This is a genomic window from Rhizobium sp. AB2/73 (assembly GCF_020871915.1).
GTDB lineage: Bacteria > Pseudomonadota > Alphaproteobacteria > Rhizobiales > Rhizobiaceae > Rhizobium > Rhizobium dioscoreae.
Genome location: NZ_CP067071.1, coordinates 1 through 112,660, shown reverse-complemented (window position 1 = coordinate 112,660; position 112,660 = coordinate 1). Strand labels below are relative to the sequence as shown.

114 protein-coding genes, 1 tRNA gene and 1 pseudogene (1 of these 116 cut by a window edge) are annotated in these 112,660 nt (G+C 60.4%); 47 read left to right on the top strand and 69 right to left on the bottom strand.

The features are described from left to right. The 4 genes from I8E17_RS00580 to I8E17_RS00565 all read left to right on the top strand — a co-directional run. Positions 1-513 carry the 3' portion of an ABC transporter substrate-binding protein gene (locus I8E17_RS00580; protein WP_069611224.1) on the top strand. 396 nt of this gene lie to the left of the window's left edge, so only the last 513 of its 909 coding nucleotides appear in the window; its start codon lies off the left edge, out of view; it ends in the stop codon at positions 511-513. A gap of 233 nt (positions 514-746) precedes the next feature. Then, a complete protein-coding gene (locus I8E17_RS00575) occupies positions 747-1,913 on the top strand; it encodes an ABC transporter permease (RefSeq protein WP_069611223.1) in 1,167 nt (388 codons plus the stop codon). Beyond that, a complete protein-coding gene (locus I8E17_RS00570; RefSeq protein WP_069611222.1) occupies positions 1,910-2,857 on the top strand; it encodes an ABC transporter ATP-binding protein in 948 nt (315 codons plus the stop codon). The genes I8E17_RS00575 and I8E17_RS00570 overlap by 4 nt, the downstream gene beginning before the upstream one ends. Continuing rightward, entirely contained in the window at positions 2,854-3,603 is a 750-nt protein-coding gene (locus I8E17_RS00565; RefSeq protein WP_069611221.1) for an ABC transporter permease, read from the top strand. The genes I8E17_RS00570 and I8E17_RS00565 overlap by 4 nt, the downstream gene beginning before the upstream one ends. A gap of 12 nt (positions 3,604-3,615) precedes the next feature. Here I8E17_RS00565 and I8E17_RS00560 read toward each other — a convergent pair whose 3' ends face one another. Further along, positions 3,616-4,011, bottom strand: coding sequence for a YciI family protein (locus I8E17_RS00560; RefSeq protein WP_069611220.1), 396 nt, complete (start codon positions 4,009-4,011; stop codon positions 3,616-3,618). A gap of 176 nt (positions 4,012-4,187) precedes the next feature. On the opposite strand from I8E17_RS00560, the gene I8E17_RS00555 reads away from it, so the two are divergent. After that, positions 4,188-4,583 carry a VOC family protein gene (locus I8E17_RS00555; protein ID WP_069611219.1) on the top strand — a complete coding sequence of 132 codons (396 nt, stop codon included), beginning with the start codon at positions 4,188-4,190 and terminating at the stop codon, positions 4,581-4,583. Between the two features lie 57 nt (positions 4,584-4,640). Here I8E17_RS00555 and I8E17_RS00550 read toward each other — a convergent pair whose 3' ends face one another. Next, positions 4,641-5,033: a PRC-barrel domain-containing protein gene (locus I8E17_RS00550; protein WP_069611218.1), complete on the bottom strand. Its 393-nt coding sequence runs from the start codon at positions 5,031-5,033 to the stop codon at positions 4,641-4,643. A gap of 348 nt (positions 5,034-5,381) precedes the next feature. Between I8E17_RS00550 and I8E17_RS00545 the strand changes: the two genes are divergently transcribed. Continuing rightward, complete coding sequence (locus I8E17_RS00545; RefSeq protein WP_069611217.1) at positions 5,382-7,079, top strand: long-chain fatty acid--CoA ligase; 1,698 nt, start codon at positions 5,382-5,384, stop codon at positions 7,077-7,079. A 174-nt stretch (positions 7,080-7,253) separates the two neighbouring features. Further along, positions 7,254-8,879, top strand: coding sequence for a glucose-6-phosphate isomerase (gene pgi / locus I8E17_RS00540; protein WP_069611216.1), 1,626 nt, complete (start codon positions 7,254-7,256; stop codon positions 8,877-8,879). A gap of 398 nt (positions 8,880-9,277) precedes the next feature. On the opposite strand, the gene I8E17_RS00535 is transcribed toward pgi, so the two are convergent. The 3 genes from I8E17_RS00535 to I8E17_RS00525 form a co-directional block, all read right to left on the bottom strand. Beyond that, positions 9,278-10,204 carry a carbohydrate kinase gene (locus tag I8E17_RS00535; RefSeq protein ID WP_069611215.1) on the bottom strand — a complete coding sequence of 309 codons (927 nt, stop codon included), beginning with the start codon at positions 10,202-10,204 and terminating at the stop codon, positions 9,278-9,280. A 77-nt stretch (positions 10,205-10,281) separates the two neighbouring features. After that, a complete protein-coding gene (locus tag I8E17_RS00530) occupies positions 10,282-10,980 on the bottom strand; it encodes an orotate phosphoribosyltransferase (RefSeq protein WP_069611214.1) in 699 nt (232 codons plus the stop codon). Positions 10,981-11,106: 126 nt separating this feature from the next. Beyond that, positions 11,107-11,757 carry a TetR/AcrR family transcriptional regulator gene (locus I8E17_RS00525; RefSeq protein ID WP_069611213.1) on the bottom strand — a complete coding sequence of 217 codons (651 nt, stop codon included), beginning with the start codon at positions 11,755-11,757 and terminating at the stop codon, positions 11,107-11,109. Positions 11,758-11,857: 100 nt separating this feature from the next. Here I8E17_RS00525 and I8E17_RS00520 point away from each other — a divergent pair. Further along, positions 11,858-12,332 (top strand): annotated as a pseudogene (locus tag I8E17_RS00520) (hypothetical protein). Then, on the top strand, positions 12,329-12,808 hold the full coding sequence (locus I8E17_RS00515) for an anthrone oxygenase family protein (RefSeq protein ID WP_069611211.1): 480 nt from the start codon (positions 12,329-12,331) through the stop codon (positions 12,806-12,808). Before I8E17_RS00520 ends, I8E17_RS00515 begins: the two are co-directional and overlap by 4 nt. Before the next feature lie 37 nt (positions 12,809-12,845). On the opposite strand, the gene I8E17_RS00510 is transcribed toward I8E17_RS00515, so the two are convergent. From I8E17_RS00510 to I8E17_RS00485, 6 genes are all read right to left on the bottom strand, one after another. Then, the gene (locus I8E17_RS00510) at positions 12,846-13,997 is read right to left on the bottom strand and encodes a GGDEF domain-containing protein (RefSeq protein ID WP_069611384.1); all 1,152 of its coding nucleotides are present in this window, start codon (positions 13,995-13,997) and stop codon (positions 12,846-12,848) included. 197 nt (positions 13,998-14,194) lie between these two features. Then, positions 14,195-15,235, bottom strand: coding sequence for a dihydroorotase (pyrC, locus tag I8E17_RS00505; protein ID WP_069611383.1), 1,041 nt, complete (start codon positions 15,233-15,235; stop codon positions 14,195-14,197). Between the two features lie 136 nt (positions 15,236-15,371). Beyond that, a complete protein-coding gene (locus I8E17_RS00500) occupies positions 15,372-16,004 on the bottom strand; it encodes a nucleoside triphosphate hydrolase (protein ID WP_069611210.1) in 633 nt (210 codons plus the stop codon). Then, entirely contained in the window at positions 16,001-16,810 is an 810-nt protein-coding gene (locus tag I8E17_RS00495) for an ATP-binding cassette domain-containing protein (RefSeq protein WP_176727980.1), read from the bottom strand. The genes I8E17_RS00500 and I8E17_RS00495 overlap by 4 nt, the downstream gene beginning before the upstream one ends. Further along, positions 16,786-17,850: an ABC transporter permease gene (locus tag I8E17_RS00490; RefSeq protein WP_069611209.1), complete on the bottom strand. Its 1,065-nt coding sequence runs from the start codon at positions 17,848-17,850 to the stop codon at positions 16,786-16,788. The genes I8E17_RS00495 and I8E17_RS00490 overlap by 25 nt, the downstream gene beginning before the upstream one ends. Positions 17,851-18,021: 171 nt before the next feature. Continuing rightward, the gene (locus I8E17_RS00485; protein ID WP_069611208.1) at positions 18,022-19,047 is read right to left on the bottom strand and encodes a sugar ABC transporter substrate-binding protein; all 1,026 of its coding nucleotides are present in this window, start codon (positions 19,045-19,047) and stop codon (positions 18,022-18,024) included. A 247-nt stretch (positions 19,048-19,294) separates the two neighbouring features. On the opposite strand from I8E17_RS00485, the gene I8E17_RS00480 reads away from it, so the two are divergent. Both I8E17_RS00480 and I8E17_RS00475 read left to right on the top strand, forming a co-directional pair. Next, entirely contained in the window at positions 19,295-20,542 is a 1,248-nt protein-coding gene (locus I8E17_RS00480; protein WP_069611207.1) for an ROK family transcriptional regulator, read from the top strand. After that, positions 20,526-20,960 carry an RbsD/FucU family protein gene (locus I8E17_RS00475; protein ID WP_069611206.1) on the top strand — a complete coding sequence of 145 codons (435 nt, stop codon included), beginning with the start codon at positions 20,526-20,528 and terminating at the stop codon, positions 20,958-20,960. The genes I8E17_RS00480 and I8E17_RS00475 overlap by 17 nt, the downstream gene beginning before the upstream one ends. Positions 20,961-21,156: 196 nt before the next feature. On the opposite strand, the gene I8E17_RS00470 is transcribed toward I8E17_RS00475, so the two are convergent. From I8E17_RS00470 to I8E17_RS00450, 5 genes are all read right to left on the bottom strand, one after another. Beyond that, complete coding sequence (locus I8E17_RS00470; RefSeq protein WP_069611205.1) at positions 21,157-22,194, bottom strand: 4-hydroxyproline epimerase; 1,038 nt, start codon at positions 22,192-22,194, stop codon at positions 21,157-21,159. A gap of 174 nt (positions 22,195-22,368) precedes the next feature. Beyond that, positions 22,369-23,673: an alpha/beta hydrolase gene (locus I8E17_RS00465; RefSeq protein WP_113367273.1), complete on the bottom strand. Its 1,305-nt coding sequence runs from the start codon at positions 23,671-23,673 to the stop codon at positions 22,369-22,371. Between the two features lie 543 nt (positions 23,674-24,216). Further along, positions 24,217-25,098, bottom strand: coding sequence for an aldo/keto reductase (locus I8E17_RS00460; protein WP_069611204.1), 882 nt, complete (start codon positions 25,096-25,098; stop codon positions 24,217-24,219). A gap of 212 nt (positions 25,099-25,310) precedes the next feature. Next, on the bottom strand, positions 25,311-25,955 hold the full coding sequence (locus tag I8E17_RS00455; RefSeq protein WP_069611203.1) for a TetR family transcriptional regulator: 645 nt from the start codon (positions 25,953-25,955) through the stop codon (positions 25,311-25,313). Between the two features lie 59 nt (positions 25,956-26,014). Further along, positions 26,015-26,662, bottom strand: coding sequence for a methyltransferase domain-containing protein (locus tag I8E17_RS00450; protein WP_069611202.1), 648 nt, complete (start codon positions 26,660-26,662; stop codon positions 26,015-26,017). Between the two features lie 205 nt (positions 26,663-26,867). Between I8E17_RS00450 and I8E17_RS00445 the strand changes: the two genes are divergently transcribed. Further along, complete coding sequence (locus I8E17_RS00445) at positions 26,868-27,788, top strand: oxidoreductase (RefSeq protein WP_069611201.1); 921 nt, start codon at positions 26,868-26,870, stop codon at positions 27,786-27,788. Positions 27,789-27,861: 73 nt separating this feature from the next. Here the strand turns inward: I8E17_RS00445 and I8E17_RS00440 are convergent, their stop codons facing one another. After that, positions 27,862-28,194, bottom strand: a complete 333-nt coding sequence (locus I8E17_RS00440) for a BA14K family protein (protein WP_229002135.1) — start codon at positions 28,192-28,194, stop codon at positions 27,862-27,864. Between the two features lie 290 nt (positions 28,195-28,484). On the opposite strand from I8E17_RS00440, the gene I8E17_RS00435 reads away from it, so the two are divergent. Both I8E17_RS00435 and I8E17_RS00430 read left to right on the top strand, forming a co-directional pair. Continuing rightward, positions 28,485-28,934, top strand: a complete 450-nt coding sequence (locus I8E17_RS00435; protein WP_069611199.1) for a MarR family transcriptional regulator — start codon at positions 28,485-28,487, stop codon at positions 28,932-28,934. Next, complete coding sequence (locus tag I8E17_RS00430) at positions 28,931-30,487, top strand: MDR family MFS transporter (RefSeq protein ID WP_069611198.1); 1,557 nt, start codon at positions 28,931-28,933, stop codon at positions 30,485-30,487. The genes I8E17_RS00435 and I8E17_RS00430 overlap by 4 nt, the downstream gene beginning before the upstream one ends. Positions 30,488-30,577: 90 nt before the next feature. Here the strand turns inward: I8E17_RS00430 and I8E17_RS00425 are convergent, their stop codons facing one another. After that, positions 30,578-31,021 (bottom strand): SgcJ/EcaC family oxidoreductase, encoded by a 444-nt coding sequence (locus I8E17_RS00425; protein ID WP_069611197.1) that lies wholly within the window; start codon positions 31,019-31,021, stop codon positions 30,578-30,580. A gap of 61 nt (positions 31,022-31,082) precedes the next feature. Between I8E17_RS00425 and I8E17_RS00420 the strand changes: the two genes are divergently transcribed. Continuing rightward, positions 31,083-31,523: a MarR family transcriptional regulator gene (locus I8E17_RS00420; protein WP_069611196.1), complete on the top strand. Its 441-nt coding sequence runs from the start codon at positions 31,083-31,085 to the stop codon at positions 31,521-31,523. Between the two features lie 248 nt (positions 31,524-31,771). Here the strand turns inward: I8E17_RS00420 and I8E17_RS00415 are convergent. From I8E17_RS00415 to I8E17_RS00405, 3 genes are all read right to left on the bottom strand, one after another. Beyond that, positions 31,772-31,848 (bottom strand) — tRNA-Arg (locus I8E17_RS00415). A gap of 125 nt (positions 31,849-31,973) precedes the next feature. After that, positions 31,974-33,494, bottom strand: a complete 1,521-nt coding sequence (locus I8E17_RS00410; RefSeq protein ID WP_069611195.1) for a HAMP domain-containing sensor histidine kinase — start codon at positions 33,492-33,494, stop codon at positions 31,974-31,976. 173 nt (positions 33,495-33,667) lie between these two features. Next, on the bottom strand, positions 33,668-35,674 hold the full coding sequence (locus tag I8E17_RS00405; RefSeq protein WP_069611194.1) for a methyl-accepting chemotaxis protein: 2,007 nt from the start codon (positions 35,672-35,674) through the stop codon (positions 33,668-33,670). 419 nt (positions 35,675-36,093) lie between these two features. Here I8E17_RS00405 and rpmH point away from each other — a divergent pair, with 419 nt between their 5' ends. The 3 genes from rpmH to yidC are packed head-to-tail and all read left to right on the top strand — an operon-like array spanning position 36,094 to position 38,457. After that, positions 36,094-36,228 carry a 50S ribosomal protein L34 gene (gene rpmH / locus I8E17_RS00400; protein ID WP_041677194.1) on the top strand — a complete coding sequence of 45 codons (135 nt, stop codon included), beginning with the start codon at positions 36,094-36,096 and terminating at the stop codon, positions 36,226-36,228. A 25-nt stretch (positions 36,229-36,253) separates the two neighbouring features. Continuing rightward, positions 36,254-36,655 carry a ribonuclease P protein component gene (gene rnpA, locus I8E17_RS00395; RefSeq protein WP_069611193.1) on the top strand — a complete coding sequence of 134 codons (402 nt, stop codon included), beginning with the start codon at positions 36,254-36,256 and terminating at the stop codon, positions 36,653-36,655. Continuing rightward, positions 36,655-38,457, top strand: a complete 1,803-nt coding sequence (gene yidC / locus I8E17_RS00390) for a membrane protein insertase YidC (RefSeq protein ID WP_069611192.1) — start codon at positions 36,655-36,657, stop codon at positions 38,455-38,457. Before rnpA ends, yidC begins: the two co-directional genes overlap by 1 nt. Before the next feature lie 88 nt (positions 38,458-38,545). On the opposite strand, the gene arsK is transcribed toward yidC, so the two are convergent. From arsK to I8E17_RS00370, 4 genes are read right to left on the bottom strand one after another with little or no spacing between them, the layout of a single operon-like run. Next, complete coding sequence (gene arsK, locus I8E17_RS00385) at positions 38,546-39,739, bottom strand: arsenite efflux MFS transporter ArsK (RefSeq protein ID WP_069611191.1); 1,194 nt, start codon at positions 39,737-39,739, stop codon at positions 38,546-38,548. Next, the gene (arsC, locus tag I8E17_RS00380; protein WP_069611190.1) at positions 39,714-40,142 is read right to left on the bottom strand and encodes an arsenate reductase (glutaredoxin); all 429 of its coding nucleotides are present in this window, start codon (positions 40,140-40,142) and stop codon (positions 39,714-39,716) included. The genes arsK and arsC (I8E17_RS00380) overlap by 26 nt, the downstream gene beginning before the upstream one ends. Beyond that, positions 40,139-40,840, bottom strand: coding sequence for an MIP/aquaporin family protein (locus I8E17_RS00375; protein ID WP_069611189.1), 702 nt, complete (start codon positions 40,838-40,840; stop codon positions 40,139-40,141). Before I8E17_RS00375 ends, arsC (I8E17_RS00380) begins: the two co-directional genes overlap by 4 nt. Positions 40,841-40,865: 25 nt before the next feature. Further along, complete coding sequence (locus I8E17_RS00370; RefSeq protein WP_069611188.1) at positions 40,866-41,219, bottom strand: metalloregulator ArsR/SmtB family transcription factor; 354 nt, start codon at positions 41,217-41,219, stop codon at positions 40,866-40,868. Positions 41,220-41,261: 42 nt separating this feature from the next. Here I8E17_RS00370 and I8E17_RS00365 point away from each other — a divergent pair, with 42 nt between their 5' ends. Next, positions 41,262-41,774, top strand: a complete 513-nt coding sequence (locus I8E17_RS00365) for a DUF6428 family protein (protein WP_069611187.1) — start codon at positions 41,262-41,264, stop codon at positions 41,772-41,774. A 124-nt stretch (positions 41,775-41,898) separates the two neighbouring features. Next, positions 41,899-42,558 (top strand): ribosome biogenesis GTP-binding protein YihA/YsxC, encoded by a 660-nt coding sequence (gene yihA / locus I8E17_RS00360; protein ID WP_069611186.1) that lies wholly within the window; start codon positions 41,899-41,901, stop codon positions 42,556-42,558. 73 nt (positions 42,559-42,631) lie between these two features. Here yihA and I8E17_RS00355 read toward each other — a convergent pair whose 3' ends face one another. The 3 genes from I8E17_RS00355 to I8E17_RS00345 form a co-directional block, all read right to left on the bottom strand. Next, positions 42,632-43,189: a fasciclin domain-containing protein gene (locus tag I8E17_RS00355; protein ID WP_069611185.1), complete on the bottom strand. Its 558-nt coding sequence runs from the start codon at positions 43,187-43,189 to the stop codon at positions 42,632-42,634. A 109-nt stretch (positions 43,190-43,298) separates the two neighbouring features. Continuing rightward, positions 43,299-44,012: an anti-sigma factor gene (locus I8E17_RS00350; RefSeq protein ID WP_112722027.1), complete on the bottom strand. Its 714-nt coding sequence runs from the start codon at positions 44,010-44,012 to the stop codon at positions 43,299-43,301. Then, a complete protein-coding gene (locus I8E17_RS00345) occupies positions 44,009-44,551 on the bottom strand; it encodes a sigma-70 family RNA polymerase sigma factor (protein ID WP_069611183.1) in 543 nt (180 codons plus the stop codon). The genes I8E17_RS00350 and I8E17_RS00345 overlap by 4 nt, the downstream gene beginning before the upstream one ends. 180 nt (positions 44,552-44,731) lie before the next feature. Between I8E17_RS00345 and argB the strand changes: the two genes are divergently transcribed. Continuing rightward, positions 44,732-45,619, top strand: a complete 888-nt coding sequence (gene argB / locus I8E17_RS00340; protein ID WP_069611182.1) for an acetylglutamate kinase — start codon at positions 44,732-44,734, stop codon at positions 45,617-45,619. A gap of 66 nt (positions 45,620-45,685) precedes the next feature. Here argB and I8E17_RS00335 read toward each other — a convergent pair whose 3' ends face one another. Then, a complete protein-coding gene (locus I8E17_RS00335) occupies positions 45,686-46,456 on the bottom strand; it encodes an isocitrate lyase/phosphoenolpyruvate mutase family protein (protein ID WP_069611181.1) in 771 nt (256 codons plus the stop codon). A 216-nt stretch (positions 46,457-46,672) separates the two neighbouring features. On the opposite strand from I8E17_RS00335, the gene I8E17_RS00330 reads away from it, so the two are divergent. Together I8E17_RS00330 and I8E17_RS00325 are read left to right on the top strand one after the other, a co-directional pair. Then, a complete protein-coding gene (locus I8E17_RS00330) occupies positions 46,673-47,377 on the top strand; it encodes a pyrimidine 5'-nucleotidase (protein ID WP_112722025.1) in 705 nt (234 codons plus the stop codon). A gap of 173 nt (positions 47,378-47,550) precedes the next feature. Further along, on the top strand, positions 47,551-48,246 hold the full coding sequence (locus tag I8E17_RS00325; protein WP_069611179.1) for a calcium-binding protein: 696 nt from the start codon (positions 47,551-47,553) through the stop codon (positions 48,244-48,246). A gap of 71 nt (positions 48,247-48,317) precedes the next feature. Here I8E17_RS00325 and I8E17_RS00320 read toward each other — a convergent pair whose 3' ends face one another. Further along, complete coding sequence (locus tag I8E17_RS00320) at positions 48,318-49,205, bottom strand: LOG family protein (protein WP_069611178.1); 888 nt, start codon at positions 49,203-49,205, stop codon at positions 48,318-48,320. Between the two features lie 215 nt (positions 49,206-49,420). Here I8E17_RS00320 and dapD point away from each other — a divergent pair, with 215 nt between their 5' ends. The 3 genes from dapD (at position 49,421) to I8E17_RS00305 (ending at position 52,217) form a co-directional block, all read left to right on the top strand. Beyond that, a complete protein-coding gene (gene dapD / locus I8E17_RS00315) occupies positions 49,421-50,278 on the top strand; it encodes a 2,3,4,5-tetrahydropyridine-2,6-dicarboxylate N-succinyltransferase (RefSeq protein WP_113367272.1) in 858 nt (285 codons plus the stop codon). A gap of 159 nt (positions 50,279-50,437) precedes the next feature. Further along, the gene (gene dapE / locus I8E17_RS00310; RefSeq protein WP_113367271.1) at positions 50,438-51,631 is read left to right on the top strand and encodes a succinyl-diaminopimelate desuccinylase; all 1,194 of its coding nucleotides are present in this window, start codon (positions 50,438-50,440) and stop codon (positions 51,629-51,631) included. Next, entirely contained in the window at positions 51,618-52,217 is a 600-nt protein-coding gene (locus I8E17_RS00305) for a hypothetical protein (protein WP_069611175.1), read from the top strand. Before dapE ends, I8E17_RS00305 begins: the two co-directional genes overlap by 14 nt. Before the next feature lie 12 nt (positions 52,218-52,229). On the opposite strand, the gene arsC (I8E17_RS00300) is transcribed toward I8E17_RS00305, so the two are convergent. The 6 genes from arsC (I8E17_RS00300) to def form a co-directional block, all read right to left on the bottom strand. Next, positions 52,230-52,631 (bottom strand): arsenate reductase (glutaredoxin), encoded by a 402-nt coding sequence (gene arsC / locus I8E17_RS00300; RefSeq protein WP_113367270.1) that lies wholly within the window; start codon positions 52,629-52,631, stop codon positions 52,230-52,232. After that, positions 52,609-53,415, bottom strand: coding sequence for a tRNA pseudouridine(38-40) synthase TruA (gene truA, locus I8E17_RS00295; RefSeq protein WP_113367269.1), 807 nt, complete (start codon positions 53,413-53,415; stop codon positions 52,609-52,611). Before truA ends, arsC (I8E17_RS00300) begins: the two co-directional genes overlap by 23 nt. Continuing rightward, on the bottom strand, positions 53,415-54,362 hold the full coding sequence (gene fmt / locus I8E17_RS00290) for a methionyl-tRNA formyltransferase (protein WP_113367284.1): 948 nt from the start codon (positions 54,360-54,362) through the stop codon (positions 53,415-53,417). Before fmt ends, truA begins: the two co-directional genes overlap by 1 nt. 71 nt (positions 54,363-54,433) lie before the next feature. After that, complete coding sequence (locus tag I8E17_RS00285) at positions 54,434-54,853, bottom strand: type II toxin-antitoxin system VapC family toxin (protein ID WP_113367268.1); 420 nt, start codon at positions 54,851-54,853, stop codon at positions 54,434-54,436. Beyond that, positions 54,850-55,140: a plasmid stabilization protein gene (locus I8E17_RS00280; RefSeq protein ID WP_113367283.1), complete on the bottom strand. Its 291-nt coding sequence runs from the start codon at positions 55,138-55,140 to the stop codon at positions 54,850-54,852. The genes I8E17_RS00285 and I8E17_RS00280 overlap by 4 nt, the downstream gene beginning before the upstream one ends. 65 nt (positions 55,141-55,205) lie before the next feature. Next, a complete protein-coding gene (gene def / locus I8E17_RS00275) occupies positions 55,206-55,721 on the bottom strand; it encodes a peptide deformylase (protein WP_095433821.1) in 516 nt (171 codons plus the stop codon). A gap of 186 nt (positions 55,722-55,907) precedes the next feature. Between def and I8E17_RS00270 the strand changes: the two genes are divergently transcribed. The 3 genes from I8E17_RS00270 (at position 55,908) to I8E17_RS00260 (ending at position 60,626) form a co-directional block, all read left to right on the top strand. Further along, the gene (locus tag I8E17_RS00270; protein ID WP_113367267.1) at positions 55,908-57,086 is read left to right on the top strand and encodes a DNA recombination protein RmuC; all 1,179 of its coding nucleotides are present in this window, start codon (positions 55,908-55,910) and stop codon (positions 57,084-57,086) included. A gap of 101 nt (positions 57,087-57,187) precedes the next feature. Next, on the top strand, positions 57,188-58,087 hold the full coding sequence (locus I8E17_RS00265) for a ribokinase (protein WP_069611170.1): 900 nt from the start codon (positions 57,188-57,190) through the stop codon (positions 58,085-58,087). Positions 58,088-58,280: 193 nt separating this feature from the next. After that, the gene (locus tag I8E17_RS00260; protein WP_113367282.1) at positions 58,281-60,626 is read left to right on the top strand and encodes a methyl-accepting chemotaxis protein; all 2,346 of its coding nucleotides are present in this window, start codon (positions 58,281-58,283) and stop codon (positions 60,624-60,626) included. 66 nt (positions 60,627-60,692) lie between these two features. Here I8E17_RS00260 and I8E17_RS00255 read toward each other — a convergent pair whose 3' ends face one another. Beyond that, on the bottom strand, positions 60,693-61,637 hold the full coding sequence (locus I8E17_RS00255; RefSeq protein ID WP_069611169.1) for a nucleoside hydrolase: 945 nt from the start codon (positions 61,635-61,637) through the stop codon (positions 60,693-60,695). 231 nt (positions 61,638-61,868) lie between these two features. On the opposite strand from I8E17_RS00255, the gene I8E17_RS00250 reads away from it, so the two are divergent. Beyond that, positions 61,869-62,300, top strand: a complete 432-nt coding sequence (locus tag I8E17_RS00250; protein WP_069611168.1) for an Hsp20 family protein — start codon at positions 61,869-61,871, stop codon at positions 62,298-62,300. Between the two features lie 158 nt (positions 62,301-62,458). Next, on the top strand, positions 62,459-62,716 hold the full coding sequence (locus I8E17_RS00245) for a DUF1150 family protein (protein WP_069611167.1): 258 nt from the start codon (positions 62,459-62,461) through the stop codon (positions 62,714-62,716). 159 nt (positions 62,717-62,875) lie between these two features. Here I8E17_RS00245 and I8E17_RS00240 read toward each other — a convergent pair whose 3' ends face one another. The 20 genes from I8E17_RS00240 to mutS form a co-directional block, all read right to left on the bottom strand. Further along, entirely contained in the window at positions 62,876-63,577 is a 702-nt protein-coding gene (locus I8E17_RS00240) for a tRNA (guanosine(46)-N(7))-methyltransferase TrmB (RefSeq protein ID WP_113367266.1), read from the bottom strand. Continuing rightward, positions 63,574-64,827 carry a methionine adenosyltransferase gene (metK, locus tag I8E17_RS00235; RefSeq protein WP_069611165.1) on the bottom strand — a complete coding sequence of 418 codons (1,254 nt, stop codon included), beginning with the start codon at positions 64,825-64,827 and terminating at the stop codon, positions 63,574-63,576. The genes I8E17_RS00240 and metK overlap by 4 nt, the downstream gene beginning before the upstream one ends. Before the next feature lie 187 nt (positions 64,828-65,014). Beyond that, entirely contained in the window at positions 65,015-65,434 is a 420-nt protein-coding gene (locus I8E17_RS00230; RefSeq protein ID WP_041677790.1) for a helix-turn-helix domain-containing protein, read from the bottom strand. Between the two features lie 151 nt (positions 65,435-65,585). After that, positions 65,586-67,187: an apolipoprotein N-acyltransferase gene (gene lnt / locus I8E17_RS00225; RefSeq protein ID WP_113367265.1), complete on the bottom strand. Its 1,602-nt coding sequence runs from the start codon at positions 67,185-67,187 to the stop codon at positions 65,586-65,588. Positions 67,188-67,265: 78 nt separating this feature from the next. Next, positions 67,266-68,438: a hemolysin family protein gene (locus tag I8E17_RS00220; protein ID WP_069611163.1), complete on the bottom strand. Its 1,173-nt coding sequence runs from the start codon at positions 68,436-68,438 to the stop codon at positions 67,266-67,268. A 25-nt stretch (positions 68,439-68,463) separates the two neighbouring features. Then, positions 68,464-68,970, bottom strand: a complete 507-nt coding sequence (ybeY, locus tag I8E17_RS00215) for an rRNA maturation RNase YbeY (RefSeq protein WP_113367264.1) — start codon at positions 68,968-68,970, stop codon at positions 68,464-68,466. A gap of 18 nt (positions 68,971-68,988) precedes the next feature. After that, positions 68,989-70,041 carry a PhoH family protein gene (locus tag I8E17_RS00210; protein ID WP_069611161.1) on the bottom strand — a complete coding sequence of 351 codons (1,053 nt, stop codon included), beginning with the start codon at positions 70,039-70,041 and terminating at the stop codon, positions 68,989-68,991. A 30-nt stretch (positions 70,042-70,071) separates the two neighbouring features. Continuing rightward, positions 70,072-71,484, bottom strand: a complete 1,413-nt coding sequence (miaB, locus tag I8E17_RS00205) for a tRNA (N6-isopentenyl adenosine(37)-C2)-methylthiotransferase MiaB (RefSeq protein WP_113367263.1) — start codon at positions 71,482-71,484, stop codon at positions 70,072-70,074. Between the two features lie 61 nt (positions 71,485-71,545). Beyond that, positions 71,546-72,343, bottom strand: coding sequence for a 1-acyl-sn-glycerol-3-phosphate acyltransferase (locus I8E17_RS00200; protein ID WP_113367262.1), 798 nt, complete (start codon positions 72,341-72,343; stop codon positions 71,546-71,548). Between the two features lie 30 nt (positions 72,344-72,373). Beyond that, entirely contained in the window at positions 72,374-72,802 is a 429-nt protein-coding gene (locus I8E17_RS00195; protein WP_113367261.1) for a Fur family transcriptional regulator, read from the bottom strand. 39 nt (positions 72,803-72,841) lie between these two features. Next, positions 72,842-73,336, bottom strand: a complete 495-nt coding sequence (locus I8E17_RS00190; RefSeq protein ID WP_113367260.1) for an N-acetyltransferase — start codon at positions 73,334-73,336, stop codon at positions 72,842-72,844. A 2-nt stretch (positions 73,337-73,338) separates the two neighbouring features. Then, the gene (gene tsaB, locus I8E17_RS00185; RefSeq protein WP_113367259.1) at positions 73,339-73,995 is read right to left on the bottom strand and encodes a tRNA (adenosine(37)-N6)-threonylcarbamoyltransferase complex dimerization subunit type 1 TsaB; all 657 of its coding nucleotides are present in this window, start codon (positions 73,993-73,995) and stop codon (positions 73,339-73,341) included. A gap of 24 nt (positions 73,996-74,019) precedes the next feature. Then, positions 74,020-74,586 carry a NifU family protein gene (locus I8E17_RS00180; protein ID WP_069611377.1) on the bottom strand — a complete coding sequence of 189 codons (567 nt, stop codon included), beginning with the start codon at positions 74,584-74,586 and terminating at the stop codon, positions 74,020-74,022. A 116-nt stretch (positions 74,587-74,702) separates the two neighbouring features. After that, positions 74,703-75,194: a universal stress protein gene (locus tag I8E17_RS00175; RefSeq protein WP_113367258.1), complete on the bottom strand. Its 492-nt coding sequence runs from the start codon at positions 75,192-75,194 to the stop codon at positions 74,703-74,705. A 75-nt stretch (positions 75,195-75,269) separates the two neighbouring features. Beyond that, positions 75,270-76,334 carry a tryptophan--tRNA ligase gene (gene trpS / locus I8E17_RS00170; protein WP_112722011.1) on the bottom strand — a complete coding sequence of 355 codons (1,065 nt, stop codon included), beginning with the start codon at positions 76,332-76,334 and terminating at the stop codon, positions 75,270-75,272. A gap of 223 nt (positions 76,335-76,557) precedes the next feature. Beyond that, the gene (locus I8E17_RS00165; protein ID WP_113367257.1) at positions 76,558-76,950 is read right to left on the bottom strand and encodes a VOC family protein; all 393 of its coding nucleotides are present in this window, start codon (positions 76,948-76,950) and stop codon (positions 76,558-76,560) included. 114 nt (positions 76,951-77,064) lie between these two features. Beyond that, on the bottom strand, positions 77,065-78,666 hold the full coding sequence (gene murJ, locus I8E17_RS00160) for a murein biosynthesis integral membrane protein MurJ (RefSeq protein ID WP_113367256.1): 1,602 nt from the start codon (positions 78,664-78,666) through the stop codon (positions 77,065-77,067). Next, positions 78,663-81,578, bottom strand: coding sequence for a [protein-PII] uridylyltransferase (locus I8E17_RS00155; protein ID WP_113367255.1), 2,916 nt, complete (start codon positions 81,576-81,578; stop codon positions 78,663-78,665). The genes murJ and I8E17_RS00155 overlap by 4 nt, the downstream gene beginning before the upstream one ends. A gap of 159 nt (positions 81,579-81,737) precedes the next feature. Continuing rightward, positions 81,738-82,031, bottom strand: a complete 294-nt coding sequence (locus I8E17_RS00150) for a hypothetical protein (RefSeq protein ID WP_069611150.1) — start codon at positions 82,029-82,031, stop codon at positions 81,738-81,740. Positions 82,032-82,059: 28 nt separating this feature from the next. Beyond that, positions 82,060-84,801, bottom strand: a complete 2,742-nt coding sequence (mutS, locus tag I8E17_RS00145) for a DNA mismatch repair protein MutS (RefSeq protein ID WP_113367254.1) — start codon at positions 84,799-84,801, stop codon at positions 82,060-82,062. Between the two features lie 113 nt (positions 84,802-84,914). Between mutS and I8E17_RS00140 the strand changes: the two genes are divergently transcribed. Both I8E17_RS00140 and I8E17_RS00135 read left to right on the top strand, forming a co-directional pair. Beyond that, positions 84,915-87,203, top strand: coding sequence for an NADP-dependent malic enzyme (locus I8E17_RS00140; RefSeq protein ID WP_113367253.1), 2,289 nt, complete (start codon positions 84,915-84,917; stop codon positions 87,201-87,203). A 77-nt stretch (positions 87,204-87,280) separates the two neighbouring features. Further along, positions 87,281-88,690 (top strand): adenylate/guanylate cyclase domain-containing protein, encoded by a 1,410-nt coding sequence (locus I8E17_RS00135; protein ID WP_113367252.1) that lies wholly within the window; start codon positions 87,281-87,283, stop codon positions 88,688-88,690. 107 nt (positions 88,691-88,797) lie between these two features. Here the strand turns inward: I8E17_RS00135 and I8E17_RS00130 are convergent, their stop codons facing one another. The 5 genes from I8E17_RS00130 to I8E17_RS00110 all read right to left on the bottom strand — a co-directional run bounded on the left by I8E17_RS00130 (position 88,798) and on the right by I8E17_RS00110 (position 94,697). After that, positions 88,798-89,676 (bottom strand): GNAT family N-acetyltransferase, encoded by an 879-nt coding sequence (locus tag I8E17_RS00130; protein ID WP_069611146.1) that lies wholly within the window; start codon positions 89,674-89,676, stop codon positions 88,798-88,800. Between the two features lie 231 nt (positions 89,677-89,907). Continuing rightward, a complete protein-coding gene (locus I8E17_RS00125; RefSeq protein WP_113367251.1) occupies positions 89,908-92,193 on the bottom strand; it encodes a PAS domain-containing hybrid sensor histidine kinase/response regulator in 2,286 nt (761 codons plus the stop codon). Positions 92,194-92,248: 55 nt separating this feature from the next. Continuing rightward, the gene (lspA, locus tag I8E17_RS00120; protein ID WP_113367250.1) at positions 92,249-92,767 is read right to left on the bottom strand and encodes a signal peptidase II; all 519 of its coding nucleotides are present in this window, start codon (positions 92,765-92,767) and stop codon (positions 92,249-92,251) included. Further along, a complete protein-coding gene (locus I8E17_RS00115; protein ID WP_113367249.1) occupies positions 92,764-93,624 on the bottom strand; it encodes an RNA methyltransferase in 861 nt (286 codons plus the stop codon). The genes lspA and I8E17_RS00115 overlap by 4 nt, the downstream gene beginning before the upstream one ends. Next, positions 93,621-94,697: a class I SAM-dependent methyltransferase gene (locus I8E17_RS00110; protein ID WP_229002134.1), complete on the bottom strand. Its 1,077-nt coding sequence runs from the start codon at positions 94,695-94,697 to the stop codon at positions 93,621-93,623. Before I8E17_RS00110 ends, I8E17_RS00115 begins: the two co-directional genes overlap by 4 nt. A gap of 184 nt (positions 94,698-94,881) precedes the next feature. Here I8E17_RS00110 and I8E17_RS00105 point away from each other — a divergent pair, with 184 nt between their 5' ends. Further along, positions 94,882-95,334 carry a carbon monoxide dehydrogenase subunit G gene (locus I8E17_RS00105; protein WP_069611141.1) on the top strand — a complete coding sequence of 151 codons (453 nt, stop codon included), beginning with the start codon at positions 94,882-94,884 and terminating at the stop codon, positions 95,332-95,334. 36 nt (positions 95,335-95,370) lie between these two features. Next, on the top strand, positions 95,371-95,829 hold the full coding sequence (locus I8E17_RS00100; RefSeq protein WP_069611140.1) for a GNAT family N-acetyltransferase: 459 nt from the start codon (positions 95,371-95,373) through the stop codon (positions 95,827-95,829). Here I8E17_RS00100 and I8E17_RS00095 read toward each other — a convergent pair. From I8E17_RS00095 to sppA, 3 genes are all read right to left on the bottom strand, one after another. Further along, positions 95,821-96,153 (bottom strand): LapA family protein, encoded by a 333-nt coding sequence (locus I8E17_RS00095; RefSeq protein ID WP_069611376.1) that lies wholly within the window; start codon positions 96,151-96,153, stop codon positions 95,821-95,823. The two genes, I8E17_RS00100 and I8E17_RS00095, sit on opposite strands and share 9 nt — an antisense overlap. A gap of 167 nt (positions 96,154-96,320) precedes the next feature. After that, complete coding sequence (locus I8E17_RS00090; protein WP_015338608.1) at positions 96,321-96,629, bottom strand: integration host factor subunit beta; 309 nt, start codon at positions 96,627-96,629, stop codon at positions 96,321-96,323. A gap of 26 nt (positions 96,630-96,655) precedes the next feature. Then, entirely contained in the window at positions 96,656-97,612 is a 957-nt protein-coding gene (gene sppA / locus I8E17_RS00085; protein WP_069611139.1) for a signal peptide peptidase SppA, read from the bottom strand. Between the two features lie 325 nt (positions 97,613-97,937). On the opposite strand from sppA, the gene lptC reads away from it, so the two are divergent. The 6 genes from lptC to ptsN all read left to right on the top strand — a co-directional run bounded on the left by lptC (position 97,938) and on the right by ptsN (position 103,234). Next, positions 97,938-98,624 carry an LPS export ABC transporter periplasmic protein LptC gene (gene lptC / locus I8E17_RS00080; protein ID WP_069611138.1) on the top strand — a complete coding sequence of 229 codons (687 nt, stop codon included), beginning with the start codon at positions 97,938-97,940 and terminating at the stop codon, positions 98,622-98,624. After that, entirely contained in the window at positions 98,621-99,274 is a 654-nt protein-coding gene (locus I8E17_RS00075; protein WP_069611137.1) for an LptA/OstA family protein, read from the top strand. The genes lptC and I8E17_RS00075 overlap by 4 nt, the downstream gene beginning before the upstream one ends. 46 nt (positions 99,275-99,320) lie before the next feature. Beyond that, positions 99,321-100,100, top strand: a complete 780-nt coding sequence (gene lptB / locus I8E17_RS00070) for an LPS export ABC transporter ATP-binding protein (protein WP_176727986.1) — start codon at positions 99,321-99,323, stop codon at positions 100,098-100,100. Between the two features lie 195 nt (positions 100,101-100,295). Continuing rightward, positions 100,296-101,855, top strand: coding sequence for an RNA polymerase factor sigma-54 (gene rpoN, locus I8E17_RS00065; RefSeq protein WP_069611136.1), 1,560 nt, complete (start codon positions 100,296-100,298; stop codon positions 101,853-101,855). A gap of 250 nt (positions 101,856-102,105) precedes the next feature. Next, positions 102,106-102,681 (top strand): ribosome-associated translation inhibitor RaiA, encoded by a 576-nt coding sequence (gene raiA, locus I8E17_RS00060; RefSeq protein WP_069611135.1) that lies wholly within the window; start codon positions 102,106-102,108, stop codon positions 102,679-102,681. 88 nt (positions 102,682-102,769) lie between these two features. Continuing rightward, positions 102,770-103,234 carry a PTS IIA-like nitrogen regulatory protein PtsN gene (gene ptsN, locus I8E17_RS00055; protein WP_069611134.1) on the top strand — a complete coding sequence of 155 codons (465 nt, stop codon included), beginning with the start codon at positions 102,770-102,772 and terminating at the stop codon, positions 103,232-103,234. An 89-nt stretch (positions 103,235-103,323) separates the two neighbouring features. On the opposite strand, the gene grpE is transcribed toward ptsN, so the two are convergent. Beyond that, positions 103,324-103,965, bottom strand: coding sequence for a nucleotide exchange factor GrpE (gene grpE, locus I8E17_RS00050; protein ID WP_112722001.1), 642 nt, complete (start codon positions 103,963-103,965; stop codon positions 103,324-103,326). Positions 103,966-104,180: 215 nt separating this feature from the next. Here grpE and I8E17_RS00045 point away from each other — a divergent pair, with 215 nt between their 5' ends. Continuing rightward, complete coding sequence (locus tag I8E17_RS00045; RefSeq protein ID WP_113367247.1) at positions 104,181-104,615, top strand: GFA family protein; 435 nt, start codon at positions 104,181-104,183, stop codon at positions 104,613-104,615. 22 nt (positions 104,616-104,637) lie between these two features. On the opposite strand, the gene hrcA is transcribed toward I8E17_RS00045, so the two are convergent. Beyond that, complete coding sequence (gene hrcA / locus I8E17_RS00040) at positions 104,638-105,726, bottom strand: heat-inducible transcriptional repressor HrcA (RefSeq protein ID WP_069611131.1); 1,089 nt, start codon at positions 105,724-105,726, stop codon at positions 104,638-104,640. A gap of 172 nt (positions 105,727-105,898) precedes the next feature. On the opposite strand from hrcA, the gene rph reads away from it, so the two are divergent. Genes rph through hemW form a run of 4 tightly spaced genes read left to right on the top strand, consistent with a single transcriptional unit; the run spans position 105,899 to position 108,911 of the window. After that, positions 105,899-106,615, top strand: a complete 717-nt coding sequence (gene rph, locus I8E17_RS00035) for a ribonuclease PH (RefSeq protein ID WP_113367246.1) — start codon at positions 105,899-105,901, stop codon at positions 106,613-106,615. Positions 106,616-106,626: 11 nt separating this feature from the next. Beyond that, a complete protein-coding gene (locus tag I8E17_RS00030) occupies positions 106,627-107,043 on the top strand; it encodes a VOC family protein (protein ID WP_069611129.1) in 417 nt (138 codons plus the stop codon). Positions 107,044-107,054: 11 nt separating this feature from the next. Next, a complete protein-coding gene (rdgB, locus tag I8E17_RS00025; RefSeq protein WP_069611374.1) occupies positions 107,055-107,699 on the top strand; it encodes an RdgB/HAM1 family non-canonical purine NTP pyrophosphatase in 645 nt (214 codons plus the stop codon). A 36-nt stretch (positions 107,700-107,735) separates the two neighbouring features. After that, positions 107,736-108,911 (top strand): radical SAM family heme chaperone HemW, encoded by a 1,176-nt coding sequence (gene hemW, locus I8E17_RS00020; RefSeq protein ID WP_069611128.1) that lies wholly within the window; start codon positions 107,736-107,738, stop codon positions 108,909-108,911. Between the two features lie 103 nt (positions 108,912-109,014). Here hemW and I8E17_RS00015 read toward each other — a convergent pair whose 3' ends face one another. Next, positions 109,015-109,938: a DMT family transporter gene (locus I8E17_RS00015; RefSeq protein WP_113380072.1), complete on the bottom strand. Its 924-nt coding sequence runs from the start codon at positions 109,936-109,938 to the stop codon at positions 109,015-109,017. Between the two features lie 156 nt (positions 109,939-110,094). Here I8E17_RS00015 and gcvA point away from each other — a divergent pair, with 156 nt between their 5' ends. Then, positions 110,095-110,985, top strand: coding sequence for a transcriptional regulator GcvA (gene gcvA, locus I8E17_RS00010; protein ID WP_219511066.1), 891 nt, complete (start codon positions 110,095-110,097; stop codon positions 110,983-110,985). A 124-nt stretch (positions 110,986-111,109) separates the two neighbouring features. Here the strand turns inward: gcvA and dnaA are convergent, their stop codons facing one another. Continuing rightward, positions 111,110-112,660 (bottom strand): chromosomal replication initiator protein DnaA, encoded by a 1,551-nt coding sequence (gene dnaA / locus I8E17_RS00005; protein ID WP_069611125.1) that lies wholly within the window; start codon positions 112,658-112,660, stop codon positions 111,110-111,112.

The following is a 112,660-nucleotide window of genomic DNA, read 5'->3' as shown; positions in this document are numbered from 1 at the left end:
AGTGACGTCGCCGGCCCGGCCAAGTTGAAAACCATGTCGGACTTCGGCAAGTGGGTTGCCGGCGGCGGCTCTGTGAAGATCGCAGCCTCTTCTGAATTCGTCAATTCGCCGGCGGCCCTGCCGGCCTTCGAAACCACCTATAGCTTCAAGCTGAAGCCGGATCAGGAAGTGGTGCTTTCGGGCGGCGATACTGCGGCGACGATCAAGGCTGCGGCCGACCAGACCAACGGCGTCAACACCGCCATGGTCTATGGCACCGACGGCGCCATCGAAGCCGCCGAACTGACCGTGCTCGAGGACGACAAGAGCGTGCAGCCGGTCTATGCGCCGACGCCGATCATCCGCGAGGCCGTGCTGAAGGCCAATCCGAAGATCGAAGAGGTTCTGGCTCCGATCTTCAAGGGTCTGACCGCCGACGTGCTGCGCAAGCTCAACGGCCGCATCCAGGTCGATGGCGAGCCCGCCAAGGCTGTTGCCGAATCCTACCTCAAGGACAATGGCTTCCTGAAATAAGGCATTGACGCTGCTCTCGAGCATGATGCCGAAAAGTGTCAATCGTTTTCGGACGACATCATGCTCTACTCCTCTGGTTCCGGAGCGGATTCAGATTTTAGGTCTAGCAGACCTAAAATCATCCGTTCCGGCGGCTCCATTTTGATAAGGTGGAGCCGCGGACATTCGAATGGGCATGATCTTGTCCGAACCCGCCTTGTATTTTGGGCTCATGCGCTGACGGAGCTTGCCTGATGGAAGATGCGCTAGCGGTCCGCAGAGTGGACCGTCTCGGAGTGGTATTGGTGGCCGGCGGCGTGCTGGCAACGGCCTGGATGCCGTTCATCATCGTCAAGGCAAACCGCATCGCCGCCGGCAAGCCACAACTGCTGACGCAGCTCATTGCCCAGCCGTCCGCGCTATGCCTGCTCGTCCTTCTGGCCGCAGCCGCGCTCGCCGCGCTTTTCCTGCGCAACCAGGTCATTCGCCTCGGGATCGCAACACTCGCGATCGCCATGCTGATCGTGACCCTCGGACTGGTCTCGACGGCCGCGACGCCTGCGGGCAGCACCGTGGCACGTATTACGCCCGGCGGCTGCTTCTGGGTGCTGCTCGCCGTAGTGGGATTGATGATTTCGGATGCGCTGGTCAAGCTGCGGCTGACACCTTGGCTGCGGGTCGCAGCGCTGGTAGTTTATGCAGCGCTGCTTGCCATCGTCCTGCGCTCCGGCCTGCTCAACAATCTCTCGATCATGAAAGAATACGCCAACAATGCCGACAAGTTCTGGCACGAGGCGCTCGGCCATGTATTCCTGTCTCTGGGTTCAGTCGCCATCGCCATCGTGCTGGCGCTGCCGCTCGGCATCTTCTGTTATTGGCAACCTGGCATCCGGGCCGTGGTACTGCGGGCGCTGAGCCTGGTGCAGACCATCCCCAGCCTTGCCCTCTTCGGCATTCTCATGCTGCCGCTCGGCTATATCGCCGCCAACGTGCCTTTCGCCGCCGAGATCGGTGTCAAAGGCATTGGCGTGGCGCCGGCGCTGGTGGCGCTTGTCATCTATTCGCTGCTGCCGATCGTCGCCAACACCGTCGTCGGCCTTGCCGGCGTCGATCCTTCCGTGCGCGATTCCGCCGCAGGCATGGGCCTGACGCGCCGGCAGATCCTGACCGGCATCGACCTGCCGCTCGCCTTTCCCGTCATTCTCACGGGCATCCGTATCGTGCTGGTGCAGGCGATCGGCCTCGTGACCGTGGCGGCATTGATCGGCGGCGGCGGCTTCGGCCTCTTCATCTTCCAGGGCATCGGCCAGACAGCCAATGACCTCGTGCTGCTCGGCGCCGTGCCGACGGTCTTTCTCGCCTTCTCATCGGCCGTCATCCTCGATGCGGTCATCGACAGCATCCGGGGACAACGCGCATGACCAGCATGATCGAGCTCAAGGGCGTCACCAAGCGGTATGGCAACGCAACGGTCGTCGACAATGTCAGTATGAGCATGGAGAAGGGCACGATCACCGTCATCGTCGGCACTTCCGGCTCCGGCAAATCGACGCTGATGCGCATGATCAACCGGCTGGTGCCGATATCGGGGGGCCACATCTCCGTTGCCGGCGAGGACATCATGAATGTGCCGGCGACCGAGCTTCGCCGCCGTATCGGCTATGCCATTCAGGGGCACGGGCTCTTTCCGCATCGCACCGTTGCGCAGAATATCGCTACCGTCCCCGAGCTGCTCGGCTGGGAAAAGACGCGCATCGACGGCCGTGTCGAAGAGCTCCTCAACCTCTTCCATCTCGATCCCGGCACCTTTGCCGGCAAATATCCAAGCCAGCTTTCCGGTGGCCAGCAGCAGCGCGTCGGCGTCGCACGCGCGCTTGCAGCGGAACCGGAATTGCTGCTGATGGACGAGCCCTTCGGCGCACTCGACCCGGTCATCCGCGGCAAGGCGCAGGACGACCTGCTCGCCATCCAGAAGCAGTTCGGCACGACCATCGTCCTCGTCACCCATGATATGGACGAGGCCTTTCATCTCGGCGACCAGATCGCCGTCATGAGCGGCGGCAAGCTGCTGCAATGTTCCGAGCCTGAGAAGATCCTGACCGAGCCGGCCGATCCCTTCGTGCAGCAGCTGACCGGCACATCCGACCGTGCCTTGAAGCTGATGTCGCTGCTTCCGCTGAAGGAAAGCATGCAGCCGCCGCGGGCCGGCCTCGGCTACAGCCTGCCGCAGACCCTCAATCTTCGTGACGCCCTAGCCGAACTGATCTGGCAAGGCAAGGACGAGGCCGCTGTCGAGGACGAGCGCAAGGTGCCCGTTGGCTCGATCTCGATCCAGCACCTGATCGAGCTGGGCCGCAAAGCATGAGATTTCTCGCCGCCAATCTCTTTCGCCTGCTGGCGCTGGCGCTGCTGCTGGTGATGCTCTTCCGTCCGGAATGGCTGATACCTGTTCTGGCGCCGCTGACCAAATTCGGGGCGTCTCCGATCTATACGCAGAACAGCCTGCCGAGCCTGGCGCTCAGCCATCTCGAGCTGATCCTTGTCTCGATCGCCGCAAGCGGGATCCTGGCCGTGCTTGGCGGTATCTTCGTCACGCGGCCGATCGGCGCCGACTTCCTGCCGCTGTCGCGGGCGATCGCCAATGCTGGCCAGACCTTTCCGCCCGTTGCCGTGCTGGCGCTTGCGATCTCGACCACCGGCTTCGGTGCGGTGCCGACATTCATCGCGCTGTTTCTCTATGCGCTGCTGCCGATCTTCGAGAACACAGTAGCCGGGCTGCAGCAGGTACCCGCCTCGGTGCTCGATGCCGCCGACGGCATGGGCATGAACGGCTGGCAGCGGCTCTTCCGCGTCGAGCTGCCGCTCGCCCTGCCGCTGATCATTGAAGGGTTGAAGATCGCGACCGTGATCAATATCGGCACGGCGACGATCGGCTCCACCGTCGCCGCCAAGGGGCTGGGTGAAGTCATCATTGCCGGGCTCATCAACGACAACACCGCCTTCATCCTGCAGGGCGGCCTGATCGTCGGCCTGATGGCGGTGCTGATTTATGACGGCATGGAGATGATCGAGCGGTCGGTCACCAGCAAGATCGGCCTTCAACCTCATTGAGCTCGACGCCGATCACAGCTTCCCATCCTTGCCTTCGCCTGACGGCAAGGATGCGCCGGGCAGGTAAAGCGAAATCGGTCTGACTTCATAAACGGCGGTGGGATTGACGCGGCGTAACTCGCGCGCGGCCTCCACCGCGCCCTCAATCGTCGGAAAATCGACGATGTAGAAGCCGAGCAACTGTTCCTTGGTTTCTGCAAACGGCCCATCGATCACCATGCCCGCACCCTTCCCCCGCAAGGTGACGGCGTTCTGGGTCGATCCGAGACGCGCAGCCGGCCCCAGCGATTTCTGCGCGACCATGCGGTCATTGATCTCCAAAAGCTCCTTCATGAGCGCGGTATCCTCCTCCTTGCTCCAGGATTCGACGATACTTTCCTCGTGGTAGGCCAGAATGGCGTAGTACATGGATTCTCCCCTTGAGCCCTATGCTTGAGCGCCAGGAGTTAAGCAGACCGATCGCAATCCGGGAACACCGGATCTATGCCCGGCTGGAGATATGTCGAGTTTCCCCATACTTGCCTTCACTGGCTACCGATGGCATTGGCTGCAATGATATGTCCCGCTGATTTATGGAGGCACCGATGGCCAAGATGATTCACTCGATGATCCGCGTGCTGGACGAGGCGCGCTCGATCGAATTCTACGACAAGGCTCTCGGCCTGAAGGTTGCCGACCGGATTGCCTTCGAGACCTTCACCCTAATCTATCTCAGCAATGCCGAGACCGGGTTCGAACTCGAATTGACTGTCAATCAGGGCCGCATCGAGCCTTATGCGCAAGGGGATGCCTATGGCCACCTCGCAGTTTCGGTCTCAGAACTGAAGGATGAGCATGCGCGCATGACCAAACTCGGGCTCAACCCCGGCAAGATCATCGAACTCAATCGTGATGGGAAGCTTTTTGCATTGCTGTTCTTCGTCACCGACCCCGATGGTTACAAGATCGAGGTGGTGCAAAGGCTTGGGCGGTTCAACTAGCCCAAACAAGGAGCGAGCCCCGCATCGGCGGGGCATCCGGCAGTTCCGCCAGCGCGCTCACATCCAGTAGGGCGGCACGCCAAAATAATCGTGGCTCTTGTGGCCATGATTCTTATGGTCGTGGTCGTCCTTGACGGCGAAGCGGCACGCCTTTTCGATGTCGTTCTTGGTCATGCTGACGCGATAGCCATCAATGTGGGCATCGTAGCGCAGCTTCTCCCACGGCAGCCGGTAGTGCTCCTGACCGATGCCGAAGAAACCGCCGAAGCTCAGAATGACGAAAGCGATGCGTCCATCACTTTTTTCCAGCATCAGCCGCTCAATATGACCAATCTGTTTGCCGTCCGAGCCGTATACTCTCGACCCTTCGACGCGATCGCAGGCGACCAGCATCGACATGTCCTTGATGTAAAGGTCACGACCCGAAAAATCGGCACTCTCTTTATGCATATGCGCACCTCCTTTTGGATACGCGTCACATAAACTAGGGAGCGTCCGATCTGCTCTTTGGGGCAGCACGATGCTCCGATGGGTTTAAACCCACGGCACTATTAACGCTCCGTTGTCATAAAAGTTCCAGTACTTTTTTCAGCATTGTAAAAAAACGTGAGCGCAAGACGATTATTGACGTTTACGTCAAGGTTATTGTAGCTTCGGTTGCGCTCCAATGATTTCGTTGAGAGCAAAGACTGCGGCGATGTGAAAAGCGGGAGACTTTTTGATCGTCCAATGACACTCTGCATAGCCGCCGCATATGACGGCGGGGCGTGGTGATGGTGCGTAGAGGAGGAAATGCGCATGAATTCAGTCTCCGCTCCTTCGGATAGACCGCAGGTCAAGAAAATATGGCTCGCCTCCTATCCGGATATCGTACCGGCAGAGCTGCCGCCGCTGGAACATGCATCGCTCGCCGAACTGCTGGAGGAAAGCTGCGCGCGCTATGCCGACAGACCCGCCTTCACCAGCATGGGCAAATCCATCACCTATCGCGATCTCGATCTGCAGACGTGCAAGATTGCCGCCTGGCTGCAAAGCCTCGGCCTGCAGAAGGGTGATCGCGTTGCCGTCATGATGCCGAACGTGCTGCAAAATCCGATCGCAGTTTATGGCATTCTTCGCGCCGGGCTGGTCGTCGTCAACGTCAACCCGCTCTACACGCCACGCGAACTCGAACATCAGCTGCGCGATTGCGGCGCCAAGGCGATCTTCGTTCTGGAAAACTTCGCCCATACGGTCGAGCAGGTTCTGGCCCATACGGATGTACGCCATGTCGTCGTTACTGCGCTTGGCGACATGCTCGGCGCCAAGGGTCACGTTGTCAACTTCATCGTTCGCAAGGTGAAGAAGCTGGTTCCAGCCTGGTCCATTCCCGGCCATCGCAGTTTCAAGAGCGTAATCGCCGAGGGCTCGCGTCTGCCCCTGAAGCTATCGGAACTGACCGGCAGCGACATCGCCTTTCTGCAATATACCGGCGGCACGACCGGCATCGCCAAGGGCGCGATCCTCACCCATGCCAATCTGCTCGCCAACCAGCTGCAATTGCTGCTCTGGCTCCAATCCGCCTATATCAACAAGCCGCGCCCGGAGCAGCTGACCTTTGTCTGCGCCTTGCCGCTCTACCATATCTTTGCGCTGACGGTGAATTCGCTGATGGGTATGTCGCTCGGCGGCCATAATGTGCTGATCGCCAATCCACGCGACATACCGGCCTTCATCAAGGAGCTCGGCAAATACAAGTTCGACATGTTCCCCGGCCTGAACACGCTGTTCAACGCGCTAATGAACAATCCGGAGTTTAGCAAACTCGACCTGTCCAATACCGCAACGCTTGCCGGCGGCATGGCGGTGCAGCGGCCAGTCGCCGAACGGTGGCAGAAGATGACGGGCGCCTGGATCACGGAGGGCTACGGTCTTTCCGAGACGTCGCCGGTTGCCAGCGCCAATCGTTTCGACAGCCCCGAATTTACCGGCACGATCGGCCTGCCGATTACGGGCACCGATTTCGATATTCGCGACGAGAACGGCAATTCCCTGCCGCTCGGCGAAGTCGGCGAAATCTGCATTCGCGGGCCGCAGGTCATGGCAGGCTACTGGAAGCAGCCGGCAGAGACCGCGCGCGTGATGACGCCGGACGGCTTCTTCCGCAGCGGCGACATGGGCTTCATGGACGAGCGCGGCTACACCAAGATCGTCGATCGCAAGAAGGATATGATCCTGGTCTCGGGCTTTAACGTCTATCCGAACGAGATCGAGGAAGTCGCCGTCATGCATCCAGGCGTTCTCGAGGCTGCGGCAATCGGCGTGCCCGACCCGCATTCCGGCGAAGCGGTGAAGCTCTTCATCGTCAAGAAGGATCCGGCTTTGACGGAGGCCGACGTCAAGGCCCATTGCGCGGAAAACCTTACCAACTACAAGCGTCCGCGCTTCATTGAATTCCGCACCGAATTGCCGAAATCGAATGTCGGCAAGATCCTGCGTAAGGAGTTGCGCGGCTGACATAATTCGATGTCATTCAGGAAGCCGCTCGTGTTTTTTCACGAGCGGCTTTTTTCGTTTTGGGCGATAGGTGAACTTGATTTACGCCCTACATAGGGAATAGTTTTCGCGACCAATCTCAAAGCGCCTGGCCCGGTTTTGAAGGCCAGCAGCGCGAACCGCAAGGAGCCTCCCATGAACGCCCTCGTCGACCAACTGAAGAGCACCGCATCGGCAACGAAGGCCACGGATATTCGCTCCGCCTTCGCCGCCGATCCGAAACGCTTTTCCCGCTTCAGCGCCTCGTTCGACGACCTGTTGATGGATTACTCAAAGACGGCTGTTAACGACGATATCCTCGCCCTGCTCGAGAAGCTCGCAGCCGAGGGCGGCGTTGCGGCCAAGCGCGAGGAAATGTTCACGGGCGTCGCCATCAACTTCACCGAAAATCGCGCCGTGCTGCACACTGCGCTGCGCAACCGCTCGAACAAGCCGGTACTCGTCGACGGTAAGGATGTCATGCCCGACGTTAACGCGGTTCTCGCCGCCATGGGCAAGTTTGCCGACGGCATCCGCTCGGGCGCGCTCAAGGGCTCCACGGGCAAGGCGATCACCGATGTCATCAACATCGGCATCGGCGGCTCCGATCTCGGGCCGGTCATGGCAACGCTGGCGCTCGCCCCCTACCACGACGGCCCACGCTCGCATTTCATCTCCAACATCGACGGCGCCCATATCGCCGATATCCTGAAGCTCGTTAAGCCGGAAACGACGCTCTTCATCGTTGCTTCGAAGACCTTCACGACTATCGAGACGATGACGAACGCCCAGACGGCGCGCAAGTTCATCGCCGACGCGCTCGGCGAAGCCGCCGTGCAGCACCACTTTGCCGCCGTTTCGACGGCGCTCGACAAGGTCGCCGCCTTCGGCATCGACAGCGAGCGCGTCTTCGGCTTCTGGGATTGGGTTGGCGGCCGCTATTCGATCTGGTCGGCGATCGGCCTGCCCCTGATGATCGCGATCGGCCCGGAAAACTTCGGCAAGTTCCTCGATGGCGCGCATGCGATGGACAACCATTTCCGCCAGGCGCCATTCAAGGAAAACCTGCCGATGCTGCTCGGCCTCATCGGCTTCTATCACCGCAACGTGCTCGGCTATCCGACGCGTGCGATCCTGCCCTATGACCAGCGCCTGTCGCGCTTCCCGGCCTATCTGCAACAGCTGGATATGGAATCGAACGGCAAGGGTGTCACCATCGACGGCACGCCGGTCGAAGGCAATTCTGGCCCAGTCGTCTGGGGCGAGCCCGGCACCAACGGCCAGCACGCCTTCTATCAGCTCATTCATCAGGGTACGAGCATCATCCCGGCCGAATTCATGATTGCCGCCAACGGCTTCGAGCCGGAACTGCGCCACCAGCACGACCTTCTGATGGCCAACTGCCTGGCGCAGTCGGAAGCGCTGATGAAGGGCCGCACCTTCGAGGAAGCCAAGGCACAGCTCACCTCCAAGGGCATGGACGACAAGAAGGCCGATTTCATCGCGCCGCACCGCGTCTTCGCCGGCAACCGCCCGTCGATCACTTTCGTCTATGACAAGCTGACGCCCTTTGCGCTGGGACGCCTGATCGCGCTCTACGAACATCGCGTCTTCGTCGAAGGCGTGCTCTTCCGCATCAACTCCTTCGACCAATGGGGTGTCGAACTGGGCAAGGAATTGGCAACGGGCCTGCTGCCCGTCATCGAAGGCAAGGAAAGCGCCGCCGGCCACGACTCCTCGACGCAAGGGCTGGTGGCTGCGCTGGCAAGCCGGGCAAAGTAAGCTGATTATCCACCTCCTCCTTGAGGGGGGAGGTCGCCGCAAGGCGACGGGTGGGGGTGATTGAGCTCTCCGCATCGGAACGACCCAAAGATCACCCCACCTCGGCACGACGTGCCGACCCTCCCCTCGAGGGGAGGGTTTTGCTGGCTGAACGCTCTATCCGAATATGTCGTGAAAGTACCCCCCTCTGTCAGCTTCGCTGACATCTCCCCCACAAGGGGGGAGATCATTGGGAGTTTGCCGCGCGCTCCGCAAATAAAGCAAGCGCAGTCGGTTCGATATCAGCTTGAGGTGATGAAGCGCCGCGAATTACCGATCTCCCCCCTTGTGGGGGAGATGTCACGACAGTGACAGAGGGGGGTGCAGCACTCTCCCCGCTTCCGAAAGCCGATAAACGATTACAGCCCGATCTCATGTGCCCAGGGCGGATTTGCACCCGCACGCGATACCGTCACCGCCGCAGCCTTGGCGCCCAGAGCCAGCGCATCTTGCAACGCCTTCTCGTTCAGTGATGCCACCTGCGCCTTGGTCAGCAGGTTGTTCATCTTCAACGATGCCAGAATGCCGGCATCGAAGGTATCGCCCGCGCCGACCGTATCAACCACGGTGACGCGCTCGCTCGGCACCGAGACCTTCAGCGACTTGGTGTAGCCGGTTGCGCCTTCCGCACCCTTGGTGATGACGACGAGCTTGGCGCCCTGGTTCAGCCAATGGGCGGCCAGCTCATCGTGATCGCCAGATATGCCGAACCATTCCAGATCCTCATCGGAGAATTTGAGAATGTCGGACATGGCCGCCATTCTGCCGATGCGGCCCATATGAGCTGCCTTGTCCTTGATGAAGCCCGGGCGAATGTTCGGATCTAGCGAGATGACGCGGCTCTGGTGCTCGCGCTTCATCAGCGCCTCGTAGGTCGCGCCGCAGGGATCGGGGATGAGGCTGATCGCACCGAAATGCAGAGCTTCGCAATCATTACCGAGCGTCGGGAGATCGGCTTCAGTGATCATGCGGCCGGCCGTGCCTTCATCGTAGAAGGCATAGGTCGCCTGACCATTGACGAGCTTGACGAAGGCAATCGTGCTCGGACGGGGCGTGATAGCGCAATAGCTGAAATCAACCTTGGAGGCCGACAGCGTATCGCGCAGGATTTCGCCCATCATGTCATCGGCAATGCCGGTGAAGAAGCCCGTGGGAATGCCAAGGCGACCAAGCGCGATCGCAGTGTTGAAGATCGCGCCGCCGGCATAGGGGGCAAAGCCCTTCTCACCCAGCGTCGTATCCCGCGGCAGCATGTCGATCAAAGCTTCGCCACAGCATAATATCATTCCGGCCTCCCAAAGAGCGCGTCTGTCTTATCCAGTTACATAAATCGATTAGATAGATTCAATGCAAAAGCAAAGCCTCAGTTTGTCGGCAGCTCCGAAATGCCGCCATTCCAGCCGGACCAGGCGAGTGGCGCATTGAGGAAGGCCTCGACTTCTTCCAGCGTCTTGTCGTCGAACAGCTTCTGCTCCTTGGCGACGGCGAGCACTTCGCGCCAGGTCGTGATGTATTGCAGGCTGACTTTCCGGTTGGCAAAGCGTTCGACCGCCTCGGGGAAGATGCCGTAATAGAACAGCGCCATGCCATGATCGACAATGCCGCCGGCTGCGCGGATCGCGTCGACAAATGTGAACATGCTGCCGCCAGCCGTCGTCAGATCCTCGATGACGAGCACGCGCGCGCCGTCCTTCATGTCGCCTTCGATCTGTGCATTGCGGCCATGGCCCTTCGGCTGCTTGCGCACATAGATCATCGGCAGGTTCAGGCGCTCGGCGAGGAAGGCGGCAAAGGGGATGCCCGCTGTCTCGCCGCCGGCGACGCAATCGAACTGCTCGAAGCCGACATTACGAACGATGAGGCTTGCGGCGAAGTCCATGACCGTCGAGCGGATGCGCGGATAGGAAATCAGCTTGCGGCAATCGATATAGACCGGGCTCGCCATGCCGGACGCGAATTTGTAGGGCTTGTCGGCGTTGAAGTGGACCGCCTTGATTTCCCAAAGCATCCTGGCCATCAGCTCGGCCATGACAGTGCGATCGGTGAATATCATCTGGGTCATGCAGGGGCCTCCTTCGCGAGCGCTAATGTTCCAGCGGCAATAGCAGCAAGCGGCCCGAGTTTCCAGACGTATGAAAGCTTTTGCCAATATCCTCTCGGCTGCCGCCCGCAGGACGAGCGGAAGCAATCAGCGCAGTACACCAAGATCGGCAGGAAGCATGGCCTTGAACAGCTCGATGACCTTATCGCCCTCTTCTCTTTCGATCGAAATCGCATAGCGCACCGCGGCCGCGATGAGTTGCATGGTCAATCGGGCCGTTCTTGCAAGTTCGGAATCGACGCGCTCCGGCCATAGGCGTTTTAGGACGGTCAGAAACGCCTGCGAATGCCATTCCATGTCTTCAGCATCGGCCTGCTGCAGCAGCTTGTCGGCCTGAGTGGCATGCCAGATGTCGCGCATGACCGGCTCATCAAGAAACATGGCGTAGTAGCCATCGACAATGCGGCCAAGGGCGGACTGGAGCTGATCGCGGCTCTTGATCGTCGCCAACTCATCCTCGACGCATTGCCTGCCCTGCTCGTTGAAGCGCTCGGCCAGCACGCGGATGATCGCGGTCTTGTCGGGAAAATATTGATAGAGCGAGCCAAAGGAGACGCCCGCTTTTTCGACGATCTCGCCCATGCGCAGCGCATCGCTGCCGTTTTTCGCAATCAGCTCGGATGCTACCGAAAGGATGAGGTCGACGCGTTCGCGGCCACGCTGCTGGCTGGGTATGCGTCGCGGTGTGCCCGCCTCATCCTTGCTGCGCCTGCGTCTCGCGATCGGTTCCTGCGCCATACCATCCCCTGCCTGTGCCCTGTTGACAAGCAATATAAGAGAGTTTATCACATTTCGCAAATAAGAGAATTTATCACATTTTGCGCCGGAGGAGCTTGAAATGCAGATCTCGACAATTGCCATCATCGGTGGATTGGGAAAAACCGGCGGTCGGGTCGCCGAGCGGCTGAAGGAGCGTGGCATCACGGCTCGCGCGGCCTCCCGCTCAACGACACCACGCTTCGATTGGCAGGACCGCAGCACATGGCGATCCGCGTCACCGCAATCAAACCTACGAACTGACGGGACCCCGCGCTTTAACCTTCCGCCAGGCGGTTTCCGAAATCGGGACGGCTTCGAACAGGCTCATCGAATACGAAACTGTTCCGATCGACGCCTTCATCGCCGAGATGACCGCCTCCGGCCTGCCGCGAGAGACGACGGACCTTCTGCATGAGCTTTTCACGCAGGTTCTTGATGGCCGCAATTCGCCTGTCATGGCCGGCATAAACCAGATCCTTGGCCGACAGCCTAAAGATCTTTCCAACCACGCCCGTGAAACCGCCGCAACCGGCATCTGGAGTGTCCAGTCATGACCTTTCCGATCACGAATATCGCCCTCGTCATCGCAGCACTCTGCAGCGGGCTTCTCGCCGGCGTCTACTTCGCTTTTTCGACGTTCGTTATGCAGTCCCTCGCCCGCCTTCCGGTCGATCAAGGAATTGCCGCCATGCAATCGATCAACGTTACGATCGTGCGCTCGCCCTTCATCGTGCTTTTTCTGCTCACAGCGGCGCTTTCGGTGTTCATCGCCGTCATGGCCATCATCCATTGGCGGGGCGGCGTCAGCGTAATGATGCTGACTGGCGCCGCGCTCTATATCGTCGCGAGCTTTCTTTCGACCATGGTGTTCAACGTGCCGCTGAACGACGCGCTCGACAAGATCGACGGCCATTCAGCCGAGGCGGTACAATTTTGGTCGACCTATCTCAGCGACTGGATGCGATGGAACCATGTGCGCACGGTCGCCTCGCTGCTCGCCGCATGCGCTTTCGTGAAGGCCATGTTCTGAAAACCTGGAACGATCGGGTAGCAGGCAAAGCGACCGGCTAGACAGCCCGCAGATAGGCCGCGACCTCCACACGGTTGCGACCGTTTCGCTTTGCTTCGTAAAGCGCCTTATCGGCGGCGCGTAACACATCGTCGAAGCCGAGCCCTTTGGCGGTACCGGTCGCGATACCGGCACTGACGGTGCAGGCGAAAGATTTGTCTTCGATGCTGATTGCTCGCGCTGCAAAGGCATCGCGCACCCGCTCGGCGACCTGCTCGGCCCGGCCCGGCAGCATATTATCGAGCACGAGCGCGAACTCCTCGCCGCCGAGGCGGGCCACAGTGTCGGACGACCGCAGGCCGAAGGAGAGCTCCTCCGCGAAAAGCTTAAGCACAAGATCGCCGGCAGCATGGCCATGCTGATCGTTGATCGTCTTAAAGCGGTCTATGTCGAAAATGATGACAGCCATCGAGGGACCGAAGGACCGGCGGCCGTAGAGATCGAACAGCGCGCGGCGATTGAGCAGCCCGGTCAGGGCATCGGTGATCGCCTCCTGACGATGAAATGCTGCTTGGCGCCACTGGTGCAAAGCGAGGGACAGAGCCCCGATCCCGGTCATTCCGGCGATGCAGACGGCGAGGCTGACATCCTCCGCCCAATTATCCGGCGCATGACCGAGCACGAGCTTACCATCGGTGATCAGCACGGCCGCGCATAAGACAAAGGAAATAGCCGTCAGCGTGTAAAGCGCCGTAATGCCGTAAAGCGGCGTCGGCGCCTCGCGCCGGCTGAGCCAATATTCGCGTGCCGTGAGGAGCAGCAGCACGCAGATGACAAGATTATCAGCGATGAAAGCCAGACCGTCGTAACCGACAAGCATCGGTCCGATCGATACTGTCATGCCAGACAAGCAACCAAGGGCAAAGCGGATCTTGGAAAGGCGACCCGTGCGAAACTGATAACCTGCCACCCATATCGTCGCGAAGCCGAGGAAGAATAAGACGAACGTCGAAATGGCGAAAATCGGCCTGGGATGGTCAACATAGGCGCCATAGGTGAAGATGCCACCGACGATAGGCACAAGACCGGCAGAACACGTCAGGAGGAAGGTATCGGGCCGACGCGAAAACCAGCTTCCGACCAACGTGACCGCCAGGCATGAGGCGGAAACGCCGAGGGCCAGAAGAAGCGAGTTGTAATCGACCAGCATCATGCTCTTTCAACGGTTGGGTTTCTACCGCAGGGGATTGCTGCCACGCTAGGCCGTCAGGGGTATCAAATTAGTTACGGCAAATAATAAAGAAAATGTATTTCAACAAAATATACGTTTCAAATCCCGGCATACACCAATGGAGTGTCGCAATACGTCTTATATATTTATATTTACTTATGTAGATTAATCTGAAATTAAATCTCGACGTCCCAGTGCAAAGGGAACATCGGGTCGAAGACGGTGACCGGACCGGCACCGGTTTCGATCTTTGCCGGGAAGGTTACAGCCTCGGGCCGGCGCACGAGGGTAATACTGTCCTCGTTGACCGGCAGGCCGTACCAGGCTGGGCCGTTCAGCGAAGCAAAGGCTTCGAGCCTGTCCAGCGCGCCTTCCTGCTCGAAGACATGGGCAAGACAGCTCATGGTGTTGATCGATGTATAAATGCCGGCGCAGCCACAGGCGCATTCCTTCAGCGGATCGACATGCGGAGCCGAATCCGTGCCGAGGAAGAATCTCGTATCGCCGCTGGTTGCGGCCGCACGCAGCGCCAGGCGATGGCTTTCGCGCTTGGCGACCGGCAGGCAATAATAATGCGGGCGGATGCCGCCGACGAGGATGGCGTTGCGGTTGATGATCAGGTGATGCGTCGTGATCGAGCCGGCGAGGTTGGCCTTTGCCGATTTAATGTAGTTGATGCCATCTGACGTGGTCACATGCTCCATCGTGACCTTCAGTTCCGGCAAGCGCTGGCGCAAGGGATCGAGCACGGTTTCGATGAACACGGCCTCGCGATCGAAAATATCCACCTCCGGCGTCGTGACCTCGCCATGAACGCAGAGCGGCAGACCGATCTTCGCCATGCGCTCCAGCACCGGCATTGCCTTGTTCAGATCGCGCACGCCGCCATGCGAGTTGGTCGTCGCGCCGGCAGGATAGAGTTTGACGGCGGTGATAAGGCCGCTCTTCTTACCCTCTTCGACGTCGTCGGGGCTGGTCTGCTCGGTGAGGTAGAGCGTCATCAATGGCTGGAAGCGATCGCCCGGTGGCAATGCCTTCAGAATACGCTCGCGATAGGCAGTCGCATCCGCCGTGGTCACGACCGGTGGCACGAGATTGGGCATGATGATGGCGCGGGCGAAATGCCTGGACGTATCAGCGATTACGCCTTCCAGCATGGCTCCATCCCGCAAATGCAGATGCCAATCGTCAGGACGGCGGATGGTGAGCTTTTGCATGGGCGCGACCTCTGGAAATGTGAGCGCGATCTCGTCAGGAAAACCTTCGGGATCGTGCTCTTTGATATCGCGCTTCGATAGCACCATACGCCCCAGCAAAACAATCCGCGACGGCGCTTAAATGATAGATGGTCAGTCAATCCTGCACGATGTCGATGGTAACGTCGGCCGGGCGGCGGTTCTCCAGAATCAGCCGGCCATTTGGCAGGTCGTTGCCATAGACCTTGGCATGAGCGGCCTCCTCATCGAGCTTGTAGCCCCGCCAGCGTGCCCATAGCCGCTCTTCCAGCACTTCCATCGGTGGGGCGAGCATGATCGAATAATCGAACATGCCTTCCAGCTCAGCCCATTTTCCCTGGTTCAACAGCAGATAATTTCCCTCGATGACGATGAAGCGATGATCGGCCGAGACGATGCGGGCAGAGGCGATCGCAATCTCCCGTGAACGGTCGAAGACCGGCACGAGGACCTCCTGATCGGCGGCACGCACGGCCTTGACGATATCGAGGAAGGCGCGCACGTCGAAACTGTCAGGCACGCCTTTCCGCTTCAAAAGTCCCTTCTCGATCAGGACAGCATTGTCCATATGAAAGCCGTCCATCGGCAGGACTTCGGCGCTTTCACCCCTCGCCTTCAGGGCTTTGGCGACCTTGTCGGCCAGGGTGGATTTCCCGGCGCCGGGCGGGCCGGCGATCGCGACCAGAAAGCGTTTCGCGTTGCCGGCGCGCGCGATGATCTCGCCGGCAACATCGTCAAGAGAGACGCTCATGCGGCGACGTTCTCGACCGGCGGAGCCTTGGCGCCGGTCATGAAGGCAACGGCGTCGGACATGGTGTATTCCTTCGGATTGATGACAGTCAGGCGTCGTCCAAGGCGATGGATATGGATACGGTCCGCAACCTCGAAGACATGCGGCATATTGTGCGAGATCAATACGATCGGCAAGCCGCGGGCGCGTACGTCGAGGATGAGTTCGAGAACCTTGCGGCTTTCCTTGACGCCAAGGGCGGCCGTCGGTTCGTCCATGATGACGACCTTGGAGCCGAAGGCGGCGGCACGCGCCACGGCGACACCCTGGCGCTGGCCGCCGGATAGCGTTTCCACCGCCTGGTTGATGTTCTGGATCGTCATCAGACCGAGCTCAGAGAGCTTGTCGCGGGCGCGCTTTTCCATGGCCGGGCGGTCGAGCATCCGGAAAACCGAGCCGAGAATGCCCGGCCTGCGCACTTCGCGGCCGAGGAACATGTTGTCGGCGATCGAGAGCGCCGGCGACAGGGCCAGGTTCTGGTAGACCGTTTCGATGCCGGCCTCCCGCGCCTCCATTGGCGAGCGGAAGTGAACGGGCTTGCCTTCCAGCTTGATCTCGCCCTCATCGGGGGTGACTGCGCCGGAGATCGCCTTGATCAGCGAGGACTTGCCGGCGCCGTTGTCGCCGATCACGGCAAGGATCTCGCCGGGATAGAGGTCGAAATCGGCATTGTCGAGGGCGGTCACGCGGCCATAGCGCTTGACGAGACCGCGGGCAGTGAGGATGGGTTCGACGGTCGTGGTCATGCCGATACCTTTCTGATCCATTGATCGATCGCGACGGCGCCGATGATGAGCACGCCGGTCAGAAGCACCTTCCACTGCGGATCGGCGCCGAGCATGTTGAGGCCCATGGAAACGACACCGACGATCATGGCGCCGAAGAGCGTGCCGAGGATCGAGCCGCGGCCGCCGAAGAGCGAGATGCCGCCGATCACGGTTGCTGTAATTGCCTGAAGATTGAAATCGGTCACCGCGGAAGACGGCGAGACCGACCCGTTGCGGCCGATGGAGACCCAGGCGGCAAGCGCTGCGATCAGTCCTGAAACACCGTAGACTGCGAGAAGAACCTTCTTGGTCTGGATACCGGCGAGTTTCGCCGCTTCCGGATCGTCGCCGACCGCGTAGACGTGGCGACCCCAGGCCGTGTGATTGAGGACATACCAGAGGCCGATGACCAGACACACCATGGCGATGACGCCGAGGGTGAGCACGGCACCGCCGACGCGGAAACTCGCGGCGAAAAGATGCAGCAGCGGCGCCTTTTCATCGACATCGGTGTCGCGGATGGTTTCATTGGCCGAATAGATGAAATTCGTCGCCATGACGATATTCCACGTGCCGAGCGTCACGATGAACGGCGGCAACTTCATATTGGCGACAAGGAAGCCGTTGAGCAGCCCGCAGATGCCGCCCACGGCGAGGCCGGCGACGATAGCGACAGGTGTCGGCAAGCCGTATGTTACGGCGACGTTACCCATGACAACCGAGGAGATGACCATGATGACGCCGATCGAGAGATCGATGCCGGCGGTCAGGATGACCAACGTCTGGGCAGCGCCGAGAATGCCGACGATGGCGATCTGCTGCAGGATGAGCGTCAGCGTATAGGCGGAGAAGAACTTCCCGCCTATCGTGATACCGAAAATCACGATCGCCAGCACCAAGACGATCAGCGGCACCGCCGCCGGCGTCGAATGCAGAAAGTGCTGCACGCGCTTCAAAAGAGAGACATCGTTGTGCTCGAACGAAGCGACGTTCTTGTCGCTGCCGTCGAGAACACGTTCAAATTCCTGTGCTCCGGACATAATTATTCCTCCGCCACCGCGCACATGCGCGGAAACCGCCGGCTGTTAGGGGCCAGCCAGGATCTAAGCCCGACCGACGTGACTATTGCGATTGTCTTCTCCCTGTCAAAGAGCCGCGCCAGCAGGCGCATGACGCGGCTCCGAAGGGACTATATCACATTCGTGAGGGGCTTAGCCCCAGCACTTGTTGAGACCTTCCTTGGTGTCAATGGACTTCAGACCGGAGACCGGCTTGTCCGTCACCAGGGAAACGCCGGTGTCGAAGAAGGTCTTGCCTTCGGTCGGCTTCGGCTTCTCACCCGAGTCGGCGAACTTCTTGATCGCCTCGACGCCGAGGGCCGCCATCATCAGCGGATACTGTTGGGCGGTTGCGCCGATCACGCCATCCTTGACTGACTTGACGCCGGGGCAACCGCCGTCGATCGACACGATCAGCACCTGCTTTTCGAGGCCGACGGCCTTCAAGGCCTGATAGGCGCCGGTTGCAGCCGGCTCGTTGATCGTGTGGATGACGTTGATGCTGGAATCTTTCTGCAGAAGGTTTTCCATGGCCTTGCGGCCGCCCTCTTCGTTACCGTTGGTGACGTCGTGGCCGACGATGCGCGGATCGGTTTCGTCACCGATCTTGTTCGGATCCTTCGGGTCGATGCCGAAGCCGATCATGAAGCCCTGATCGCGCAGAACGTCGACCGACGGCTGCGACGGCGTCAGATCGAGGAAGCCGATCTTGGCGTCCTTGGCCTTGTCGCCGAGGGTTTCCTTGGCCCATTGGCCAACGAGTTTGCCGGCGAGCAGATTGTCTGTCGCAAAGGTGGCGTCGGCCGCATCGGCGGGCTCAAGCGGCGTGTCGAGCGCGATGACCAGCAGGCCGGCATCGCGTGCCTTCTTGACCGAGGGAACGATGCCCTTGGTGTCGGACGCGGTGATCAGGATGCCCTTCGCGCCATCGGCGATGCAGCTCTCGATCGCCGCAACCTGGCTTTCGCTATCGCCATCGATCTTGCCGGCGTAGGACTTCAGCGTCACACCCAGTTCCTTGGCCTTGGCGGTCGCGCCTTCCTTCATCTTGACGAAGAAGGGATTGGTATCGGTCTTGGTAATGAGGCAGGCGGATACGCCGGCAGCCTTCGCAGGTGCGGCAAAAGCAACGCCGAGCGCCAGGGCGGCAACGGCTGCGGAAATAACAGATTTCTTCATTCAATCCTCCCGATGTTTAAAAAGCCGGACCTTCCGGCAGCCCCGGGCCTCAACCCGGCCTGAAGACGCGCCATGCCTGTCGGATTTATTTCCAGTGGACCTCCTCCACGGCCATATGCGCATCTCCTACCCCTATATCTGAGCCTAAAGATTTCCAGCTGTCAATAAATAAATCGGATTGAATTATTAATTCGATGTGGCATTCTTGAAAAAAATCAGGCATGGCCATGATGGAAGGAGCAGGCCCATGTCTCTCGTGCAGGACTCGGAGGACACACCCACAACACCGGCGATTCTCGACCCCTCCGGGGGCGCGAACCAGCTTGGCGTACGCGCCCATAATGAACGGCTCGTGCTTTCGCTCGTTCGCCGTCACGGCGCACTCTCGAAGGCCGATATCGCGCGGCGCAGCGGGCTTTCGGCCCAGACAGTTTCCGTCATCATGCGCGCGCTGGAGAAGGACGGGCTGCTATCTCGCGATGCTCCGGTGCGCGGCCGTGTCGGCCAGCCGTCCATTCCCATGCGGCTCAACCCGGATGCGGTGCTTTCCTTCGGCGTTAAGATCGGCCGGCGCAGCGCCGACCTCGTGCTGATGGATTTTGTCGGCGGCATCAGGATGCAGCTGCATCAGACCTACCCATATCCGCTGCCGCATGACATTATCGCCTTCGTCACGGCCGGTATCAAGGAATTGGAGGGACGCCTCCATGACGACCAGCGCCGCAAAATTGCCGGAATGGGCGTCGCGGCCCCTTTCGAGCTCTGGAATTGGGCCGAGCAGGTAGGCGCCCCGCCCGGTGCGATGGATGCGTGGCGCGGCTTCGATCTGAGAACCGAAATCGCCTCGCGCGTCGCTTATCCTGTCTTCATGCAGAATGACGCCACCAGCGCCTGCGGTGCCGAGCTGGTCTTCGGTGTCGGCCCGCATTATCCTGATTTCGTCTATTTCTTCATCGGCTCCTTCATCGGCGGCGGCATCGTTCTCAATTCATCCGTCTTCGTTGGCCGGACCGGGACGGCCGGCGCACTTGGCCCCCTGCCCGTGCGCGGCCGCAACGGTGAGAACCGGCAGCTTCTGGAAATCGCTTCGATCTTCGTGCTGGAAAACCTATTGCGGGATCATGGTTTCGACCCACGCCCTCTTTGGTATTCGGCGGATAATTGGATCGATTTCGGCGAGCCGCTGGAGATCTGGATCCAGGATACGGCCAAGGCACTGGCACAGGCGATCGTCGCCTCTGCCTCCGTTCTTGATTTCAGCGCCGCCGTCATCGATGGCGGCTTCCCCGGCTGGGTGCGGGAACGCGTGGTGCGCGCAACCATCAGGGCCGCTGCGGAACTGGATCTTCAGGGTGTCGTCATGCCCGAGATCATCGAGGGCGCCGTGGGGCCGCAGGCCCGCGCCATCGGCGGCGCCAGCCTACCGATCTTCGCGCGCTACCTCATTGACCAAAACGTTCTTTTCAAGGAGATTGAGCATGCTGAAGGGCATTGACCCGCTGTTGAGCCCGGAACTTCTGGCGACGCTACGCGCCATGGGCCACGGCGACGAGATCGCCCTTGTCGACGGCAATTATCCCGGTCTGGAACATGGACGCCGCCTCATCCGCCTCGACGGCCATGGCGTCATTCCCGTGCTCGATGCAGTGCTAAGCGTGCTGCCGATCGACGATTTCGTGCCGCAGGCGATTTTCCGGGCAACCGTCAACCAGGACCGCGATGCCGTCGACCCCGTTCATGCGGAGATGATCGAGTGTTGTGCCCGGCATGTGCCAGATATAAACGTCGTGCCGTTACTGCCGGCGGAATTCTACGAGCGGGTGAAGCAGGCACATGCGCTGATACAGACCAGCGAACCGCGGCTCTACGGGAATATCATTCTGCGCAAGGGTGTGATTTATCCAGCAAAATAGCAGGCCCGCCCCTCATCCGGCCTTCGGCCTCCTTCTCCCCGCATGCGGGGAGAAGGAGATGGGCGCAACCGCAGCCTTCCTTTCCACACTTTACTCAGACGAGGTACAGGACTGGTCCTCTCTCCCCGCGTGCGGGAGAGGGTAGGGTGAGGGGCGAAACTCTCATAGATGGCAGAAGCTGATCATCCGCCTACCCTCAAATATCTCCAGCTGAAGGCCCCCAGACATCCGTCATGGCAAAACCTTCCGCCATCGGGTCGAAGGGATCGAGCGCCACCTGGCTCAAGCCAAAGGTGAAGCCGCGGCCGGTGATCGTCGGGATGATGGCCGGCTTGCCGGCGACTTCGGTCTCCGCCTGCAGTCCCACTTCGAACTCCGAACCGATGATCGAACGGGATTTGAAGACATCGCCGACCTTGGCCTTGCCGCGGGCATGCAGCGTCGCGAGATTGGCGGAATTGCCGGTGCCGCAGGGCGAACGGTCGGCGCGGCCGGGCCACATGGTCGTGCAGGTGCGGATCGCGCCATCGGCGTCGACATCGCGGAACATCACATAGGCAACGCCCGAAATCGCCGGGATTTCCGGATGGACCACGGTCATCGCCCGATTGATCGCTTCCTTGATGACCATGCCGGCCTGCACGAGGGCGGCTGCATTGGCCTTTTCGATCTTCGAGCCGATCTGGTCGACATCGACAAGCGCGTAGAAGATGCCGCCATAGCAGAGGTCGAGCTTGATCCTGCCCCATTGCGGCGTCTCAAGCTCGACATCCAGCTCATGCACAAAGGACGGCACCATGGTCAGGCGCACCTTTTCGCAGCGGCCGTCACGACAGGTCGCAGTCGCGCGGACGAGACCGGCGGCCGTATCGAGCGTGACGACGGTTTCCGGCTCCTTCATCTCGACAATGCCGGATTCGAGCAAGGCGGTGGTCACGCAGATGGAGTTCGAACCCGAGCTTGCATGTGCCTGATCCGGCTGCAGGATGATGAAACCGGCATCGGCTTCCGGGTGCTTGGCGGATAACAACAGGTTCACAGACCCGATCGGCGCACCGCGCGGCTCCAGCACAAGAAAGCGCCGCAGTTCCTGACCCTTCGGATCCGTGTTCAGCCAATGCAGCTGCTCGGCAATGCTGTTGCCGGGGATCTTCGGGACGCCGCCAATGGCAACCTTGCCGATTTCACCTTCGCAGTGGACATCCAGCAGCTGGATCGTGCGCTTCCATCTCATTTCACAGGCTCCCATCGGACGTGTTGCGTCATGTCGCCGCCAACGCGGGCAATCTGGCGGGAAAATCGAACCAACGCCATGCATAGTTCTCTGATATATCAGATCGAGCGGCGTGGCTATGGCGTTTTGCGGCGGCGCTGAAACGCCTCCGCTGAGGGAGATGCCGCGAGAGCGCTATTGCTTCAATGCGTCGCCGACATTGTTGCCGGTCGCCTCGACGCTATCGCCGAGCGAGCCGATGGTATTGTTCGCCGATGCGCCGACGCGACGCCATTGCTCGCCGTAATTCGCCCGCGTCCGAGGATCGAAAATGGCAATCGGAGCGCTGACGGCAGCACCCGCGACACTGCCGACTGTCTGGGCAGCACCCATAGCGACCGCGCCGACGGCATCGCCGATGCCGACGTCGGAATCGGTGATCGTCTGGCCAGCAATCAGCCGCGCGCCGATCAGCTTCACCACTTCCGGGCTTTCGGCGAACTTGCCGTGATTGAGGCCATCGCCGGTCTTGAGCTTGGTGAGATCCAGCACGGTGATCCCCTGTTTTTCCAGCTCGCTGCGATAGGGTTCAGCCGTCGGATCGATCTGGCCGAGGCGATCGATATTGCCGGAGATGCGTCGCGACAGCGAAAGCGCACGGTCATCCCGCGAGACGAACAGCGTGAAATGCGGCTTGTCCTTGCCGAGTGCCGCGAACTGTCTTCCGAAGACATCGACGTCTAGATCCGGTGAAGCGAGGATGACGTTCTTGATCTTCGGCGCGACGCGGCCGTTGCGGATCGCCATCTGCCGCAGCGATTCGACTGCAAGCCAACTGCCCATCGAATGCGCCATGACGGTGATGTCGCCGACAGCCGGATCGGCCGCAACGCGACGCAGTAGCTCTTCCAGGGAGTCGCGGGAATAGTTGGTACTTTCCTTATCGTAGGCATAGTCGAAAATGCTGGCGCGCGACGGCCAGGTGAACACGATCGGCGCGACATCGGCATGCGAATCGTGGACGATCTGCGCGAAGCGGTAGACGGCATCCTCGTAGCGGTTGTTGAAGCCATGTACGAAGATCAGCACACGCTTGTTTTTCGGCAGTTCCGCATGCACCCAGGCACGCCCGTCCGCCTCCGTCGCCAAAGGCTTGACAGCCGTCGTGACGAAACTCTTCAACGGATCGCCTGGCAGACGGCTCGGCCACTGCACCTGGCCGACCTTGCGATTGGCCTCCGGCGGAATGGAGACGCTGACGGCATCCACCTTCAGTCCAGGCCCGCGCTCGCCAGAAAACAGAATGGCCGGGTCCTTGTCCGGCAGGCGTGTCGTCGCGACGAGGAGATCGACCTTGGATGTGCCAGGTACATTTTCACTGATGGGCTGCATGACCCCGATGGGGCGGCCGCATGCAGCCAGCGACAATGTCGCAACAACGGCCATAGTCCGGAAAAACAGCTTTCCCCACCGGTCCGAACCCGCCATGCGCTGCATCATGCAACCCTTCCTTACCGCCGTAACGTCGCGCCACTCTACGCATGCATGTTCACGGTGCAAGTCACTCCAAGGGTTCTTTGGCTCATGACGCAATGCTAATTCGCGGAAGCATTGCAAAGGCGCAACGCCTTTAAGATCCCGGAAAATCACTGAGGAAAATAAAAAAAGAGCCCGATGCGGGAGGAGGATGCATCGGGCTCTTGATCCGGATTGGCAACTGGGAGGAGGAGGAGTGTTGCCAATCATTGAAGGAGCGCTGGGAGGAGGAGTGCGCTGCCTTCGAGGGATTAGATATAACGAGCGGACGGGGATGAACAGACCGGCTTTCGCAATGCAGCAATGCGCTGAGCGCATCTCTTTCTTCTCAGGCGCCGAAAATATCGCATATCGTTGGCGTTCTGGGCGTTTCAGCGCCTATTTTGCAGTCGTTACCGACCCAAATCCCGAGATTCACATGATTGTGATCGGCGTTTCTGCATGGGAAAGCACCCTCGCCGACGCTTGTCCGGTCAGCAACCGCCAACCGGACGAACGAATTTCGGCTTATGCGGCCTTGAAGGCTTTCTTGCCCTCGGCATCGAGCGCCGCAAACTCCTCGTCGGATAGAATGATGTCGACCGCTGCGGTATTTTCTTCGAGGTGTTTGACCTTGCCGGTTCCGGGGATCGGCAGCATCACGGGGCTGCGCTTCAGCACCCATGCAAGAGCGATCTGGCTCGGAGCGGCATTGTGCTTCTTCGCGATGGTATCGAGCAGCGAACCTTCCTTGGCAAGATCGCCGGCGGCCAGCGGGAACCACGGGATGAAGCCGATGCCGTGCTTTTCGCAATAGTCGAGCACGTCTTCGCTGGTGCGATCGACCAGGTTGTAGCGGTTCTGCACCGTGACGACCTTGAAATGCTTCGATGCGGCTTCAATGTCGGCAACGGTCACTTCGCTCAAGCCCGCATGACGGATGATGCCGTCATTTAGCAGCGATTTTACGGCATCGAATTGCTCCGCCGCCGGCACCTTGGAATCGATGCGATGCAGTTGCCAGAGATCGATGCGATCGACGCCGAGGTTGCGCAGGCTCTTGTGCGCCTGCTGGATCAGATATTCGGGACGCCCCACGGGCACCCAGACATTCGGACCGGTTCGGGTGAGCCCGCCCTTGGTCGCGACTACGAGACCGTGGCCATAGGGATGGAGCGCCTCTTTGATCAGACGTTCGGAAACATCCGGACCATAGGAATCGGCCGTATCGATGAAATTGATGCCGAGTTCCGGCAGGCGCCTCAGCGTAAGGACGGCTTCGTCATGATCCTCTGGCTCACCCCATATACCGGAACCGGTAATGCGCATGGCACCGAAACCGAGACGATGGACGGGGAGATCACCGCCGATCTTGAACTGACCGGACTTGGCTGCGTCGAATTCTGACATGGTTATAGTCCCTTTTGCTGATCTGAAATGTAGCTGGCGTTTCCGGCATCCGAGGGAAGCCGAGATTCGAGGGGCAAATCGAGGGTTTCGCGAGGGAGAGATACAGTCGCGACCCAATACTAGATGGGTCTGCATCGCGACATATGCAATGTATCGATACGCGATGCCTCGCGACCGATCAGGGCGATTTCCCTTAGTCTAGCCTGGTGCAGTCATGTAGGCCGTTGCACCTGTTTGCCGAGATCGGCAAGCGTGGCCCAAAGCTCATCGAAGAGGTTACGAGCGAACTGCTCTACGGAAACATCCTGCGGAGATTGCATCCAGCGCTCGCTGCCGATGCGCAGCATCGTCACAACCGCGGCCGCAAGCATGCCAAGACGAAGACGCTCCTCCTGGCTGTCGCTGCCACGGGCAAACAGTGCATCCGCAAGCTTCTTCTCCAGCTTGGCATATTTGAGTTGGTCGCGTGCTTGAAGCGTCGGCGTATTGTGAATCAGGGCAGCCAGAGCAAGGCTCTGCGGATCGGCGATGGCAGCACGAAGGGCAGAATTGACAGCCGCCTCGATGACGTCGACGACCGACGCATCTTCGGGCTGCGCCGCGACCGCGCCGATCAGCTCTCGGGCAAAACCATCCTGCCAGGCGGTGACCACATCTTCTTTGCTGGGGAAATAATCGAAGAAGCTGCGCTTGGAAACATCGGCAGCTTCCGTGATGTCCTCGATGGTGGTGGCCTCGAAGCCACGCTCGAGGAACAGCCGCAAGGCGGCGGATTCGATGCGTTCGCGGGTTTGACGACGCTTGCGTTCGCGCCGGCCTTCCTTCACCGCGCCATCGACATCCGGCTTTTTTGCCATCCGCTACCCCCGGAACTCACTTCGGGCCGCCCCAAATCGGCCTTGCCGGCTCCCTGCGCCTAAGCGCTGATTCCAGCATTCTCTCCGGTGCTACGATATTTGGAGCCGATGATCGAGAGCTCCAGAGGATTTTGCCGGGATATCCTGTAGACGCCGGCCGGCGGAATGTTGCGCACCGTCCCGCCGATGCGCTTTGCAGTAAGCCCAAGGCTTTCAAGGATCGCTTTCTGTACCGGGCAGCGCGGGCCGTAGGTGAACTGATAGAAAGCTCCTCCCGGCTTCATCGTTTCAAAAGCGCCACCGACAATGGCCACGACCTTGGCGGGCGGCATGGACAGCAGCGGCAGACCGCTGATGACAGCGCCGAAAGGCGAGTCATCGAAAAGTCCGCATTGGCCGAGCTGCGCCGCATCCATATGCACCACCCGCGCCGCCGGAAAACGCACCCGCAGGCGGACAGCGAACTCCTCGCCAAACTCGACGAGCGTCAGCGCGCTTTCAGGAATGCCTCGCGCCAGCAGCGCCCGCGTGAATACGCCGGTGCCCGGACCGAGTTCGAGGATCGGACCATCGAACGGCTCGATCTCCTGGGTCATCAGCCTTGCCAGTCTCTCACCGGAGGGCGCCACAGCCGCAACACGCAGGGGATCGCTGACCCAGGAGCGGAAGAACTGCACAAAATCAGCGCATGAGGTCTTTGTCGTCATTCCGCAAATCCAATCTTCGGTCACATAACTTGATGAGGGCCGAACAGCGTGGCAATTCGAAGGCATGCCACGCCATTAGACCGTCGAAAGTCATTGATATGCAAGCATCACCGCATATATATTTTCATTTACTGCAAACTTGCATTTAGTGTAGAATTACCAGATACAATGGGCAATGCCAAAATCTCTTCACAGGAGCTCCGCAATGCCAGACTGGACAATAAAAGATATTCCGCCCCAGACGGGCCGCATCGCAGTCATTACCGGCGCCAACAGCGGCATCGGCTACGAGGCAGCAAAGGCTCTGGCAGGCGCCGGCGCAAAGGTCATCATCGCCTCACGAAACGAGGCCAGGGCCAATGAGGCACTCGCCAGGATCCGTGCGGCGACACCGGGCGCAGACGTGACATTCGAAGCGCTCGATCTTGCCAGCCTCGATTCCGTCGCGCGCACGGCAACCCGCATCGGCGATAGACTGCCGCATATCGATCTGCTCATCAACAATGCCGGTGTCATGGCCATCCCGGACCGGCATGAGACCGAAGATGGTTTCGAAATGCAGATGGGCGCCAATTATATCGGCCATTTCGCCTGGACGATGCGGCTATTGCCAAAGGTTTTTGCTGCGGAAAATCCGCGAGTGGTCACGGTCAGCAGCCTGGCGCATCGCAGCGGCAGGATCAATTTCGACGATCTGCAGTGGCGCAAGGGCTATCGTCCCTGGCCCGCCTATTGCCAATCGAAGCTGGCAACGCTGCTGTTCAGTCTGGAACTCGATCGCATCGCCCGCGCCGAAGGCTGGAAGCTGAAAAGCGTTGCCGCTCATCCCGGCTATGCCGCGACCGGCCTGCAGACCACGGGTCCGCGCATGGGCCGTGATCGGGCCGGCAGCCTCGAAATCGCGACAAAATTGCTGGGGCCGTTTCTATCGCATACGGCAGCAGCCGGCGCCCTCCCGACCCTCTTTGCGGCCACCTCGCCTGCGGCCGAGAGCGGCGCCATGTATGGCCCGAACGGTTTCTATGAGCTCAAAGGCCCGCCGGTGCGTGCCAAGATTGCCGCTCATGCCCGTGATCAGGCGGTCTGGCGTCGGTTGTGGGATGTCTCCGAACAGTTGACCGGTTGAAGGCACCCCTTCCCGCGACGGTCTGAAAAAATCCCCCTCCGCGAAACGGAGGGGGATTTCGATCTATTTCGTATTACGGGCTGACGCACTGGCGGCGCGGACCCTTGCTGGGCTGATAGGTATTGTCCGACGCACGATAGGTCTTGTAGCGGCTTGCACACCAGCGGACATGCGCACTGCCGCGCGGCGGCTGCGAAACGGCTCCGCCAATGATCGCGCCGGCGGTGAAGGCGGCCATCGGATACCACCAGCCATCATGACGCCGATAGCCCGGACGGTGATAGCGATAGCCGCGATGGCCATGCCAATAACCCGGGCGATGATGCGGACGGTGGTGAGGACGATAATGCGGACGGTGCCGCCCGCGATAGTGCCTGTTGTTGTGGCGATATTGAACTTCGGTCAGGCCAGGGGGCTGATTGTCGGTTTGCTGGATGGCCGGCTGGATCAGCGGCTGAATCGGTGCAGCGGCCGCGGGGTCGAAAGACGTTACCGCAAGCAGGGCGCTCAGGGCCGTCACTGTTACGGTTGTCAGGAATCGTTTCACCGCTCTTCTCCTCCTATCGAGTCGTAATGCTGATGAACAACGCGCAATGATTGAAAATCTTTCACAATATTATCGCTTGCGCAAGTACGTGCCGCGCGATAGGTATATAGATAGGAAGCCTATCTATATATATGCGAATGAGGCTATCGATGAGCAAAGCCGACCGTCATCACGGAATCGAGGAAGCCTACGCGCTGGCCGAGGCGTTGCGTCCTGCCCTCCACCGCCTGCATCGACAATTGCGGCGCGAGAGCGACGAGGCCGGACTGTCGCCGCTGCATGCCTTGTTGCTTGTCGCTATCATGCGCCAGCCGGGCATCGGCGTTGCCGAATTGGCGCGGATGGAGAAGCTGCGCGGACCGACGATTTCAGGCCATGTGAAAGCCATGGAGCGGGATGGCCTCATCGCCCGTTCGGAACCGGACCCGAGCGACCGACGTCGCAATGGTCTGATGGCGACGAAGAAAGGTGAGGACATCATCCGCAGCCTGAAACGGCGGAGAACCGACTGGCTCGCCTCCGAACTCGCCAAACTGTCGCCGCAGCAGCGTGACGCCATTCGTGCCGCAATCGAACCGCTCATGGAGATCGGACAATGAATACCGCTCGCCCGAATGTTGTCCCACCATCCGCTCCGGCGGCAGGCGACCCGCCCGATCGCCGCGAGATCCGCGCCGTCATCCTCGGACTGATGATCGTTCTCGGCCTCGGCGCCATAGACCAGAGCATCGTCGCGACCGCGCTGCCGCGTATCGTCGGCGATCTCGGCGGGCTGACGCACCTCTCCTGGGTGGTCAGCGCCTATGTGCTCGCCTCAACCAGCACCATGCCGCTCTATGGCAAGCTCAGCGACCAATATGGCCGCAAGCCGATGATCCATGCGGCGATCCTCATCTTCCTTCTCGGCTCGGTGCTGAGCGGCATGGCGCAGACGCTGCCGCAGCTCATCATCTTCCGGGCGATCCAGGGTATCGGCGCCGGCGGATTGCTGCCGCTGGCCCAGATCATCATCGGCGATATCGTGCCGCCAGCCAGACGCGGCCGCAATCAAGGTTCGATCGCCGCCGTCTTCGCCATCTGCAGCGTCATCGGCCCGATCGCCGGTGGCGTCATCACCGATCTCCTCTCATGGCACTGGATCTTCTACGTCAACCTGCCGATCGGCGCCGTCGCGCTCGTTATGATCGGCCGGGCGCTGAAGCGGCCACATCAGGCGCGCAGCCGCCGCATCGACTATCTCGGCGCGGCGCTGCTGACCAGCTGCACGACCAGCTTCCTGCTGGTGCTGGCCCTCGGCGGCAATGAATGGGCCTGGAATTCGCCTGAGATTTTCGGGCTTTCCGCCCTTGCGTTCGTTCTCTTCGCCTTTTTTATCCTGCACATCCGGCGCGAACCAGAGCCGGTGCTGCCGCCCGATCTCTTCCGCAACCGGCTGTTCGTCGTCGCCTGCACCGTGCTCGCCCTGACCTTTATGGGAATGCTGGGCGCAAGCCTCTTCTTTCCGCTGTTCTTTCAGATGGTCATGGGGGTCAGCCCATCGCATTCCGGCCTGCTCACCGGCCCGCTGATGATCGGCGTCGTCATCTCCTCCATGGTCAACGGGCGGGTGCTGCTGCATCGCTTCGGGCGCTACAAGCCGGCGCAGCTCTGCGGTCTCAGCCTCGCAACCGCTGCCTTCGCCGTACTTGCCTGGGCTGCAGCCACCAGTCAGGGCTTCTGGATCATCGAGCCGACGGTCTTTGCACTCGGCCTCGGTCTTGGCCTCGTCATGCCCACAATGACGATCGCGGTGCAGAATGCCCTGCCCCTTGCCCATCGCGGCGTGGGAACGGCGACGCTCGCCTTCTTCCGCTCGCTTGGCGGCCTCATCGGCGTCACCGGCTCCGGGGCCATCCTGGCCTACCGCGTGCAGAATGCCGGCGGCGTCCTCGACGGGATACATGGCTCCTCATTAACGCAAGCCGGCATGAAGCAGCTCACCACCGCCTCCCCCGAGGCTCATGCCGCCGCGATAACGCTCTATCGTCACGCGATCGCCATGACCTTTGCAACGGGAACCGCCATCGTGGCGCTGGCGTTGATCGTACTGCTGTTTCTGCCGGAATTGCCATTGGCAAAGGATCACGGGCAGGAAAAGGCACGCCCAAGCTGAGCTGCGCACAATATGGCTACGGAAGCAGTAGCCCGATGTCCCTATGCTTATTCGCCGGGACGCCCGCTTCGCTGGGTTCTGAAGAGTGCGTCAACTCTGCAGCTTACGCTGAGCTTCCGCTTTGCCGTCCTCGGGCAGGTCCATGTTGTGCATGACGGCGATCGACCAGATATCATGTTCGCGCACGATCAGCATGTTGATTAGCCCATGGCGTTCAGGCCATTCATTCCCCTGCGGATCGCGCGCGCCCGTCATGCTCCAGTGAATGTCGAGTGCGGCAACATCGGAGCGAATAGGACGTATTTGGGTTTTGGCGGCTTTGAGCTGACTGTCCTTGAACATCGTCTCGAATATGGGCCTGTGAAACTGCTCGATCGATGATCGGCCCGTTGCCTTCATTCCAAATACGTTCGTGAAATCGGCGTCTTGCGCAAATATCGCGGAAAAGGCGCTGGCATCGTGGCTATTCCATGCGGCGACGAACGCATCGACGATTTGTTGCGCGGCTTGTCCAACGTCCGGATGCAGTGACATCTCACACTCCCTCCTTTAGTATGATTGCCATACTATATGGCGACCGGACTTATTTGGAAATATGGTAGCGCCCTACACGCAATCACTTCTACTCTACGCCTATCAGGCTTCCGCACAGGCGCTCACCCAGACGCTGCACGAGCGCGGTCATCCAGCCATCAGACCGAAGCATGGCGCGATCTTTGCCAATATTGATGAAGAAGGAACCCGAGCCAGCCTGCTTGCCGAGAGGGCGGGCATGGGCAAGGCCGCGATGGGCGAACTGATCGATGATCTGGAACGTCTTGGCTATGTCGAGCGGGTGCCGGATCCTACGGACAGGCGCGCCAAGCTCGTCACCGCCAGGCCGGAGGCGCGGCAGGTGATGCAGATCGTTCACGAATTTAACGACGGGATCGAACGGCGATATCGTGAGCTGTTGGGAGAGCAAGCCTATCAAATATTGCGTACGGCACTACGGACCATCGCCGCAAAGGACGACATGCAGCCCAGAATGCGTTAAGGCAAAGGAGCAGGCGGACATTATGGCGGTTACAACCGCTTGCAGCGTCTGCCTCACAACGGCATCGACATTACAGCTATTGCGAATGCCTGCATAGGGCAAAGCTAAAGCATGCCAGGCAAAAGTGGTCGACGGCTTTGCGGCGGCGACATGCACAATATCAAAGACCCAAGGCGCGAGAAGCAAATCTCACGGGTCGCGATACGCTTTAGACAACGATGCCAAGCTTATTCGGAAATAGTAGAAAATGGCGCACCCGAAGAGATTCGAACTCCTGACCCCCAGATTCGTAGTCTGGTGCTCTATCCAGCTGAGCTACGGGTGCGTGGCCGAAACGGAAGAAACCGTTGGCGTGGGCGGTTCTCTAAAGCCTCCCTTGAGGGAATGCAAGTGGATTTCTGAAAAAGATCGCGATTTTCGTGCATATTGACGCCAAGTAACTGAAAACAATCAATTTTCTTGGAAGCTTCTGCTGCGGTAGTCATCGAGGGATACCGGGCGGTCGGGAATTTCGATTCGGAACTGCGTGCCGGCCGCCGGTTTTTCGACGAGTGCGATCGTGCCGCCATGGGCGAGGACGAGTTCACGGGCGATTGCCAGGCCAAGGCCCGTACCGCCGGAGCGGGCTGAGCCACGGAAGGCCGTGAACAGGTTCTCCCGCGCCTTTTGCGGCATGCCTGGCCCGGTATCGTCGACGGTGATGCTGACAACACTGCCGATCCGGTGCGCCGAAACCGTGATCCGCCTGACGCTGTCGGGCTCCGCCTCGCCGAAAGCGATCAGCGCCTGATGGGCGTTGCGGCAAAGATTATGAATGACGCGGAACAGCTGCTCGCTGTCGGCATCGACCTCCAGGTCGGGGCTGAGCTGTTCGATGAACTCGATGCCGCTATCCGGATCGATCGCCAGAATATCGCGAACCTCCTCGACAAGCTCGAATATGCGAATCTTGCGCCGGCGCGGCGCCGATTCGGAGGTCTGGCCAAAGGAAAGAACTTCGGTCGTATAGCCGACGGCACGATCGATGGTGCGCAGCAGCTTCGGGGCGAAGCGCTTGACCATCGGGTCATCGACATCGACCAGACGGTCCGACATCAGCTGCGCGGCCGAGAGAATATTGCGCATGTCATGGTTGATCTTCGACACGGCGAGGCCGAGGGCGGCAAGATTTTTCTGTTGCTTCAGCGTCTTCTGCAGCTGCGATTGCATCGAGGCCAAATGGCGTCCGGCAACAGCAAGTTCATCGCCGCCCTTGTCGGGAACGAGAACGCGGCCGGGATCCTCCGGATCATCGGAATAGGCCTGCATGCTGTCCGTCAGCCGGCGGATGGGACGAATCATCATGCGGTTGATCGCAAAGAAGATCAGCGTTGCGGTGAACAGCGAGATGAGGATGGACACGAAGAAGACGCTGGTCGAATAGGCAAGCATCGCATTGCGGAGACGTGTATCCTTCAGCACAACCTCGATACCGGTGTTGGCATCGCCGCCGACGGGGCCGAAAACGCGGATGATGCGATTGCCGCCGAACAGCAGCGTATCGAGCGCATCCTTGATGGCGGTGAGCTGCGACACGTCGCTGAGATCGTATTTCTCATCGACGGAGGCCGGCATCTCGGCCGTCGCCAGCAAGCGCGACGTGCCGTCCTTGCGCAGGACGATGGCCCGCGTGCCAGTCGCCATCAGCGTCTCCTTTTGCAAAGCACGTGGCAACTCGGCCGGCTGCAGGCCGTCGATCACGATGGCGGCGGCAGCGGCGGTGTTCAGCCGATCTTCCAGCCATCGCAGCCGCATATTGGCGACCGACGGCACGAAGATCAGCACTTCCGCCAACGAAATGAAAACGACGGTGAGAATGAGAAGCTTGCCGGAGAGGCCGCCGAAAATGCCTGTGGGACGGCAAAGCTGGGACAGGCGGCGTTTTTCGACCTTGCCGTCCTTTACGGCACCCTTGTCCTGCCCACTGTCCATTTCAATTGTCCCGCTTCGCCGCAAAGCGATCTGATGCGACCTGATCGAAACTAGATAATAGGCGATTGTGGGCCTTTTTCCAATCGGCTCCGGATTTTGGCAGAAAACGAAGGCCCGCAACGACGCCCAAGCGCCGCAGCCAGCCTCATATTGGTGAGATCAGATCGGCAGGATCAGAACTCTTCCCAACCCTGCGCCGCGGCAGCCGGAGCAAGCGCTCCTCCACCAAATGCAGTCGCGACTCTGTCGATCATGCGCCGGGCCGGCGAAGCGGCCGGGCGATGCGTCTCGGCGCGCGCTGGAACGGGAGCGGAAACATTGGCTGCGTCGACCTTGAAACGCGAAACGAGGTGGACAAGGCCATCCGCCTCGGCTGCCAATCGATGGGTCGCGGCCGAAGTTTCCTCGACCATGGCGGCGTTGCGCTGTGTGACTTCGTCCATCTGGTTGACGGCGTTGTTGACCTCGGACAGGCCAGTTGCCTGCTCGCGCGCCGCCGTTGCGATCGAGTGTATGTGGTCGTTGATCTTGAGGACGCGCGCTTCGATGGACGACAGCGCCTGGCCGGTCGCCTGCACGAGCTTGACGCCGATCTGCACCTCGCCACCGGACTTGCCGATCAAGGCCTTGATATCCTTGGCAGCTGTCGCGGAGCGCTGGGCAAGCTCGCGGACTTCCTGGGCAACTACCGCGAAGCCCTTGCCTGCCTCGCCGGCGCGCGCGGCCTCGACGCCGGCATTCAGCGCCAGAAGATTGGTCTGGAAGGCGATATCGTCGATCACACCGATGATCTGGCTGATCTCGCCCGATGCCTGCTCGATGCGCCCCATGGCATCGATGGCATTGCGAACGACCGTGCCGGAACGGGCCGCATCATCCTTGGCTTCGCTGACCATGACACTGGCCTCGCGCGCCCGCTCGGTGGAATTCTGCACGACGGAGGTGATCTGATCGAGCGCCGCCGATGTCTCTTCCAGGGCGGCCGCCTGCTGTTCGGTGCGCTTGGAGAGGTCGTCGCTGGCGTGGCGGAGCTCGTTGGTGTTGGAGTTGATCGAACCAGTGGTCTCGCGCACCTCGCTCATGGTGCTCTTCAACGTCGCAAGCGTCGTATTGACGTTCTGCTGCAGCTCGGCAAAGGCGCCCTGGAATTCGCCCTTCATCGCCTGGGTCAGATCTCCGTCAGCCAGGCTTGCAATGACGCGGCGAACCTCGCCGATTCCCATGTCGACGCTGATCAGGAGCTCGTTGACGTTGCGCGCGAAGCGGTTGAGATTGACGTCACCGTAGTCCTTCTCGATGCGCTGGCTGAAATCGCCGGCTGCCGCGGCAGAAACTGCGAGAGACATGCTCGATTGAAGCTCGTCGCTCTTGGCGCGCATGGCTGTTTCTTCGGCATTCATGCGGCGCACGGCATTGCCGTTTTCCTTGAAGACGTCGACGGCCGCGGCCATCTCGCCAATTTCGTCCCGGCGGCCGGCAAACGGCACCTCGATGTCGAACTGGCCGTTGGCGACATTCTTTATTGCATCCGTCACCTTGCGGATCGGGCGGCTCAGGTGGACGGTTCCGATATAGGCTCCGAGGCCGACGCCCGCCACGATACCGGCAATCATGATGCCGAGGACGACCCACAAGACGTTGCTGTGAAAAGCTGCAATCTCGGCTTCGGCTTTCGCAAGCTCCGCCTTGTCGGTCTGGACGATCGCATCGATCTCGGCCTGGAAAGCCTTGCGGTTGGCGCGGTTCGCCTCGTTGTTGCCCTGCTTGCCGGCGGCGTCCGGGCCATCGGTCAAGCCGAGCCTGGCCGTTTCCGTGCGAAAGGCGCGAAACTCCTGGGCGCGCGCCTGCAGCTTGGTGAATTCCGCCTCCTGCGTCTCCGGCACCATGGGCGCCCAGCTCGTCAGCACCTTGTCGATTTCGTCGAGATCGGCCATCAGGCCATCGGCAAAGGGTTTGACATCCTTTGCCGCGGCAGCGGCATAGATGCCGCGCGCTTCCATGACCACCGCGGTCACGTAACGATTCAGGCGCTCGCCCATGTAAGCGCGGCTCGCCGTCTGCTCATAGCTCTGTAGCTTCCGGTCATATTGATGCAACGCATAGAGGGCAGTGGCGCCAATCAGAAGCGCCGCCCCGGCCATGACCGACACAAGCAGATTTATTTTGCCGCGAATTTTCACAATACCCCTCCGGCGCAGATCCCATCCCCCATAAATCGATGGGTTTTACGACATAGAGCTAGATATCGGCTAAAATCATTAACGTTATATTGAAGTATTTTTCATCTAAACGTACGACATTTCGGACTGTACTTTTTATATATTTTAGAATATCTGCAATCTATATTTAAGGTTGCGCACACATTCCGGTGAGCATCGTAGCCAAAGCGCGTTGCCGCGACCGAATGGCGCGAATTTGCCTGATTTCAAGGAATTTGCGCTCCTATAATTGACTTCCGGGGCCTTGATCCGTATAAGCCCGCGCACGTCCGGTCACGGAGCCTGCTTTTGCGGGCCAAGTCCGTTCGCCATAATCAACAACGCTCCTTGCTATTCAAAGCAAAGCTCAAGAAGGGCCGCACTCCGCGGTGTTTAAATAAATGAAGCGTACCTACCAACCATCCAAGCTTGTCCGCAAGCGTCGTCACGGCTTCCGTGCGCGTATGGCCACCAAGGGCGGCCGTGCGGTTCTTTCCGCTCGCCGTAACCGCGGCCGCAAGCGTCTTTCGGCCTAAGGGCCGAAGTGCCCGATAATCCAGGATGGCGGGCAAATTGACGAATGAACGACCCAAAAAGACTGTCGGGCGGCTGAAAAGCCGGCCGCAGTTTCTTGCAGTCCGCGAAGGCGAGAAGCGCAGAGGCAGCTTCTTTCTCATCGAAATGCTGGATCGCAAGACCGCCGACGCCGGACCCCGCGTCGGTTTTACCGTTACCAAAAAACATGGCAACGCGGTGGAGCGCAACCGCATGCGGCGCAGGCTGAAAGAAGCCGTGCGGCTTCACGCCGGATTTGCAATGCAGCCCGGACACGACTATGTGGTTGTCGCGCGACGCGAGGTGCTGACCGCGCCTTTCGAAAAACTGGCGAGCGAACTCGTAAGCCGCATCGAAACCAGGCCGAAACACCGGCGGTCGGAAAAGGACCGCTCCAGGAAAGTATGATGGAAAACAACCGCAATTACTTCATTGCAATTGCACTGTCTGTGCTGATTGTTCTCGGCTGGCAGTTTTTCTACATGAACCCGCGCCTCGAAGCGCAGCGCCAGGCCGAGCAAGCCGCCAAGCAGCACCAGCAGGCGCAGCAGGCCCAGACCACGCAGCCAGCTCCCGCGGGCACTGCGGTCAACGGTTCGCTGCCGGCGAATGGTCAGACGACGCCGACGGTCCTCACCCGCGACCAGTCCGTCGAAAAGACCGCATCCGCGCGCGTTGTCATCGATACGCCGGCCCTTGCCGGCTCCATCAACCTGGAAGGCGCCCGCCTCGACGATCTCCGCCTGAAGGCCTATCACGAGACAGTCGACAAGAGCAGCCCGATCATCACCCTGTTCAGCCCGGCCGACACCAAGGACGGCTATTTCAGCGAACTCGGCTATGTCGGCAGCGATGCGACCGGCGCAGTCCCAGGCCCTTCGACCCTGTGGAAGCTCACGAGCGGCGACAAGCTGACCGATAAGACACCGGTGACCCTGTCCTACACCAATGACAAGGGCATCACCTTCAGCCGCACGATCGCCGTCGACGATCGCTATATGTTCACGATCACCGACAAGATCGCCAACGCCAGCCAGGCGCCGATTGCGCTGTCGAGCTATGGCCGCGTCACCCGCTACAACAAGCCCGAGACGCCTTCCGCCTACGTCCTGCATGAAGGCTTCATCGGCGTTATCGGCGATGACGGCCTGATCGAGACCAAGTACGCGTCTACCGAAAAGGAAGCCACGACGCCCGCCAAGGCGACCGGCGGCTGGCTCGGCATGACGGACAAGTATTGGGCCGCAACCATCGTGCCGCCGCAGTCGACAGCTTATGACGCACGCTTCTCGCACTTCGCGGATGGCACGCCGCGTTACCAGGCAGACTACAAGCAGGATGCGATCACGGTTGCCCCCGGCCAGTCGATCGACCTGAAGAACCTCGTCTTCGCGGGCGCCAAGGAAGTTCCGGTCATCGACCGCTATGAGACCAGCTATTCGATCCCGCGCTTCGACCGCCTGATCGACTGGGGCTGGTTCTACTTCATCACCAAGCCGATGTTCAAGCTGATGGATTTCTTCTTCCGCTACTTCGGCAATTTCGGCGTCGCCATCCTCTGCACGACCATCGTCGTCAAGGCGCTCTTCTTCCCGCTCGCCAGCCGGCAATACGCCTCCATGGCGAACATGAAGCGCGTGCAGCCGAAGATGGAGGAGCTGAAGGCCAAATTCGGCGACGACCGCATGGCCCTGCAGCAGGCGACCATGCAGCTCTACAAGGAAGAGAAGATCAATCCGATCGCGGGTTGCTGGCCGGTGCTCTTGCAGATCCCGATCTTCTTCTCGCTCTACAAGGTGATCTACATCACCATCGAAATGCGCCACGCGCCGTTCTTCGGCTGGATCCAGGATCTTTCCGCGCCGGATCCGACCTCGATCGTCAACCTGTTCGGCCTGCTGCCGTTCGCGGCTCCGACGTTCCTGCATCTCGGCGTCTGGCCGCTGATCATGGGCATCACCATGTTCCTCCAGATGCGCATGAATCCGACGCCGCCCGACCCGACCCAGGCGATGATCTTCAACTGGATGCCGCTGGTGTTCATGTTCATGCTGGCAAGCTTCCCGGCCGGACTCGTGATCTACTGGGCCTGGAACAACACGCTCTCGGTCATCCAGCAGTCGATCATCATGAAGCGCCACGGCGTGAAGGTGGAGCTCTTCGACAATCTGAAGGGCCTCTTCAAACGAAAACCGGCACCATCGAAATGACGACAAAAGCCCTGCTTCGGTGGGGCTTTTCTTTATCCGGCGGCAGGTGCGATCGACGCCCCCCAGCACCGATGCCCGCCCATAATGGTTATCGCAATGCTGCGATGGAAGATAGCGCAACGATGGAAAGCCCGCCGAGAGCGGCCGTGACGGCGAGTGACGGCGTGATGCCGATGTTCTCCATCGCGAAGGCCAGAGCGAACGGGGCAAGAGCTGAAAGGATCAGCCGCGCCGCCATCATCTTCCCCTGAAGCTTCCCGTAGCCGTCACTGCCGAAAAGATGCAGAGGCAGCGTCCCGGTGACGATGCTGAGGAGGCCGTTGCCCATGCCGAAGATTATCGCGAAGGCCATGGCGCCGGGCACGGAGGGAGCCGAAAGCAGAAGCACCAGCAGCCCGCCCGGAATCAACGTCGAAGCGATCACGGCCAGATGGAGTGCTGGCAGGTTCTTGCCGAACACCATATTGGTGAGGCGGCTGCCGACCTGCGATGGGCCGAAGAGCGTCCCTACGAGAACGGCGGTCGCACTAAGACCGAGGCCGGACAACAGCGGCACCAGATGCACCAGAACGGCCGAACTGACCAGCGACATCAGCGAAAAACCCGTAACCATGATTGCAAAGCCAAGGCGACGGCGAGCAGGTGGCAACACACCCTCGACGCGCGGAGCTACGGTTGCTGCCTTCGACCCGTGCGTGGTTCCCTGACGCGACAACCACGCGTGGACTGGCAGGCAGATACAGAGGTTGAGGACGGCGAAAACCAAATAGACATTCTGCCATGTGAGATGCGCATGAAGTGCCGTGGTCGTCGGCCAGAAGATTGTCGAGGCGAATCCGCCGATCAGCGTCAGATAGGTAATACTGCGGGAGGCGACCTGCGGTCGCATTTGCACGAGCAGCGCAAAGGCCGCGCCATACTGGACCAGGTTGGCGGAAGCTTCGATCGCAACAAGTGCAGCAACATAGGCTGCCTTGTTGGGCGCAAAGGCACAGGCGGCCAGGGCGACAGCCGCCATGAGAGAGCCGATCGTCATCACCCGGGCGGCGCCGATCCTGTCGAACAGCACCCCGAGCCATGGTGCGGTGAGGCCGCCGATCAGAAGCGCAGCCGACAGTGCGCCGAAAACCCATTCGCTCGACCATGCGAGCTGCGCGACCATATCGGGCGCGAGGATACTGAAGCTGTAGTAGAGGGTGCCGTACCCGATGATCTGCGTGATGCCGAGCGCAAGCACGGCAGGAAGAGGCACCCGTTCAGACAAGGCGCTTGCCGTCAGCATCGAGAACCTGCTCGCCATCTTCCTTGGCGAACGCGCCTTTATGCGTATCGGGCAGGATATCCAGGACGACTTCCGAAGGCCGGGCCAGACGCGTGCCCATGGGCGTGACGACGAACGGGCGGTTGATCAGGATCGGATCCTTCAACATAGCATCGAGCAACTGGGCATCGGTCAGGTCGGGATTGTCGAGGCCGAGTTCGGCATAGGGCGTGCCATTTTGGCGGATCGCCTGCCGGACAGTCAAACCCGCATCGGCAATCATCTTGATGAGATCATCGCGACTTGGCGGATTGCTCAGATATTCGATGACTGTGGGCTCGATGCCGGCATTGCGGATCATCGCCAGCGTGTTGCGCGAGGTGCCGCAGTCGGGATTGTGGTAGATCGTGACATCCATGGTCATGGGGCAAGTTCCGTTTCAGCGAGAGCTTGAGGATTGCGGGCTTCCATCAGCAGCCAGCTCGCGAGCAACACCGCCAGCAATGCGCCGAGGATTTCCGCGACGATGAAACCCGGCAGATCGACAGGACGGATGCCGGCGAAGGTGTTCGTCAGCGAGCGGGCGATTGCGACAGCCGGATTGGCGAAAGAGGTGGAAGCGGTGAACCAGTAGGCAGCCGTGATGTAGAGACCGACCAGCCATGCCACGGCGTCGGCGCGAAACCGCAGGCCGGCGAGGATGACGAAGACGAGGCCGAAGGTGGCCGTCACCTCGGCCAGCCATTGCGCGCCGCCGCTGCGAATGGTGGTCGAGGCCTGCAGCAACGGCAGTTCGAACATGGCATGCGCAAGGATCGTTCCGAAAATCCCGCCAAGGATCTGGGCGACGACATAGCCCAAAGCCGACATTGCGGTCAGCTCGCGGCGTATCGCAAAGACCAGCGATACGACCGGGTTGAAGTGAGCGCCGGATATCGGCCCCAGGACGGTGATCAGTACGACGAGGATCGCACCCGCAGGCAGCGTATTGGCGAGCAGCGCAAGTGCGGTATCGGTTGTCAGCCTGTCCGCCATGATGCCCGAACCGACCACCGTCGTGACCAGAAGACCCGTGCCCAAGGCCTCCGAGACAAGACAGCGCGAAAGCGGAAAAGATGTCATGGTTTCAGGCCCGAGATCAGCATATTCATGGAACGTTTCTCGCAGCTGGTGCGCAGCAGGCAGCGACTTGCGTCGCCGGCGCGCAGACCTCCGGGTGCCCCGCGCAGCAGTCCTCCATCAGGAAGCGGACGAGACCTCCGAGCACATGGTAGTTGGCGGTGTAGACGATAGAGCGGGATTCCCGTTGCTGGCCAACGAGTCCGGCCCGATCCAGTTCCTTCAGATGGAACGAGACATTCGACGGCGATACGCCGAGCTTCTCTGCAATCGCGCCCGCAGCCATGCCATCAGGACCGGCAACGACGAGCATGCGGACGATCTGCAAGCGGGTCTCCTGAGAGAGAGCGCCGAACGAAGCGAGGGCTTGACCTTCATCCATATTTCAATAATCCTTGAAACGTTGAAATATGGAGTACCCCAAATGAATGCGATCGACAAGACCCCAGCTTCGGATATCAGCATCGGCCTTCTGCTTGAGACCTTGGCCGCTTTCCGCGATCTGCCCCTTGTATTCCGCTATAACGGACGGCCGGTGAGGCCAGGCTATCATGTCACAGAAGTCAAAGCCGGGCAGTTTTCGGCACTGGATTGCGGGGCCAATCCGGAAACATGGGCGGAGATTTTCGTGCAGCTTTGGGATATCGACGAAGGCAACCGCACGCATATGCCAGCGGGCAAATTCACCGCTATCATCCGCAAAGTTTCCGAGCATGTGCAGCTCGACGGTTCCGCAAGGCTGACCTTTGAGGTAAGCGACGGGGTGCAGCCGATGCAGCTCTACTGCGCATCGGCTCCCGCTATCGGTAACGGTGCGGTGCATGTCAACCTCATTCCTCGCGCAGCGAGCTGCAAGCCCCGTGACCGGTGGCTGGTCGCGCAAGCTCAAGCGGCCGCTTGCTGTGGCCCAGCAAATGCCGTCACGTGTTGCGGTTAGCCATTACCGACTCTTTGAAGCGGCATCGAAGCTCGGCGGCATGAAGCCAAATGCCGATCCAAACTTGACTTTCGCGGATAAAACCTCGAAGCCAATCCACTCATTCAAGCAAAAGACTGAGTAAATGGCAGATCAGACGACCAAAGACGACAAGCCGCTTTTCGGGCGTCCGTGGATTTTCATCCGCGGCGTGCCCTCGATGAAGTTTCTGCCGCCGGAAGGGCCGCCGGAAATTGCTTTTGCCGGCCGCTCCAATGTCGGCAAATCGTCGCTGATCAATGCCCTGGTCGGGCATAAGGGCCTGGCGCGTACCTCGAATACGCCGGGGCGCACGCAGGAGCTCAACTATTTCGTTCCCGATGGCTTTTCCGGCGAGGGCGGCGATCTGCCGCCGATGGCTCTGGTCGATATGCCGGGCTACGGCTATGCCGAAGCGCCGAAGGATCAGGTCGATGCCTGGACGAAGCTGGTCTTCGACTATCTGCGCGGGCGCACGACGCTGAAACGCGTCTATGTGCTGATCGACAGCCGCCACGGTATCAAGAAGAACGATGGGGAGGTCCTGGATCTTCTCGACAAAGCCGCCGTTTCCTATCAGATCGTGCTGACCAAGACCGACAAGATCAAGGAAGCAGGCATACCGAAGCTGCTGGCCGATACCGCTGAAAAAATCCGCAAGCGCCCCGCCGCTTATCCCGGCATCCTCGCCACCTCATCGGAAAAAGGCGTTGGCCTTCAGGAATTGCGCGAGGCCATTGGCCTGACGGTCGGCATCCAGGTCTGAAGACCGACCGGTCGAATGAGGCCGCCGCCCCCGACCCCGCATAAGGCGACGGCGGCCGTGTTGCCGCTAAGGTTTACATCTTCGGCAACAACACCTTGTCGACGACATGGATCACACCGTTCGACTGCTTGACGTCGGCGATGGTGATATGGGCAATGCCGCCGGCTTCGTCGGTCAACGTCAGCTTGCCGCCCTTGTCCACGGCCTTGATCGTGCAGCCGCCGACCGTCTTCAGATCGTATTCGCCGCCCTTGCTCATTGCCCATTTCTTGATGGCGGCGGCCATGTCATCACCGGCGACGACGTGGCAGGTCAGCACCTTGACGAGCTTCTCCTTGTTCTCGGGCTTCAGCAAGGTTTCGACAGTGCCCGCCGGCAGCTGCTTGAAGGCTTCATTGGTCGGCGCAAAGACGGTGAATGGGCCTTTGCCTTCGAGGGTATCGACGAGGCCGGCCGCCTTGACGGCTGCGACCAGGGTCGTGTGATCCTTGGAATTGACGGCATTCTGGATGATGTTCTTGCTGGCATACATCGCAGCACCGCCCACCATCGGGTCCTTGGCATAGGCTAGGCTGCTTGCGGCCGACAGGATTGCGGCAGCGGCGGCAATGCGAAACACGGTCTTGATCATAACGTACCTCTTCCTCTCTGTTGCCCCGATCAGGCGGGGTCGGAAGAAGATACGGAGCATGCTGGCAGAGAGTTTCAGCCGCGATCGTTTTTTCGGGAGCCGAAATTCCTCAGGGCAAATGGATCGTGCCGGAAGCAACCACATCGCCGGTTGGTTTGCCGGTCGGCGAGCCGCCAAAGGGCTCGACACTGACGGCGATGATGGCGCCTTCAGTCAATTTGGCGTGAAGTTCCGGCGACAAGACGATTTCGCCATCGCCGGTCGGTGGCAGTATGCCCAGCGCCTCGGCGGGATCGCTGCCGCGAATCAGCCAGAGCTCCAACGATTTCTCCTCGGGCTTGCCGGCGGCGACCGGCGTAATTTTCAGGCGCCCATTGGCGACGTCGTAATTGGCGAGGAGATTGAAGGGACTGTTCTGGCCAGAAAGAGATGCGGTGAGCTGCTTACCTGGGCTCATGCGCAAGCCGCCTTCATTCGTGATGGCGAAAACGAGTACGCCGGCCGCCAAGAACAGCGAGCCGAAGGCGACCGAGCGCCACAGCATCAGCGAATTCCAGAGATGAGCGCCGAACGCCGCTTCGCCGAAAATCCGCTTTTCGATCTTCGGAAATACGGCGGCCGCAGGCGTCACCGCCTCGTATTCCTCGTTGAATTCCGAGAGATTCTGCTCCCAGCGGCTGACGATTGCGGCGAACTGCCGGTCGCTGCGCATGCGGCGCTCGACCTTCTGCCGGTCTTCCAGGGAAAGCACGCCAAGCACATATTCTCCGGCCAGGACTTCATCGCGGGAGCGGCCTCCCTTGCTTTGATCGGGCGTACTCATCGGTCCATGCACTCTCTCAGTCTGATTAGGCTTCGGCGCAGCCAGGTGCGCATAGTATTCAATGGCACAGCGTGTTGGTCGGCGAGCTCCTGGTAGCTCAAGCCCTCGACATAGGCGCTGCGAACAGCCCGCGCACGATCAGCTTCCAACTCTTCCATGCACCTGTCAATCCGCCTTCCCTCTCCCTTCACGATTGCTTGCTCTTCGGGGCCGGGTTCGAGGTCGGCGAGATCGTAAGCGCTGTCTATTTCGTCAGCTACGGGCTTGCGGGCGCGGACGAAATCGATGGCGCGATTACGCGCGATCGTCATCAGCCAGGCCATTGCCGGCCCTTCCTCAACGGCAAATTGCTCGGCCCGCTGCCAGACCTTGATATAGACCTCCTGCAAAACCTCTTCAGCATCCACCTTGTTGCCGACGATACGCAGGCAAACACCGAGAAGTTTCGGGCTGGTACGCTTGTAGAGTGCGGCAAAGGCTTTCTGGTCGCGCATGGCGACGCGGCCGATCAGCGCTTCCGTCTCCTCGCTTGCCGCCATCCAACACCCCACCCAGACGCTTGGCTCAACATTAAGACAAAAGTGCGCCTAGGCAAGCTCGCCGACGCGATCAATTTTGACAGCGCTATTGTGACACGGCATCAACTTATGCCGACATCATTATTCCCTCTGTCAAAAACTTGAGATAAAAGGCCCGCGAACAATTCCGAAGGGTGCACCATGTCCGAAGCCCAAAGCGAACTCCAAGCCAACCTGCTCGCACAGGCGCTGCCCTACATGCAGCGTTACGAAAACAAGACCATCGTCGTGAAATATGGTGGTCATGCCATGGGCAATGTCGAACTTGGCAAGGCCTTTGCGGCCGATATCGCGCTCCTGAAGCAGTCCGGCGTCAACCCGATCGTCGTCCATGGCGGCGGCCCGCAGATCGGCGCCATGCTGACGAAGATGGGCATCGAATCGAAGTTCGAAGGCGGCTTGCGGGTCACCGACCAGAAGACGGTCGAGATCGTCGAAATGGTGCTCGCCGGCTCGATCAACAAGGAAATCGTCGCGCTGATCAACCAGACCGGCGAATGGGCGATCGGCCTTTGCGGCAAGGACGGCAATATGGTCTTCGCCGAAAAGGCGCACAAGACCATCAAGGATCCGGATTCCAACATCGAGCGCGTGCTCGATCTCGGCTTCGTCGGCGAAGTGGTCGAAGTCGATCGCACGCTGCTCGATCTGCTTGCCAAGTCCGAGATGATTCCGGTCATCGCCCCGGTCGCCCCCGGCCGCGACGGCGCGACCTATAACATCAACGCCGATACCTTTGCCGGCGCGATCGCAGGTGCGCTCAGTGCCACGCGCCTGCTTTTCCTCACGGATGTTCCCGGCGTCCTCGACAAGCAGGGCCAGCTCATCAAGGAATTGTCCGTCGCCCAGGCGCATGCGCTGATTGCCGACGGCACGATTTCCGGCGGCATGATTCCGAAGGTCGAAACCTGCATCGACGCCATCAAGGCCGGTGTTCAGGGCGTCGTTATCCTCAACGGCAAGACGGCCCATTCCGTGCTGCTCGAGATCTTCACCGAGCGCGGTGCGGGCACATTGATCGTTCCCTGATAGGGCACATTCATTGAGAAAATTCAGGCGCTCCGCAAACAAGATTGCGAGGCGCCGAGGGGCTCGTCAGGACGGCCGATAGATCGCTTCGGCCTCGCTTTTCAGCATTCCCATGACCGAACGATAGGGGGCCGGCCCATAGCTGATGCGGCTGACACCCAGCCTTGCCATGGTCTCATTGTCCGGCGTGGTCGGACGCACCATGATGTTAACAGGCAGGGGCGAGCGCTCGCAGAGCGCGCCGATCAGATCCGGTTCGACCAGGCCCGGCGCGAAGAAACCGCTGGCACCGGCCTCGGCAAAAGCATCGGCGCGCTGAAAGGCGTCGTCCAGCAGGAGCTGATGATGGGCCGTATCGCTTTCCTGCAGAAAAAGATCGGTACGGGCGTTGATGAACAAGGGCATTTCCCGGCGATCGGCCATTTCACGGATGGCGCGGATGCGTGCTGCCTGCGTTTGGACAGGATGAACGCCGTGGCCGCCGATCACCTGATCTTCGAAATTGATGCCGATGGCGCCGTGATCCATGATCTTTTCGACATTGGCGGCGACTTCCTCGGGCTCGACGGCATAACCGCCCTCGAAATCGACCGACAGAGGCAACGGGCTCGTCACCGAAATCAGCCTGGCGGTCACCGCCAGCAGCGATAGCGGGATTGCCTGGCCGTCCCCGAAACCATTGGCAGCGGCAACCGACCAACTCCCCGTTGCCAGCGCCTTGGCGCCCGCCTCCGTGACCGCCTTGGCAGAGCCCGCATCCCAAATATTGAAAAGGATCAGCGGCTCACCCTTCTTGTGCAACCGCGCGAATTCCTGCGCCTTTTCCACCTGACTCATCGCATCCCCTCCGAAAAGCCCGGCCGGGTGATTTCTCCTCCGCGACCTGAAGAGCGTAAGCCCTCCCTCACATGGCAGATAGAGTAAAACCCCGGAAATCAATGGTAAAATCATAGCCGGCATTAGATTGCCCCGCAATCTCCCCAAAATGGTTGAGATGCGGCAGCATGAATATTTCCCTTCCCCCGTCCGGAGCGGGCGTGCCATAAGACAGGCATGAGCCAGACAAAAACGCTATCCGAGCCAGCCGATTTCTCCCACATCCGTGATTGGGTATTCGATCTCGACAACACACTCTATCCGCATCATGTCGATCTCTTCGCGCAGATCGATAAGAACATGACGGCTTACGTCTCCGCCCTTCTGCACATGGAGCGCGAAGAGGCCCGCAAGCTGCAGAAGCAATATTATCTCGATCACGGCACGACACTGCAGGGTTTGATGATCCATCATGGCATCGACCCCAACGACTTCCTGGAGAAAGCGCACGCGATCGATTATTCAGCACTGACGCCGCAGCCGGAGCTCGCCGCAGCCATCAAGGCACTGCCGGGACGCAAGTTCATCTTCACCAATGGCAGCGTCAAACACGCCCAGGCGACGGCCGGCGCACTCGGCATCCTCGACGGCTTCGACGATATTTTCGATATCGTTGCGGCCGACTACGTGCCGAAGCCTGCCGGCAGCACTTACGACAAATTCATGAGCCTTCATCGCGTCGATACGAAGAAGGCGGCCATGTTCGAGGACCTGCCGCGTAATCTAACCGTACCGAAGGCGCTCGGCATGAAGACAGTGCTTCTTGTGCCGCAAAATCTCGAGACGGCCATCGTCGAATGGTGGGAGCGAACGACCGGCGAGGACGATCACATCGACTATGTGACCGACGACCTCACCGCCTTCCTGAAAGCACTGGTTTAACCATTCATTTGAGCACTTCAGGAAAAGTACGCAGCGGTTTTCCGTTCGGAATGCGGAAACGCACACCCAAGGCGGGGTTACCAAAGTTTCATGCGCCTTACAGAGGTTTAATTGGCCGTTTTTGACTGCCAGCCGTATCGTTTGACCATTCCTCGACACGAAAGGAAAAAACGATGAACGGGAAAAAACTTCTTCTCGCCGGACTTTCCGCAACTCTGCTTCTCGGCGGTGCCGCACAGGTGGCGCTCGCCGCTTCGCATGATGGCGACCGTGGGGGCAGGCATCATCACGGCCGCTGGCACAGACCGCATATTTCGCCCGAAGTCCTTTACGTGCGCATGCTGAAGGAATTCGGCAATCCCGGTGACACGAAGCTCACCAAGGATGAGGTCAAGGCTGGCGTCGACAAGATCTTCGACCAGATCGACGTCAACCACGACGGTGAGATCACCCCCGGCGAATATCGCGCCTACCGCCAGGAGCAGATGAAGCAGTGGCGAGCCGAGCATGCCAAAGCCGATGATAATCAGGCCCAAAATGGGCAGGCTCCGGGCGGCGACCAGGCTCCGGGTAATCAGACCCAAGACAATCAGGCGCAGAGCAATCAGGCTCCGGCCGACCAGTCCAAGAGCGATCAGGCTCAAAACGACAATGACAACGACAAGGGTGGCGAAGGCCATCGCCATCACAGACCGCATGGCCGCTTCATGCACGAAGCTATGGTCTTCCGCTTTGCCGATACCGATCAAAGCGGCCAGATCAGCAAGAAGGAGGCCGAAGACGCCATGAACAAGGTCTTCGACCGTCTGGACCGCAACCACGATGGTGTCGTCAACCTCGACGACATGCCGGGCCGCCCGCTGCTCTAAGCCGATCGCTCCGGCAACAATCCCATGAACAAAGGCCCGCCCTCGCCCAAGCGACGGCGGGCTTTCCGTTTTCAGTGCCCGTTTTCGTGGTTACCGTTGTCGTGCTCGTAGAAATCGGCGACGATCTTCCAGGCTTCGTCGGCGGTATCGACAAAGCTGATGAGGTTCACATCGTCCGGCGCGATGGTGCCGAACTCAGCCAGCGCCTCGAAATTGATGATGCTGCGCCAGAACTTCTCACCGAAGAGAATGAGCGGCAGCCGCTCCATGCGGCCGGTCTGGATGAGTGTCAGGCATTCGAACAGTTCGTCGAGCGTGCCGAAGCCGCCCGGGAACACCGCGATCGCCTTGGCTCGCACCATGAAGTGCATCTTGCGAATCGCGAAATAATGGAAGTTGAAGCTGAGTTCCGGCGTCACATAGGCATTCGGCGCCTGCTCGTGCGGCAGCACGATGTTGAGGCCGATCGAGGGTGCGCCTTCTTCGGCCGCCCCGCGATTGCCCGCTTCCATCACGCCAGGACCGCCGCCGGTGACGACGACATATTCGTGGTAATCAAAGCCGGCGGAATAACGGGAGCAGAGTCGGGCGAACTTGCGCGCCTCCTCGTAATAGACCGATGCGGCTTCGAGATTGGCGCGCTGCACCTCGTTGCGGGCGGCCCAGGCGTTGGTGCCGGGGGCGGGAATACGTGCGCCGCCGAACATCACGACGGTCGACTTGATGCCGCGCTCGGTCAGCGACATTTCGGTCTTCAGCAATTCCAGCTGCAGGCGGATGGGGCGCAATTCCTCACGGCAGAGGAAATCCTCATCGGCATAGGCAAGCCGGTAGGAAGGCGACATCGACTGCGGCGTGCGCGGCACCGACTCGGCCCGCTGCTTGTCCGCCGAGCTCGTCTTCAACGGGTCCCAAACCCCGTCCTTGCGCCTCAGCCTGCCGTTCTTCGCCTTGCTCATCTACTCATGCCTTTCGAATCGATCATGACTAGCCGTTTCCGTCCGCAAACGGAAATAGCCAAGCTCTTGCATATGCCCCTACAACGCCTTGAATCCAAGCTCAATCGGCGCGGAAAAGACATTCCATTTTCGGCATGCATGCTATAGGACCAATCGACCGCATCCGGACCTTTATCCGGAAATCACGATAGGCCCTGACGTTGTAAGGAATTCCCATGAGCGCTACCGACCTCGCCTCCCTCGAAAAGTCCATCGAGGCTGCCTTCGACAATCGCGACAATGTGAACACGTCGACGCGCGGCGAAGTCCGCGATGCCGTCGAGACGGCGCTCAATCTCCTCGACAGCGGCAAGGTTCGCGTGGCCGAACGTGGCGCCGATGGCAACTGGACCGTCAACCAGTGGCTCAAGAAAGCGGTTCTGCTCTCCTTCCGCCTCAACGACATGAAGATTGTCGAAGGCGGCTCCGGCGGCGCCACCTGGTGGGACAAGGTTCCCTCGAAGTTCGAAGGCTGGGGTGAGAACCGCTTCCGTGAAGCGGGTTTCCGCGCCGTGCCGAACGCCGTCGTGCGTCACTCCGCCTATATCGCCCCCAACGCCATCCTGATGCCGTCCTTCGTCAATCTCGGCGCCCATGTCGGCGAAGGCACTATGGTCGACACCTGGGCAACCGTCGGCTCCTGCGCTCAGATCGGCAAGCATGTGCATCTTTCCGGCGGCGTCGGCATCGGCGGCGTGCTGGAGCCGATGCAGGCGGGTCCGACCATCATCGAAGACAATTGCTTCATCGGCGCCCGCTCCGAAGTCGTCGAAGGCTGCATTATCCGCGAAGGCTCCGTGCTTGGTATGGGCGTGTTCATCGGCAAGTCCACCAAGATCGTCGATCGCGCCACCGGCGAGATCACCTATGGCGAAGTTCCGCCCTACTCGGTCGTCGTCGCCGGCGCGCTGCCGAGTGGTAATACAATGGCGAACGGCCAGCCGGCGCCCAGCCTCTATTGCGCCGTCATCGTCAAGCGCGTCGATGAAAAGACCCGCTCGAAGACCGGCATCAACGAGCTGCTGCGCGACTAATCTCGCAAAATTTGGGAAGCGCGGTTGCCATATCGCGCTTCCCTCACGCTTGCCGGGTGAGCATGCCTGTGCGATTGCTGGAATCGCGGCAGAGATTTTCGAGTCGTCACCGATCCTTTGCCATCGCTTTGCCATTTCCCGCCGGATAAGTTGCCTCCGATGACTGTTACCAATCCCATTACAAACCTGCAGACCCTGATCCGCTGCGCCTCCGTCACCCCGGCCGAAGGCGGCGCGTTGACCGCACTTGCCGGCATGTTGCAGCCACTCGGCTTCAAGATCGAGCGCATGACGGCGAGCGAGCCGGGAACGCCCGATATCGAAAATCTCTATGCGCGGCTCGGCACGGATGGACCGCATCTGATGTTTGCCGGCCATACGGATGTGGTGCCGGTCGGCGATGCCGCTTCGTGGAGCCACCCGCCCTTTGCCGCCGAAATCGCCGATGGCGAGCTTTTCGGCCGTGGCGCCGTCGACATGAAGGGCGGCATTGCCTGCTTCGTGGCTGCGGTTGCGCGTCATATCGAGAAGCATGGCAAACCCGCCGGCTCGATCTCCTTCCTGATCACCGGCGACGAAGAAGGACCCGCGATCAACGGCACGGTCAAGCTGCTGCAATGGGCGGCCGAGCGCGGCGAGACATGGGATGCCTCGCTCGTCGGGGAACCAACGAACCCCGACCGGCTCGGCGACATGATCAAGATCGGCCGCCGCGGCTCGATTTCCGGCACTATCACCGTCCATGGGGTTCAGGGCCATGCCGCCTATCCGCACCTTGCCGACAACCCGGTGCGTAGCATCATCAAGTTGACGGAAGCGCTGCTCGATCCCCCCTTCGATGCGGGTACGGACAATTTCCAGCCGTCGAACCTCGAAGTGACGACGATCGACGTCGGCAATACCGCCACCAATGTCATTCCCGCCAAGGCGACCGCTGCCTTCAATATCCGCTTCAACGACACCTGGACGGCCGATGCGCTGAAGACGGAGATCCTGGCGAGGCTGGATGCGGCCGCCGCCGACCAGACGCTGCGGCCGGGGCGTCCGCCGGCGAAATACGACATCGTCTGGTCGGAGCGTCCGAGCCAGGTATTCCTGACGCGCAACAATGCGCTCATCGCCTCGCTCTCCTCCGCCATCGAAAACATCACCGGCCAAAGGCCGGCGCTGTCGACCACCGGCGGCACGTCGGATGCCCGCTTCATCAAGGACTACTGCCCCGTGGTGGAATTCGGGCTTGTCGGCCAGACCATGCATATGGTCGACGAGCGTGTGGCGCTCTCGGATCTCGAAACGCTGACCGGGATCTACCAGACCTTCATCCAGCGCTGGTTCGAGAATGCCGAGCTTTAAGGAAGTCCAATACTACCTGTCCGGCCTGTGGCTGCTGATCCGGATGGATGCACGTGGCTTTCAGTATCTGGACATATCGGACCGCGGGATGATGCGCTCCTTCTGGGCAATCCTCTGGTGCTTGCCGTCGATCGGCATTTCATGGCTGTGGTGGCAAAAGGCTTATCTGACCGCCATGCCGCCCGAGACATCGACGGGCCTTGCTTTCTTTCTGCGCTTGGCCTTGGTCGAATTTGCGAACTGGTTGATCCCGCTCGTGCTTGCTGGCGTGTTGCTGCTGATTTTTCGCTTCGGCGACAAGTTCACGCCGATCGTCGTCGTCGTGAACTGGCTTGGCGTGCCGACATCCTATCTGAATGCGCTGCTCATCGCCTTAATCGCTTTCGTTCCCGGGTCCAGCGGGTTGGCGGCGTTGCTGTGGCTGGCGCTGATGATGGCGATCATCTTTTCGCTGGCGCGCATGCTCAGAATGATCTGCGGTACGCATCCGCTCTTCATCGGCACGCTGACGCTGGTGCTGCTCATTCCAACCATGCTGCTGACAGACTTCCTGCAGCGCTTCCTCGGCGTCTATCCGCCGGGCTGAGGCAGTCACGTTCTAGCGGTCGACGACCTCGCCATCTTCGTTGGTAAATAAGCCGATGTCCGGGTTCGGCAGGATATCGAGCACGCGTTCGGAGGGGCGGCAAAGACGCACGCCTTTCTCCGTCACCACGATCGGACGATTGATCAGAATCGGGTGTTCGATCATCCGATCCAGCGGCTGATCGTCGGTGAGATCGGGATTGCCAAGGCCGAGCCCGTCATAGGGCGTTCCCTTCTGCCTGACAATATCGCGAGCCGTTAGGCCCATGGCGGCAATGAGCTCCAACAGCCGTTCGCGGCTGGGTGGCGTCTGCAAATATTCGATGACAACAGGCTCTTCGCCCGACTGGCGAATCATCGCCAGCGTATTGCGAGAGGTGCCGCAGGCGGGATTATGATAGACCGTCACCGTCATCGATATCCTCCCCTTCGCTGCCGGCCGAACCGGCACCGTCACGATAATCCACCTGCATGAAATAGAGCCCATCCGGCGGGGCGACAGGGCCACAGGCCTTGCGATCCTTGGCTTGCAGCGCCGCGCGCACATCCTCGGGCGTCCATTTGCCCTCGCCCGCGAGCTTCAAGGTGCCGGCGAAGGAACGGATCTGATTGTGCAGGAAACTTTGCGCAGTGGCGCGGATCTCGATCAGCTCGCCGCTGCGCGTCACGTCCAGCCGGTCGAGCGTACGCACCGGGCTGTTTGCCTGGCAATGCGCGGAGCGAAAGGTGGTGAAATCATGCCGTCCCACAAGGGTCTGCGCCGCGGCGTGCATGACCTCATGATCCATATCCTTCGGCACCCACCAGGCGCGTCCGGCTTCCAATGCAAGCGGCGCACGGCGGGCGATGATACGATAGAGATAGTGGCGGCGGATGGCCGAGAAGCGCGCATCGAAGCTTGGGTCGACCTCGACGATATCGAGAATGGCGATGCGGTCACCGGCCATCCTCAGATGGGCATTCAGCGCATTGCGTAGCGTATAGACTTTCCATTCCTTGGAAAGGTCGGCATGCATGACCTGCCCCATGGCATGGACACCGGAATCGGTGCGTCCCGCCCCGCGGATCGAAACCATTTCGCCGGTCAAGGACAGGATGGCGCCTTCGATCGCGCCCTGCACAGAGGGACCGTTTTCCTGGCGCTGCCAGCCGACATAGGGAACACCGTCATATTCGACGGTCATCTTGTAGCGCGGCATCAGGCCTGCTCCGAGGCAAGCACCGTGCCCGGCGAGATCGGCGTACCGCGCAGGAAATCGGCTGCGGCCAAGGGCTTACCGCCGGCCTTCTGCAGCTTCGTCAGCCTGACGGCGCCGGAGGCGCAGGCAATGACGAGATCATCCGTCAGGACCTGACCGGAGGCTCCGTTGCCCTCTGCCAACTCCGAGCCCAAAACCTTGACGCGCTCTGGCCGGCCGGCGATTTCGGCCTCGAACCAGGCGCCCGGAAAGGGCGACAGGCCACGGATATGGTTATGGACATCGGCTGCCGGCCTGCCAAAATCGATGCGCGTTTCACCCTTGTCGATCTTTGCGGCATAGAGAACGCCTTCGGATGGCTGCGCGGTCAATGGCAGCTCATCGTGCTCCAGCTTGTTCATGGCCTCGGCCATGGCTTTTGCGCCGACGAGCATCAGCTTGTCATGCAGCTCACCCGCGGTCATGGTGTCACCGATCTCGACTTCGCGTGTCAGCGCGACCGGGCCGGTATCGAGCCCCTTGTCCATCTTCATCACCATCATGCCGGTTTTTTTATCGCCGGCCATGATCGCCCGTTGGATAGGGGCTGCCCCGCGCCAGCGCGGCAGCAAAGAGGCATGCCCATTATAGCAGCCGAGCCGCGTGCCCGACAGAATTGCCTCCGGCAACAACAGGCCATAAGCGACGACGACAGCGACATCGGCATCCAGATCGCGAAAACGCTGGCGTTCGTCGGGATCCTTGAAATTGACCGGCGTGAACACTGGCAGCCCCAACAGCTCAGCCGCCTGATGCACCGGCGAATTCTGCAGGTCGAGCCCTCGCCGGCCGCCGGGACGGGGCGGCTGCGTATAAACGGCACGAATCTTGTGCCCGGCATCGATCAGGGACCGCAATGTCGGCACGGAGAATTCGGGCGTTCCCATGAAAATGATATTGAGCGACATGCGATCCATCCGGCTAAGATATCAGGTTTGGAATGACCCGGCAGAGGCGGCGCGCGCCATCGGGTCAGACGCTAGCCGCCTTCAAACGGGTTTATGAGCTTGAGATCAAGCCCCTCGAAGTTTTTTGTGTTGCGCGTCGCCAATGTCGCGCCATTCGCAAGGCAGATGGCGGCGATCATGGCGTCTTGCACGGAAATCTGATGTCCCGAACGTTCGCGACGGGCGCGAATGCGTCCTGTTTCAATAGCGGACTTTTGATCGAACCGAAGTATCCTACCTTGGAACGAAGCAAGCAATGCATTGAAAATTTGCGCATAACGATCAGATCCGGTGCGGAGTAAGAAGCGCTCCGCACCGTAGGACTGCTCCATCACGACAACATCGCAAAGATAGAATTCCGTGCTGGATCGAACCTTCATCCAGACACCAACATTTTGATCGGGTGCAGGTTTTTGCAATTCCGAAATGACATTTGTGTCGAGCAGGATCATTCAAAATCTTCGACCGGGCGGCCGAAGTCCTTCTTTCTCTCTGCTTCGATCTCATCCATGATACGGGCATATTCCGTTGCCGCCGCGTCATCGCCATCGTAGAGAATTGGCCGAAGAAAGTCCCAGGCAGACAATCGAGGGCTCTCCGTCGCGGCTTTCTCCGCGATCAGCGCCTTTTGCAAAAGCTCTTTTGCTTCTTCCGAGAGGCTGCGCCCCGCCTGCTTTGCCCGTTCTGCAATATCCTGCTTCATCGGTTCGGAAATATCGCGAATCAAAAGATCGCTCACTTGCGCCTCCATTTGATATCAATGATATCATAGGCGTCTCAACTCGATCTTTCAATGGCCGGGGATTAGAGAGCCTTGGACTTGGCAGCCTTGGTGAACTTCTTGATCACCATGTCGCGTTTGAGCCGCGAAATATAGTCGATGAAAAGCACGCCGTTCAGGTGGTCGATCTCGTGCTGCACGCAGGTCGCCAGCAGACCATCAGCCTCGGTGAGCTGCTCCTTGCCGTCGCGGTCCAGATGCTTGACGGTGACGCGTGCCGGGCGCTCCACCTCGGCGTAGTAATCCGGAATCGAGAGGCAGCCTTCCTCGTAAACTGAACGTTCGTCCGAAGACGCGACGATCTCCGGATTGATGAACACCAGCGGCTTCTTCTCTTCGCCTTCGCGCGCGACATCGATGACGAGCATGCGGCGGGGAACGCCGATCTGGATCGCCGCAAGGCCGATGCCCGGGGCGTCGTACATGGTTTCCAGCATGTCGTCGGCGAGGCGCTGAATTTCGGTATCGATCTGCTCGATGGGCTTGGAAGCCTGGCGGAGCAGCGGGTCGGGCAAAATGATGAGTGGCTTGATCGTCATGACGTTTCCCATAACGCATCTTGTTGTGCGATGGAATCGCCAAGATGGCGGTGAGGCAGTGTTTTTTCAACGGCGGCAATCCAAACGGCAGCGGATGGCCTCGAAATTTTGTTCACGGTTTGATCTGGATATTCACAACGATTTTGCTATGCTTGCGCGAAGAACTTCATCAGCGCGCCAGGTTTCATGTCTTTCATCATCTTCGGCCAAGCCATTTCCACGGTCCAGCTTCTGACCGGCCTCGTAATCCTGCTTGCGATCGCAGTCATCGTCCTTTTCTTCCGCGGCAGGGCGCAGGCGGAGGACGATGAGCTCAATGCCGAGCATACGATGGCGGCGCTGCTGCGGTCTCAGGCGGAGATGCAGGGGCGGCTTGCCACCATGGCGGAAGTCTTCGGCTCCAGACAGGCCGAGCTCAATCAGGCCATCGGCCAGCGTCTCGACGGGATGTCGCAGCGGATGACGGCGACCATCGGCGAGCAGACGCGCTCCACCCATGAGAATCTGCGCCGCCTGCAGGAAAGACTCGCCGTCATCGATGCCGCGCAGACCAATATCCAGACATTGGCAAAGGATGTCGTCGGCCTGCAGGCCATTCTCTCCAACAAGCAGACGCGTGGCGCCTTCGGCCAGGCACGTATGGAAACCATCATCGCTGACGGATTGCCGATGGGAGCCTATGCATTCCAGGCGACGCTATCGAACGGCTCGCGGCCGGACTGCACTGTTCGCATGCCCAATGGCTCGCCGCCGCTCGTCATCGATGCCAAGTTCCCGCTGGAGGCCTGGAACGCCATTCGTGCCGCCGCCAATCCCGATCAGGGCCGGATCGCGGCCCAGCAATTCCGTAGGGATTTGGAGCTGCATATTCGCGACATTGCGGAGAAATACCTCATTCCCGGCGAGACGCAGGATACGGCCTTTCTCTTCGTACCCTCCGAATCGATCTTCGCTGAGATTCACGAGAATTTCGAGGCGATCGTGCAGAAGGCACAGCGCGCCCGCATCGTCATCGTCTCGCCCTCGCTGCTGATGCTGTCGATCCAGGTCATTCAAGCCGTACTGAAAGATCAGCGCATGCGCGAGCAGGCTCATGTCATCCAGAGCGAAGTGGCGCGTCTGATGGACGACCTCTCGCGCCTGGATGAACGCGTGCGCAAGCTGCAGGGTCATTTCGCCATGGCGCAGAAGGATGTCGACATGATCGTCACCTCGGCCGATAAGCTGGCAAGGCGCGGAGAGCGCATAGAAGCGCTGGAATTCGAGACGGCGAAAGAGCCCGCCAAGACGCGCGCGGACGAACGGCCCAAGCCGGTCGACAACCGCACGAGCCAACTCAAGCTCAGGGTGGTTGACGAAGACTGATCGCTTCGGCAGTGTCGCGCCCAATCGATGCATGATCCAAAAAGACAAAGGCAGCCTTCGGGCAGGATCATGCAGACGCAACACCCAGGGCAGGATATCGCATGATCACTATTTTCGGCTCCATCAACATGGACCTCATCGCCACCACGGATCGTTTGCCGAAGCCGGGCGAAACGGTTGCCGGCAACGGCTTTTCCACGGCCGCCGGCGGCAAGGGCGCCAATCAGGCGCTGGCTGCCCGGCGGGCCGGCGCAACGGTGCGCATGAGCGGTGCCGTCGGCAATGACGGCTTTGCGGAGCCCGCACTGGACCTGCTTCAGGCCGCAGGCACGGATCTTTCCACTGTCCGGCGGGTGTCCGAGCCGACCGGTACCGCTCTCATTCTCGTCGGCGGCGACGGCGAGAACATGATCGCAGTCGTTCCCGGTGCCAACGGCACGAATACGGCCGAACACGCAACAGCCGCCGTGGCGGCCCTGAACCCCGGCGATACGTTGATGCTGCAGTTTGAGATCCCTGTCGCAGCCGTCGAAACCGCGCTCAACGCCGCGAAGGCAAAGGGCGTACGCACCGTGCTCAATCTTGCTCCTCTGATCCCGGAGGCTGCCCGCCTCGGCCGCCTTGCCGATATCGTCATCGCCAACGAGACCGAATTCGAGAGATTGGCCGGCCAGGACAACATGTCGGCATCCGAGCGCGAGGCTGCCCTCGTTCGCCTGCACGGCGAAACCGGCCAGACGCTAATCGTCACGCTCGGCGGCGACGGCGTCATCGCCATCCGCGACGGCGAGCTTTCTCGCGCCAAGGGTCTCGTGATCGAGCCGGTGGACACCGTCGGTGCCGGCGACACCTTTTGCGGCTATTTTGCCGCAAGCCTCGATCAGGGCCTGGATTTCCACGCCAGCCTGCGCCGTGCTGCCGTTGCCGGTTCGCTGGCCTGCCTGAAGCCGGGCGCACAGCCTTCCATACCGGTTGCTAGCGAAGTCGCCGAAAAGCTTTAAAGCTAAAATTCCATAAGTATTGCGAAGCGCAATTAATTAAATTTTTGCGCTTCCACATCATTCTCCTCTGGCCTGGCGCGCATGGCCTTCCACACGCGGCAGGAATCTCACGGCGGCTCCATGACAGGGCCATCCTGCGCCGACCTTGCATTCGGATAATGTGTATCCGACGCATCGCTTTTTCGAGGAAATGATGTTCATCTTTCGTATGAAGTCGCTTGCGGCCAAGCTCATCTTGGTCACTGGACTGGCGATCGCACTCGTTCTGCTGGTTTCCAATTTTCTGCTGATTTCCCAGACCCGCGACCGCGTCGAGACGCTGACGATGGATCAGGCGAATACCGAGGCCAAGTCCATTTCCAACGAGATTGCGGCAAATGTCGGCGAACTGGCGAGCGCCGCCCGCTCCATGGCCGGTATCCTCGGCCGCGGTCACGAAGGTCATACCTTCGATCGCAAGGGCATCATCAATATCCTCAAGGCGAATGTCGAACAGAATGCCTTTGCCTTCGGCAGCTGGTTCTGCGAACAGCTCGGCACCTTCGACGGCAAGACGACAGAGCTCGCCAACAATAAGGACCAAGGCGTCAACGATAAGGGTGCGTTTACGCCCTATTGGTCGAAGACGAAGGATGGCGGCATCCAGTTCTCGACTTTCGACAATGATTACAGCGCCGCCTGGTGGAAGCTTGCCGCCGACAGCGGCAAAGGCGCGATCACGCCGCCTTATCTCGCGCAGGGCACCGACGTTCCGACGACCATGAGCTCGATCGCTTACCCGGTCATGTCGGGCGGTAAGCTGATCGGCGTTGCGGGCGTCGACATCTCCCTCAATTCGCTCTCCGCGAAGCTGCAGAAAATGCAGCCGTTCGGCACTGGTCGCGTTCTCCTGGTTTCCCAGGACAACAAGTGGCTGGTCGCCCCAAGCGCCAACCTGCTGATGAAGGACTATAACGGCTCCGGCGCCGATGCGATCAAGGCGGCGCTGACCTCCTCTTCTCCAAGCGTCCTTAAGAACCTCTCCGAAAATAGCGGCGAAGCGTTCGACCGCGTCGTCTATCCCTTCGCCGTTCCCGGGCTCAACGCCACCTGGGTTGTTCTCATCGACGTACCGCATAGCGCCATTGCGGCGCCGGTACGCGATCAGACCTATATGATGATCGTTGCCGGCATCCTCGTGCTCGCCGCCGTCATGCTCGCCCTCTACGTCGCTGTGCGCGGTTTCGTGCAGAAGCCGCTCGCCGGTCTCGTTGCTAGCGTCAATCGCCTCAGTACCGGCAATTATGCCGAACCGGTCGCCGGCCAGGCAGGTGCAGACGAAGTTGGCTCGGTCGCCAAGGCCCTGGAAGGTTTCCGCTTTGCGCTTGCCGACACCAAGCGCCTTGAAGGTGAAGCCAACGATCAGCGCTTAGCTGCCGAGGGTGAACGTCGCCGCTCGGAGAGCGAACGCAACGAGAGCGTCGCCCTGCAGCGCCATATCGTCAGCATTCTCGGCCAAAGCCTCGCCGAGCTTTCGAAGGGCAACCTTACCCAGCGGATCACGGACGATTTCCCCGGCGAATATGCCCAGCTCAAGCAGGACTTCAATGCCGCGCTGGCAAGCCTCGAAGAGACGGTTCATACCGTCAATGTCAGCGTCGGCAATATCGGCAGTGGCACGGGCGAAATCAGCAACAGTGCCTCGGACCTCGCCCGCCGCACCGAACAGCAGGCGGCAAGCCTCGAAGAGACGGCGGCGGCCCTCAACGAGCTGACCGCGCAGGTCAATTCCAGCGCGGAAAATGCACGCACGGCGGCCAGCAGCGTCAATGCCGCCTCAGAGGATGCCGAGCATTCCGGCGAGATCGTGCAAAAGGCTATCGCTTCCATGCACGGCATCGAGCAATCGTCGCAGGAAGTGTCGCGCATTATCGGCGTCATCGACGAAATCGCCTTCCAGACCAACCTTCTCGCGCTCAATGCCGGCGTCGAAGCGGCGCGTGCCGGCGAGGCAGGCAAGGGCTTCGCCGTTGTCGCGCAGGAGGTGCGCGAGTTGGCCCAGCGCTCGGCCAATGCCGCCAAGGAGATCAAGACTTTGATCAATGCCTCGGCGGGACAGGTGAAGGAAGGCGTCGATCTGGTCGGCCGCACGGGGGATGCCCTGCACAAGATCGCCCAGCAGGTCATGGAGATCAACGGCCTGATCCGCCAGATTTCGGCTTCCGCGAGCGAGCAGGCGATCGGCCTGAAGGAAATCAACTCGGCCATGAACCAGATGGATCAGGTCACTCAGCAGAATGCCGCAATGGTCGAGGAAACCACCGCTTCCAGCGTCGCCCTCGCCGAGGAAGCCCAGTCGCTCAGAACGCTCGTTGCGCGTTTCCGCACCGGCCGTGCTGCCCAGGACAACGCCAGCGCATTGCGGGCGACTGCTCAGCAGATGCGGGCTCCGGTTACGCCGCGCAGACCGGCAGCGGCCGTTAGTGCACCGGCACGTAAAGCAATTCCGCAGACCCAGGGCGCCAATGCACTCGCCCAGGACGAATGGGAAGAGTTTTGAACTATCGACTAAATGAGATGCAAAAGGCCGCCAGCTCGCTCCGGCGGCCTTTTGCATAGATCTTGATCAGATGCGAGCGAAGCGTTCCGTCAGAAGCGCGAAGAAGCCATCGGCATCGACATCGCGCATGACCTTTGCGTTGCGCTTGCGGTCGGTAACGTGCCACCAGTCGACGACCGTCATGCCGACGGTCAGTTCCGATGTCACCTCGATCTCGACATTGCACTCGCGGCCCTTGAACAGCTCAGGCTTCAAGAGGTAGGCGATGACGGTCGGATCATGCAGCGGACCGCCGTCCGAACCGTATTTCTCGATATCGAAGCGCTCGAAGAATTGCAGCATTTCGACCATGGCTTTGGCCGGCGGCGTGCCGACCGCTGCGATGCGCTCGACGCGATCCTTTCGCGTCAGCAGCTTATGCGTGACGTCGAGCGGCATCATCACGATAGGAACGCCGGAACGGAACACCACGTCTGCCGCCTCCGGATCGACATAGATGTTGAATTCGGCGGCCGGAGTGATGTTGCCGCCCTCGAAGAAGCCGCCGCCCATCATCACGAGCTCGCCCACGCGGCCGACAATGTCAGGCGCCTTCCGGAAAGCCATTGCGATATTGGTCAGCGGGCCGAGCGTGCAGAGGGTCACGGCGCCTTCCGGTTCCTTGCGCAACGTATCGATGATGAAATCGACGGCGTGGCCGGGCTGCAACTCCATTGTCGGCTCGGACAGTTCGGGGCCGTCGAGGCCGGTCTTGCCGTGCACATGTTCGGCCGTGACCAGCTTGCGTTTGAGCGGCGCATCGGCCCCGGCAAATACCTTGACGTCGCGGCGATTGCAGAGCTCGCAGACGATGCGGGCGTTGCGGCTGGTCAGCCGCAGCGGCACGTTGCCGGCAACCGTCGTGATGCCGAGCACCTCGATCTCCTCGCGGCTGCCGAAGGCGAGAAAGATCGCCGCAGCGTCATCCTGACCGGGGTCGGTATCGATGATGATTTTTCTAGGTTCGGTCATGTCTTCAACTTTCCTCCGGTGCAGATCGACAGGCTTTGTCGCGGGTCCGGTCCGGCTTTGTCAAGCGCTCGCTCGTCATGTCACAAAACGATTTTTCACCACGGATTTCGATCTCGCAAATGCGAAGACCTCATGGCTTGCACTCGCAGGCGCGTACTCCCATATTAGGGACAACCGGGTGCTGAATATCAGGTCCGGAACGGTCGCTTGACACCCAAGGACTTTGAGACGATGAGCCGGACGACTCCCTTTGCCAGCCCGCTACTTCTGGGCTTTGATACTATGGAAAAGACGCTTGAGCGGATTTCCAAGGTCAGCGACGGTTACCCTCCCTATAATATCGAAAGAATGCGCGCGGACCGCCTGTCGGGCGAACCGGAACGTCTGCGCATCACGCTGGCGGTCGCGGGCTTTTCCGAAGACGAGCTTGATGTCACGACGGAAGAGAACCAGCTGCTGATCCGCGGACGCCAGATAGAACAGGGCGAGCGCGACTATCTCTACCGGGGCATCGCCGCCCGGCAATTCCAGCGCGTTTTCGTTCTTGCCGACGGCATGCAGGTGCTAGGCGCCACGCTGAAGAACGGTCTGCTCTCCGTCGATCTCATTCGGCCGGAACCGGAGCGCGTGGTAAAGAAAATTAACATTTCGGTCTCACAGTAGAACAACGGCCTAGAGCCGGATGATTTCAGGCCGAATCAACCTGAAGTCCGAATCGGCTCTAGAATCAAAGAACTAGAGCACGACGTCACCTGAAAGCCGCTCTCACTTTTGGTCATCATGCTCTGGAGCCGTTGGTCCCTCATACTGGAGGTACGAGCATGTTGTTGAAAGAAGCCACCGCCCGCCTGACCCAATCCGAACTTGCCAATATCGGCACCGGTGAGGTCGCCTACATCAGAAAAATGGATTGGTCCGAAGTATCCCGCTGCTTCCCGGAAGCGCCCGATATCGATCCGGATGTGGATCTCTGGGCGCTTTTTGGCGCCGACGGCACCCCGATCCTTTTGACGGATAATCGTTCCAGCACCTTCTATCGTGCTGCCGAAGACGAATTGAAGACGGTCAGCCTGCACTGACCATGAGCGTCGTCTGACGGTGAACGTCACCGTCCGCAAGGACCGCATCGAACCGGCCCCACCTGGCAACGCGCGCATGATCCAGACCGCCCAACGGCGGTCGTCACGCAGGATAGTGCGAATATCTCAACCCGAAATTCTCGCCCGCCGTCGGAGCGATCAGACCCTCTTGAAGGTCAGATAGGCCGACGAGCGCCCTTCGCGCCTGGCCTTGGCTTCGTAGCGCGTGCTCGGCCAGCCCTTATAGGGCGTCAGCCAGTCGGCGGCATTCTGCGCAGCCCACTCGAAGCCGCCGTGCGCCTGGCAATGCTGCAGCGTCCAATTGACGTAGGTGTCGATGTCGGAGGCGAAGCAGAAGAGCGCGCCGGGCTTCAGGACGCGATGGAAGCGGGCAAGGTTCACCTGCGAAACGAAACGACGCTTCCAATGCTTCTTCTTCGGCCAGGGGTCGGGATAGAGCAGGTCGATCTGATCCAGGCAGGCATCCGGAAGCCAATCCAGCACCTGCGTCGCGTCGTCATTGTAGACGCGGATATTGCGCGCACCCGCGTCGTCGACGCTAGCAAGCAACTTCTGCATCGAATTGACGAAAGGTTCTACGCCGATGAAGCCGGTCTTTGGCTGCTCCAGCGCCCGGTGAATCAGATGCTCTCCACCGCCAAAACCGATCTCCAAGCGCAGACGCTCGGTCGGCACCGGGAAAAGGTCGTTCAGCGGCTGCGGCGCCGGGGCGGAAAGGTCGATGATGAACTGCGGCAGCAATGCTTCCAGCTTTTCGGCCTGCTGGCCGCGCAAGGCTTTACCCTTGCGCCGGCCGAAGAATGCTTCCGTCGCCCGCGACCGGCGCTCGGTATCGATCATGCGGCTTCCCGGAGCTTCACGGCTTCCTTGAGGGCCTTCACCAGGTCCGTACGCTCCCAGGAGAAGGAGCCGTCACGGCCGGCCTTGCGGCCGAAGTGACCGTAAGCCGAAGTCTTGGCGTAGATCGGCTTGTTGAGGTCGAGGTGGCGGCGGATGCCGGTCGGCGAAAGGTCCATGTTCTTGCGGATAGCCGCTTCGACCTGATCCTCGGTGACGCCCTTGCCCGTGCCGTGCAGATCGACATAGATCGACAGCGGCTGAGCAACGCCGATGGCGTAGGAGAGCTGGATCGTGCAGCGATCGGAGAGACCGGCGGCAACGACGTTCTTCGCCAGATAGCGGGCGGCATAGGCCGCAGAACGGTCGACCTTGGTCGTGTCCTTGCCGGAGAATGCACCGCCGCCATGCGGGGCTGCGCCGCCATAGGTATCGACGATGATCTTGCGGCCAGTGAGGCCGGCGTCGCCGTCCGGACCGCCGATGACGAACTTGCCCGTGGGATTGATGTACCACTTGCAATCGGAAGCGATCTTCAGGTCGCCGAGCGCTTCGACGATATAGGGTTCGACAACGGCACGAACCTTCTTCGAATCCCAGCTCTCGTCGAGATGCTGGGTGGAAAGCACGATCGAGGTCACTTCGGACGGCTTGCCGTCGACGTAACGGACCGTCACCTGGCTCTTGGCGTCCGGGCCGAGCTTGGCAACTTCACCGTCGCCCTTCTTGCGGGCGGTAGCGAGCAGCTGCAGGATCTTGTGCGAATAGTAGATCGGCGCCGGCATGAGATCAGGCGTTTCCTTGCAGGCGTAGCCGAACATGATGCCCTGGTCGCCGGCACCTTCGTCGCCCTGCTGGTCGGAGGCATTGTCGACGCCCTGGGCGATATCGGCAGACTGCGAATGCAGGAGCACGTCGATGCGGGCCTTCTTCCAGTGGAAGCCGTCCTGCTCGTAGCCGATGTCCTTGATGGCGCGGCGTGCGGCAGCCTTGAACTTCGAAGGATTGATGACGTCATTGCCATCCTTGTCCTTCTTCATCAGGCTCGGCGGCAAACGCACTTCACCGGCAATGACGACGCGATTGGTGGTGGCAAGGGTCTCGCATGCAATGCGCACGGTCCATGGGTTTACGCCGGTCTTTGCAGCCTCGCGGTAAACCAGATCGACGATTTCATCGGAAATGCGGTCACAAACTTTATCCGGGTGACCTTCGGCAACAGACTCACTCGTAAACAGATAATTCGCGCGCATGCGGGATTCCCCTCAAAGAACAAATCTCTGCTTTTGATATTCGTCTCCGCCTCGAAAAACAAGCCGCACAAGGACATAAATATATCTTTATGTCCCCGCTCGAGTGATAAAATTTTGCCGTAAATAGCGAAAAGGCGGCCAAAATGACCGCCTCTCGACTTTGTCGGTTTAACCCCGCTTGGAAGGGTTATTCGGCATCCGCCTCGGCCGCGAGGGCCTTGACCAGCTCGACAACCTTGCGTCGGACCTTGCCATCGGAAATTTTCACGAAGGCGCGGTTGAGCTGCAATCCTTCGGAAGACGACAGAAAGTCGACGACGTAGTTGGAGCTGGATGCCTCGGCCATGCCGCCCGCACCGGCGGCGTGCTCGCCCGGCGCATCCTCGAAAAAGAAGGAAACCGGGACATTGAGGATGCTGGAGATATTTTGGAGGCGGCTCGCGCCAACGCGGTTGGTGCCTTTTTCGTATTTCTGGATTTGTTGAAACGTGATTCCGAGGCTTTCGCCGAGCTTCTCCTGGCTCATGCCAAGCATCGTGCGGCGGAGGCGTATGCGGCTACCGACATGAATGTCGATGGGGTTCGGCTTCTTTTTATTCTCAATCATCATTTTACCCTAACATAGGTTGAATTCAGGACCTGCCACCCGGTACCCTTCACCACCCCTATAACGCCACGTTGCAGCCGACGCCCCCAAGGCCTCCAGTCTACGTTCGAAAGGCGGACATCTAGCACTATGCAATTTTAGGGTTTTTTGGTCAATTCACCCTGAAAATAAAACCCATGCGCGAAATCACGGCAATCATGCCGACTGCTCCGATGATCAACCAAAAGTATGTTTTTCTGGCTTTATCGTCGATGCGCGATACGGTTGCGCCACCTAAAGTGGTATCTATAAAGCCTTGCTGATTATAATCGATACCGGAAAGCACCCGTCCGTGTGCATCAACAAATGCTGAAATGCCGGTATTGGCGCTTCGAATCAACGGCAGTCCCTGCTCCACCGCCCTCACCCTTGCCTGCTGGAAATGCTGGTATGGACCAGGCGTATCGCCGAACCAGCCGTCATTCGTGACGTTCAAGATGGCGTCGGCCTGCCAGATCTCCGGCGTCATCTCGTTCGGAAAAATGATCTCGTAACAGATCAGCGGATAAAATTTCAGGCCATCCGGCATGCTCAGCAATTCCCGTTTGGCGGCCGCTGAAAACCCTCCCGGCAGTTCCACGACATTCTCGATGCCGAGATAGCTCAGAATGTGCTCGAAGGGCACGTACTCGCCGAAGGGGACGAGATGGGTCTTGTCGGACGCACCGATGATCTGTCCGCGACCGTCGATGACATAGATCGAATTATAATAGCGCGGCTCGACTCCCGGCCCCATGTCTTCGACGCGGACGGCGCCGGTGATCAGGATCTGATCGTCTTCGAGCTGATCGGCAATCCGCGCCAGCGCATCGCGGTTATCGGTGAGGATGAAGGGTACGGCCGTTTCCGGCCAGACGATGATGTCGGGCCGTTTGCCGCCATTTGCAGGCGGCTGGACCGAGAGCGCCAAATGCTTGTCGAAAATGGCGGCACGGTCGGCGGCCGTATCCATCTTGGTTTCCTGGTCGATGGACGGCTGAACGATACGTACCACAGGTGCCGTCTTGGCATCGGCCAACGGCGCTTCCGGCTGGCCCAGTGCGTAATAGCCATAACCGAAATGAGCGGCGGTGATGAGGACGGCAAGGCTGATCCCCGGCACCCGCCCCTGGCGCGTGCCGAGCAGCGCAGGGGTCGCAAAGACGAAGACGGCAAGCACGGTCACTCCGAGCACGCCGACGACATGCGCTGACTGCATCATCAGCGGAATGGGCATGGCGCCATAGCCAATTGCATTCCAGGGAAAGCCGGTGAAAAGAAAGCTGCGCAGCCATTCCAGGATACCGAAACTGAAGGCAAGTGCTGCGATACGCCCCATGCCGTCGGACCAGAGAGCCCGTGCAAGCACGGTCGCGACGCCGTAGAAAACGGCCAGAAAGGCCGGCAGGCCGAGGATTGCCAGCGGCAGCGCCCAGGCGAACTCATCGGCATCGATCAGCAGCGCATGGCCGAGCCACCACAGGCCGGCGACAAAATAGCCGAAGCCGAACAGCCAGCCGGTGAAGAAGGCGGGCCAGAGGCGCCCGAGCAGACCGCTATCCGGGCCGGCAGCAACGCCATCCAGCAGCCAGACGAGCAGCGTGAACGAGACGAACATTGCCGCGAAGAAGCCGAAGGGCGGCAGCGCCAGCACGCCGATGGCACCGGCCAAAACCGTAAGCAACGCACGTTTGAAACCCCAGACGAGGATCACCCTGCCCGAAAGCCATTCCATGCGTCAGCTCCGTCCAATCGCGAATCAATTGGGCGCAGTCTTTCAAAAATGCAGCGATTTGTCCCGCTCTCGCGCCATTTATTGGCGGGCGGCGTTACGCTCGGCCGGCGTTTCCTCTGCGATCGTTTCCGGTGCCGGCAAATCGCGCTCCGGCGCACCGGCATCGCCTTCCAGCTTGACGGTCGGCCGGCGGCGAACTGCATGGCGCTTACGCGTGATGCGCACCCGCTTGATGCGGCGCGGATCGGCATCGAGAATGTGGAATTCGAAGCCTGGAAGCGCCTGCACCACCTCGCCACGCACCGGAATGCGGCCAAGCGCGGAGAAGATCAGGCCACCGAGCGTGTCCACCTCGTCCACCTGCTCGGCGATATCGAAATCCGGACCGATCGCGGCTGCGATCTCCTCCAGCTCGACGCGGGCATCCGCCACGAAGACGTCTTCGGAGACGCGCTTGAACATGACTTCTTCGTCATCGTGCTCGTCATCAATGTCGCCGACGACCATTTCGACGATGTCCTCATGCGACGCCAGGCCGTCCGTGCCACCGTATTCATCGATGACGAGGGCCATCTGCGTTCGGTTGACCTGCATGCGACGCAGGAGATCGGAGGCAAGCATCGAAGGCGGCACGAACAGGATCTTGCGGATGATACCGGCTTCGACCAGCGTCTTCTGCAGATCGACACGCGATAGATCGAAGTTCGGCTTGGCCGAGCGTGCCGGCTTTTCGGCTGCAGGTGCTGCCGTTGCCGCAGCCGCCGTCTTAGCACTGCCGCTGCGGCGCTTGTTGCGGGCCTGTTTGGCGACATAGGACAGCAGGTCGCGGATATGCACCATGCCGCGTGGATCATCGAGCGTGTCGGCATAGACGGGCATGCGCGAACGGCCGCTTTCCTCGAAGAGGATCATCAGCTCGCCGATGGTGATATTCTGATCCACGGCCTCGATATCGGCGCGCGGCACCATGACATCCTCGACGCGCACCTCGCGGAAGCGCAGGATGTTGTGCAGCATTGCACGCTCATCGGGGGAGAAGGCATCGTTACCGGCAGCGTTGGTCATCAACGCGTCGGCAAGGTCCTCGCGCAAGCGGGCGGCGTCCTGTGTCGGGCGCAGAATGCGCGCGGCACGTGCCCAGAATGAAGAGTGGGATCGCTTGCCGTTGCTACTACTGCCTACCTCGTCGGAGGAGGCTGCTTCGGCTCCGTCTTTGGCCTCGGGGGCCGATCTTGTCGTAAAGTCGCTCATTGTTCCTGGTCAGACAGGGTTCAGATCAAATGGGGTCTTGTCCCGCATAGGGATCAGATAGGCCAAGACTAGCCAAAATGCGAGTCTCCAGCCCCTCCATTCTTTCGGCTTCGCTATTATTCATATGGTCGTAGCCGAAGAGATGCAAGAAACCATGCACCATCAAATGCGTCAGATGGTCGTCAAAACTCTTTTCGAGATCCACCGCCTCACGCTCCACCGTCTCCCTGGCGATGATGATATCGCCCAGCATCGGGCCGGGCTTGCCGCCGGGCTGCAGCGGGAAAGCCGGAAAGGACAGAACGTTCGTCGCCTTGTCCTGAGAGCGCCATTCCGCATTGATCTCGCGGATCGAAGCGTCGTCGGTAAAGACCAGCGACAATTCAGGGGCAATCTTCGGAAATGGCTGCCTCTCATGTTTCTTGAGATAATTCGCAGCCTCGCCCAGCACCCGCTCGGCAAGCGATTGCAATATGTCTTCGGAGGGCCAATCGCCCTCCTCCACGCTGATCTGTATATCGAGTTCGGCCATGAGCTTTCGTGCCGCAGATCAGATCTGCGGATCGCTTTCCTCTGCCTTGGCGGCGTAGGTGGAATCGTAGGCCCGGACGATACGTGCCACCAGCGGATGACGAACAACGTCCGTATCCTTGAAGCGTACGATGGTGATGCCCTCGACGCCATCCAGCAGCTGCAGCGCTTCCACGAGGCCGGATTTGACGCCGCGCGGCAAGTCGATCTGGCTCGGATCGCCCGTCACGATCATCCGCGAGTTCTCGCCGAGACGGGTCAGGAACATCTTCATCTGCATGGATGTCGTGTTCTGCGCCTCATCGAGGATAACGGCGGCATTGGAGAGCGTGCGGCCACGCATGAAGGCGAGCGGCGCGATCTCAATGACGCCTGCCGTGATGGCACGCTCGACCTTGTCGCCGGGCATCATGTCGTAAAGCGCGTCATAGAGCGGGCGCAGGTATGGATCGACCTTTTCCTTCATGTCGCCAGGCAGGAAGCCGAGCCGCTCGCCGGCTTCGACGGCCGGGCGCGACAGGATGATCTTTTCAACGGCACCGCGCTCCAGAAGCTGGGCGGCGTGCGCGACGGCGAGATAGGTCTTGCCCGTACCGGCAGGTCCGACACCGAGGACGAGCTCGGACCGCTCCAGCGCCCGCATATAGGCATCCTGGGTCGGCGTCCGTGCGATGATCGTCTTCTTGCGCGTCGAAATCTGCGCCATCGTCAACTTGGCTTTTCTCTCCATGGTCGGCAGCGTCAATTGGTCGTCGGCGGCAACCGCCATGCGGATTGCCCCTTCCACATCGGAACGCTCCACATTGCCGCCTTTTTGCAGCTTGTCATAGAGGTAATCGAGCGTACGGCGTGCCTGATTGGTGGCCAGTACATCGCCTGTGATGACGACGGAGTTGCCACGAGCGCGAGCATCGATGCCGAGGCGCTCCTCAAGCAGCTTCAAATTCTGGTCGAACTGCCCGAAAAGTTCGCTGGCGAACCGATTATTCTCGAACGTCAGGGTGAAGTGATTGGCGTCGCTCGCGGTGCGGGGCTGGCGCGATGAAGAAGAAACCAATTCCTGTCCGTTCAAGCGGTGCGGCTCCTTGTGCCCGTCCGGAACCTAGAGCAATTCAGCAAAAAGGCTGTTGGTGCTGGTTCCGGTGATTCGTACGTTGATAATGTCACCGATTTGCGATGCTTTTGCATCAACATTCACAGACTGCAGCCAGGGAGAGCGTCCAATCAACTGGCCCGGCATCCGGCCCGGCTTTTCCAGAAGGATATCCACTGTTTTGCCCACACAGGCCTCGGCAAACGCATGCTGCTGCTTCAGCAACAATGCCTGCAAACGCTCCAGCCGCTCGGTCTTGGCCTCTTCGGGCACCTGATCCTTCAATTCCGCGCCGGGTGTGCCCGGCCGCGTGGAATATTTGAACGAGAAGGCCTGTGCATAATTCACCTCCTCGATAAGCTTCAGTGTATCCTCAAAATCCTGATCTGTCTCCCCCGGGAAGCCGACGATGAAATCGCCCGACAGGGCGATATCCGGGCGCGCAGTACGGATCCTCTCGATGAGCGTCAGATATTCCGCGGCCGTATGCCGCCGGTTCATCGCCTTCAGGATGCGATCGGAGCCGGCCTGAACGGGCAGATGCAGATAGGGCATCAGCGTCCGCAGGTCGCGATGGGCGCCGATAAGGCGGTCGTCCATGTCGCGCGGGTGGCTGGTCGTGTAGCGCAGGCGCGCGAGGCCGGGGATCTCAGCCATGCGATAAAGGAGATCGCCGAGGCTCCAGGCTTCGCCCTTCGGGCCGATGCCATGCCATGCGTTGACGTTCTGGCCAAGCAACGTGATCTCGCGCACGCCGCCATCCACCAGCTTCTCGGCCTCTTCGACGATCTGCGCGACCGGGCGGGAGACTTCTGAGCCGCGCGTATATGGCACGACACAGAAGGTGCAGAACTTGTCACAGCCTTCCTGTACCGTCAGAAAGGCAGTAACGCCGCGGGCGCGGATCTTCGTCTTTTCGGCGATCGGCAGATGCTCGAACTTGTCCTCGATCGCATATTCCGTGTCGACGACGCGCTGGCCTTCCTTGGCGCGGCGAAGCGCGTCCGGCAGGCGATGATAGGTCTGCGGGCCGATGACGACATCGACGGCAGGCGCGCGCCGCAGGATTTCCTCGCCCTCGGCCTGGGCGACGCAGCCGGTGACGCCGATCATCATCTCGCGGCCATCGGCAGCTTTGCGCTTCTTCATTTCGCGCAGGCGGCCAAGCGCGGAATAGACCTTTTCGGCCGCCTTCTCGCGGATATGGCAGGTGTTCAAAAGAACGAGATCGGCCTCCTCCATGTCCTCGGTCGGCTCATAGCCGTCGCGGGAAAGCGCATCGCTCATCCGCGTGGAATCATAGACGTTCATCTGGCAACCGTAGGTCTTGATGAAAACCTTGCGGCTGTTGGAGCCATCGCGGGAACCGAGCTGCAAAGCGTTGGCCGCCGGGGCGTCGAGGGTTAGGCTGTCCTTGGTCATGGGCCGCTATGTAGTGGCTTTTGCTTTCGGAGAAAATGAAAAAGTTGGAATCACCTGGAAATCAGGCGATCTCGCGCCCGAGCAGGCGGCCGGCAAGCATATTGCGGATGCGCCTGGCGATGGTGGCGCTGACTTCCTTGCGATTGGTGCCAGCGCGATAATCCACCGCCTCGCCGAAGCAGACGTCGACATCGATGGCACCGCACTGGATGATGCCCTTCAGGTGCGGCACGAGCTCGATATCGCCAGGCCATGCCGTCAGCGGGCGATAATAGCGGCCCATGGGCGTTCCATGGACGCGGGTATAGGCGACCGCGACCGGCTGGACATGCACGACGGCATTCGGCGTCTTCGGCAGGGCGGCAGCGGCCGCGCCGAACAGCGAGGACTTGACTTCGAGAAGGCGATTGCCGTCGGACGTGGTTCCTTCAGGGAACAACACCATGATTTCACCGTCAGCCATACGGTCGGCGATTTCGTTCACCTGCTCGCCGGTTTTGCGCTTCTGCTCGCGCTCCACGAAGACGCTCTTCTGCCACTGCGCAAAAAGCCCGAAGATCGGCCAGTCCCGTACTTCGGATTTGGCGATGAATGAGACATCGGCCACTGCCGAAAGCACGAGAATATCGAGCCAGGACGAATGGTTGGAGGCCAGCATGAGAGGCCGGCTCGTCTCCATCTTGCCGATCACATGAATGCGCACACCAAGCCAATAGCAGACGATGCGATGCCAGTAGCGAGGCAGATAGCGCCGTAGCTTCCAGTCAAAGCGCAGGCAGAGGATCTGCAGCGGCAGCATCACCGCGCTGACGACACAAATAACCACGGCGGCACAGCCGATGCGCAGCCAGGTCATCAAATCACTCGCTCCTGCATGAAAGCCTTCACGTCAACCTTCGTCCTTCTTCAGCGGGATGCCGTAAAGCTCCAGCCGGTGGTCGACGAGTTTGAAGCCGTGTTCGCGGGCGATGCGCTCCTGCAGCGCCTCGATCTCCGGCGAGTGGAATTCGATCACTTGACCGCTCTTCAGGTCGATCAGATGGTCGTGGTGCTCTTCCGGCACGGTTTCGTAGCGGGAGCGCCCATCGCGGAAATCATGGCGGGCAAGAAGGCCGGCGTCCTCGAACAGCTTGACGGTGCGGTACACCGTGGAGATCGAGATTTTCGCATCCACCTCCACCGAGCGGCGATAGAGCTCCTCGACATCCGGGTGATCGCCGGAGCTCTCGATGATGCGCGCAATGACCCGGCGCTGATCCGTCATGCGCATGCCGCGCTCGGCGCAAAGCTCCTCCAGGGATTTTACGGCGTCTTCCATCAATCGCTGTCTTCGGTCCAAATGAACTGTGACAAGGGACTAGCGAAGAACGCGGCGCATGACAAGCGCCGTCGATTTCTGTCCGTTTTCGCCGGCATAATAGGCCTTGCGCTCGCCGACCGTCTCGAAACCGAGCTTGCGATAGAGGCCGAGGGCCGGCTGGTTGCTGCCGTCGACTTCGAGAAACATAGTTTCGCCGCCGCGATTGCGGGTTTCACGCAACGCCGCCTGCATGAGGCGCCAGCCAAGACCGGAGCGTCCAAGTTTGGCGTTGACGGCGATCGCCAGGATTTCGCCCTCGCCCGCCACATGCCGGGCCAGCACGAAGCCGGGAAGCGCCTTTTTGAGGATGGCATTGGTCTGGCGGGCAACGAAGCCGAAGGTGGTCTCCTGCGAAAGGAGACCCTGAAATTCAGTTTCGTCCCATACCCGCGGGAAGCGTTCGCCATGCAGGAGCGCCACTTCGGCGCAATCCTTCAGTTCCATCGGGACGATTTCGTATTCGGCTTTCAAGGTCAGATAGGATTCGAGCATGTCTATTGCCTGGCAACTGCGTATCCGGCCTGCGGTCTGGCATCGGGTCCGCGAAGATAAAGCGGCTTCGGCTTTTCGCCGGCAGGCTTGCCAGCGCCCAGCCGGGCGACGATGGCAATCGGAAATGCGTCTGGCCGCTCCGCAGGCGGCGCGTCGCTCAACCGGGCGACGGCCGTTCCGGTGACGATCCCATCGAAGGCGCCAGCGATTGCCCGCGCTTCGTCGATCATTACCGCCCGAGCCTCGTCCAGCGGCTTGCCATCGGCATCGAAGCTCTGGAGATAAATCTCCTCGCGCTTGGCATCGATGGCAGCCAGAACCGACTTGCCCGGATTCTGCGCTCTGGCGGTCGCGGCCATGACCTCGAGGGTCGTGACGCCAACCGCTGGAACATTAAGGGAAAGTGCAAAACCGCGCGCGGCTGCAACGCCAATGCGGATGCCGGTGAAGGAACCGGGACCGACGGTCACGACAACACGCTCAATGGCCGAAAGCGCCACACCGGCTTTCGCCAGCGCCTCGTCGACAACGTGCATCAGATGCTCGGCGTGTCCCCGTCCGATCGTTTCCGTGACCTCCCCCATCACAGAATCACTGCCGCTATCATACACAGCGGCAGCGCAATCCACACCTGCCGTGTCGAGCGCCAGTACGATCATTTCAATTTTTCCGCTAGGCCGGGATTAGACGGCTTCGACTTCCTGCACTTCCGGGACGAAATGGCGCAGCAGGTTCTGCACGCCGTGCTTCAGAGTTGCCGTGGAGGACGGGCAGCCCGAGCACGATCCCTTCATGTTGAGGTAGACCTTGCCGTCACGGAAGCCGCGGAAGGTGATGTCGCCGCCATCCTGGGCAACGGCAGGACGAACGCGGGTATCGAGCAGTTCCTTGATGGTCAGCACGATCGCCTCGTCACCTTCATCGAAGAATTCGCCGCCGGCATCCTGCACTTCGGACAGAACGGATGCCGAGCCCATGACCGGCTTGCCGGACATGAAGTGCTCCATGATCGAACCGAGGATAGCGGGCTTCAGATGCTGCCATTCCTGATTTTCCTTGGAGACGGAAATGAAGTCATAGCCGAAGTAAACGCCGATCACGCCCGGGATTTCGAAGAGGCGGGCAGCAAGCGGCGAAGCTTCGGCTTCCTCGGCGCTGCGGAACTCGGCCGTGCCGTTTTCCATCACCACTTTGCCCGGCAGAAACTTGAGGGTCGCGGGGTTCGGCGTCGCTTCGGTCTGAATGAACATCTTGATCTCCATGCGGCGGGCAAACGCCCGATCCCGACTTTAGAATATTTCAAAAGAAAATAGGCCTTTTGGCCATTCTATTCAAGAGAGTGTTTCTCAAGAAAAGGCACACGCGATCAACTCAGCGCGTTGATTTCCTCATTGCTCAGCGTATCCGGGAGCACCGTCACCGGGATCGGGAAAGCGGCGGCACGACCGGCGATCGACGAGACGAGCGGGCCTGGGCCTTCCTTGGCGGAACCGGCGGCAAGCACGAGAAGAGCGATATCCCGGTCATCCTCAATGACGGCATTGATCTGCTCGGCGGCAGCACCTTCGCGGATGACGATTTCCGCGTCGATGCCGATGTTTTCACGCACGGTTTGCGCAGCCTTTGCGGTTGCAGCCTCGGCCTCCTCGCGCGCTTCCGCCCGCATGATCTCCTCGACCCCAAGCCATTGCTGGAAGTCGCCCTCGGGGATCACATAGAGCAGCACGAGGCCGCCATTGGAATTCTTGGCGCGCCGGCCGGCATAATGGACGGCGCGCTGGCATTCAGGCGTGCCGTCGATGACCGCCATGAACTTGCGGCGATGACCTTCGAGCCGTGAGAGACGTTTTGAAACCATGCGGCGACTCTGACACCCGAAGGCAGCGTTTTGCAAGCCCCCGTTTGGGACCGAGAAGCTTGCATGACGATATCATCAATAGAGAAAGCCGATAATGTCGCGAATCTGCTTCATGGTCACGTCGGCGCGGGCGCGGGCGCGGGCGCTGCCATCGCGCAGAACGGCGTCGATATGGCCAGGGTCGGCCATCAGGCGGCGCATTTCCATCGTGATCGGCGAAAGCACATGCACGGCGAGATCGACCAGCGCCGGCTTGAAGACCGAGAATTGCTGACCGCCGAATTCCGAGAGAACGTCAGCCTTCGACTTGTCGGCAAGCGCCGCATAGATGCCGACCAGATTGTCGGCCTCGGGACGGCCGGCAAGACCGGCGATTTCGCTCGGCAAGCCATCCGGATCGGTCTTGGCCTTGCGGATCTTCTTCGAGATGTTTTCCTCGTCGTCGAGCAGATTGATGCGCGAGAGATCCGATGCGTCGGATTTCGACATCTTCTTCGTGCCGTCACGCAGCGACATGACGCGCGGCGCCGGGCCATCGATCAGCGGCTCGACCATCGGGAAATAGGCATGCACCGGCTCGTCCCCGACGGTGATGTCGATGCCGTAGCCCGTGCGGCGAATATGCTCCATGTAGTCCAGATTGAACTTCATGGCGATGTCGCGGGTCAGCTCCAGATGCTGCTTCTGGTCGTCGCCGACCGGAACGTGGGTAGCACGATAGAGCAGGATGTCGGCGGCCATCAAGCTCGGATAGGCATAAAGGCCGAGCGAAGCCTGCTCGCGGTCCTTGCCGGCCTTGTCCTTGAACTGCGTCATGCGGTTCATCCAGCCGATGCGGGCGACGCAGTTGAAGATCCAGGCAAGCTCGGCATGGCCGGGCACGGCCGACTGATTGAAGACGATGTGCTTTTCCGGATCGATGCCGGCGGCGAGGAAGGCCGCGGTGATCGAGCGCGTCTGGTTCGGCATGTCCTCATGGACCAGTTGCGCCGTCAACGCATGCATGTCGACGACGCAGTAGATGCAGTCGTTGTTGGCCTGCAGCGCCACGAACTTGCGGATTGCGCCGAGATAGTTGCCGAGGTGGAGGTTGCCGGTAGGCTGAACGCCGGAGAATACGAGCGGCTTGAATTCGGTCATGTCGTCCTCAAAAGGCTTGTGGAGGGCCCAGAGCATGATGCCGAAAAGTGTATGCGGTTTTCGGACGACATCACGCTCTATTTCTTTGATTTTAGAGCCGGATGATTTTCGGTCAAAGCGACCGAAAATCATCCGGCTCTAGGTGAGCTCGCGCTCGACCCCTGGTTTCGAGCGGCTTATGCACGCGGGATCGACTGGGATCAAGGGGCCATGTGACAGAGTCTCAGGAAGAATGCTGGATCAGGTCCCAGGTATTGCCATAGGGATCGGCAAAGACTGCCACGGTGCCATAGACTTCATGGCGCGGCTCCTCCAGAAAACGCACACCCTTTGCCTTCATCGCGGCATGATCGCGGGCGAAATCATCGGTCTTGAGGAAGAAACCGACGCGACCGCCGGTCTGGTTGCCGATCGCCGCGCGCTGGCTGTCGCTGGCGGCCTGGGCGAGCAATAATGCTGCCCCTTCCCCGCCTTTCGGCCTGACGACAACCCAGCGCTTGCCCTCCGGCTGCACCTCGTCGGCCAAGCACTCGAAGCCGAGGGCATCGCAATAGAAGGCTTTGGCGCGATCATAGTCATCGACGACGAGGGCGACGAGGAAGAGAGATTGGGGCATGGGGACTCCGTGTTATTTACTGGCGCGCAGCATTAACTACGATTCTCGGCTCGAAATAAAAACCTATAAAACGGATTCAATCTCGCACCGTTCGATCCGGCGAAGGAGCCTTTGTTATTCCCCGTTCGCCACCTTGGCATCTGGAGCGGTCGCGGCCCGCTTGCGCTTCAAATTGCGGCGTACCATGCCCAAATCCACGCCGCCGATCAGGAAGGCGACAATGAAATACACCGCCATCGCAATCAATATGAGCAAGCCCAGGATGCCGGTTTTGATGAGCAGCGACGAGCCCCCCCCCAGAAGCGGCTCCCAGCGATCAGACAAATATACGATAACGCCGCCCATGACGGCGGAGGATACGAGCAGCATCACAGTGCGGCGCGCCAGCGACCATTCCCAGGCGAGATGTCCTCGGCGATAGAGCGTGACGAAGAGCTGCACGGCGTTCAGCCATCCGGCAACCGCCTCAGCGAGCGCAATGCCGCGTTCGGCCAGCACCGGGAAAAGCAAGATGGACAGCGCCGAATTGACGGCTACCGCGACCGCCGTGTAGCGCATCGGCGATTTCGTATCTTCGCGGGCATAAAAGCCGGGCTGCAGTGCCTTGATCAGCACGAAAGCCGGCAGGCCAAGGCCAAAGATTGCGAGAATAGAGCCGACCAGCTTTGTATTTTCCGAGTTAAAGGCGCCACGCTCGTAAAGCACGCGGATGATATCATCGGAGAGCAGCCAGAGGGCGACAGCGGCCGGCAGGGTCAGGAACAGCACAAACTCGATCGAGCGGTTCTGGATATTGGCGGCTTCCTTGATATGGCCTGACTTCAGCGAGCGGGCTAGTTCCGGCAGAAGTACGATTCCGACCGCGACGCCGACGACGCCGAGCGGCAACTGATAGATGCGGTCTGCGTATTGCAGGGCGGCGATCGCGCCTTCCTTGCCCGAGGCAATTGCCTGGCCGATTACCAGATTGATCTGAGTGACGCCGCCGGTGATGGCCGCCGGGATCGCAAGAAGCAGGAGCCGTTTGACATTGGGCGTGAAGCGCGGAAAGCGCAGACCGATACTGATTCCGGCATGACGCACGCCGATATAGACGACCGCCAGCTGCAGCACGCCTGCCACCAGTACCGACCAGGACAAGTACCAGGCTGTGCTCAGCGGATCGGCGCCGTAGTAAATCGCATAGAACAGCGCACTGATCATCACCAGGTTTAGGAAGATCGGAGCCACGGCGGCAGCGAAGAAATGATGCAGCGAATTCAGCATGCCGCTCATCATCGCCGTCAGCGACATCGACATGAGATAAGGGAACATCACGGCGGCCAACCGGACCGTCAGGTCAAATTTCTCGGCATCGTCGGCGAAACCAGGTGCGATGACCCAACGCACCAGGAGCGGCATGGCCAGTTCCATGACGATGGTGATCAGCAGCAGGACCGAGAAGAGAACGCCGAACACTTCTTCCGAGAAGCGCTTGGCGCCGTCGATGCCATTCGCCTCGATTTCCTTGGCGAAGAGCGGCACGAAGGCGGCGTTGAAGGCGCCTTCGGCAAACAGACGGCGGAAGAGGTTCGGAAAGCGGAAGGCGGCGTAGAAGACGTCGGCCATCGGTCCGGTGCCTAGGGCGGCGGCCATCAGCGTTTCGCGGGCGAAGCCGAAGATGCGGCTGCCAAGCGTCGCGCCGCCGACCGTGATGAATTTCTTGACTAGGCTCATGCGGCAGAACCGGCTTTCTTCTCAGTGTCTGACTTTTCGACAGCGACACCGCGCGTGGCGGCGGGCGCGATGATGCCTGACGGCATGCGTTCGCGCATTTCATCCTCCTCGCCGGCCATGACGGCTTTCAGGCGTGCGGTGATATAGGCTCGCCTGTTCTCGTTGGAAATCTTCTGACCCACCAGGTCGGCGACATAGAAGGTATCGATGACCTTTTCGCCGAAGGTGGTGATGCGGGCAGACTGAATATCGAGCGACAGGTCCGAAAGAACGGCCGTGATTTCCGACAGCAGGCCGGGGCGGTCGAGGCATTCGACCTCGATGACCGTGAACTTGTTGGAGAGGCTGTTGGTGATGATGACCGACGGCGGGATGACGAAAGCCTTGTTCTTGCGGCGGTTCTTCGTCCGGGTCGCGATGACCTCCGGCAGCCGCTTGCGGCCGGCCAGCACGTCCTCGATCATCTTGCCGATGGTGCCGGCGCGGCGCAGTTCGTCGGCATCATCGGGGAATTCGCGGCTGACATGGATTGTGTCGAGCGCGCGGCCATCCGATGTCGTGAAGATCTGCGCATCGGCGATATTAGCGCCCGCGGCGGCGCAGGCGCCGGCAATCACGGTCAAAAGACGCGGATGGTCAGGCGAGAGCACGGTGATCTCGGTGATGGCGTGGAAGCTGTCGGTGCGCACCATGGTGGCGAGGACCTTCCCCGCCTTGTCGGATTCACGCATGAACTGGGTATGGCGAACCTGATCTTCCAGCGGCACGGACAGCAAATAGGGCTGATAGTGCAGCTTGACGTAAGCCTTGCGCTCCTTCTGGCTCCAATCCGCGAGTGCGTGTTCAAGCGCTTCGGCGGCAGCCTCGGCGCGTTCCTTGCGCGAGACTTCGGAGAACCCTCCTGACAGCAGCAGCTCGGTTTCATAATAGAGCGTGCGCAACAGCTGGCCTTTCCAACCGTTCCAGACGCCGGGGCCGACGGCGCGGATGTCACAGACGGTCAGGATCAGCAGCATCTTCAACCGGTCAAGCGACTGCACCCGGTCGGCGAAATCGATGATGGTCTTGCGGTCGGTCAGGTCGCGTGTCTGGGCGACCATCGACATGGTCAGATGTTCCGCGATCAGCCAGACCACCAGCTCCGTCTGCTTCGGCGAAAGGCCGAAGCGCGGGCAAAGCTTGCGTGCAACTGCGGCACCGGCTTCCGAGTGGTCCTCCTCGCGGCCCTTGGCGATGTCGTGCAGGAGGACGGCGACATAGAGAGCGTCGCGATCCTCGATATTGGGCATCAGCTTGTTGGTGAGCGGATGAATATCCTCGGCCTTGCCCTTGTCGATCTCCGACAGCACCTCGACGGCGCGGATCAGATGCTCGTCCACCGTGTAGTGATGATACATGTTGAACTGCATCATCGAGACGATCTTGCCGAATTCCGGAATGAAGCGGCCGAGCACGCCGGCCTCGTTCATGCGGCGCAGGATCAGCGCGGGATCGCGCTTCGAGGTGAGGATGGAGAGGAAGAGCCGGTTCGCCTCCTCGTTCTCGCGCAGATCGTTGTCGATAAGGTTCAGCGAGCGGGTGACGCGCTTCAACGCGTCCGGATGGAATTCCAGCCCATTGATATCGGCAACGAAGAACAGCCGGATGAGACTGACCGGATCGCGCTTGAAGACATCGGGATTGGCAAGCGCGATGCGGCCACGGTCTTCGACGAACTCGACGGTGCCGGGAATCTTGCGCGAGCGGTTGGCAAAACGGCTGATGACGCCGGTGAGGCCTGGAGTGGCCTTCGCCTGCTGATCCTCCAACGCTGCGCAGAGGATGCGGGTGAGATCGCCGACATCCTTCGCGACGAGGAAATAGTGCTTCATGAAGCGCTCGACGGCCGAAAGGCCCGGGCGGGCGTTATAGTCGAGGGCTGCGGCGATATCGCGCTGGATATCGAAGGAAAGCCGCTCTTCCGCCTTGCCGGTCAGGAAATGCATATGGCAGCGCACGGCCCAGAGGAAATCCTCGGCCTTCTCAAAGAGACGGTATTCCTGTTTCGAGAGCACGCCGAGCTTCACCAGTTCGGCTGGATCGCGGACGTGATAGTAATATTTCGAGATCCAGAACAGCGTGTGCAGGTCGCGCAGGCCACCCTTGCCTTCCTTGACGTTGGGCTCGACCAGATAACGGGTGTCGCCCGCCTTGCGGTGGCGCTCGTCACGCTCGGCGAGCTTGGCGGCGATGAATTCCGGTCCGGTATTGGTGACGATCTCCTTGTCGAAACGGGCTTGCAGCTCGCGCTCCAGCGCGATGTTGCCGCAGATATAGCGAGTCTCGAGAATGGCGGTGCGCACCGTCATGTCGGACTTGGCCTCTCGGATGCACTCCTCGACCGTGCGCGTGGCATGGCCGACTTTGAAACCCATGTCCCAAAGCATATAGAGAATGAATTCGACCGCCTTGTGCGTCTCGCTCTCCGGCTTCGGCCGGAAGAGGAAGAGAAGGTCGATATCGGAGCCCGGCGCCAGCGTATCGCGGCCATAGCCGCCGACGGCGGTGACGGAGAAGGCGCCTGCCTGCTTCGGATAGACGTGATGGACGGTGAAATCGTAGAGGACGGTGATGATCTGATCCTGCAGCCAGGAAATACGGTGCGCGCAATTGAGCCCGCTGCCGTCGGCGATCAGCAACCGCCGCGCTTCTTCCCGTCCATCCTGGCTTGCCTTTTTCAACAGCGCCAGCAGTGCGGAGCGCTCTTCATTCTTATCCAGGTGGCGTTTGGCGAGGGCCTCGCACTCCGCCTTCAGCGCGGATACATCGAGAACGGTCGAAAAATCAATATGATGCGTTTCCATGCTCTGCCGATCGGCTTTCTCTTCGCTGACCGCGGCCCGTTGCCGGCGCGCCCATCTTTTCGTCTGCATGCGCTATAGCCTCTTTGCCCAGCGATTGACACAGGCATTCTACGCCCGCATCCCCCAAAGTCAGCTGGAGCCGATCATCTCGAATCGACGATCCTCAAGATTCCTATCGGGCCAAGGTTGACGAAGCGTGGACGGCCATCGACGCAGAAATCGGCAGTTTTAGGGCCTTGCAGGCTCAAGCGTCCGTCTGAGCTCGTTCAAACTATATAATATGTTTCGCGATTGAGCGCCGATCTGCGTCACCATTTCGCGCTCGCATTCCCAATAACCGGCCTTGGCGATCTTCGAGCAAATATCGGAAATGCGGCTGCAGGACAGCGTGATATCGAGGAGGCCGCGGTCAGATTCACAATCCGGGGGCTCCCCCTCGCCGCAGATCTTGCCACGCGCGGCGATCGGAGAGAAGCGCTCACCCAGAGTGCGGACTTCGGCGAGAAGAACTTCGAGATACATCGTATTGCCTTTGGAATATCGCCTGCGGTCAACTGGTCTTGGTAAGCGTTTTCTTCAGTTCATAGAGCACATCGAGGGCGGCTCGCGGCGTCAGATCGTCCAAATCCAGTGCTTTCAGCCGTTCCTCGACCTTGGACGGCTCGCGCCGGCCAACGGCTTCCTCCCTGCGGACGGCCACCTGGAAGAGAGGCAGATCATCGATGAGCTGGCTTGCCGGATTCTTGCGGTCGGCATCTTCAAGCCGCGTCAGGACATCGCGGGCGCGCGCCACCACGGAAGCCGGCAGGCCGGCGAGTCGCGCCACCTGGATACCGTAGGAGCGATCGGCAGCCCCCGGCCCAACCTCGTGCAGGAAGATGACATCGCCATCCCATTCCTTAACGCGCATGGTGGCATTGGAAAGCCGGCCGAGCTTTTCCGAGAGCACGGTCAGTTCATGGAAATGCGTGGCGAAAAGGCCGCGGCACCGGTTGGCTTCATGCAAATGCTCGACGGCTGCCCATGCGATCGAAAGACCGTCGAAGGTCGCGGTGCCGCGACCGATCTCGTCGAGGATCACAAGCGAACGTTCCGTCGCCTGATTGAGGATCGCCGCCGTCTCGACCATTTCGACCATGAAGGTCGAGCGGCCACGGGCCAGATCGTCGGAAGCGCCGACGCGCGAGAAGAGGCGGTCGACGATGCCGATATGAGCCGAAGCGGCTGGCACGAAGGAGCCCATCTGCGCGAGAATGGCGATCAAAGCATTCTGGCGCAGGAAGGTGGATTTACCGCCCATGTTCGGGCCGGTCAGCAGCCAGATGGCGCCATCCTTGCCGTCGGATTTCGGCGAAAGATCGCAATTGTTGGCGACGAACGGACCGCCGGCCTGACGGCGCAGCGCCTGTTCGACGACTGGATGACGGCCGCCTTCGATCGCGAACATGCGGCTGCCATCGACGACGGGCCGGCAATAGGCCTGTTCCTCAGCGAGGAGCGCAAGCCCGGCTGCGACATCGATCACCGACAGCGCGCGCGCACCGATCTTGATCGCCTCGGCAGCGGCCACCACGGCCGCAACCATGCGATCGAAGGCCTCGAGCTCGATCGCCAGCGCCTTGTCGGCGGCATTGGCAATGCGGCTTTCAAGATCGGCAAGTTCGGTTGTGGTGAAGCGCATGGCATTCGCCATGGTCTGGCGGTGGATGAAGCGCGCCTTGGCTTCGCTGGTGTCCGTCATCGGACCGGCATTGCCGGCGGTGACCTCGATAAAATAGCCGAGCACATTATTGTGCTTGATCTTCAGCGACTTGATGCCGGTCTCCTCGGCATATTGCAGCTGCAGGCCGGCGATGACGCGGCGCGACTGGTCGCGCAACGCCCGCACTTCGTCGAGCTCGGCATTCGCTCCTTCCTTTAAGAAGCCGCCGTCCCGTTTCAGCAGCGGCAGTTCGTCGGCGAGCATGGCGGCCAGCATCGCTTCAAGACCGGCTGGCAAAGCTTTCAGCCCGGCCAATGCAGCGTCAAGTTCTTCCGGCAGCAAGGCGCCACCGAGAAGACGGGCGAGATCGGCCGCCGCCGCCAGCCCCTGACGGATCGCCCAGAGATCGCGCGGACCGCCACGATCGAGAGCAAGGCGCGACAGGGCGCGCGGCATGTCGGGCACATGCTTCAATGTCGAGCGCAGATCGCTGCAGAGCGATGGCTCCTCGGTCAGGAAGCCGATCGAATCCAGACGCTCATTGATGCGCTGAGGATCGGTCAGCGGCGACATCAGCCGCTCGGCAAGAAGCCGGGCACCGCCCCCGGTCACGGTACGGTCGATCGCCTTCAGCAGCGAGCCGTTGCGGTCGCCGGAAAGTGTGCGAACCAATTCGAGATTGGCGCGCGTGGCTGGATCGATGAAAAGTGTCGAGGCGCCGCTTTCGCGTTCCGGCAGCCCCAGCGGGGGCCGCTCGGCGAGCTGGGTCTTTTCGACATAGGCGATGGCAGCGGCAGCCGCAGCCAATTCGGCGCGGCTGAACGTGCCAAAACCATCGAGTGTCGACACGCCGAAGTAACGCGTGATCCGTCCCTCGGCGCTGGCGCTGTCGAAGAGCACCGCCGGCTGCGGAACAGCGGTCCGGCCGAGGATATCGAAAACAGGCTTCAGCTCCGGATCATGAAACATCGTATCCGGCAGGATCAGTTCTCTCGGATCGATGCGCAGGATATCGGCGAGCAGCCGCGACGTCTCCGTTTCTGCAAGACGGAAGACACCTGTCGAAATATCGATCCAGGCAAGCGCCAGCTGCGGCTCGGCGCCACCGCGGATGCGCGTGAGCGCCATCAGATAATTGGATTCCGATGGAGAAAGCAGCTTTTCCTCGGTGATCGTGCCCGGCGTCACCAGACGTACGACATCGCGCCGCACCACCGATTTGCCGCCGCGCTTTTTCGCTTCGGCAGGATCCTCCACCTGCTCGCAGACAGCAACGCGAAAGCCGAGACCAATCAGTTTCTGCAGGTAGTCATCGGCGGCGTGAACAGGAACGCCGCACATCGGGATGTCCTGCCCCATGTGCTGGCCGCGCTTGGTGAGCGTGATGCCGAGCGCGCGCGAGGCGTCGATGGCGTCCTCGAAGAACAGTTCGTAGAAGTCGCCCATGCGATAGAACAGCAGCGAACCGGGATTGTTCGCCTTGATCTCGATATATTGCTCCATCATCGGAGTGGCCGAGGCACGGCTTTCCTCCGAGGCAAGCTCGGCGGCCGAGAAAGCATCGATGCTGGCGTTAATACGTTCGTTCACGGAGGTGCAGTTTTTCCAAAAAAATGAGGTGCCACCCTATCCGCGCGCCGCTATAGAAGACAACAGCTATCGGACAAGAGGGACCGGTCGCCCACAGGAGGTTTGGAGGAACAATGGCTGACAGCAAGAGCAAGTCGCGTCCGGGAACGGGGATCACCGATCAGGAAGCGCTGGACTTCCACAAGAACGGGCGCCCCGGCAAGCTTGAGATCAATCCGACCAAGCCGATGGCGACACAACGCGATCTTTCCCTCGCCTATTCGCCCGGTGTCGCCGTTCCCGTAAAAGCGATCGCAGCGGATCCAGCCACCGCCTACGACTATACCTCGCGCGGCAACATGGTCGCCGTCATTTCGAACGGCACAGCCATTCTCGGCCTCGGCAATCTCGGCGCACTCGCCTCCAAGCCGGTCATGGAAGGCAAATCGGTGCTGTTCAAGCGCTTCGCCGACGTCGATTCGATCGATCTCGAGATCGACACCGAGAATGTCGACGAATTCATCAATTGCGTGCGCTATCTCGGCCCCTCCTTCGGCGGCATCAATCTGGAAGATATCAAGGCACCCGATTGCTTCATCATCGAGCAGCGCCTGCGCGAGCTCATGGATATCCCCGTGTTCCACGACGACCAGCACGGAACCGCCATCATCGCCGCTGCTGGCCTCATCAACGCCCTCGAACTCACCGGCCGCGACCTGAAGACCACCAAGCTCGTCTGCAACGGCGCCGGCGCTGCCGCCATCGCCTGCATCGAGCTGATCAAGTCGATGGGCTTCGCCCCGGAAAACATCGTCCTCTGCGACACCAAGGGCGTGATCTACCAGGGCCGCAGCGAAGGCATGAACCAGTGGAAGTCGGCACATGCCGTCAAGACCGACAAGCGCACGCTGGCGGAAGCGATGAAGGGCGCCGACGTCGTGTTCGGCCTGTCGCAGAAGGGCGCCTTTTCCGAGGATATGATCCGCTCCATGGCCGACCGGCCGATCATTTTCGCCATGGCCAATCCGGATCCGGAAATCACGCCGGAAGAAGTCGCCCGCATCCGCGACGACGCCATCATGGCGACGGGGCGCTCCGACTATCCGAACCAGGTCAACAACGTCCTCGGTTTTCCCTATATCTTCCGCGGCGCCCTCGACGTGCGCGCCACCACCATCAACGACGAGATGAAGATCGCCGCCGTCAACGCGCTGGCGAGCCTTGCGCGCGAAGACGTGCCCGACGATGTTGTCGCCGCCTATCAGGGCGCGCGGCCGCGCTTCGGCGCGCAGTATATCATCCCTGTACCCTTCGACCCGCGGCTCATCTCGGCAATTCCGGTGGCTGTCGCAAAAGCCGCGATCGAGAGCGGCGTCGCGCGCCGCGAAATCGCCGACATGGCCGCTTATGCGCGCGAACTCTCTGCCCGACGGGATCCGATTGCTTCGACACTGGCGCAGCTCTACGAGCGTGTCCGCCGGCACCAGAAGCGCATCGTCTTTGCCGAAGCGGAAGAAGAGCAGGTCATGCGCGCCGCCCTCTCCTACGCCAATCAGGGGCTCGGCACGGCGATCCTGCTCGGCCGCGAGGATCTGATCGAGGCCACAGCCGAACGCGCCGGCATCGATCTCAACCGTCCCGGCCTCGAAATCGTCAACGCGCGCATTTCCAAGCGTGGCGACGCCTATATCGACTATCTCTATGCCCGGCTGCAGCGCCAAGGCTACCTGCATCGCGACGTGACACGCCTCATCCACAACGACCGTAATCACTTCGCCGCCTGCATGGTGGCGCTGGGAGACGCCGACGGCATGGTGACGGGCGTGACGCGCAACTATTCGACAGCGCTTGGAGACGTGCGCCGCTGCATCGACGCCAAGCCGGGACACCGGGTCATCGGCATATCGATCGTGCTTGCCCGCGGCCGCACCGTCTTCGTCGCCGATACCGCCGTGCACGACATGCCGACCTCCGAAGAACTGGCCGATATCGCTGAAGAAGCCGCCGGTTTCGCACGGCGCATGGGCTATGAGCCCCGCGTCGCCATGCTCGCTTATTCCACCTTCGGCCATCCCCCGGGCGAACGTTCCGAGCGGGTGCGTGAAGCAGTGAACATTCTCGACAAGCGATACGTCAATTTTGAATTCGACGGTGAAATGGCGGCGGACGTGGCGCTGGACCGCAAGCTCATGGAAAGCCTTTATCCTTTCTCGCGGCTCTCCGGACCGGCAAACGTGCTTGTCATGCCGGCTTTCCACTCTGCGGCGATCTCCACCAAGATGCTGCAGGAGCTCGGCGGCTCCACGGTCATCGGGCCTCTGCTCGTCGGCCTCGACAAGCCGGTGCAGATCACATCGATGGGCGCCAAGGATTCCGATATCGTCAACATGGCCGCCATCGCGGCCTATGGCGCGGGATCGTAACCACTACCCCATAAGACTGAGCCGGCGACCCAACAAAGGTGATGGGCTGTCGCATCAATTCGGTGTAAAATAGGAGGATGAGTGAAGCTCAGGTCCTGTTCGGAGTGCTGCGCCATTCAGCGCAGCCTGACATTGTCGATGCTATCGAGCGGCTCGTTCTTGAGGCACCCGACCGCAAGCTCAACCGTGTGAACGCGCTCGCCTTTGCGGCAGACCACGGCTTCGATGAAGAACAGGCCGTCAATGCCTTCCTGCACGCCTCGCGCCTCGGCCTGTTCGAGATGTCATGGAATGTTCTTTGCCCCGGCTGCGGCGGAGTGTTGGATGCCAATACTTCGCTCAAAACCGTGCAAAGCGACACCTATAACTGTACGCTTTGCGCAGCCGGATACGAGCCGACGCTCGACGAGATGGTCGAAGTCACCTTCACCGTCAGTCCGCGCGTGCGCCACATAGAAGCGCACAATCCGCACGACCTGCCGCCGCTCGAATATTTCCGCCAGATTTATTGGGGCTCAGGCATCGACCTTCCCGACGAGGGTTACGAAGAAAAAGTCGATCAGTTCGTTTTGGAATCCCTGGAACTGCCGCCGGGCGAGAAAGCGGTCATATCGCTTCAATTGCCGGCGGAATTCACCATCATCTTCGAGCCGGTCACGCATGCGGCGCAATTCCTCGATGTGAAGGGAGAACCATCGAAGGAGCGACAGGCTCTCTCGCTCGTTTTCGATCGCATGCACCGTCACAGTCAGGCCATCGAATTGCGGCCCGGCCCCTTGCGCGTTCAAATGGAGAACCACACGGACCTTCGCGTGTTGCCATCGATCTGCGTGGCCAACGAGGCTCTTCACACCCTGCTGGGACAGCGCAGGCCATTTCTGACTGCCAAGCACCTGCTTTCCAACCAGACCTTCCGTGACATCTACCGCACGGATACAATCGACATCGATCAGCGACTGAAGATCACGAGCCTCACCTTTCTGTTCACCGATCTGCGCGGTTCGACGGAATTATACGAAAGGGTCGGCGATCTCGCGGCCTTCGATCTGGTCAAGACGCATTTTGGCATCCTGCACGAGATCGTAGCGGCGGAAGCGGGTGCCGTCGTCAAGACCATCGGCGATGCGGTCATGGCGACCTTCCCGACGCCGGACCGGGCGCTGATCGCGGCGATGCGGATGCGCGAGGCCATGCTCAGCCTCAATGAAGAGCGCGGCAATGACGATCTTCTCCTGAAAATCGGCATCCATGAGGGGCCGTGCATCGCCGTGAGCCTGAACGAACGACAGGATTATTTCGGGCAGACGGTCAATATCGCATCCCGCGTCCAACACCTCGCCACGTCACGCGAAATCTTCGCCACCAGCTCGGTGCTCGATCATCCTCGCGCTGCCGAACTGATGACGAGGCGCGGCCTCACGCCGCAATCGCATCATGTCGCGCTGCGCGGCATCACGGATGCGATCGATATTTTCGCGATCCCTTAGAGCCGTTCAGCTCTTCACGGAATCTCCGAACCGCTCTATCTCTTTGTTGTCTCGCAATTCCGGACGGAAAACCGCTACGCACTTTTCCTGGAATTACTCTACATTCGTCAGCTGGCGAAGCGACCGGCATCCGCGCCGTAATAATTCACGTAGCGATTGGAGATACTGGCGATCGGCAGGACGATCAGAACGTCCGTCGTGTTGAAGGCCTGATCGACCACGGCGGTCGAGCCGACCATGGCGCCCAGGCGCAGATAACCCTTGATCAAGGGCGGCAGCGACATCAGCGCCTTCTTCGGATTGACGGCCTCGACCGGCATCAGATCCATGTTGCGTGCCAGCGATGGCAGTGCACCGACGGCCCATTCGTCCTTGGCGAGAACATTGTGATAGAGGAAGGAAAGCGCCAGCGCATGCTGCTCCGGCAGAATGCCCGGAAAGGATGCGCAACCGAACATGGCGCCCATGCCATGCTTCAGCGCATAGGCCCAATTGCCCTGCCAGAGCAGTTCCACCGTACGCTTGTTGCGGTAATCCGGCAGCACGCAGGAACGGCCGAGCTCCATGAAGCGCTTATCGGGATGACGGGCGAGCAGTGCATCGATGTCGAATTCCGATGAGGAATAGAAGCCGCCATTGGCCATGGCCACTTCCTGGCGCAGCAGGCGATAGGTGCCGACGATCTGGTCTTCCGGATCGCCCTCAAGCGAGCGGTCCAGCACCAGAAGATGGTCGCAAACGTCGTCCCAGCTGTCGACATCACGCTGACGACGCATGGCGTCAGCCGGCAGTTGCGCGTTCATCTCCTCGACGAAAACGCGGTAGCGGACGGCCTGAGCGGCATCGATTTCGCGCGCCGTGCGGGCAAGGCGCGTTTCGAGATTTCCGATGCGTCCGAGCACATCGCTGGCAACCGGCTCAACCGTTGCCTTTGAAGACTGAACCATTTCGCCCTGAGCTTCGCGATTCAAAATTTCGATGGACATGGCGATTCTCCCCCTGCGGGCCGATATAGCGCCATAAACCAAATTCGTGCGACAGGAAAGTGACACGCAGCTTGGCTAAAAGCAAGAACCGTGCCCGTTGCAATTTTTCGAATGGACGCGCCGTCCCCAACTTAGCGATGACAATTGCCATAAGTTGAGCCATGTCAACGGCCGCTATCAAGCATTGATGAGCCGGCTTTGCAATTTTCATCCGCAGATCGCGGATGATTTCTAGGCGCGTTCGAAGACCGATCTCGACAAGCCGCGTAGCGCGGCCGTCAGCTTTTCGGGATCAACCGGCTTGACGATGACGGCATCAGCCCCGGCCAGCAGTGCCTGGCGACGGATCGAATCGCGGCTGTCCGCGGTCAGCACTATAATCGGAAGCGGCGGCAGGCCATGCCTGCGCTCATGAGCGCGCAATTGCGCAAGCACAGCCGCGCCCGTACCGCCCGGCATGTTGAAATCCGTCACCAGCACCTCCGGCCGCGCTTCGCCGTCTCCGGTGCGGGCTCGAAGACCGTCGAAATCCTCGACGAGGCGAACCCTATGGCCAGCCTTGGAGAGCATGGCCCGAACCAGCATCGCATTGACCGGGTCATCCTCGCCCAGCAGGATATCGAGCGCGCGATCCTCCGTCTCGGGCGTCGTTATGCCGATCTCCGAGACGGCCTCGATCAAGGCTTCGCGCTTTTCCATGCCGCGCATGCGGCCTCTCAGCACATCGATCAGCGACTGTTCGCGCAGCGGGCGGATGAGCCAGGCGTCGAAAAGGTCGAGCGGATGAGTGTTGCGCTCCTCGGGATTGACCAGGAAGATCTTGCGCAATCTCGGCACCGCAAGCACATTTCCTTCGCTGAAGTACCATGGGGCCATGCGATGGTCGACGATGAGATCCGTCCAGACCCCGCCCTCGCCCATCGGAAACGAAGGCAGCAGGTCATCCATGTCGTCCGGGCCGATCAGACGGCAATGGCCGCCAAGGGTCTGGATGGTTCGCATGATGGCCGTGCTTGCCGCCCCTTCGGGAGCCAGCAGCAGGATACGGGATCCCCTGAGCATGGTGTTGCGCCGATCGTATCCGTCTTCGCCGGCAATCAGGCCGACCGGGAAGGAGATGACGAATTCGCTGCCCTCGCCGCGCTCGCTGGCAACGCTGAGCCCGCCGCCGAATTCGCGCAGGATGCGGGCGGAGATTGCAAGGCCAAGGCCAGTGCCGGCGCTTCTTTCCACCGTGGTGCCGGCCTGCTCGAATTCGCCGAAGACGCGGGCCTGTTCTTCCTCGGTCATGCCGGGACCGCTATCGCGCACCGATATCGTCAAATCCCGCCCGTTGAGGTCGACACTGACAAGAACACCGCCGGTCTGGGTGAACTTCACCGCATTGCCGATGACGTTGAACAGGATCTGGCGCAAACGGGCAGGATCGAATTCCATGCTCTCGGGAACATCGGCCGCAACGCTCGCGGCAATTTCGATGCCCTTCTCATGGGCTCGATGCGCAAGCATCTCGATGACGCCTTCGAGCAGCGGCCGCAAAGCCTCCGTGCGCGGATGCAACTGGAAGCGACCGACTTCGATCGTGGAGAAATCAAGGAGATCTTCGACCAGCTGCACCAGCGCGTGACCCGACTGACGAATGCCCGTCAGGTAATTTGCCTGTTCCAGGGTCAGCGGCGTCTGGGCAAGCAGATGGTTCATGCCGAGAATGCCCGACAGCGGCGTGCGGATCTCATGGCTGACGGTGGCGAGCAGCCGCGATTTGGCGGCACTGTTGTATTCGGCCTTCAGCCGCGCATCTTCGCGCAGGCGAGCTGCCTGCCGCTCCTCCGTCACGTCGCGCGCGATGCTCTGTATGCATAATTGCCCGGTCGTCGCATCGCGGAACATGACGTCGTACCAGGCGAAAATGCGCCGCCCCTCGGGGGTTGCGATTTCCGCATCCTGATGCTTCGCATCGGTGACTGCTCGGAATACCAGGCCAGCTTCTTCCAGCGTCAGGCCTTCGGGGTGCGACCTTCCGGTCAATCTGCTGAAGGTGGCGTTGGCGTGCAGAATCCGGCGGTCGATGCTGCGCGTGACCGCGATGTCGCCAAGCGCATCGTGGATGGTGGCAAGGAGATTAGCGCTTTCCCTGTGCTCCCACAGGCGATCATGCTCGCTCTCGCTGGCATCGGCAGCGGCAATCTCGGGCTCGCGCGCCGCGCCTCGCGCTGTGACGATGCCGACGGCTGCCAGCGCAAGGACTGCGAGGCCAAGAAAGCCTAAAAGCACCAGAGGACCTCCGGCGAAGCCGATCGCAAGAAAGGCGACCCCGGCCACAAGACCGCCACCATTCAGCCAATGGCTTTGCAGCCACCAGGCTTGCGCAGGCGGCGCCGAGTGCCGGCCTGCCTCACGCGGCACGGTCGATTTTGCAAGCGACGACTCGTTGGCGGCCGACCCTTCGATCGGTCCCGTTTGGTCGTGAACAGCCGCCGCCGCAAGCTTTTCCTGCAAATCTGCCAGAGTGCTCATGCAGTCTGGCTAACATGGGTATTCTTCCCGATGCCTTCAGGGATTCGCTAGAATTTTAAACTTTTGCCTTTTTCGGCATTAGAAGCTCGTCGAGAATGACGCAGCCTGCCCCGACAGTGATGAAACTGTCGGCAAGATTGAAAACGGCGAAAGACCATGTCTGCGTATGAAACAGGATATAGTCGATCACGTGACCGTAGAGAAAGCGATCGAGCAGATTGCCGAGCGCGCCGGCAATGATCAGGGCGAAGCCCATATGCGCGAGCCAGCGATGATCGGGCGTGCGCCGCCAGAGCCACAGCACGAAGGCGACGATGACAAGGCGCATCCCGACGATGAACCAGCCATCCATGCCTGAAAGCATCGAAAAGGCCACGCCGAGATTATAGGTGCGATAGAGCGCCAGCATCGGAATGACCGGGACCATCTCCTGTAGCGGCAGCCAATGATCCACCATGATCTTGATAGCCTGGTCGAAAATGACCGCAACCACGATGAAGATCAGGATCGGCAGGGGCCGTGAAAACAGGGCCGGCTTTGCAGTCGGCTGTTCGTGGGTCTCGCTATCGGTCATCGGGTCTCGCTCAAGGTCAGGATATGGCGGCGGGCTTCAAACAGCATGACTGCCGTCGCGACCGCCAGATTGAGGCTGTCGGCACGGCCGGCCTGCGGGATACGGGCGAGCGCATCGGCCTCTTTCGCCAGGGCATCCGGCAAGCCGGACTGCTCGTTACCCATCAGGATGACGACGGGCTTCTTCCTGTAATCGATGGTGCGGTAATCGACCGCGCCCGCCAGATGGGTGGCGACGACAGCGACACCGGCCGTCTTCTTCCAGATCAGAAACTCTTCCGGTGTCGCCTTGACGACGGGAACGGCGAAGACCGAGCCCATGGTGGCCCGCACGGTTTCCAGCGAAAACGGATCGGTCGTTTCGCCGACGAGGATGACACCGGAAGCGCCGGCCGCATCGGCGGTGCGGATGATGGTGCCGAGATTGCCGGGATCGCGCACGCGATCGAGCGCCACCCAGGTCTCGCCCGCCTTCGGCTTGACGTCGCGAAGCGGCCGCCAGCGCTGCTCGAAGACGCCGACCACCATCTGCGGATTGTCGCGACGTGTGATGGAGCCGATGACCTTTTCACTGACCTCGAGCACCAGCCCACCGGCGGCGACCGTCTTGGCGGCGACCTGTTCGACGAGAGGCTTGCCCTTTGCGGCCTTGGCGTAAACAAGCGTGCGGATCGTCCAGCCGAGCTCGAGCGCATCGATGACGAGCTTCAGTCCTTCGGCCAGGAAGGCGCCGCTTTCCTCGCGAGACTTCTTGACCGTCAGCGCCTTGATATCCTTGACGATCGGATTGGCAAGCGAGGTAACCTCTTTGACCTGTCCGACCTTGCGCGGGCCGTCACTACGAAAATCCTGGTTCATTTCGGCACCCAGCGGCTGAAGAGAGAGGTGGAAAGCGCCCTGCCCGGCGTGCGGCCATCGAGGCCGGCCTCACGGATGACGAGTTCGCCGGATTCGACGACGCCGCCAGCGCCGCGCATGGTCTCGCGCATCAGCTCATGGATCGAGTAGAAGCTGGCGCGGATCGAATAGGCCGTGAGCACCAGGCCGAGCGCCTTCGGCGACAGGATCTCGCGGCAGATATCGAGCATCAGCGGCAAGTGTTCGAAGAGATGCCAGACCTCGCCGTTCGGGCCGCGGCCGAACTTCGGCGGGTCGGTGAGAATGATGTCGTATTTGTTGCCGCGCCGCTCCTCGCGCAGGATGAACTTCATCGCATCCTCGCAGATCCAGCGGATCGGCATTTTTTCCATGCGGCCCAAAGCCTGGTTTTCGCGCGCCCAGCCGATCGCCTTCTTCGAAGCGTCGACATGAGTCACTTCAGCCCCGGCAGCCGCCGCCACCAGGGAGGCGACGCCGGTGTAGCCGAATAGATTCAGGACCTTCAGTGGCCGTTGCGCCGCCTCGACCTGCTCCTTCATCCATGCCCAGTGCACGATCTGCTCCGGGAAGACGCCGACATGGCGAAATGCGGTGAAGCGGCCAAGAAAATCGACGCCGAGCAATTGCAGCGGCCATGTCTCGCCGAGCGCCTCGCGCGGAAAACGCCAGCGGCCCATGCCGTCCTCATCGGTATCACCGGTGAAGATCGCATCGGCATTGTCCCATGTATGCGCGGCAAGCGACGGCGGCCACAGCGCCTGTGCCTCAGGCCGGACTATGCGGTAGGGACCGTATTGCTCGAGCTTGAGGCCATTGCCGCTGTCGATCAGGTGGAAATCACCGGCACCGAGCGATTCCAGGATAACCGGCACGCGCTCCTGCGGACGCTCACCGGTTCGGGCGATCAGCGGGCGTTCCGGCGCGGCGGCGGCAGGTACTGCAGAACGCGGCTCGGCAACACGCTCGCCATGATCGCGCGAAGGCTTGGCATCACGCAAAGGCTTGGCTGGCCTTGAAGCATGCGCGGGCTTTGCCGGCGGCTTGCCGGGCATGTCACGCCGGGGTTTTGCCCCAAGGCCGCCCGCGCTTTTCTGGCCGGGCCGGCTTTCCCTATGTTTCACCATGCTTGTCTCAAAATTGATATGTGCGTGCAAATAGCATCTGGCCGCCACTTGGCAAAGCGCTTTCCAATCTGCGATGATCCATGCACAAAATGTCACATTGGGAGGATTGTGCATGGACATGACCGGCGAGGAACGGATCGCAGCACCCAGAGATGCCGTTTGGGCTGCACTGAACAATTCCGAAATCCTCAAACAATGCATTCCCGGCTGTCAAAGCCTCGACTGGATCTCCCCGACGGAGCTGACGGCAACCGTCAAGCTGAAGATCGGCCCCGTTTCGGCTTCCTTCAACGGCGAGGTCAAGCTTTCCAACATCAATGCGCCGGAAAGCTATACGATCTCGGGAGAAGGAAAGGGCGGCATTGCCGGCTTTGCCAAGGGCGGCGCGGACGTCATACTGAAGGAAGACGGCAACGAGACCATTCTGCAATATGAGGCGAAGGCGCAGGTCGGCGGCAAGATCGCGCAGCTTGGCTCCCGCCTGGTCGATTCCAGCGCCAAGAAGCTGGCGCAGCAGTTTTTCGCCGATTTCACCGCGGCGATCAACGGTCAGTCCGGCGCCTGATTGCCAGCGGAATATTTCGGCCCCATATAGTCGATCATGAGATCGAAATTCGAGACCTGGGCCGTCCGGCCCGCCCGCGAACAGGATATGCAGCAGCTTGCGGAGATCTATCTCCGTGTCCGTCGCGAAACGTTCCTATGGGTCGATCCCGATCGCTTTACACTGGAGGACTTCGCCACTCATACGAATGGCGAGCGTCTGTTCGTTTGCGAAGACGGGCATGGCACCATCGCCGGCTTCGCCGCGATTTGGGAGCCGGACGACTTCATCCACATGCTCTATATCCTGCCGGCTTTCCAGGGCCGCGGTGCCGGCACGGCGTTGCTTGCCGCATTGCCGGATTGGCCAAGACGCCGCTATCGGCTGAAATGCCTGGTCAAAAACATCCGCGCAATGGCGTTCTATAAAATGCTTGGCTTCGAGATCATTGGCGATGGCGCCTCGCCCGAAGGTGATTATAAAGAGATGCGGCTCGCCGACGTCACGTCACTTTGACGGCAGCTGCCCGGCGATTTCTTCGGCGCGCGTGCGATGCTTATCGGCTTCGGCCTGCCAGCGTACCGCTTCCCGCGATTGATTGCGGGCACGTTTGCGATGCTTTCCCTGATTGAACCAGGTGACCGCGGCCCCGACGATCATACCGAGGATCAGCGCCACAAATAGCAAAACGAACAGGGGCGCATTCAGCGACAGCACCTGATCTTCCGGTCGGAACGGATTGAGGGCCAATGTCACGGATTGCCTGTTGGCGACGCAGAATATGATGAGGATGATGCCGAGCGGCAGCAATATCAGCAGATTGACGATCTTTTTGGCCATTGCGCAGCTCCTTTGTCCGCGGCCATGGATGTCCCGCACCCAAGCCGCCTTCAGCCGCAGAATAGAAAAGAGGCGGCTGAATTCAAGTGCCACCGCGTCGCGGCACAATCATGTCCGACAACTATTTCCGTCGGCGCATTTGGGGAAACTCGACCGGAATGGCCCGATCAGTTGTCGTCTTCCTCGTCGTCGCCGGCGCCCGGATTCAGGCGCTCACGCAATTCCTTGCCGGTCTTGAAGAAGGGAACCCATTTTTCTTCGACGAAGACCGTATCGCCGGTGCGCGGGTTGCGACCGGAGCGTGAAGGCCGGTTCTTGACGGAAAAAGCACCGAAGCCGCGAAGCTCAACCCGGTTTCCCGCTGCGAGCGCATCGGTGATCTCATCCAAGACAGCATTGACGATATTTTCGACGTCGCGGTGATAGAGATGCGGGTTGCGGGCGGCAACAATCTGCACCAGTTCCGACTTGATCACAGCTATCCCCTTAAATCATTGATTTATCAATTGGCTGCACCCTGCCAAACAGAAAGCAGGCCGTCAAGAAACAACTTATCGGTCATGATTTTCTGGAGACTCTCTCCTTTGATAAAATCATCATAACCGAGACGATTTAGCAACCAGGAAGCGGCACCCGGCCAAAAGAAGGACGAAGTTTTGTCTTCCGGCTTCCAATCGACGATCGGCAGGTCCTTCTTGACCTTTCGCGTTTCGAGATAGGCGAGGATTTCGTCCTCGCCGCCGAGTGTGTCAATCAGCTTGTTCTGAAGCGCCTGGCGGCCGGTGAAGATGCTGCCGTCGGCAAGCTTCAGCACTTCGTCGCGCGACAGCTTGCGGCGATCCGCCACCAGATCGACGAACCAGCCATAGCTATCCATGACCATGCTGCGGATCATGTTCTTGGCGTCTTCGCTGGCAGGATGGAAGGGCGACGGTTCGGCCTTCAGCGGTGCCGACTTGATCTCATCGAGCGAAACGCCGACCTTGTCGAGCAGGTCCTTGACCTGCGGATACTGGAAGATGACGCCGATCGAGCCGGTAATGGAGGTATCGCCCGCAACGATATCATCTCCGGCTGTCGCGATCATGTAGCCGGCCGAGGCAGCGACGGTGCGGATGTCCGATACGACCGGCTTCTTGGCGGCGACGGCGCGGATTGCCTTGAAGATGCGTTCGCCGCCATAGGTCGTTCCGCCGGTCGAAGAGATCGACACGATCAGCGCCTTGACCTGATCATTGTCGCGGATCTTCTTCAGCCGCTCCAGCAGCTCCGGATCATCCTGGATGAGCCCGGAAATCTTGACGCGGGCGATCTGCGGGCCGCGCGCGTCCGGCAGGTCGGCCGAAACAAAGCGATAAAACGCAAAACCCAATGCCACAAGGAGCAAAACGGCAACAATGCGCCAGAAACCGACCTTGCGGCGCAATTGTCGCCGATCCGCGATTGCAGAACTGTCCATCACGCCTTATTTCTCCCTGCAACAAATTGAAAGCGCCACAAACCGGATGTATGACACCTTGAAACGGGCACAATCCTTAGAGAAAAGCGTTTCCCGTTTTCGATGTCGTCGACGGGACGCCGCTCTGCTGGTTCATGAGATAGGACATCGCCCGACCCGATGAAACCGGCTTATGGTATATTTTTCTGCTAAAATTCGCCTACAGCAGGAAAAAATCCATATTGGCAAGCCAGTGCAATAATGCGAAACGATCCGATAGGCTTTTTGGCACAGCCTCGCATAGCGTGAATGCGGTTCTCCGGATCATAAAAGACGGACCTGTTGCATGCTCAATACGATCGAGCCCCCCGGCGAGGCAATACGCTCGGTGCCGGAACGGAACGCGTACAAAGACGCGATTTTCCATTCTAACCGCGTAAAGCGGCTCAGGGTGCTGCTGCCGCTTGCCGCCATCATCATCTCACTCCTTTTTATTGCCGTCTCCGTCATCCGCGCCTATCTGCCGGCAAACATCCAGATCGAGGGCGCCAAGATCGAGGATGGCAAGGTCGTCATGGAACGCCCCGCCATTGCCGGGCGCAACAAGGATGGTATCAACTACTCGCTGCTTGCCGAAAAAGCGCTTCAGGATATCAAGAATCCCAACATGATCACGCTCAAGACCATCAAGGCATCAATGCCGGTCAATACCGACGTGATCGCCCATGTTACCGCCGCGAGCGCGGATTTCGACCGCCAGGCCGATACACTGAAGCTGACCGAGCCCTTTACCATCCTGATGGACAACGGGCTGCACGCCGAGTTCAAGACCGCCTTCCTGGATGTGAAGAAGGGGGACCTTTCCAGCCAGGACGAGGTTGCTATCACCCGCGGTGGTATGTCGGTTGTTGCGCGTTCGCTCAAGATGACGGATAAGGGGAGCGTAATCGAATTCGACGGGCAGGTTCGGATGAACATCGAACCTGCCGCTCTCCATAATTCAAATAGCCAACAGAAGCCGGGCGGTTCATGATAAAGTATTGGCCTAATTCAATTTTCAATTCCGGCGTGCGCAAGGCCGGCCTTCTCTGTGCTTTTGGCGCAGTCGCCTTCTTTGCGGCCGCAAACGCCGGCGCGCAGTCGACGACCAGCTCGATGCCGGGTCTTGCCCTCTCCAAGGATCAACCGATCCAGATCGAAAGCGACAAGCTCGAGATCCATGACCAGGAGAGCCAGGCGGTCTTCACCGGCAATGTCAAGGTGGTCCAGGGCACCACGACCATGCAGGCCGGCAAGATGACGGTCTTCTACAAGAAGAAGCAGGCGGGAGATGCCAAGCAGCCCGACAATCCGGTTGCCAAGGCTGCCAAGGAGCAGAACCAGTCGCTCGTGTCGGGCGATGCCAACATCGACCACATTCTGGTCACCGACAAGGTCTACCTCGTTTCCGGAACGCAGACGGCGACGGCGGAGGACGGCTCCTTCGACATGGCCAACCAGCTTGCGATCCTCAAGGGCAAAAAGGTGGTTCTGACCGACGGACCGAATGTTTTCACAGGCTGCCAGCTCACCGTGCATATGGCGACGGGTGAAGCACAGCTGGATTCCTGTGGCGGTCGCGTCCAGATTCAGCTCGACCCGAAGTCGCAGCAAGTGCAGCAACAACAACAAAAGAAAAACTGATACCGGCCCCCTCGTGACGACATCGACCACTTCCACCTTGCCCGGCGTGCCCGGGCCGTCTTCTGCGGCATCGAGCGCACCGGCCGCGGACAAGGCACGCTATAAGGGCACGCTGATCGCCCGTGGCCTCACCAAGACCTACCGGACGCGACGTGTCGTCAACGGTGTTTCGCTGGTGGTGCGCCGCGGCGAGGCAGTCGGACTGCTGGGGCCGAACGGCGCCGGCAAGACCACGTGCTTCTACATGATCACCGGACTGGTGCCGGTCGATGAAGGCACGATCGAGATCGACGGCAACAATGTTACCTCGATGCCGATGTATCGCCGGGCGCGGCTCGGTGTCGGCTACCTGCCGCAGGAAGCCTCGATCTTCCGCGGCCTGACCGTGGAAGAAAACATCCGCGCCGTGCTTGAGGTCCATGAAAAGGACAAGACGAAGCGGGAGCGCAAGATCGACGAATTGCTGGAGGAATTCCACATTCGCAATCTGCGCAGCGTGCCGGCGATCGCGCTTTCGGGCGGCGAGCGGCGGCGCCTGGAAATCGCCCGCGCGCTGGCCACCGATCCGACCTTCATGCTGCTCGACGAACCTTTTGCCGGTGTCGACCCGATTTCGGTCGCCGACATTCAGAACCTCGTGCATCACCTGACGGCGCGCGGCATCGGCGTGTTGATCACGGACCACAATGTGCGCGAGACGCTCGGCCTGATCGACCGCGCGTATATCATTCATGCGGGTGAAGTCCTGACCCATGGTAGGGCGAACGACATCGTCAGCAATCCTGAAGTACGCAAGCTGTATCTGGGTGACAATTTCAGCCTCTGATAGGCTGAAATTGCGTCCTCCCATCCGCCAATATTAGCGAATGCTACCGCGTGCCGGAAATTTACTTCGGCTTCACAGTTCCGCTTGACCAAATCCAATAAAAAAGCAATTTTTGGGCCAGTTGGAATTTCGCGAGAATTTTAGTGAAAAGAGGCGCGGATTCCCGAGGAGTTCAAGGGGAGTCCCGCGTCCGCCATGGCACTATCGGCCAATCTTTTCCTGCGCCAAAGCCAGAGCCTGGTGATGACACCGCAACTGATGCAATCCATCCAGTTGCTGCAGATGACGCATTTCGAGCTCACGCAGTTCATCGCACAGGAAGTCGAAAAGAACCCGCTGCTGGAATTTGCGTCAAATGACGAGGATATAGGCAGCGGCGGCGATCGCGGCGCCGGGGACGAACGCTTCGAGACCATGGAAGAAGCCCATGGCGAGGATGGCTCCGAACGCAATGCCGGCGATCTTGCGAGCGATTGGTACGAGAGCGACAATACCGGCAACGCCCACCGGCTAAGCGACGAGCTCGACACGAATTTCAGTGACGTCTTTCCCGATGACGGCAACCCGCAGCGCGCCGATGCGCCGGAGCTGCTCAGCCAGTGGAAGTCCATGCCTGGCGGCGATGCCGGTGAAGGCTACGACCTGGACGATTTCGTCGCAGGCCAGGTGTCGCTGCGCGATCATCTCAACGAACAGATTCCCTTCTCGCTTCCCGCCATGGGCGACCGGCTGATCGCCCAGCATCTCGTCGACCAGCTCGACGACTGTGGCTATCTGCGTGGGGAACTCAGTGAGACGGCCGAACGCCTTGGTGCGACGCTTGCCGACGTCGAGCGCGTGCTGGAGGCCCTGCAGCAACTCGATCCGCCCGGCGTCTTTGCCCGCTCCCTCAGCGAATGCTTGGCAATCCAGCTCCGGCAGAAGGATCGCTTCGATCCCGCCATGGAGCGGTTGATCGAGAATCTCGAGCTGCTTGCCCGGCGCGATTTCGCCACGCTGAAGCGGCTCTGCGGCGTCGATGAGGAAGACCTGCTCGACATGATGGCGGAAATCCGCCAGCTCAACCCGAAGCCCGGCAGCGGTTTCGAAACAGACATATCGGAGGCGATCATGCCCGATATCGTCGTGCGACCCTCCGCGGACGGAAGCTGGCTGGTGGAGCTCAATCCCGATGCGCTGCCGCGGGTATTGGTGAGCCAGTCCTATTTCGCCTCCGTCTCCAAGACCAGCCAGGACCATGCCTTTCTGTCGGAATGCCTGCAGAATGCCAACTGGTTGACCCGCAGCTTGGACCAGCGCGCCAAGACGATCATGAAGGTGGCAAGCGAGATCGTGCGGCAACAGGACGCGTTCCTGCTGCATGGCGTCGACCATCTGCGGCCGCTAAACCTGAAAACCGTGGCGGATGCCATCAAGATGCATGAATCGACGGTCAGCCGCGTGACCTCGAACAAGTACATGCTGACGCCACGCGGGCTGTTCGAGCTCAAATATTTCTTCACGGTCTCGATCGCCGCCGTCGAGGGCGGAGACAGCCATTCTGCAGAGGCCGTGCGCCACAAGATCCGTCTACTGATCTCGAACGAGAGCCCGGATGCGGTCCTCTCCGACGACGATATCGTCGATACGCTGAAGAAGGGCGGGATAGAGCTTGCTCGCCGCACGGTTGCAAAGTACCGGGAAGCCATGAACATCCCCTCCTCCGTGCAACGGCGCCGGGAGAAGCGGGCTCTAGCCAAAGTTTCCGGTTTCTGACAGGCGGCACCTCTCAACCCAAGGCTGCCGAACTCCTAACAGTCCGTTAAGATGCAGTTGACTTTCGTATGAGGCAGGGCTAGAAGCCCGCCGCAATCGCTGCAGGACAGCACGACCATGAAACTTATCCCCACCATCCAAAAGGCGGTCGATATACGCAATTTGCCTTTGACTGCGTGAAGTGCTTGGATGAGCTTGAGGCTTGGCGTAAACTGATACGCGCAATAACCACTACAAGAAGGGAAACTCCATGAGTGTGCGTGTCTCCGGTAAACATATGGAAATTGGCGACTCCTTCCGTCAGCGGATCGAGGACCAGATCGGTATGGCCGTGACCAAATACTTCGACGGGGGGTATTCGGGTCAGGTAACTGTGCAGAAGTCCAGTTCGCGTTTTGCGGCCGATTGCAAGCTTCACCTCGACAGCGGTGTCGTATTGCATGCTGCCGGCGAAGCCATGGACCCGCAGCTTGCTTTCGACGCTGCGTCCGAGCGCATCGAAAAGCGCCTGCGTCGTTACAAGCGCAAACTCAAGGACCATCAGGCAGGCAATCACGTGAACGGTCAGGCGGAAGTCGCCTATACCGTCATGGACGGCATTCCCGATGACGACGAGGAGATCCCTGCCGACTTCGCGCCGGCAATCGTCGCAGAGAGCACGAAGCAGCTGAAAACCATGTCGGTGGCGACCGCCGTGATGGCGCTCGATATGACCGACGAACCACTGCTGCTCTTCCGCAGCCCGGGCAACGAACACTTGAACATCGTCTATCGCCGTCAGGACGGCAACATTGGCTGGATCGACGCAGCCAATATCAAAGGCTGAGAATAGAAGATAAGCGGCGGCTGCGCATCATCGCAGCTGGCCGCCGCTTGCCCGTCATCGGTTCTCGGCGACACGAAGGATAAAGAGAATGGCATTGGCAGATTTGCTACAGCAAGATGCGATCATCCCCGCCTTGAAGGCAAATTCCAAAAAACAACTGCTTCAGGAGCTGGCCGCCAAAGCTTCCAAGCTCACCGGACTGCCCGAGCGCGAAATCTTCGACGTCGTGCTGCAGCGCGAGCGCCTCGGCTCCACCGGCGTCGGCAACGGTATCGCCATTCCCCACGGCAAGCTTTCCAGCATCAAATCCATCGCCGGCATTTTCGCGCGCCTTGAAGCGCCTGTCGATTTCGAGGCGCTGGACGACCAGCCCGTCGATCTCGTCTTCCTGCTGCTCGCACCCGAAGGTGCCGGCGCAGACCACCTGAAGGCGCTCTCGCGCATTGCCCGCGTTCTGCGGGACCAGGATCTCGTCGCGAAGCTCCGTGCCACCGATTCCGCCTCCGCCATCTACGCCTTCCTCAACGAGGAGCAGGCATCCAACGCTGCCTGACAGCTGGATTGCATCGGACCAAGGCAAAAATAAGAGCCGGATGATCTAACATCATCCGGCTCTTTCTTTTTCGCTATCGCTCTGAAAGATCAGGCGTCTTTCTCATCCAGCGGGCTGTTGGCGCCCTGCTCGGCATTTTCCACGATCTTCGGGCCACCCTTGGCGACGCCGACCATGGCCGGGCGCAGAACGCGATCGCCGATGACGAAGCCGGCCTGCACCACCTGGACGACCGTGTTGTTCGGCACTTCAGGGTTCGGCACTTCGAACATGGCTTGATGGAAATTGGGATCGAACTTCTGTCCGATGGGCTCGAGCTGGCGCACGCCGTGACGCTCGAGGGCCGAGAGCATGGAACGCTCGGTCATCTCTACACCTTCGATCAGCGTCTTCAGGCCGGCATCGGCGCCATCACGGGCGTCGGCCGGAATGGCATCCAGCGTGCGGCGCAGGTTGTCGGCCACCGAGAGCATGTCGCGGGCAAAACTTGCCACGGAATAGGACTTTGCATCCTTCACGTCGCGCTCGGTGCGGCGACGGAGGTTGTCCATCTCGGCAGCGAGGCGAAGGTAGCGATCACGCAGTTCGCCGTTCTCGGCCTTCAGCAGCTCAACCGGATCTGGCTGAGACGGCTCGGCCGCATCAACGGTTTCCGCTGCATCCTGCGCGAAATCCGCTGACGTGTCAGCCGCCGTGGCGTCAGGTCCGGTTTTTGTTGTTTCGTCGGTCATGACGGTCTCCGAATTGCTTGGTCTTTGGATGTGCCCGATATCGAGGTTTGGCTGGAAAAAATCAAGGCTTTGTCGAGAAGAACAGCCAAATCCTGGCTTTGCGGCGGCGGCAATACGGCCCGCCGCTCCCGGACGCTGTTCAAGACGTCGACTGTTCAGGCCTCCTTCCCGGTGGTATGCTGAAGTGCATCTCAGCACAGCGTGAGGTGACATCAATGTCTAATGGCAAATCCCTTTCAGGCAAGTGTTTCTGTGGCGCGGTGGGAATCGCAGTCGATGGCGAGCCAATGGCGATGGGTTACTGTCATTGCGAGTCCTGTCGGGAATGGTCGGCAGGGCCGGTCAATGCCTTCTCGCTCTGGCCGCCGGAAGCCGTCCACATCACCAAGGGCGCGGACAAGATCGGCAGCTATCAGAAAACCGAGAAGAGCGTGCGCAAGTGGTGCACGGTCTGCGGCGGCCATCTTTTGACCGAGCATCCGCCATGGGGCGTTACGGACGTCTATGCGGCAGTCCTTCCCGACCTCGATTTTCAGCCTGTCATGCATGTCAACTACGAGACGACGGTGCTGCATCTGAGAGACGGGCTGCCAAAGCAGAAGGACTTTCCAGCCGAGATGGGCGGATCTGGAACCTTGCTTCCCGATTGACCGCAGCAGCTAAATCCGCTCCTCAGATTCCAGGCCGCGACAGCCGCGATATCAGTTGGGCGGTATAATCGACCATGGGCACGATGCGCGCGTAATTCAGCCGCGTCGGGCCGATGACGCCGACGGCACCGACGATGCGATCGTCCTCGTCGCGATAGGGTGCAACGATCAGCGAGGAGCCGGACAGTGAGAAGAGCTTGTTTTCCGAGCCGATGAAGATGCGCACGCCCGGCCCGCTTTCGGCAAGATTGAGGATCTCGATGAGGCTGTCCTTCTTTTCGAGATCATCGAAGAGGAGGCGCAGGCGATCCAGATCCTCCGCGCCCCCGATTTCAGCGAGCAGGTTGGAGTGGCCGCGCACGATGAGTTGTGTCGGCTTGCCGTCGTCATCGCCACCGGACCATACGGCAATACCGCGCTCGACCAGCTGATGCGACAGGCTGTCCAGCTCCTGGCGCACGCTTTCCTTAAGGCTCTGCAACTGCCGCCGCAATTCCGGCATCGTCTGCCCGGTCATATGGGCGTTGAGGAAGTTGGCGGCCTCCGTCAGCTGCGACGAGGTCGTGCCGGCCGGCAGCTCGATGATGCGGTTTTCCACTTGATCGTGCTCGCCCACGAGCACGGCGAGCGCCTTGGTCGGCTCCAGCCGGATAAATTCCACATGCTTGAGAACGGGATCGCTCTTGGAGGTAATGACGAGCCCGGCACCGCGCGAAATGCCCGACAGCACCCGGCTTGCTTCCGACATCATCGATTCCACCGGCTGGTCACGATTGCCGCCGCGCACCTGCCGATCGATATTGGCGCGGTCCTCGGCGGAGAGATCGCCGACCTGCATGAAGGCATCGACGAAGAAGCGCAGACCGACCTGAGTCGGCAAGCGCCCGGCGCTCACATGCGGCGAATAGATGAGTCCCAGCTCCTCCAGATCGCTCATGACATTGCGCACGGAGGCCGGCGACAGCGACATGGGCAGCAGGCGTGAAAGATTGCGCGAGCCCAGCGGCTCGCCATTTTCCAGATAGCCTTCGACGATGCGGCGGAAGATTTCCTTGGAGCGTTCGTCCAGTGCAGCAATGACATCCGAGACCGACGATGTCGTGAATACCATTTCGCTGTCAGATCCATTCCGTTGAGCCTTGGGCAAAATATAATCATTCAGTTAGCAATGGCAAAAGGGAAAAATGTCGCCACGGCTGCCGGGCAGCTTTACGGCCTGCTTTTCCTTTGCAAAAGCGGCCTGCGGGTCGTAGAAGCGGTCAACGAACATTCAGGAGAGTGGAATGCGGCCTTCAGGCAGAAAAACCGACCAGATGCGCAAGGTGTCGTTCGAGCGCAATTTTTCCAAGCATGCGGAAGGCTCCTGCCTGGTGAAATTCGGCGATACGCATGTGCTCTGCACGGCAAGCCTGGAAGACAAGACGCCGCCATGGCTGCGCAACAGCGGCAAGGGCTGGGTCACGGCCGAATACGGCATGTTGCCGCGCGCAACCGGCGAGCGCATGAAGCGCGAAGCCGCCGCCGGCAAGCAGGGCGGCCGCACGCAGGAAATCCAGCGCCTCATCGGCCGTTCGCTGCGCGCCGTTGTCGACCTCAAGGAATTGGGCGAGCGCCAGATCACCGTCGACTGCGACGTCATCCAGGCCGATGGCGGCACGCGCACGGCCTCGATCACCGGCGGCTGGATCGCGCTCTATGACTGCCTGAAGTGGATGGAAAGCCGCAACATGGTCAAGGTCGAGCGCGTGCTGAAGGATCACATCGCCGCTATCTCCTGCGGTATCTTTGCCGACCAGCCTGTCATCGATCTCGACTATCTCGAGGATTCCTCGGCTGAGACCGACGCCAATTTCGTCATGACCGGCAAGGGCGGCATCGTCGAGATCCAGGGAACGGCTGAGGGCACCCCCTTCAGCGAAGAGGAATTTGCCACGCTGATGCACCTCGCCAAGACCGGCATCGCCGAACTGGTGGAGCTGCAGAAGCAGGCCATCGCCTGAGGATATCTTGAATGGCTGACCCGGCCCTCGCAGGTGTTCTTGAAACTGCCCTCTATGCAGACGATCTCGATGCCGTCGAAGCCTTTTATGGCGGCATACTCGGATTGGAGAAGATATCGCGAGGCGGCAACCGTCATGTCTTCTATCGCTGCGGGCCGGGTGTGCTCCTGATCTTCAACAGCGAGGAAACGGCCAAGCCGCACGAACCGGGCGCCCTGCCCGTGCCGCCGCATGGGACCAAGGGTCATGGTCACGTTTGCTTCCGTGTCGATGGCAACGACATCGAAGCGATGGCCGAGAGGCTGAAGGCTGCCGGTGTCGATATCGAAGCCGATTTTCACTGGCCGAATGGCGGCCGTTCGATCTATTTCCGCGATCCGGCCGGCAACAGCCTGGAATGCGCCGAACCCCGCATCTGGGGCCTATGACGGGACAGCACATGCGCAAGCTCGATACTAAGACTATCGTCGTCGCCAGCCACAATGCCGGCAAGATCCAGGAAATCCGCGATCTGATCGGACCGCTCGGCTTTACGGCCAAATCCGCCGCCGATCTCAACTTCATCGAACCGGAAGAAACGGGCACGACCTTCGAGGAAAATGCGAAGATCAAGGCATTGGCCTCCGCCAATGCGTCCGGCCTGCCGGCACTCTCGGACGATTCCGGTCTGGTTATCGATGCGCTTGGCGGCGATCCCGGCGTCTATACGGCCAATTGGGCGGAGACGGCTGACGGGACGCGTGACTTCGCCATGGCCATGCGGAAGGTCGAGACCGCCCTGGAGAAGGCCGGCGCCATCACGCCGGAAAGCCGCACGGCCCGCTTCGTCAGCGTGCTGTGCCTTGCCTGGCCCGATGGACATACCGAGCTTTTCCGCGGCGAAGTGGAAGGCACAGTCGTCTGGCCGCCGCGCGGCAGCCAGGGCTTCGGCTACGACCCGGTCTTCCAGCCCAAGGGCTACGAGACCACATTCGGCGAAATGAGCGCCGAGCAGAAGCATGGCTGGAAGCCCGGCGACGAGCAGGCGCTGTCGCACCGCGCCCGCGCCTTCAAGATCTTTGTCGAAACCTGTCTGGAGGCGTAAGCTAATCCCGTGGAAATCGTGGACACACAAGATCTGATGCACGGGGCGCAATTGCTGCCCGATACCGGCGAACCCGGTTTCGGCGTCTATGTGCATTGGCCCTTTTGCGCGGCCAAGTGTCCCTATTGCGATTTCAACAGCCATGTCCGTCATCAGCCTGTTGATCAGGAGCGCTTCGCCGCCGCCTTTCTGAAGGAAATGGCGACGATGCGCATGATCAGCGGCCCGAAGACAGTGACAAGCGTCTTCCTCGGCGGCGGCACGCCTTCGCTGATGAAGCCGGAAACGGTGGGTGCGGTGCTCGATGGCATTGCCAGGACATGGCATGTGCCTGACGGCATCGAGATCACCATGGAAGCCAATCCTTCGAGCGTCGAGGCCGAGCGCTTTCGTGGCTATCGCGCCGCCGGGGTCAATCGTGTGTCGATGGGCGTGCAGGCGCTGAACGACCGCGACCTGAAATTCCTCGGACGTCTGCACGATGTCGCCGATGCGCTGAAGGCGATCAGGCTGGCGCGCGAGATTTTCCCGCGCATGTCCTTCGATCTCATCTATGCCCGACCGAACCAGACTGTCGAGGAATGGGAGCGCGAGCTGAAGGAGGCAATCTCCTACGCGGTCGATCACCTCTCGCTCTACCAGCTGACGATCGAGGAGGGCACGCCCTTCTACGGCCTGCACAGGGCCGGAAAGCTGATCGTGCCCGATGGCGATCAATCGGCGCTGCTCTACGAGGCGACCCAGGAGATCACCGAGCGCGAGGGCATGCCGGCCTATGAGGTTTCCAATCACGCGCGCCCCGGCGCCGAGAGCCGGCACAATCTCACCTACTGGCGCTATGGCGACTATGCCGGCATTGGCCCCGGCGCTCACGGCCGCCTGACAAGAGGCCCGCAGAAGCTGGCGACGGCGACCGAGCGCAAGCCCGAGAGCTGGCTCGAGATGGTCGAGCGCGACGGCCACGGCATGGTCGACCAGGAAATGCTTGGCTTCGACGAACAGGCCGACGAATTGCTGCTGATGGGCCTGCGACTGCGGGAGGGCGTCGATCTCGCCCGCTGGCAGCAGCTTTCCGGCCGCGATCCCGACCCGCAGCGCGAGGCGTTTTTACTGGAACACGGTTTCATAGAGCGGATCGGCAATTCCCGCCTGCGCTGCACGCCGGCGGGAATGCTGGTGCTCGATTCCGTGGTCGCCGATCTGGCTTGTTAGCACCTCCCTCTTGAGGGGGAGGTCGCCGCGAAGCGGCGGGTGGGGGTGACTGCTGAAGATCAATTCAAGCTTCGGTTCTTGCCGAGATCACCCCACCCCGGCACTAGGTGCCGACCCTCCCCCTCAAGGGCAGGGTAAGTAAGCGTCCATCGATTGCCGCCAGACCCACCGCGATCAGTGCCATGCCGATGAAATGTTTCGGCTGCAGGCTTTCGCCGAGAATGAGCGCGCCGAGCAGAATGGCGCTGACGGGGATCAGGAAAGTCACCAGCATCAGGTTGGTGGCGCCGGCCGTCGCCAGGACGCGGAAGAACAGCATATAGGCGATGGCGGTCGACAGGATGGCCAGGCCTAAAAGCGCCAGCCAGGCTTCGGTCGAAGGCATTATCAGCGTCCAGGGGCGATCGACGAAGAGCGCGATCGGCAGCAGCAGGATGGCGGAACCCGTGACCTGACCTGCAGCAGGAATGATGGGTGCCAGCCCCATGCGACGGAAGCGGCGGCCGAATATGCCGGCGAGCGAATAGCTGAAGGCGGCACCCAGCACGGCAAGCTGCGCCAGCACGTTGGAGCCAAGGCTTGCCAGCACCGACGGGCCGATCATCAGGGCCACGCCGACAAAGCCGAAGATGACGCCGATCAGGCGATTGCCGGTCATCTTCTCGTCCTCCGTCAGGAAATGGGCAACGACGACGGCAAAGAGCGGCGTGGTGGCATTGAGGATGGATGCGAGACCGCTGGCGATATGGGTCTGCCCCCAGACGATCAGCAGGAAGGGAATGACATTGTTGAGGAAGCCCATGCCGAAGAAGGCAAGCCAGGTCTTGCGATCTCTCGGCATGGCATGGCCGGTGGCGCGCACGATGACATGCAAGGCGACGGCGGCGAGCGCGACGCGCGCGGTAACGATGGTGAAAGGCGGCAATTCACGCACCAGAATGCCGTTGAACAGGAAGGAGCCGCCCCACAGGATGGATAGCCCCACCAGCATGCTCCATTCGACAGCGCCCATGGATTTCTGTGCCATCTGATCATCTCCCAGCATCAGCTGATTGAGTTTTACTTATTTGTTGTCAATCGTGACATGATTGCCAACCGCCGTAATTGCTGGAATAATCGCGCTATATGGAGGCTCTGGCAAACGAGTCTTTTTCAAATCATGGTTTAGCTGAGCTCAATCATCATGGATCAACTGCCATCCCTTTCGGCGCTGCGCGCCTTCGAGGCCTCCGCCCGGCATCTCAGCATGACGCTGGCTGCAAGCGAGCTGCATGTGACGCCAGGCGCCATCAGCCTGCAGATCCGCGACCTCGAAAGCACGCTCGGGGTACGGCTTTTCGAGCGGCGAGCCCGCAGCCTGGCGCTGACGAGTGAAGGCGCCGAATATTTCGCGACGATGCGAACGGCCTTCCGCCTCATCCGCGAGGCGACAGCGGCTTTGGCCATGCGCGCCAAGGATACGGTGCTGACGCTTACCTGCAGGGCCGGCTTTGCCACGCACTGGCTGGTACCGCGGCTGCGGCGCTTCGAAGAGGCCCATCCCGATATCGACCTGCGCATCAGCGCTTCCTATCGCATGATGGATTTCCAGCGGGATGGGATAGACATTGCCATCCGCCACGGCCTCGGCGGCTACGAGGGACTGGCAAGCGAGAGATTTCTCGATGATGAATATGTGCCGGTCTGCACGCTGGCAGCGGCGCTTGGCCCCTCTCCTGCGGTCGATGATCTGGCCGGCCTGACGCTGATCCACGATGTCTATCGGCGGGACTGGGAGCTCTGGCTGAAGGCGGTTGGTGCCACGCGGGTGGATGCCATGCACGGACCGGTCTTCACCGATGGCATGGGCGCTTATCACGCCATGAAGGCGGGCCTCGGCATAGCGCTGATGCGCCGGTCCTTCGTGGAGCAGGAGTTGCTTGACGGCACGCTCGTTGCGCCCTTCCCGACCGGATTTGCGAGCGCGCTTGCCTATCATCTCGTCTATCAGCCGGGTGCGCTGGAGAGGCCTGCCGTCGCGGCCCTGCGCGCCTGGCTATTTTCCGAGGTCTCGCGCACGACGCCGCCGGCGTAGAGATCGGCTTCGGATTTCCGGATGCCGGCGGCATCCGCACAGCGTGCAGTCGATGGATAAGCCCAAAGAAAACGGCCGGCGGTGAGGCCGGCCGTGAAACGCGGACGAATGCCGATCGTTCAGCTTACTCGTTGATGAGGCGCTTCAGCAGCTCGATCTCGTGCGACAGCTTGCTGTCGCCGGCGATCAGTTCCTCGATCTTGCGCACCGCATGCAGAACCGTGGTGTGATCGCGGCCACCGAAACGACGGCCGATTTCCGGGAAGGAACGCGGCGTCAGCGTCTTCGACAGATACATGGCGATCTGGCGCGGCTTGACGATGACGCGCGTGCGGCGGTTCGAAACCAGTTCCTGGCGCGACACATTGTAGTGGCGGGCGACGATGCGCTGGATATCCTCGATGCGAACGCGGCGCGGCTCGCCGGAGCCCACCAGATGCGCCAGCAGTTCGTCGACGCGCTCGACCGTCAGGTTCGGCTCGAAGGAGCGGCGGAAGATGAGCTGGTTGAAGGCTCCTTCCAGCTCGCGGCCGCTGGCGGTGACGTTGCGGGCGACATGAGAGAGGATCTCGGCCGGAATTTCCAGCGACGGATCATCCTGACGGGCAGCATCGAGACGACGCTTGAGGATTTCGAGGCGCATTTCATAGTCCGGTGCCTCGACTTCGATCGCTACGCCGCCCTGCAGGCGCGAGCGCACCCGCGGGTCGAGCGATTCCAGCTCCCAGGGAGCGCGATCGGCGGCGACGACGACCTGCTTGGCGCTGTCGAGCAGCATGTTCAAGAGGTGGCAGAACTCGTGCTGGATCATCTTGCCCTGTAGGAACTGCATGTCGTCGATGATGAGCAGGTCGATATTGCGCAGCGAGTCCTTCAGCGTCAGTGCGTCATTATCGCGGATAGCGGTTGCGAAGCGCCACATGAAGTATTCCGCGGTCAGATAGACGACACGCAGGCCGCGCGGGTTCTGCACGGCCGCATTGGCGATCGCCTGCAGAAGGTGGGTCTTGCCGAGGCCGACGGTCGCATGAACGAAGAGCGGATTGAAGCGCACGGCGCCGGAGCCAGCTTCGGCGATGGTCTTCGCAGCGGCCAGGCTAACACGGTTCGAGCTGCCCTCGACAAACGTATCGAAGGTAAAGCGGGAATCGAGCGGAGACCCGAAAAGCGGCGCACCCGCCGTTGCGGGCCGCGCAGCCGCAGCCGCGCTCACGGCCTGGGCGACGACCTGGCCCGCCGGCTGGGCGACGGCGCGACGGATCGGCGCGACAGCCGTTTGATCCGGCACCGCCGGCTGCTCATCGGCGCATGGCTTCGCGCCCTGCCGGGTCGCGGTGCGCACCAGAATTTCAACTTTGAGGATCTCGGCATCCTCAGCCTGGAACAGGCTGGTGATGAGATCGAGATAGCGATTGTTGATCCAGGACTTCAGAAATGTCGTCGGGACCGTGAGGCGAACGACGCTCTTCGATACCGAATGAAGCTTGAGCCGCGCAAACCAGCTGGCATAGACATCGGGTCCGACTTGAGCCTTCAAGCGCGCGCTGACGCGCTCGAACAAGTTACTTTGCGCCACGTCACCCTTTTCCCCCGCCGCTTCTAAGCAAACCGCACCGAACGCCTGCGCATTGTCCCCATTTTCCAACGCACCCGTCGCCCTTGTATGTATCTGCAT

Coding starts and splice junctions, on each gene's coding strand:
- miaB (WP_113367263.1), bottom strand. CDS start 71,484: ATGACCAAGGACAGCCTAACCCTCGACGCCCCGGCGGCCAACGCTTTG.
- I8E17_RS00425 (WP_069611197.1), bottom strand. CDS start 31,021: ATGTCACTGCATCCGGACGTTGGACAAGCCGCGCAACAAATCGTCGAT.
- I8E17_RS00570 (WP_069611222.1), top strand. CDS start 1,910: ATGACCAGCATGATCGAGCTCAAGGGCGTCACCAAGCGGTATGGCAAC.
- trpS (WP_112722011.1), bottom strand. CDS start 76,334: ATGACCGAATTCAAGCCGCTCGTATTCTCCGGCGTTCAGCCTACCGGC.
- I8E17_RS00190 (WP_113367260.1), bottom strand. CDS start 73,336: ATGCTCGAATCCTATCTGACCTTGAAAGCCGAATACGAAATCGTCCCG.
- argB (WP_069611182.1), top strand. CDS start 44,732: ATGTCCGAAGCCCAAAGCGAACTCCAAGCCAACCTGCTCGCACAGGCG.
- I8E17_RS00535 (WP_069611215.1), bottom strand. CDS start 10,204: ATGATATTATGCTGTGGCGAAGCTTTGATCGACATGCTGCCGCGGGAT.
- I8E17_RS00350 (WP_112722027.1), bottom strand. CDS start 44,012: ATGAGTACGCCCGATCAAAGCAAGGGAGGCCGCTCCCGCGATGAAGTC.
- I8E17_RS00180 (WP_069611377.1), bottom strand. CDS start 74,586: ATGTTCATTCAGACCGAAGCGACGCCGAACCCCGCGACCCTCAAGTTT.
- ybeY (WP_113367264.1), bottom strand. CDS start 68,970: ATGGCCGAACTCGATATACAGATCAGCGTGGAGGAGGGCGATTGGCCC.
- I8E17_RS00435 (WP_069611199.1), top strand. CDS start 28,485: ATGAGCAAAGCCGACCGTCATCACGGAATCGAGGAAGCCTACGCGCTG.
- I8E17_RS00470 (WP_069611205.1), bottom strand. CDS start 22,194: ATGAGATGGAAGCGCACGATCCAGCTGCTGGATGTCCACTGCGAAGGT.
- rdgB (WP_069611374.1), top strand. CDS start 107,055: ATGCGCAAGCTCGATACTAAGACTATCGTCGTCGCCAGCCACAATGCC.
- truA (WP_113367269.1), bottom strand. CDS start 53,415: ATGCCGCGCTACAAGATGACCGTCGAATATGACGGTGTTCCCTATGTC.
- murJ (WP_113367256.1), bottom strand. CDS start 78,666: ATGAGCCTAGTCAAGAAATTCATCACGGTCGGCGGCGCGACGCTTGGC.
- I8E17_RS00165 (WP_113367257.1), bottom strand. CDS start 76,950: ATGCCCCAATCTCTCTTCCTCGTCGCCCTCGTCGTCGATGACTATGAT.
- yidC (WP_069611192.1), top strand. CDS start 36,655: ATGGAAAACAACCGCAATTACTTCATTGCAATTGCACTGTCTGTGCTG.
- I8E17_RS00305 (WP_069611175.1), top strand. CDS start 51,618: ATGCCGAGCTTTAAGGAAGTCCAATACTACCTGTCCGGCCTGTGGCTG.
- rpoN (WP_069611136.1), top strand. CDS start 100,296: ATGGCACTATCGGCCAATCTTTTCCTGCGCCAAAGCCAGAGCCTGGTG.
- I8E17_RS00220 (WP_069611163.1), bottom strand. CDS start 68,438: ATGAGCGACTTTACGACAAGATCGGCCCCCGAGGCCAAAGACGGAGCC.
- I8E17_RS00015 (WP_113380072.1), bottom strand. CDS start 109,938: ATGGCACAGAAATCCATGGGCGCTGTCGAATGGAGCATGCTGGTGGGG.
- I8E17_RS00485 (WP_069611208.1), bottom strand. CDS start 19,047: ATGAAGAAATCTGTTATTTCCGCAGCCGTTGCCGCCCTGGCGCTCGGC.
- I8E17_RS00250 (WP_069611168.1), top strand. CDS start 61,869: ATGAGCCGGACGACTCCCTTTGCCAGCCCGCTACTTCTGGGCTTTGAT.
- I8E17_RS00450 (WP_069611202.1), bottom strand. CDS start 26,662: ATGACGACAAAGACCTCATGCGCTGATTTTGTGCAGTTCTTCCGCTCC.
- I8E17_RS00125 (WP_113367251.1), bottom strand. CDS start 92,193: ATGAGCACTCTGGCAGATTTGCAGGAAAAGCTTGCGGCGGCGGCTGTT.
- I8E17_RS00240 (WP_113367266.1), bottom strand. CDS start 63,577: ATGATCGATACCGAGCGCCGGTCGCGGGCGACGGAAGCATTCTTCGGC.
- def (WP_095433821.1), bottom strand. CDS start 55,721: ATGACGATCAAGCCACTCATCATTTTGCCCGACCCGCTGCTCCGCCAG.
- I8E17_RS00255 (WP_069611169.1), bottom strand. CDS start 61,637: ATGACCGAACCTAGAAAAATCATCATCGATACCGACCCCGGTCAGGAT.
- I8E17_RS00510 (WP_069611384.1), bottom strand. CDS start 13,997: ATGCTGGTCGATTACAACTCGCTTCTTCTGGCCCTCGGCGTTTCCGCC.
- I8E17_RS00155 (WP_113367255.1), bottom strand. CDS start 81,578: ATGCAGACGAAAAGATGGGCGCGCCGGCAACGGGCCGCGGTCAGCGAA.
- arsC (WP_113367270.1), bottom strand. CDS start 52,631: ATGACGGTGACGGTCTATCATAATCCCGCCTGCGGCACCTCTCGCAAT.
- I8E17_RS00420 (WP_069611196.1), top strand. CDS start 31,083: ATGGTAGCGCCCTACACGCAATCACTTCTACTCTACGCCTATCAGGCT.
- I8E17_RS00335 (WP_069611181.1), bottom strand. CDS start 46,456: ATGAGTCAGGTGGAAAAGGCGCAGGAATTCGCGCGGTTGCACAAGAAG.
- I8E17_RS00445 (WP_069611201.1), top strand. CDS start 26,868: ATGCCAGACTGGACAATAAAAGATATTCCGCCCCAGACGGGCCGCATC.
- I8E17_RS00370 (WP_069611188.1), bottom strand. CDS start 41,219: ATGGATGAAGGTCAAGCCCTCGCTTCGTTCGGCGCTCTCTCTCAGGAG.
- I8E17_RS00355 (WP_069611185.1), bottom strand. CDS start 43,189: ATGATCAAGACCGTGTTTCGCATTGCCGCCGCTGCCGCAATCCTGTCG.
- I8E17_RS00260 (WP_113367282.1), top strand. CDS start 58,281: ATGTTCATCTTTCGTATGAAGTCGCTTGCGGCCAAGCTCATCTTGGTC.
- arsK (WP_069611191.1), bottom strand. CDS start 39,739: ATGCTGACGGCAAGCGCCTTGTCTGAACGGGTGCCTCTTCCTGCCGTG.
- ptsN (WP_069611134.1), top strand. CDS start 102,770: ATGGCATTGGCAGATTTGCTACAGCAAGATGCGATCATCCCCGCCTTG.
- dnaA (WP_069611125.1), bottom strand. CDS start 112,660: ATGCAGATACATACAAGGGCGACGGGTGCGTTGGAAAATGGGGACAAT.
- lnt (WP_113367265.1), bottom strand. CDS start 67,187: ATGGAATGGCTTTCGGGCAGGGTGATCCTCGTCTGGGGTTTCAAACGT.
- I8E17_RS00530 (WP_069611214.1), bottom strand. CDS start 10,980: ATGACCCAGATGATATTCACCGATCGCACTGTCATGGCCGAGCTGATG.
- pyrC (WP_069611383.1), bottom strand. CDS start 15,235: ATGCAAAAGCTCACCATCCGCCGTCCTGACGATTGGCATCTGCATTTG.
- I8E17_RS00195 (WP_113367261.1), bottom strand. CDS start 72,802: ATGGAAGACGCCGTAAAATCCCTGGAGGAGCTTTGCGCCGAGCGCGGC.
- I8E17_RS00410 (WP_069611195.1), bottom strand. CDS start 33,494: ATGGACAGTGGGCAGGACAAGGGTGCCGTAAAGGACGGCAAGGTCGAA.
- I8E17_RS00575 (WP_069611223.1), top strand. CDS start 747: ATGGAAGATGCGCTAGCGGTCCGCAGAGTGGACCGTCTCGGAGTGGTA.
- rnpA (WP_069611193.1), top strand. CDS start 36,254: ATGGCGGGCAAATTGACGAATGAACGACCCAAAAAGACTGTCGGGCGG.
- rph (WP_113367246.1), top strand. CDS start 105,899: ATGCGGCCTTCAGGCAGAAAAACCGACCAGATGCGCAAGGTGTCGTTC.
- I8E17_RS00075 (WP_069611137.1), top strand. CDS start 98,621: ATGATAAAGTATTGGCCTAATTCAATTTTCAATTCCGGCGTGCGCAAG.
- dapD (WP_113367272.1), top strand. CDS start 49,421: ATGAGCGCTACCGACCTCGCCTCCCTCGAAAAGTCCATCGAGGCTGCC.
- I8E17_RS00095 (WP_069611376.1), bottom strand. CDS start 96,153: ATGGCCAAAAAGATCGTCAATCTGCTGATATTGCTGCCGCTCGGCATC.
- I8E17_RS00545 (WP_069611217.1), top strand. CDS start 5,382: ATGAATTCAGTCTCCGCTCCTTCGGATAGACCGCAGGTCAAGAAAATA.
- I8E17_RS00110 (WP_229002134.1), bottom strand. CDS start 94,697: ATGCCCGGCAAGCCGCCGGCAAAGCCCGCGCATGCTTCAAGGCCAGCC.
- I8E17_RS00115 (WP_113367249.1), bottom strand. CDS start 93,624: ATGAACCAGGATTTTCGTAGTGACGGCCCGCGCAAGGTCGGACAGGTC.
- I8E17_RS00525 (WP_069611213.1), bottom strand. CDS start 11,757: ATGGCGCAGGAACCGATCGCGAGACGCAGGCGCAGCAAGGATGAGGCG.
- I8E17_RS00500 (WP_069611210.1), bottom strand. CDS start 16,004: ATGAGCGTCTCTCTTGACGATGTTGCCGGCGAGATCATCGCGCGCGCC.
- tsaB (WP_113367259.1), bottom strand. CDS start 73,995: ATGATCGTACTGGCGCTCGACACGGCAGGTGTGGATTGCGCTGCCGCT.
- I8E17_RS00285 (WP_113367268.1), bottom strand. CDS start 54,853: ATGATCCTGCTCGACACAAATGTCATTTCGGAATTGCAAAAACCTGCA.
- I8E17_RS00550 (WP_069611218.1), bottom strand. CDS start 5,033: ATGCATAAAGAGAGTGCCGATTTTTCGGGTCGTGACCTTTACATCAAG.
- gcvA (WP_219511066.1), top strand. CDS start 110,095: ATGGATCAACTGCCATCCCTTTCGGCGCTGCGCGCCTTCGAGGCCTCC.
- I8E17_RS00325 (WP_069611179.1), top strand. CDS start 47,551: ATGAACGGGAAAAAACTTCTTCTCGCCGGACTTTCCGCAACTCTGCTT.
- I8E17_RS00150 (WP_069611150.1), bottom strand. CDS start 82,031: ATGTATCTCGAAGTTCTTCTCGCCGAAGTCCGCACTCTGGGTGAGCGC.
- I8E17_RS00490 (WP_069611209.1), bottom strand. CDS start 17,850: ATGTCCGGAGCACAGGAATTTGAACGTGTTCTCGACGGCAGCGACAAG.
- I8E17_RS00475 (WP_069611206.1), top strand. CDS start 20,526: ATGCTGAAGGGCATTGACCCGCTGTTGAGCCCGGAACTTCTGGCGACG.
- I8E17_RS00495 (WP_176727980.1), bottom strand. CDS start 16,810: ATGGATCAGAAAGGTATCGGCATGACCACGACCGTCGAACCCATCCTC.
- arsC (WP_069611190.1), bottom strand. CDS start 40,142: ATGACCATGGATGTCACGATCTACCACAATCCCGACTGCGGCACCTCG.
- lspA (WP_113367250.1), bottom strand. CDS start 92,767: ATGACCGATAGCGAGACCCACGAACAGCCGACTGCAAAGCCGGCCCTG.
- I8E17_RS00375 (WP_069611189.1), bottom strand. CDS start 40,840: ATGACATCTTTTCCGCTTTCGCGCTGTCTTGTCTCGGAGGCCTTGGGC.
- pgi (WP_069611216.1), top strand. CDS start 7,254: ATGAACGCCCTCGTCGACCAACTGAAGAGCACCGCATCGGCAACGAAG.
- rpmH (WP_041677194.1), top strand. CDS start 36,094: ATGAAGCGTACCTACCAACCATCCAAGCTTGTCCGCAAGCGTCGTCAC.
- I8E17_RS00365 (WP_069611187.1), top strand. CDS start 41,262: ATGAATGCGATCGACAAGACCCCAGCTTCGGATATCAGCATCGGCCTT.
- I8E17_RS00030 (WP_069611129.1), top strand. CDS start 106,627: ATGGCTGACCCGGCCCTCGCAGGTGTTCTTGAAACTGCCCTCTATGCA.
- I8E17_RS00245 (WP_069611167.1), top strand. CDS start 62,459: ATGTTGTTGAAAGAAGCCACCGCCCGCCTGACCCAATCCGAACTTGCC.
- I8E17_RS00555 (WP_069611219.1), top strand. CDS start 4,188: ATGGCCAAGATGATTCACTCGATGATCCGCGTGCTGGACGAGGCGCGC.
- hemW (WP_069611128.1), top strand. CDS start 107,736: ATGCACGGGGCGCAATTGCTGCCCGATACCGGCGAACCCGGTTTCGGC.
- I8E17_RS00460 (WP_069611204.1), bottom strand. CDS start 25,098: ATGTCAGAATTCGACGCAGCCAAGTCCGGTCAGTTCAAGATCGGCGGT.
- I8E17_RS00430 (WP_069611198.1), top strand. CDS start 28,931: ATGAATACCGCTCGCCCGAATGTTGTCCCACCATCCGCTCCGGCGGCA.
- lptC (WP_069611138.1), top strand. CDS start 97,938: ATGCTCAATACGATCGAGCCCCCCGGCGAGGCAATACGCTCGGTGCCG.
- I8E17_RS00175 (WP_113367258.1), bottom strand. CDS start 75,194: ATGGTTTCAAAACGTCTCTCACGGCTCGAAGGTCATCGCCGCAAGTTC.
- I8E17_RS00100 (WP_069611140.1), top strand. CDS start 95,371: ATGAGATCGAAATTCGAGACCTGGGCCGTCCGGCCCGCCCGCGAACAG.
- I8E17_RS00515 (WP_069611211.1), top strand. CDS start 12,329: ATGACCTTTCCGATCACGAATATCGCCCTCGTCATCGCAGCACTCTGC.
- sppA (WP_069611139.1), bottom strand. CDS start 97,612: ATGGACAGTTCTGCAATCGCGGATCGGCGACAATTGCGCCGCAAGGTC.
- dapE (WP_113367271.1), top strand. CDS start 50,438: ATGACTGTTACCAATCCCATTACAAACCTGCAGACCCTGATCCGCTGC.
- fmt (WP_113367284.1), bottom strand. CDS start 54,362: ATGTCGCTCAATATCATTTTCATGGGAACGCCCGAATTCTCCGTGCCG.
- I8E17_RS00140 (WP_113367253.1), top strand. CDS start 84,915: ATGGCTGACAGCAAGAGCAAGTCGCGTCCGGGAACGGGGATCACCGAT.
- I8E17_RS00465 (WP_113367273.1), bottom strand. CDS start 23,673: ATGATGCAGCGCATGGCGGGTTCGGACCGGTGGGGAAAGCTGTTTTTC.
- I8E17_RS00565 (WP_069611221.1), top strand. CDS start 2,854: ATGAGATTTCTCGCCGCCAATCTCTTTCGCCTGCTGGCGCTGGCGCTG.
- I8E17_RS00560 (WP_069611220.1), bottom strand. CDS start 4,011: ATGTACTACGCCATTCTGGCCTACCACGAGGAAAGTATCGTCGAATCC.
- hrcA (WP_069611131.1), bottom strand. CDS start 105,726: ATGGTATTCACGACATCGTCGGTCTCGGATGTCATTGCTGCACTGGAC.
- I8E17_RS00320 (WP_069611178.1), bottom strand. CDS start 49,205: ATGAGCAAGGCGAAGAACGGCAGGCTGAGGCGCAAGGACGGGGTTTGG.
- yihA (WP_069611186.1), top strand. CDS start 41,899: ATGGCAGATCAGACGACCAAAGACGACAAGCCGCTTTTCGGGCGTCCG.
- metK (WP_069611165.1), bottom strand. CDS start 64,827: ATGCGCGCGAATTATCTGTTTACGAGTGAGTCTGTTGCCGAAGGTCAC.
- I8E17_RS00045 (WP_113367247.1), top strand. CDS start 104,181: ATGTCTAATGGCAAATCCCTTTCAGGCAAGTGTTTCTGTGGCGCGGTG.
- I8E17_RS00230 (WP_041677790.1), bottom strand. CDS start 65,434: ATGATTGAGAATAAAAAGAAGCCGAACCCCATCGACATTCATGTCGGT.
- I8E17_RS00480 (WP_069611207.1), top strand. CDS start 19,295: ATGTCTCTCGTGCAGGACTCGGAGGACACACCCACAACACCGGCGATT.
- I8E17_RS00270 (WP_113367267.1), top strand. CDS start 55,908: ATGTCTTTCATCATCTTCGGCCAAGCCATTTCCACGGTCCAGCTTCTG.
- grpE (WP_112722001.1), bottom strand. CDS start 103,965: ATGACCGACGAAACAACAAAAACCGGACCTGACGCCACGGCGGCTGAC.
- I8E17_RS00135 (WP_113367252.1), top strand. CDS start 87,281: ATGAGTGAAGCTCAGGTCCTGTTCGGAGTGCTGCGCCATTCAGCGCAG.
- I8E17_RS00130 (WP_069611146.1), bottom strand. CDS start 89,676: ATGTCCATCGAAATTTTGAATCGCGAAGCTCAGGGCGAAATGGTTCAG.
- I8E17_RS00105 (WP_069611141.1), top strand. CDS start 94,882: ATGGACATGACCGGCGAGGAACGGATCGCAGCACCCAGAGATGCCGTT.
- raiA (WP_069611135.1), top strand. CDS start 102,106: ATGAGTGTGCGTGTCTCCGGTAAACATATGGAAATTGGCGACTCCTTC.
- I8E17_RS00455 (WP_069611203.1), bottom strand. CDS start 25,955: ATGGCAAAAAAGCCGGATGTCGATGGCGCGGTGAAGGAAGGCCGGCGC.
- I8E17_RS00265 (WP_069611170.1), top strand. CDS start 57,188: ATGATCACTATTTTCGGCTCCATCAACATGGACCTCATCGCCACCACG.
- I8E17_RS00345 (WP_069611183.1), bottom strand. CDS start 44,551: ATGGCGGCAAGCGAGGAGACGGAAGCGCTGATCGGCCGCGTCGCCATG.
- I8E17_RS00330 (WP_112722025.1), top strand. CDS start 46,673: ATGAGCCAGACAAAAACGCTATCCGAGCCAGCCGATTTCTCCCACATC.